The sequence below is a fragment of the Actinosynnema sp. NPDC023587 genome, from assembly GCF_040640215.1.
Classification (GTDB): Bacteria; Actinomycetota; Actinomycetes; order Mycobacteriales; family Pseudonocardiaceae; genus Actinosynnema.
Genome location: NZ_JBFABG010000002.1, coordinates 57,672 through 172,352 on the forward strand (window position 1 = coordinate 57,672; position 114,681 = coordinate 172,352).

At 72.5% G+C, this 114,681-nt stretch carries 99 protein-coding genes, 2 pseudogenes and 1 riboswitch (1 of these 102 cut by a window edge); of the genes and pseudogenes, 58 read left to right on the forward strand and 43 right to left on the reverse strand.

Annotated features, from left to right (window positions below):
• Nucleotides 1–43 precede the first annotated feature (43 nt).
• On the forward strand, nt 44–604 hold the full coding sequence (locus tag AB0G01_RS05345; RefSeq protein ID WP_360939985.1) for a TIGR03086 family metal-binding protein: 561 nt from the start codon (nt 44–46) through the stop codon (nt 602–604).
• Between the two features lie 24 nt (nt 605–628).
• On the opposite strand, the gene AB0G01_RS05350 is transcribed toward AB0G01_RS05345, so the two are convergent.
• Nucleotides 629–4,786: a GH92 family glycosyl hydrolase gene (locus tag AB0G01_RS05350; protein ID WP_360939987.1), complete on the reverse strand. Its 4,158-nt coding sequence runs from the start codon at nt 4,784–4,786 to the stop codon at nt 629–631.
• 282 nt (nt 4,787–5,068) lie between these two features.
• On the opposite strand from AB0G01_RS05350, the gene AB0G01_RS05355 reads away from it, so the two are divergent.
• The gene (locus AB0G01_RS05355) at nt 5,069–6,217 is read left to right on the forward strand and encodes an ROK family protein (protein WP_360939989.1); all 1,149 of its coding nucleotides are present in this window, start codon (nt 5,069–5,071) and stop codon (nt 6,215–6,217) included.
• 391 nt (nt 6,218–6,608) lie between these two features.
• Here the strand turns inward: AB0G01_RS05355 and AB0G01_RS05360 are convergent, their stop codons facing one another.
• Both AB0G01_RS05360 and AB0G01_RS05365 read right to left on the reverse strand, forming a co-directional pair.
• Entirely contained in the window at nt 6,609–7,355 is a 747-nt protein-coding gene (locus AB0G01_RS05360; protein ID WP_360941195.1) for an endonuclease, read from the reverse strand.
• 18 nt (nt 7,356–7,373) lie between these two features.
• A pseudogene (locus AB0G01_RS05365) lies at nt 7,374–7,823 on the reverse strand (DUF6359 domain-containing protein); the annotation flags it as partial.
• A 195-nt stretch (nt 7,824–8,018) separates the two neighbouring features.
• On the opposite strand from AB0G01_RS05365, the gene AB0G01_RS05370 reads away from it, so the two are divergent.
• From AB0G01_RS05370 to AB0G01_RS05380, 3 genes are all read left to right on the forward strand, one after another.
• A complete protein-coding gene (locus AB0G01_RS05370) occupies nt 8,019–8,327 on the forward strand; it encodes a hypothetical protein (RefSeq protein ID WP_360939991.1) in 309 nt (102 codons plus the stop codon).
• Between the two features lie 175 nt (nt 8,328–8,502).
• Nucleotides 8,503–8,883 carry a hypothetical protein gene (locus AB0G01_RS05375; protein WP_360939993.1) on the forward strand — a complete coding sequence of 127 codons (381 nt, stop codon included), beginning with the start codon at nt 8,503–8,505 and terminating at the stop codon, nt 8,881–8,883.
• Entirely contained in the window at nt 8,876–9,331 is a 456-nt protein-coding gene (locus tag AB0G01_RS05380; RefSeq protein ID WP_360939995.1) for a hypothetical protein, read from the forward strand. Before AB0G01_RS05375 ends, AB0G01_RS05380 begins: the two co-directional genes overlap by 8 nt.
• A gap of 24 nt (nt 9,332–9,355) precedes the next feature.
• Here the strand turns inward: AB0G01_RS05380 and AB0G01_RS05385 are convergent, their stop codons facing one another.
• On the reverse strand, nt 9,356–9,844 hold the full coding sequence (locus tag AB0G01_RS05385; protein WP_360939997.1) for a MarR family transcriptional regulator: 489 nt from the start codon (nt 9,842–9,844) through the stop codon (nt 9,356–9,358).
• Between the two features lie 67 nt (nt 9,845–9,911).
• Here AB0G01_RS05385 and AB0G01_RS05390 point away from each other — a divergent pair, with 67 nt between their 5' ends.
• From AB0G01_RS05390 to AB0G01_RS05405, 4 genes are all read left to right on the forward strand, one after another.
• Nucleotides 9,912–10,832, forward strand: coding sequence for an EamA family transporter (locus AB0G01_RS05390; RefSeq protein WP_360939999.1), 921 nt, complete (start codon nt 9,912–9,914; stop codon nt 10,830–10,832).
• Nucleotides 10,756–11,364 (forward strand): NAD(P)H-binding protein, encoded by a 609-nt coding sequence (locus tag AB0G01_RS05395; RefSeq protein WP_360940001.1) that lies wholly within the window; start codon nt 10,756–10,758, stop codon nt 11,362–11,364. The genes AB0G01_RS05390 and AB0G01_RS05395 overlap by 77 nt, the downstream gene beginning before the upstream one ends.
• Nucleotides 11,365–11,475: 111 nt before the next feature.
• Nucleotides 11,476–12,069, forward strand: coding sequence for an RNA polymerase sigma factor (locus tag AB0G01_RS05400; protein WP_360940003.1), 594 nt, complete (start codon nt 11,476–11,478; stop codon nt 12,067–12,069).
• On the forward strand, nt 12,066–12,899 hold the full coding sequence (locus AB0G01_RS05405) for a hypothetical protein (protein ID WP_360940005.1): 834 nt from the start codon (nt 12,066–12,068) through the stop codon (nt 12,897–12,899). Before AB0G01_RS05400 ends, AB0G01_RS05405 begins: the two co-directional genes overlap by 4 nt.
• A 1-nt stretch (nt 12,900) precedes the next feature.
• On the opposite strand, the gene AB0G01_RS05410 is transcribed toward AB0G01_RS05405, so the two are convergent.
• Nucleotides 12,901–13,356: an Lrp/AsnC family transcriptional regulator gene (locus AB0G01_RS05410; RefSeq protein ID WP_360940007.1), complete on the reverse strand. Its 456-nt coding sequence runs from the start codon at nt 13,354–13,356 to the stop codon at nt 12,901–12,903.
• Nucleotides 13,357–13,448: 92 nt separating this feature from the next.
• Between AB0G01_RS05410 and AB0G01_RS05415 the strand changes: the two genes are divergently transcribed.
• The 6 genes from AB0G01_RS05415 (at nt 13,449) to AB0G01_RS05440 (ending at nt 18,384) form a co-directional block, all read left to right on the forward strand.
• Complete coding sequence (locus tag AB0G01_RS05415; protein ID WP_360940009.1) at nt 13,449–14,279, forward strand: LLM class flavin-dependent oxidoreductase; 831 nt, start codon at nt 13,449–13,451, stop codon at nt 14,277–14,279.
• The gene (locus tag AB0G01_RS05420; RefSeq protein ID WP_360941198.1) at nt 14,270–14,692 is read left to right on the forward strand and encodes a nucleoside deaminase; all 423 of its coding nucleotides are present in this window, start codon (nt 14,270–14,272) and stop codon (nt 14,690–14,692) included. Before AB0G01_RS05415 ends, AB0G01_RS05420 begins: the two co-directional genes overlap by 10 nt.
• A 433-nt stretch (nt 14,693–15,125) precedes the next feature.
• Complete coding sequence (locus AB0G01_RS05425; RefSeq protein ID WP_360940011.1) at nt 15,126–15,908, forward strand: ESX secretion-associated protein EspG; 783 nt, start codon at nt 15,126–15,128, stop codon at nt 15,906–15,908.
• Complete coding sequence (locus AB0G01_RS05430; protein ID WP_360940013.1) at nt 15,899–16,306, forward strand: hypothetical protein; 408 nt, start codon at nt 15,899–15,901, stop codon at nt 16,304–16,306. Before AB0G01_RS05425 ends, AB0G01_RS05430 begins: the two co-directional genes overlap by 10 nt.
• A gap of 16 nt (nt 16,307–16,322) precedes the next feature.
• On the forward strand, nt 16,323–16,883 hold the full coding sequence (locus AB0G01_RS05435; protein WP_360940015.1) for a DUF3558 domain-containing protein: 561 nt from the start codon (nt 16,323–16,325) through the stop codon (nt 16,881–16,883).
• Between the two features lie 25 nt (nt 16,884–16,908).
• Complete coding sequence (locus tag AB0G01_RS05440) at nt 16,909–18,384, forward strand: hypothetical protein (protein ID WP_360940017.1); 1,476 nt, start codon at nt 16,909–16,911, stop codon at nt 18,382–18,384.
• A 25-nt stretch (nt 18,385–18,409) separates the two neighbouring features.
• On the opposite strand, the gene AB0G01_RS05445 is transcribed toward AB0G01_RS05440, so the two are convergent.
• On the reverse strand, nt 18,410–19,684 hold the full coding sequence (locus tag AB0G01_RS05445; RefSeq protein ID WP_360940019.1) for an NtaA/DmoA family FMN-dependent monooxygenase: 1,275 nt from the start codon (nt 19,682–19,684) through the stop codon (nt 18,410–18,412).
• Nucleotides 19,681–20,748, reverse strand: a complete 1,068-nt coding sequence (locus AB0G01_RS05450; protein WP_360940021.1) for an LLM class flavin-dependent oxidoreductase — start codon at nt 20,746–20,748, stop codon at nt 19,681–19,683. The genes AB0G01_RS05445 and AB0G01_RS05450 overlap by 4 nt, the downstream gene beginning before the upstream one ends.
• A 310-nt stretch (nt 20,749–21,058) precedes the next feature.
• On the opposite strand from AB0G01_RS05450, the gene AB0G01_RS05455 reads away from it, so the two are divergent.
• The 4 genes from AB0G01_RS05455 to AB0G01_RS05470 are packed head-to-tail and all read left to right on the forward strand — an operon-like array spanning nt 21,059 to nt 23,753.
• Nucleotides 21,059–21,478: a DoxX family protein gene (locus AB0G01_RS05455; protein ID WP_360940023.1), complete on the forward strand. Its 420-nt coding sequence runs from the start codon at nt 21,059–21,061 to the stop codon at nt 21,476–21,478.
• Between the two features lie 55 nt (nt 21,479–21,533).
• Entirely contained in the window at nt 21,534–21,959 is a 426-nt protein-coding gene (locus tag AB0G01_RS05460; protein ID WP_360940024.1) for a YciI family protein, read from the forward strand.
• Between the two features lie 46 nt (nt 21,960–22,005).
• Nucleotides 22,006–23,238, forward strand: a complete 1,233-nt coding sequence (locus AB0G01_RS05465) for an RNA polymerase sigma factor (protein ID WP_360940026.1) — start codon at nt 22,006–22,008, stop codon at nt 23,236–23,238.
• 8 nt (nt 23,239–23,246) lie between these two features.
• The gene (locus tag AB0G01_RS05470) at nt 23,247–23,753 is read left to right on the forward strand and encodes a GNAT family N-acetyltransferase (protein ID WP_360940028.1); all 507 of its coding nucleotides are present in this window, start codon (nt 23,247–23,249) and stop codon (nt 23,751–23,753) included.
• Between the two features lie 96 nt (nt 23,754–23,849).
• On the opposite strand, the gene AB0G01_RS05475 is transcribed toward AB0G01_RS05470, so the two are convergent.
• The 3 genes from AB0G01_RS05475 to AB0G01_RS05485 form a co-directional block, all read right to left on the reverse strand.
• Nucleotides 23,850–24,605, reverse strand: coding sequence for a helix-turn-helix transcriptional regulator (locus AB0G01_RS05475; protein WP_360940030.1), 756 nt, complete (start codon nt 24,603–24,605; stop codon nt 23,850–23,852).
• Between the two features lie 146 nt (nt 24,606–24,751).
• Nucleotides 24,752–25,477, reverse strand: a complete 726-nt coding sequence (locus tag AB0G01_RS05480) for a protein phosphatase 2C domain-containing protein (RefSeq protein WP_360940032.1) — start codon at nt 25,475–25,477, stop codon at nt 24,752–24,754.
• A gap of 55 nt (nt 25,478–25,532) precedes the next feature.
• A complete protein-coding gene (locus AB0G01_RS05485; RefSeq protein ID WP_360940034.1) occupies nt 25,533–26,573 on the reverse strand; it encodes an ROK family protein in 1,041 nt (346 codons plus the stop codon).
• Nucleotides 26,574–26,801: 228 nt separating this feature from the next.
• On the opposite strand from AB0G01_RS05485, the gene AB0G01_RS05490 reads away from it, so the two are divergent.
• A complete protein-coding gene (locus AB0G01_RS05490; RefSeq protein ID WP_360940036.1) occupies nt 26,802–27,260 on the forward strand; it encodes a heme-degrading domain-containing protein in 459 nt (152 codons plus the stop codon).
• Nucleotides 27,261–27,295: 35 nt separating this feature from the next.
• Here AB0G01_RS05490 and AB0G01_RS05495 read toward each other — a convergent pair whose 3' ends face one another.
• A complete protein-coding gene (locus tag AB0G01_RS05495; protein WP_360940038.1) occupies nt 27,296–28,402 on the reverse strand; it encodes a serine hydrolase domain-containing protein in 1,107 nt (368 codons plus the stop codon).
• A gap of 304 nt (nt 28,403–28,706) precedes the next feature.
• Here AB0G01_RS05495 and AB0G01_RS05500 point away from each other — a divergent pair, with 304 nt between their 5' ends.
• Nucleotides 28,707–30,356, forward strand: coding sequence for a glycosyl hydrolase family 18 protein (locus tag AB0G01_RS05500; protein ID WP_360940040.1), 1,650 nt, complete (start codon nt 28,707–28,709; stop codon nt 30,354–30,356).
• Between the two features lie 379 nt (nt 30,357–30,735).
• Here the strand turns inward: AB0G01_RS05500 and AB0G01_RS05505 are convergent, their stop codons facing one another.
• Entirely contained in the window at nt 30,736–32,496 is a 1,761-nt protein-coding gene (locus AB0G01_RS05505; protein ID WP_360940042.1) for a M14 family zinc carboxypeptidase, read from the reverse strand.
• A gap of 334 nt (nt 32,497–32,830) precedes the next feature.
• Between AB0G01_RS05505 and AB0G01_RS05510 the strand changes: the two genes are divergently transcribed.
• Nucleotides 32,831–33,658: a MerR family transcriptional regulator gene (locus AB0G01_RS05510; protein WP_360940044.1), complete on the forward strand. Its 828-nt coding sequence runs from the start codon at nt 32,831–32,833 to the stop codon at nt 33,656–33,658.
• A gap of 57 nt (nt 33,659–33,715) precedes the next feature.
• Here the strand turns inward: AB0G01_RS05510 and AB0G01_RS05515 are convergent, their stop codons facing one another.
• The 3 genes from AB0G01_RS05515 to AB0G01_RS05525 all read right to left on the reverse strand — a co-directional run bounded on the left by AB0G01_RS05515 (nt 33,716) and on the right by AB0G01_RS05525 (nt 35,060).
• Nucleotides 33,716–33,898 (reverse strand): DUF397 domain-containing protein, encoded by a 183-nt coding sequence (locus AB0G01_RS05515; RefSeq protein WP_360940046.1) that lies wholly within the window; start codon nt 33,896–33,898, stop codon nt 33,716–33,718.
• Between the two features lie 88 nt (nt 33,899–33,986).
• Entirely contained in the window at nt 33,987–34,175 is a 189-nt protein-coding gene (locus AB0G01_RS05520) for a DUF397 domain-containing protein (protein WP_360940048.1), read from the reverse strand.
• 21 nt (nt 34,176–34,196) lie between these two features.
• Nucleotides 34,197–35,060 (reverse strand): helix-turn-helix transcriptional regulator, encoded by an 864-nt coding sequence (locus tag AB0G01_RS05525; protein WP_360940050.1) that lies wholly within the window; start codon nt 35,058–35,060, stop codon nt 34,197–34,199.
• A 127-nt stretch (nt 35,061–35,187) separates the two neighbouring features.
• Between AB0G01_RS05525 and AB0G01_RS05530 the strand changes: the two genes are divergently transcribed.
• Nucleotides 35,188–35,433 (forward strand): hypothetical protein, encoded by a 246-nt coding sequence (locus AB0G01_RS05530; RefSeq protein WP_360940052.1) that lies wholly within the window; start codon nt 35,188–35,190, stop codon nt 35,431–35,433.
• Here AB0G01_RS05530 and AB0G01_RS05535 read toward each other — a convergent pair.
• Complete coding sequence (locus tag AB0G01_RS05535; RefSeq protein WP_360940054.1) at nt 35,424–37,595, reverse strand: ATP-dependent RecD-like DNA helicase; 2,172 nt, start codon at nt 37,593–37,595, stop codon at nt 35,424–35,426. The two genes, AB0G01_RS05530 and AB0G01_RS05535, sit on opposite strands and share 10 nt — an antisense overlap.
• 117 nt (nt 37,596–37,712) lie before the next feature.
• Here AB0G01_RS05535 and AB0G01_RS05540 point away from each other — a divergent pair, with 117 nt between their 5' ends.
• The 4 genes from AB0G01_RS05540 to AB0G01_RS05555 all read left to right on the forward strand — a co-directional run bounded on the left by AB0G01_RS05540 (nt 37,713) and on the right by AB0G01_RS05555 (nt 41,167).
• Nucleotides 37,713–38,378, forward strand: coding sequence for a response regulator transcription factor (locus AB0G01_RS05540; protein ID WP_360940056.1), 666 nt, complete (start codon nt 37,713–37,715; stop codon nt 38,376–38,378).
• Complete coding sequence (locus tag AB0G01_RS05545) at nt 38,375–39,421, forward strand: HAMP domain-containing sensor histidine kinase (protein ID WP_360940058.1); 1,047 nt, start codon at nt 38,375–38,377, stop codon at nt 39,419–39,421. The genes AB0G01_RS05540 and AB0G01_RS05545 overlap by 4 nt, the downstream gene beginning before the upstream one ends.
• Before the next feature lie 112 nt (nt 39,422–39,533).
• Nucleotides 39,534–40,670, forward strand: a complete 1,137-nt coding sequence (locus tag AB0G01_RS05550) for a mechanosensitive ion channel domain-containing protein (protein WP_360940060.1) — start codon at nt 39,534–39,536, stop codon at nt 40,668–40,670.
• 38 nt (nt 40,671–40,708) lie between these two features.
• Nucleotides 40,709–41,167 carry a hypothetical protein gene (locus tag AB0G01_RS05555; RefSeq protein ID WP_360940062.1) on the forward strand — a complete coding sequence of 153 codons (459 nt, stop codon included), beginning with the start codon at nt 40,709–40,711 and terminating at the stop codon, nt 41,165–41,167.
• A gap of 137 nt (nt 41,168–41,304) precedes the next feature.
• Here the strand turns inward: AB0G01_RS05555 and AB0G01_RS05560 are convergent, their stop codons facing one another.
• Nucleotides 41,305–44,553, reverse strand: a complete 3,249-nt coding sequence (locus AB0G01_RS05560; RefSeq protein ID WP_360940064.1) for a S8 family serine peptidase — start codon at nt 44,551–44,553, stop codon at nt 41,305–41,307.
• A 256-nt stretch (nt 44,554–44,809) separates the two neighbouring features.
• Between AB0G01_RS05560 and AB0G01_RS05565 the strand changes: the two genes are divergently transcribed.
• Both AB0G01_RS05565 and AB0G01_RS05570 read left to right on the forward strand, forming a co-directional pair.
• A complete protein-coding gene (locus tag AB0G01_RS05565) occupies nt 44,810–45,643 on the forward strand; it encodes a hypothetical protein (RefSeq protein ID WP_360940065.1) in 834 nt (277 codons plus the stop codon).
• Between the two features lie 611 nt (nt 45,644–46,254).
• Entirely contained in the window at nt 46,255–47,910 is a 1,656-nt protein-coding gene (locus AB0G01_RS05570; RefSeq protein ID WP_360940067.1) for an FAD-binding dehydrogenase, read from the forward strand.
• Nucleotides 47,911–47,950: 40 nt separating this feature from the next.
• On the opposite strand, the gene AB0G01_RS05575 is transcribed toward AB0G01_RS05570, so the two are convergent.
• Nucleotides 47,951–50,683: a BTAD domain-containing putative transcriptional regulator gene (locus tag AB0G01_RS05575; protein WP_360940069.1), complete on the reverse strand. Its 2,733-nt coding sequence runs from the start codon at nt 50,681–50,683 to the stop codon at nt 47,951–47,953.
• 177 nt (nt 50,684–50,860) lie between these two features.
• On the opposite strand from AB0G01_RS05575, the gene AB0G01_RS05580 reads away from it, so the two are divergent.
• The 5 genes from AB0G01_RS05580 to AB0G01_RS05600 all read left to right on the forward strand — a co-directional run bounded on the left by AB0G01_RS05580 (nt 50,861) and on the right by AB0G01_RS05600 (nt 54,714).
• The gene (locus tag AB0G01_RS05580; RefSeq protein WP_360940071.1) at nt 50,861–51,304 is read left to right on the forward strand and encodes a hypothetical protein; all 444 of its coding nucleotides are present in this window, start codon (nt 50,861–50,863) and stop codon (nt 51,302–51,304) included.
• 10 nt (nt 51,305–51,314) lie between these two features.
• Nucleotides 51,315–52,868, forward strand: a complete 1,554-nt coding sequence (locus tag AB0G01_RS05585) for a PPE domain-containing protein (RefSeq protein WP_360940073.1) — start codon at nt 51,315–51,317, stop codon at nt 52,866–52,868.
• Nucleotides 52,865–53,632 carry an ESX secretion-associated protein EspG gene (locus tag AB0G01_RS05590; protein ID WP_360940075.1) on the forward strand — a complete coding sequence of 256 codons (768 nt, stop codon included), beginning with the start codon at nt 52,865–52,867 and terminating at the stop codon, nt 53,630–53,632. Before AB0G01_RS05585 ends, AB0G01_RS05590 begins: the two co-directional genes overlap by 4 nt.
• Nucleotides 53,633–53,761: 129 nt before the next feature.
• Nucleotides 53,762–54,238 carry an NAD(P)H-dependent oxidoreductase gene (locus AB0G01_RS05595; protein ID WP_360940077.1) on the forward strand — a complete coding sequence of 159 codons (477 nt, stop codon included), beginning with the start codon at nt 53,762–53,764 and terminating at the stop codon, nt 54,236–54,238.
• The gene (locus AB0G01_RS05600) at nt 54,235–54,714 is read left to right on the forward strand and encodes a flavin reductase family protein (protein WP_360940078.1); all 480 of its coding nucleotides are present in this window, start codon (nt 54,235–54,237) and stop codon (nt 54,712–54,714) included. The genes AB0G01_RS05595 and AB0G01_RS05600 overlap by 4 nt, the downstream gene beginning before the upstream one ends.
• Nucleotides 54,715–54,881: 167 nt before the next feature.
• Here AB0G01_RS05600 and AB0G01_RS05605 read toward each other — a convergent pair whose 3' ends face one another.
• From AB0G01_RS05605 to AB0G01_RS05615, 3 genes are read right to left on the reverse strand one after another with little or no spacing between them, the layout of a single operon-like run.
• A complete protein-coding gene (locus AB0G01_RS05605) occupies nt 54,882–56,711 on the reverse strand; it encodes an FAD/NAD(P)-binding protein (protein ID WP_360940080.1) in 1,830 nt (609 codons plus the stop codon).
• Nucleotides 56,708–57,469: an amino acid ABC transporter ATP-binding protein gene (locus tag AB0G01_RS05610; protein ID WP_360940082.1), complete on the reverse strand. Its 762-nt coding sequence runs from the start codon at nt 57,467–57,469 to the stop codon at nt 56,708–56,710. Before AB0G01_RS05610 ends, AB0G01_RS05605 begins: the two co-directional genes overlap by 4 nt.
• Nucleotides 57,466–58,299: an amino acid ABC transporter permease gene (locus tag AB0G01_RS05615; protein WP_360940084.1), complete on the reverse strand. Its 834-nt coding sequence runs from the start codon at nt 58,297–58,299 to the stop codon at nt 57,466–57,468. Before AB0G01_RS05615 ends, AB0G01_RS05610 begins: the two co-directional genes overlap by 4 nt.
• A gap of 413 nt (nt 58,300–58,712) precedes the next feature.
• On the opposite strand from AB0G01_RS05615, the gene AB0G01_RS05620 reads away from it, so the two are divergent.
• The 4 genes from AB0G01_RS05620 (at nt 58,713) to AB0G01_RS05635 (ending at nt 62,291) form a co-directional block, all read left to right on the forward strand.
• Nucleotides 58,713–59,855 carry an LLM class flavin-dependent oxidoreductase gene (locus tag AB0G01_RS05620; protein WP_360940086.1) on the forward strand — a complete coding sequence of 381 codons (1,143 nt, stop codon included), beginning with the start codon at nt 58,713–58,715 and terminating at the stop codon, nt 59,853–59,855.
• Complete coding sequence (locus AB0G01_RS05625; RefSeq protein WP_360940088.1) at nt 59,852–60,337, forward strand: GNAT family N-acetyltransferase; 486 nt, start codon at nt 59,852–59,854, stop codon at nt 60,335–60,337. The genes AB0G01_RS05620 and AB0G01_RS05625 overlap by 4 nt, the downstream gene beginning before the upstream one ends.
• On the forward strand, nt 60,338–61,255 hold the full coding sequence (locus AB0G01_RS05630; protein WP_360940090.1) for an ABC transporter substrate-binding protein: 918 nt from the start codon (nt 60,338–60,340) through the stop codon (nt 61,253–61,255).
• Between the two features lie 151 nt (nt 61,256–61,406).
• A complete protein-coding gene (locus AB0G01_RS05635; protein WP_360940092.1) occupies nt 61,407–62,291 on the forward strand; it encodes a trypsin-like peptidase domain-containing protein in 885 nt (294 codons plus the stop codon).
• 82 nt (nt 62,292–62,373) lie between these two features.
• Here AB0G01_RS05635 and AB0G01_RS05640 read toward each other — a convergent pair whose 3' ends face one another.
• Entirely contained in the window at nt 62,374–63,609 is a 1,236-nt protein-coding gene (locus AB0G01_RS05640; RefSeq protein WP_360940094.1) for a cyclopropane-fatty-acyl-phospholipid synthase family protein, read from the reverse strand.
• Between the two features lie 11 nt (nt 63,610–63,620).
• A complete protein-coding gene (locus AB0G01_RS05645) occupies nt 63,621–64,952 on the reverse strand; it encodes an FAD-binding oxidoreductase (RefSeq protein WP_360940096.1) in 1,332 nt (443 codons plus the stop codon).
• 88 nt (nt 64,953–65,040) lie between these two features.
• Between AB0G01_RS05645 and AB0G01_RS05650 the strand changes: the two genes are divergently transcribed.
• Together AB0G01_RS05650 and AB0G01_RS05655 are read left to right on the forward strand one after the other, a co-directional pair.
• The gene (locus AB0G01_RS05650; protein ID WP_360940098.1) at nt 65,041–66,633 is read left to right on the forward strand and encodes an acyl-CoA dehydrogenase family protein; all 1,593 of its coding nucleotides are present in this window, start codon (nt 65,041–65,043) and stop codon (nt 66,631–66,633) included.
• Entirely contained in the window at nt 66,630–67,397 is a 768-nt protein-coding gene (locus tag AB0G01_RS05655; RefSeq protein ID WP_360940100.1) for a crotonase/enoyl-CoA hydratase family protein, read from the forward strand. Before AB0G01_RS05650 ends, AB0G01_RS05655 begins: the two co-directional genes overlap by 4 nt.
• A gap of 204 nt (nt 67,398–67,601) precedes the next feature.
• On the opposite strand, the gene AB0G01_RS05660 is transcribed toward AB0G01_RS05655, so the two are convergent.
• The 4 genes from AB0G01_RS05660 to AB0G01_RS05675 all read right to left on the reverse strand — a co-directional run bounded on the left by AB0G01_RS05660 (nt 67,602) and on the right by AB0G01_RS05675 (nt 73,212).
• On the reverse strand, nt 67,602–68,756 hold the full coding sequence (locus tag AB0G01_RS05660) for an acyl-CoA dehydrogenase family protein (RefSeq protein WP_360940102.1): 1,155 nt from the start codon (nt 68,754–68,756) through the stop codon (nt 67,602–67,604).
• A 3-nt stretch (nt 68,757–68,759) separates the two neighbouring features.
• Complete coding sequence (locus tag AB0G01_RS05665) at nt 68,760–70,676, reverse strand: acetyl/propionyl/methylcrotonyl-CoA carboxylase subunit alpha (RefSeq protein ID WP_360940104.1); 1,917 nt, start codon at nt 70,674–70,676, stop codon at nt 68,760–68,762.
• Nucleotides 70,677–70,681: 5 nt separating this feature from the next.
• Entirely contained in the window at nt 70,682–72,286 is a 1,605-nt protein-coding gene (locus AB0G01_RS05670; RefSeq protein ID WP_360940106.1) for a carboxyl transferase domain-containing protein, read from the reverse strand.
• A gap of 131 nt (nt 72,287–72,417) precedes the next feature.
• Nucleotides 72,418–73,212, reverse strand: coding sequence for an SGNH/GDSL hydrolase family protein (locus AB0G01_RS05675; RefSeq protein WP_360940108.1), 795 nt, complete (start codon nt 73,210–73,212; stop codon nt 72,418–72,420).
• Between the two features lie 191 nt (nt 73,213–73,403).
• Here AB0G01_RS05675 and AB0G01_RS05680 point away from each other — a divergent pair, with 191 nt between their 5' ends.
• From AB0G01_RS05680 to AB0G01_RS05695, 4 genes are all read left to right on the forward strand, one after another.
• Entirely contained in the window at nt 73,404–73,988 is a 585-nt protein-coding gene (locus AB0G01_RS05680) for a TetR/AcrR family transcriptional regulator (RefSeq protein WP_360940110.1), read from the forward strand.
• Nucleotides 73,989–74,031: 43 nt separating this feature from the next.
• Nucleotides 74,032–74,991, forward strand: coding sequence for a pentapeptide repeat-containing protein (locus AB0G01_RS05685; RefSeq protein ID WP_360940112.1), 960 nt, complete (start codon nt 74,032–74,034; stop codon nt 74,989–74,991).
• A gap of 111 nt (nt 74,992–75,102) precedes the next feature.
• On the forward strand, nt 75,103–75,336 hold the full coding sequence (locus AB0G01_RS05690) for a hypothetical protein (RefSeq protein ID WP_360940114.1): 234 nt from the start codon (nt 75,103–75,105) through the stop codon (nt 75,334–75,336).
• A gap of 72 nt (nt 75,337–75,408) precedes the next feature.
• The gene (locus AB0G01_RS05695) at nt 75,409–77,604 is read left to right on the forward strand and encodes a phospholipase A2 (protein ID WP_360940116.1); all 2,196 of its coding nucleotides are present in this window, start codon (nt 75,409–75,411) and stop codon (nt 77,602–77,604) included.
• Here the strand turns inward: AB0G01_RS05695 and AB0G01_RS05700 are convergent.
• The 4 genes and pseudogenes from AB0G01_RS05700 to AB0G01_RS05715 all read right to left on the reverse strand — a co-directional run.
• Nucleotides 77,575–78,432: pseudogene (locus AB0G01_RS05700) on the reverse strand (acyltransferase family protein); the annotation flags it as partial. The gene AB0G01_RS05695 and the pseudogene AB0G01_RS05700 overlap by 30 nt on opposite strands.
• Nucleotides 78,429–79,106, reverse strand: a complete 678-nt coding sequence (locus AB0G01_RS05705) for an alpha/beta hydrolase (protein WP_360940118.1) — start codon at nt 79,104–79,106, stop codon at nt 78,429–78,431. The gene AB0G01_RS05705 and the pseudogene AB0G01_RS05700, both read right to left, overlap by 4 nt.
• A gap of 63 nt (nt 79,107–79,169) precedes the next feature.
• Nucleotides 79,170–79,817, reverse strand: a complete 648-nt coding sequence (locus AB0G01_RS05710) for a response regulator transcription factor (RefSeq protein WP_360940120.1) — start codon at nt 79,815–79,817, stop codon at nt 79,170–79,172.
• Complete coding sequence (locus AB0G01_RS05715; protein ID WP_360940122.1) at nt 79,814–80,938, reverse strand: histidine kinase; 1,125 nt, start codon at nt 80,936–80,938, stop codon at nt 79,814–79,816. Before AB0G01_RS05715 ends, AB0G01_RS05710 begins: the two co-directional genes overlap by 4 nt.
• 165 nt (nt 80,939–81,103) lie before the next feature.
• On the opposite strand from AB0G01_RS05715, the gene AB0G01_RS05720 reads away from it, so the two are divergent.
• Together AB0G01_RS05720 and AB0G01_RS05725 are read left to right on the forward strand one after the other, a co-directional pair.
• Nucleotides 81,104–81,604 carry a hypothetical protein gene (locus AB0G01_RS05720; protein WP_184689941.1) on the forward strand — a complete coding sequence of 167 codons (501 nt, stop codon included), beginning with the start codon at nt 81,104–81,106 and terminating at the stop codon, nt 81,602–81,604.
• A 79-nt stretch (nt 81,605–81,683) separates the two neighbouring features.
• Entirely contained in the window at nt 81,684–83,252 is a 1,569-nt protein-coding gene (locus AB0G01_RS05725) for a cellulose binding domain-containing protein (protein WP_360940124.1), read from the forward strand.
• Nucleotides 83,253–83,339: 87 nt separating this feature from the next.
• On the opposite strand, the gene AB0G01_RS05730 is transcribed toward AB0G01_RS05725, so the two are convergent.
• Nucleotides 83,340–84,434, reverse strand: coding sequence for a homoserine O-acetyltransferase (locus AB0G01_RS05730; RefSeq protein WP_360940126.1), 1,095 nt, complete (start codon nt 84,432–84,434; stop codon nt 83,340–83,342).
• Between the two features lie 31 nt (nt 84,435–84,465).
• Nucleotides 84,466–85,797 carry a bifunctional o-acetylhomoserine/o-acetylserine sulfhydrylase gene (locus tag AB0G01_RS05735; RefSeq protein WP_360940128.1) on the reverse strand — a complete coding sequence of 444 codons (1,332 nt, stop codon included), beginning with the start codon at nt 85,795–85,797 and terminating at the stop codon, nt 84,466–84,468.
• 174 nt (nt 85,798–85,971) lie between these two features.
• Between AB0G01_RS05735 and AB0G01_RS05740 the strand changes: the two genes are divergently transcribed.
• Complete coding sequence (locus AB0G01_RS05740) at nt 85,972–86,991, forward strand: Gfo/Idh/MocA family oxidoreductase (RefSeq protein WP_360940130.1); 1,020 nt, start codon at nt 85,972–85,974, stop codon at nt 86,989–86,991.
• Between the two features lie 183 nt (nt 86,992–87,174).
• On the opposite strand, the gene AB0G01_RS05745 is transcribed toward AB0G01_RS05740, so the two are convergent.
• Nucleotides 87,175–88,473 carry an MFS transporter gene (locus tag AB0G01_RS05745; RefSeq protein WP_360940132.1) on the reverse strand — a complete coding sequence of 433 codons (1,299 nt, stop codon included), beginning with the start codon at nt 88,471–88,473 and terminating at the stop codon, nt 87,175–87,177.
• Between the two features lie 206 nt (nt 88,474–88,679).
• Here AB0G01_RS05745 and AB0G01_RS05750 point away from each other — a divergent pair, with 206 nt between their 5' ends.
• The 3 genes from AB0G01_RS05750 to AB0G01_RS05760 all read left to right on the forward strand — a co-directional run bounded on the left by AB0G01_RS05750 (nt 88,680) and on the right by AB0G01_RS05760 (nt 91,758).
• Nucleotides 88,680–89,033: an SSI family serine proteinase inhibitor gene (locus AB0G01_RS05750; protein WP_360940134.1), complete on the forward strand. Its 354-nt coding sequence runs from the start codon at nt 88,680–88,682 to the stop codon at nt 89,031–89,033.
• A 227-nt stretch (nt 89,034–89,260) separates the two neighbouring features.
• A complete protein-coding gene (locus AB0G01_RS05755; RefSeq protein ID WP_360940136.1) occupies nt 89,261–91,204 on the forward strand; it encodes an AarF/UbiB family protein in 1,944 nt (647 codons plus the stop codon).
• A 68-nt stretch (nt 91,205–91,272) separates the two neighbouring features.
• The gene (locus AB0G01_RS05760; RefSeq protein WP_360940138.1) at nt 91,273–91,758 is read left to right on the forward strand and encodes a glutathione peroxidase; all 486 of its coding nucleotides are present in this window, start codon (nt 91,273–91,275) and stop codon (nt 91,756–91,758) included.
• Between the two features lie 71 nt (nt 91,759–91,829).
• Here AB0G01_RS05760 and AB0G01_RS05765 read toward each other — a convergent pair whose 3' ends face one another.
• Both AB0G01_RS05765 and gcvH read right to left on the reverse strand, forming a co-directional pair.
• A complete protein-coding gene (locus AB0G01_RS05765) occupies nt 91,830–93,194 on the reverse strand; it encodes an L-serine ammonia-lyase (protein ID WP_360940140.1) in 1,365 nt (454 codons plus the stop codon).
• A 5-nt stretch (nt 93,195–93,199) separates the two neighbouring features.
• Complete coding sequence (gcvH, locus tag AB0G01_RS05770; protein WP_360940142.1) at nt 93,200–93,580, reverse strand: glycine cleavage system protein GcvH; 381 nt, start codon at nt 93,578–93,580, stop codon at nt 93,200–93,202.
• Nucleotides 93,581–93,697: 117 nt separating this feature from the next.
• Nucleotides 93,698–93,789: riboswitch (glycine riboswitch) on the reverse strand.
• A 221-nt stretch (nt 93,790–94,010) separates the two neighbouring features.
• Here gcvH and ald point away from each other — a divergent pair.
• The 6 genes from ald to AB0G01_RS05800 all read left to right on the forward strand — a co-directional run bounded on the left by ald (nt 94,011) and on the right by AB0G01_RS05800 (nt 102,122).
• On the forward strand, nt 94,011–95,117 hold the full coding sequence (gene ald, locus AB0G01_RS05775) for an alanine dehydrogenase (RefSeq protein ID WP_360940144.1): 1,107 nt from the start codon (nt 94,011–94,013) through the stop codon (nt 95,115–95,117).
• Nucleotides 95,118–95,473: 356 nt separating this feature from the next.
• On the forward strand, nt 95,474–95,656 hold the full coding sequence (locus AB0G01_RS05780) for a hypothetical protein (protein ID WP_360940146.1): 183 nt from the start codon (nt 95,474–95,476) through the stop codon (nt 95,654–95,656).
• A gap of 2 nt (nt 95,657–95,658) precedes the next feature.
• Nucleotides 95,659–96,060, forward strand: coding sequence for a hypothetical protein (locus tag AB0G01_RS05785; RefSeq protein WP_360940148.1), 402 nt, complete (start codon nt 95,659–95,661; stop codon nt 96,058–96,060).
• A gap of 46 nt (nt 96,061–96,106) precedes the next feature.
• The gene (locus AB0G01_RS05790) at nt 96,107–97,384 is read left to right on the forward strand and encodes an ABC transporter ATP-binding protein (protein WP_360940150.1); all 1,278 of its coding nucleotides are present in this window, start codon (nt 96,107–96,109) and stop codon (nt 97,382–97,384) included.
• Nucleotides 97,384–98,259: a hypothetical protein gene (locus tag AB0G01_RS05795; RefSeq protein WP_360940152.1), complete on the forward strand. Its 876-nt coding sequence runs from the start codon at nt 97,384–97,386 to the stop codon at nt 98,257–98,259. The genes AB0G01_RS05790 and AB0G01_RS05795 overlap by 1 nt, the downstream gene beginning before the upstream one ends.
• Before the next feature lie 95 nt (nt 98,260–98,354).
• Nucleotides 98,355–102,122, forward strand: a complete 3,768-nt coding sequence (locus AB0G01_RS05800) for an ABC transporter ATP-binding protein (protein WP_360940154.1) — start codon at nt 98,355–98,357, stop codon at nt 102,120–102,122.
• Nucleotides 102,123–102,789: 667 nt separating this feature from the next.
• On the opposite strand, the gene AB0G01_RS05805 is transcribed toward AB0G01_RS05800, so the two are convergent.
• Together AB0G01_RS05805 and AB0G01_RS05810 are read right to left on the reverse strand one after the other, a co-directional pair.
• Nucleotides 102,790–103,275, reverse strand: a complete 486-nt coding sequence (locus tag AB0G01_RS05805) for an SRPBCC family protein (RefSeq protein WP_360940156.1) — start codon at nt 103,273–103,275, stop codon at nt 102,790–102,792.
• Complete coding sequence (locus tag AB0G01_RS05810; RefSeq protein ID WP_360941201.1) at nt 103,272–103,634, reverse strand: metalloregulator ArsR/SmtB family transcription factor; 363 nt, start codon at nt 103,632–103,634, stop codon at nt 103,272–103,274. The genes AB0G01_RS05805 and AB0G01_RS05810 overlap by 4 nt, the downstream gene beginning before the upstream one ends.
• 492 nt (nt 103,635–104,126) lie before the next feature.
• On the opposite strand from AB0G01_RS05810, the gene AB0G01_RS05815 reads away from it, so the two are divergent.
• Nucleotides 104,127–107,894, forward strand: coding sequence for a multifunctional oxoglutarate decarboxylase/oxoglutarate dehydrogenase thiamine pyrophosphate-binding subunit/dihydrolipoyllysine-residue succinyltransferase subunit (locus tag AB0G01_RS05815; RefSeq protein ID WP_360940158.1), 3,768 nt, complete (start codon nt 104,127–104,129; stop codon nt 107,892–107,894).
• Nucleotides 107,895–107,900: 6 nt separating this feature from the next.
• A complete protein-coding gene (locus AB0G01_RS05820) occupies nt 107,901–108,080 on the forward strand; it encodes a DUF6104 family protein (RefSeq protein ID WP_360940160.1) in 180 nt (59 codons plus the stop codon).
• Between the two features lie 99 nt (nt 108,081–108,179).
• Here the strand turns inward: AB0G01_RS05820 and hutI are convergent, their stop codons facing one another.
• The 5 genes in view from hutI to hutH are tightly spaced (each overlapping or abutting the next) and all read right to left on the reverse strand, a layout consistent with a single transcriptional unit that may run on beyond the window.
• The gene (gene hutI, locus AB0G01_RS05825) at nt 108,180–109,322 is read right to left on the reverse strand and encodes an imidazolonepropionase (RefSeq protein WP_360940162.1); all 1,143 of its coding nucleotides are present in this window, start codon (nt 109,320–109,322) and stop codon (nt 108,180–108,182) included.
• The gene (locus AB0G01_RS05830) at nt 109,319–110,584 is read right to left on the reverse strand and encodes a formimidoylglutamate deiminase (RefSeq protein ID WP_360940164.1); all 1,266 of its coding nucleotides are present in this window, start codon (nt 110,582–110,584) and stop codon (nt 109,319–109,321) included. Before AB0G01_RS05830 ends, hutI begins: the two co-directional genes overlap by 4 nt.
• Nucleotides 110,581–111,756 carry an allantoate amidohydrolase gene (locus AB0G01_RS05835; protein WP_360940166.1) on the reverse strand — a complete coding sequence of 392 codons (1,176 nt, stop codon included), beginning with the start codon at nt 111,754–111,756 and terminating at the stop codon, nt 110,581–110,583. Before AB0G01_RS05835 ends, AB0G01_RS05830 begins: the two co-directional genes overlap by 4 nt.
• The gene (gene hutU / locus AB0G01_RS05840; RefSeq protein ID WP_360940168.1) at nt 111,749–113,392 is read right to left on the reverse strand and encodes a urocanate hydratase; all 1,644 of its coding nucleotides are present in this window, start codon (nt 113,390–113,392) and stop codon (nt 111,749–111,751) included. The genes AB0G01_RS05835 and hutU overlap by 8 nt, the downstream gene beginning before the upstream one ends.
• On the reverse strand, nt 113,392–114,681 hold the 3' portion of the coding sequence (hutH, locus tag AB0G01_RS05845; protein ID WP_360940170.1) for a histidine ammonia-lyase. The gene runs 216 nt beyond the window's last position; only the last 1,290 of its 1,506 coding nucleotides appear in the window; its start codon lies beyond the right edge, outside the window — the gene reads right to left on this strand; its stop codon occupies nt 113,392–113,394. Before hutH ends, hutU begins: the two co-directional genes overlap by 1 nt.

Below are 114,681 nucleotides of genomic sequence, written 5' to 3' on the forward strand. Positions count from 1 at the left end.
TTTGTTCAATACACCGACCGCTCCCGCTCGTAGCGTGCCGCGCATGAACACCGAACGACTGGCGGGGCTCGCCGCCGCCCCCGTCCTGGAGATCGTCGACGGCATCACGCCCGACCAACTCGACGCGCCGACCCCGTGCGCCGAGTTCGACGTGCGCGGCCTGATCCGCCACCTGCTGTTCTGGGGCCCGTCCCTGGAAGCCGCCGCGCGCAAGGAGAACGTGACGCCGGAGGGCGCGGAGTCCGACGTCGACCTGACCGACTGGCGGCCACGGCTGCGCGCCCAGTGGGAGCGGATTGCCGCCGCGTGGGGCGCGCCCGAGGCGTGGCAGGGCACGACGGTGCTCGGCTCGCCGAACGAGATGCCCGCCGGGATGATCGGCGGGATGGTCGTGGGCGAGGTCCTGGTGCACGGCTGGGACCTCGCGACGGCCCTCGGCCGCACGCCGACCTGGGACGACGAGGTGCTCTCGTTCGTGCACGCGGACCTGGTCGGCAGCGCGCCGGTGGGCCGGGAGATGGGGCTGTTCGGCCCGGAGGTCCCGGTGCCCGACGACGCGCCGCTGCTCGACCGGCTGCTGGGGCTGACCGGCCGCGAGGTCTGAGCGGGCGCTACCGCCGGCGGGGAGTCACAGGTCCGCGCACTGGCCGGACTTCGGGCCGCGCACGTCGTTGGTCCACCCGTTGTCGGCCGGAGGCGGTTCGCTCGTCGCGCACAAGAGCGGTCCGCCCACGGTGTTCGCGGCGACGACCGTGCCGCCCCGGTTGCCCACCAGGTTCACCGGGCCGGCGACGGTCGTGTGCTCGATGGCCAGTTCGCCGGTCGTGCCGGTGATCGTGACCGCACCGCCGACCTCGCTGTCGACCAGCACCACGGCCGCCGCGCCGGTCGCCGACAGCGGACCCCGGAGCGTGCCGCCGAAGACGTGCAGCGACGCGCCCGCGCCCACCACCACGGGGCCGGTGACCGTGCCGCCGTCCACGCACGTCACCCCGCGCACCTGCAACGGCCCCCGGTGTTCGCCGGTGATGGTCGTCGTGCAGGTGGCGAACGGTGCGGCGAGCAGCTCGACTTCGGCCAGCGTCGCCGACGCCGGGAACTCCAGCCGGTAGTGCCGGTAGTGCCCGGCTCGGGGGATCTTGAACGCCCGGGTCTGCTGCCGGTGCGGGAAGACCTGCCCGGCACGTTCGTCCACAGTGGACCAGACCGCGCCGTCGTACGAGCCCTTGAGCACCCACGACGTCGGGTCGCCGGCCCCCTTGCCGGAGGTCAGCGTGTAGAACTCGGCCTTCTCCCGCCGGTCCTCCGGGGTGACCTGGAGCCAGGAAACGCTGCCCGCCGTCCGGGAGGTGTTGTCCAGCAACGCGGTCACCGCGCCCGAGCCGGTCACCGTCGCGGACGACGTGACGTCCCGCAGCGGCTTCGGCGGCTCGGTGCCGGTGGTGGGCGAGGGCGGCACGGCGTCCGCCCCGGTGGCCCACGTCGACGGCGCGGGGCCCATCTCGAAGTCCAGCGTCCCGCCCTGCGCGAGGGCGGCGTGCGGCAGGTACGCCTTGTCCCACTTCTTCCCGTTGACCTTCAGCGACTGCACGTAGATGTTGCGCGCGCTGTTCCCGGGCGCGTTGATCACGAGCTTGCGGCCGTTTTCGAGGTTCACCGTGACCTTGGTGAACAGCGGCGAGCCGATCGCGTACCGCGCGTCGCCCATCTGCAACGGGTAGAAGCCCAGGGCGCTGAACAGGTACCACGCCGACTGCTCGCCGTTGTCCTCGTCACCGGGGTAGCCCTGGCCGATCTCGCTGCCCAGGTACAGCCGGGACAGGATCTCGCGGACCTTCTCCTGCGTCTTCCACGGCTGCCCGGCGTAGTCGTACATGTAGGCGATGTGGTGCGAGACCTGGTTGCTGTGTCCCAACTGGCCCATCCGCACGTCCCGCGCCTCGGTCATCTCGTGGATGACCCCGCCGTACGAGCCGGGGAACTTCGCGGTCTCCGGGAGGGCGAAGAAGTCGTCCAGCTTCTTCGCCAGACCGTCCCGGCCCCCGTAGAGGTTCGCCAGGCCCTGCCCGTCGTGCGGCACGGAGAACGCCATGTTCCAGCCGTTGGTCTCGGTGTAGTCGTAGCCCCACTCGCGCGGGTCGTACCGGTCGGCCGGGACGCGCCACGCGCCGTCCGGCCCGCGCCCCTGGAAGAACCCGGCACCGGGGTCGAACAGGTGGACGTAGTTCTGCGCCCGGTTCGCGAAGTACTCGTGCTGGGCCAGGTACTCCGCTTCGCCGGTCCGCTCGTGCAGCGCCTTGGCCATCGTGGAGATGCCGTGGTCGTTGACGTAGCCCTCGATCGCCCACGACATGCCCTCGCCGGTCGCGGTGGACGTGTAGCCGGTGAAGATCGAGGTGTCCAGACCCTTGCGACCCACCCCCGCGCCCGGTGGCGCGACGGTCGCGTTCTTCACCGCCGCGTCGAACGCGGCCTCGACGTCGAAGTCCGTGACCCCCTTGACGAACGCGTCCGCGAAGGCCACGTCCGAACTGGTGCCGGTCATCAGGTTGGCGTAGCCCGGCGAGGACCAGCGGGAGATCCAACCGCCGTCCCGGTACTGCTGGACGAACCCGTCGGCGAGCTCGCCGGCCTTCTTCGGCGTGAAGAAGCTGTAGGCGGGCCAGGTGGTGCGGTAGGTGTCCCAGAACCCGTTGTTGACGTAGATCTTGCCGTTCACGACCTCCGCGCCGGTCCGGGTGGGCGTGGACGCCGCCGCCGGCCGCACGGGCGAGGCGTACCGGTACACCGGCGCGTCGGCCGTGCCGGTGTTCTCGTGACCCGAGTTCGGGTACAGGTAGAGCCGGTACAGGTTGGAGTACACCGTGGTCGACTGGTCCTCGGAAGCGCCTTCGACCTCGACGGTGCGCAACACCTCGTCCCACGCGTCCTGGGCGCGGTCGCGCACGGTGTCGAAGGTGTCCGAAGTGGACACTTCGAGTTCCAGGTTGCGCCGCGCCTGGTCCACGCCGAGCAGGGAGGTGGCGATCCGCAGGGTCACGGTCTTCTCGGCGGACGTGTCGAACCGCAGGTAGCCCGCGACGTCGTCCCGGCCCGCGCCGGTCAACCGGCCGCCGGCCTGGACCGGCCGGTCCACCACGCCGTACACGAACATCCGGGTCGCACCGGTCGACAACCCGCTCTTCACGTCGGAGAACCCGCTCACCACCCCGGCCGCCGGGTCGAGGGTGAGGCCACCGCTGTTGTTGACGTTGTCGAACACCAGGTTCGAGCTGTCGCCGATGAACGTGAAGCGGAACACGGCGGCGTGGTCGGTGGGCGCGATCTCGGCGCGCATCCCGTTCTCGAACTCCACGCCGTAGTAGTGCGCCCGCGCCGTCTCGTTCTCGTGGCGGAACGGCAACGCGCGCCGCGCGCGGTCGGCGGTGGGCGTGCCGGTGGACGGCATCACCTGGAACGTCTGCCGGTCCCCCATCCACGGGCTGGGCTCGTGGCTCGCGGTGAACGCCTGGAGCGTCGGCAGGTTGTCCCGGTCGTTGGCCTTCGCGTACTCGTAGAGCCAACTGATCGAACCCGCGTTCGTCATGGGCGACCAGAAGTTGAACCCGTGCGGCACGGCCGTGGCCGGGAAGTTGTTGCCCCGCGAGAAACCACCGCTGGAGTTCGTGCCGCGAGTGGTCAGCACGTGGTCGCTCGGCCGCGCCCGGTCGGCCACCGGGCGCGCGGAGGTGACCGCGATGTCGTCGACCCAGCCGTTGAACGTCGCCGGCCCGGTCGGGTTGTCGTACGCCACGAGGACCCGCTCGACCACCTTGCCGGCGGCGACCTCGCCGACGGTGGCGGTGACCCGGTTCCACTGGTTGGTGTACAACGACTTCGCCGCGCCCTGTCCGCGCGGCGACAGCTCGAACCCGTGCTGGTCGCGCGCGCCCAGGTCGCTCAGGTAGGTGCCGTCGGAGAAGGCCAGGTCCACCGCGACGAACGTGCTCGGGTAGGTCAGGTCGTCGGTGACGAACGACGGGAACACGAGGTAGGACAGCTCGGTCGTGGCCGTCACCGGGATGTCGACCTCGAACACCTTGTTGTACGAGTAGCCGCGTCCGGTGGCGAGGTGCGTTCCCTGGTACCGCAACGCTTTCACGCCGGTGAAGCCCGCACGCGCCTTGGCGTTGTACCCGCCGGTGGCCCCCTTGCCCGCAACCGTGCGCATGTTCCGCGCGGGCGGGGTCGTGGAGCCGTCGGAGAACTGGACCTCGGCCAGTTGGAGCAGGGGCACGCCGCCCGCGTTCGCGCCGATGTCGATCCGGTAGTGCCGGAATTCGCCGGTGTCGGCCGTCTCGTAGGTCTTGACCTGGTGCCGGGCCGCGAACACCTCTCCGGCGCGGGCGTCGATCGCGGTCCACGTGGTGCCGTCGGCCGACCCGCTCAGCACCCAGTCCCCCGGGTCGCGCTCGGGCGCGTCGTCGGCCGAGGTCAGCGCGTACCGGCGGACCGCCACCGGTTCGGCGAAGGTGAACCGCACCCAGCCGGTCGGGGTGAACGCCAGCCACTTCGACGCGGTGCTGCCGTCGACCAGGTTCTCCGCCACCTCACCGGCTTCCGCGTGCTCGGCGTGGGCCGCCACGTCCACCACCCGGTCGGTGACGTCGCCCGGCAGGCCGACCTGGTCGGAGCCGTCGACACCGGAGGCCCTGGGGTTCCCGGCCGCGTCGGTCTCGACCGCGCTCGTCCACGTCGGCTGGGGTTGCCCGTCCTCGAACGACGTCGCGAACAGCGTCTCGCTCATGGTTGGCCCCCCTGGTGCGGCGGTCGTGGACGACCAGCCTGACACGCCGCCCAGGACCACCGCAGCGGTCGTCAGAGCGACACCGAAACCCCGCAGGTGCCTCATCGCGCACGCTCCCCGTCTCAGCCGGCCGACCCACCGCCAGCGAATCCACCCGTTGACATCGTTGTCAAGTCCGGTCGGACAGCTTGTCCGCAAGCCTGTCCGGTCCCCGGACCGGCCGATCTAGACTCGCTCGCTGTGACGGTCCGGAAGTCGCCCCAGGTGGGTACCCCCGCAGGGATGCGCGTGCTGAACCAACGCGCCGTGCTCGACCGGCTGCGGCGTGGCGGCCCGGCCACCCGGCCGCAGGTCGCCAAGGACACGGGACTGTCCAAACCGACCGTGGGCCAGGCGTTGCTCGACCTGGAGCAGCACGGGCTGGTGCGCCCGATCGGCCGCACCACGTCCGGACCGGGCCGGTCGGCGGTGGTCTACGAGCCGAACCCGGCGGCCGGGCACGTGCTCGGCATCGACATAGGCCGGCAGCGGATCCGGATCGCGGTGGCCGACCTGGCCGGGGCGGTGGTCGCGCGGGTGGACGAGCGCAACCGGTGCCGGTCGGCGGGCGCGCTGGTGCGCACCGTGCGGGAGCTCGCCGAGCGGACCGTGTCCGACGCCGGCCTGTCCCTGGCCGACCTGGTGGTGAAGGTCGTCGGCACGCCCGGCGTGCCGGACCCGCGCGGACGGGCGCTGACCCACGCGCCGAACCTGCCGGGGTGGGAGCGCCGGGGGTTGCTGGACGACCTGGAGGCCCAGCTCGGCCCCGACCTGCTGGTGGAGAACGACGCGAACCTGGCGGCGGTCGGCGAGCGGGCGTACGGCGCGGCGCGGCACGTCGACGTCTTCGTGTGCGTCATGGTCGGCACGGGCATCGGCATGGGCATCGTGGTGGACGGCCGGCTGTTCCGGGGCGCGCACGGCGCGGCGGGCGAGATCGGCTACCTGCCGTGGGGCGCTCCGTCCGAAGTGGACGACCACGGCCGGGGCCGGCTGGAGGCCGCCGCGGCGGCGGAATCGGTGGTGGCGCTGGCGAGGCGGCACGGGATCAGCTCGGCGAAGTCGGCCCGGGAGGTGTTCGCGCTGGCCGGGTCCGGTGACGAGCGGGCGTTGCGGGCGGTGCGCGACGAGGCCGAGCGGCTGGCGTTCGTGGTGGCGTCGGTGGCGGCGGTGATCGACCCGGAGCTGGTCGTGCTGGGCGGCGGCATCGGCGGGAACACCGCGCTGCTGCGGGAGCCGATGGCCGAGGCGCTGGCCCGGATGACCCCGCTCGCGCCGCGCATCGCGACCGGCGAGCTCGGGGACGGCGCGGTGCTCAGCGGCGCGATCGCGATGGGTCTGCGGTCCGCTCGCGACCTCGTGTTCGACCGCCGGATACCGATCACTCTCTGAGGGTAGTCGAGTACACCTCACCTGGTAATTCACTCAATCGTAGTAGGTGCGATCCGGTGAGAAGTGGCATAGCGTTACCGCACCTCCTCCTGGAGGGTTGTGTCCTTCCGTTGTTGCCAGGGGAGTCGGGAGGGGAGTACGGGGGACGTGGTCCCCTTCCGGCCGTACACGGGGCAGGTGCCGCGCCCGTAACACACCTGCCCCGTGTAGCAACGACCCGAGGACGCGCCCGCCCGTCCGGCTGTCCGGCACGTGCCGCGCCCGGTGTTCACGTCAGGGCACCGCACACGAACGACACTCTCCGTGGGTCTCGACCACCCGTGTCCGTCTCGATACGCGGGTCACGACCACCCGATGTAGCCGCGCTGGCCCTCGGCCGCCGGGAACCCGGTCAGTTCCAGATCGACGCGGCCCACTCCGGGTGGTCGATGAACGGGTTCCGGTTGTGCTGGAAACCGGCGAAGATCACCTGGTTGCGACGCTTCTCGAACGCGTCCGGCAGGTCCTGGGCGTGCCACCGCAGCAGCACCGACAACCGGCCCATGTAGGGCGCGGAACCGTTGCTGACGTTGTTGTTCAGCTCCAGGTTCACGTAGCCGTCGCCGCCTTCGTAGCGCACGGCCATGTAGAACAGCATCCGCGCCACGTCACCCTTGACGGCGTCGCGCGGCTCCCACGAGTCGGAGTCGGTGAAGTTGCCGGGCGCTTCGGTCGCGGGCGAGCCGCCCAGGTCGAAGTCCTTGTTGCCCCGGTTCGCGTTGACCGACACGTCCTCGGGCCGCAGGTGGTGCAGGTCGGTGCCGGGGCCCGTGGCGGTGCCGAAGTCGCCGTGCGACTTGGCCCAGACGTGCTCCCGGTTCCAGTCGTTGCCGTTGCCGCCGTTGGTGGACTTGCTCTGCGAGCGCCCGCTGTAGAGCAGGACGACGTTGGCGGGGTTGCCCGGGTCCTCGTCGGTCGACTTCAGCGCGTTCCACACCTGGTCGTAGGACAGCTTGGTGTTGGTGCGGATGATCTGGTTCAGCGACGTCTTGAGCGCCGGCCCGGACTTGCCGACGGCGGCACGGTAGTAGTCGTCGGCGGGAGCGCCGGTCGTGGGTCCGGTCGTGGGTCCGGTCGTCGGCGTGGGGGTCGCGCCCACCGGGGCGAACGCGGTGGGCGAGGTGAGGCCGGGGTGCGCGAAGTAGGCCGTCAGCGGACCGGTCACGTCGATCCGCGTGCCGAGCAGGCCCGGGTTGGTGCGCAGGCCCCACGCGGCGCGGAACGCCGAGGTGATCTGCACGTAGAGCACCCGCGCGGTCCCGGTCTGCCCGGGGTCGTCGGCCAGGGCGAGCGCGTGGTCGGACGGGAAGTCCGACCCGACGACGGTGGAGGTGGCGGTCGGCTGGCCGACGACGTAGCCGCGCACGGTGGCGGACGCGCCGCTCTGCCGACCGATCGCCTCGGCGACCGTGATCGGCGTGCCGCCGACTGCGGCGGTGATCGGCGTGCCGCCGACGGCGGCGGTGATCGGCGTGCCGCCGACGGCGGCGGTGGGCACGAGCAGGGTGGCGATGACGGTGACGACGGCCGCGAGTAAGCCGGTCACGCGCCAGGAAAACTTTCGCACGGTTGGGTGTCCTCTCCTCGATTGCGGCGTCGCAGGGAGACAGCGCGCGCCAGAGGGTCTGACTGTGCGTGATCAGCGGTACTGATCACGCAGCGAGGATCGCACGAAAGTGGCCACTGTCGAGTGAACCGACCTCGACGGCCAGGTGGCCGCTCGGTGAGCGCGCCGGGCCCGGAGCCGGGACCATCGGTGGCCATGAACAGCCTGGCGGCCCTGGTGTCGGCAGCGGTGCTCGTCATCGCGCCGGCGGGCGAACGGATCGACCACACCTTCGACCGGGACACCACCCAACGCATCCACGACGTGGCGGCCACCGGCGGCGAACCCGCCCTGACCGCCCTGTGCTCGCAGATCGCGCCCGGCTGGATCAGGCCCGGCTGCCCGGTGTTCGGCAAGGTGGTGAACCACTACGTGACCTCGAACCCGCCCAACGGCCGGTGCCTGCGCGCCGAGGCGAAGTTCGGCGTGCCGCCGCTGGCCGTGGAGTACGTGGACTGCCCGTGAGACCGACGTGGAGCGCCCCCGCGCGAGCGCTCCACGACATCGGGACCGGACCAGGCGGTTCCGGGGGTTCGTCCGGCCCCTTCGTTCCCGCCCACCCGTGCGCTCGGCCACCGGCGGTCGGCGGGCGGAGGGCGGCTAGTGTCCTCGGCGAGATGTCGTTGGAGGACCTGGTTCGATGATCGAGACGTTGGCCGTGTACCTGTCCGTGCTGGCGCTCTTCAGCGCCGCGTGGTCGTTGCTGCTGGTGGTGTTGAACAAGCCGTTGACGCTGGACACGGGCCTCACGCTCGGCCTCGCGTTCGGCGTGGTGCTGCTGGAGCTCGGGCTCGTGGTGCAGGCCGTGATCGGGATCGTCGAGCTGGTCGGGCTGGACCGGGAGATCTCCGGCGTCACGTTCGTCGGCTACCTGCTCGGACCGGTGCTGGTGCTGGCGCTGGCCGCGTTCTGGTCGATCGCCGAGCGGTCCCGGTGGGGCGCGTCGGTGTTGGCGGTCGGGTGCCTGAGCGTGCCGGTGATGCTCCTGCGGCTCTACCAGGTGTGGCAGGGCCATGCCTGACACCACTCCCCCGGACCCCACGCACCCGGACCCCACGCCCCGCCCGGACGCCACTCCCAACGCCACCAGGTCCGGCCCCGGGCGGTTGCTGATCGCCGTCTACGGGATCTTCGCGATCGCCGCGACGGCGCGGTCGGCCGTGCAGATCGCCACGCGCTTCGGCGAGGCCCCGGTGGCGTACCTGCTGTCCGCCCTGGCCGCCGTGGTCTACGTGCTGGCGACGGTGACGCTCGCGGTGGGCAGCCGGGGGTCGCGGCGGGTGGCGTTCCTGGCGTGCGCGGTGGAGCTGACCGGTGTGCTGGTGGTCGGCGCGGTGAGCCTGCTCGTGCCGTCGTGGTTCCCGGAAGCCACCGTGTGGTCGGGCTTCGGCATCGGCTACGGCTTCGTGCCGCTCGTGCTGCCGGTGCTCGGCCTGCTGTGGCTGCGCCACACCCGGTCCGCCGGCTAGGACGGCGGCGGACCCCGGTCGGGGTCAGTCGGCGAGGGACTCCAGGACGGTCTTGAGCGTCGCCGCCAGGCGCTCCCGCTCGGCCGGGTCGAGCGCGGCCAGGATGCGGTCCTCGGTGGCCAGGTGGTCGGGCAGGGTCTCGTCCACCAGGGCGCGGCCCTCGTCGGTCAGCGCCACCACGACGCCCCGGCCGTCGACCGGGCTCGGTTCGCGGGTCACCAGGCCGCGCGCTTCGAGGCGGTCCAGGCGCTGGGTGACCGCGCCGGACGTGATCATCGACGACCTCATCAGCTCGGTCGGGGTGAGCCGGTGCGGCGGGGCGCTGCGGCGCAGGGTCGCGAGCACGTCGAACGACGGCCGGTCCAGGCCGTGCCGGGCGAAGGTGGCGCGCAACTCCCCCTCGACCACCCGGTTCAGCCGGGACAGCCGGCCGATCACCGCCATCGGCGACACGTCCAGGTCAGGGCGCTGCACGCGCCATTGGTCGAGCACGAGGTCCACGTGGTCTCCCATGCCCGCATACCTTAGCGGTGAGGCACATCACTGCCCATATAGCTTAGCGATGAGCTAATTTGACTTAGTGCTAAGCAATCGCCTCGTCACCGCGCTGGCCCCGGCCATCTGGGGCACGACCTACCTGGTCACCACCGAGTACCTGCCACCCGACCGCCCGCTGCTGGCGAGCCTGCTGCGCTCGCTGCCCGCCGGGCTCCTGCTGCTCGTCGTCGTCCGGCGACTGCCCCGCGGCGACTGGTGGTGGCGGTCGCTCGTGCTGGGCGCGCTGAACATCGGTGCGTTCCTGCCGCTGCTGTTCCTGGCCGCCTACCGGCTGCCGGGCGGGGTGGCCGCGACGGTCGGCGCGGTCCAGCCGCTGATCGTCGCCGGGCTCTCGGCCGGGCTGCTCGGGCAGCGGATCACGCTGCGGGTCGGGCTCGCGGCCGTCGCCGGGATGGCCGGGGTGAGCCTGCTCGTGCTGCGGGCCGGTGCCCAGCTCGACTGGCTGGGCGTGGCGGCGGCGCTCGGCGGCGCGGTGGTGATGGCGTCCGGGATCGTGCTGGGCAAGCGGTGGGTGTCGCCGGCCCCGCTGCTGGCCACCACCGGCTGGCAGCTCGTCGCGGGCGGGCTGCTGCTCCTGCCGGTCACGTTCCTCGTCGAAGGTCCGCCACCGGCGCTGACCGCGACGAACCTGGCCGGGTACGCGTACCTGGCGGTCATCGGCGCGGCGCTGTCCTACAGCCTGTGGTTCCGCGGCCTGAAGCTGTTGGCGGCCACCGAGGTGACGTTCCTCGGCCTGCTCAGCCCGGTGGTCGCGACGGCGGTCGGGTGGGTGGCGCTCGGCCAGGAGCTGACGGTGGCGCAGGTGTGCGGTGCCGTGATCGTGCTCGCCGCGCTGGTCGTGGCGCAGACCAAGGGAGGAAGTGGACATGCGGATCACCGTGTTCGGGGCGGGCGGTGGCGTCGGCAGCCGGGTCGTGGCGGAGGCGTCACGACGCGGGCATGAGGTCGTCGCGGTCTCGCGATCGGTCCGGGAGGGGTGCCGGGTCGGCGACGCGGGCGACGTCGCCGACGTGACCCGGCTCAGCACCGGCCAGGACGCCGTGATCAGCGCGACCCGGCCGGTCGACGGGCGGGAGCACGAGCTGGCGGCCACCGCGCGGGCGCTGCTGGACGGCGTGCGGCCGACCGGGGCGCGGCTGCTGCTGGTCGGCGGCGCGAGCAGCCTGGTCCGGCCGGACGGGGTGCTGGTGCAGGACGCGCCGGACTTCCCGGCCGCGCTGCTGCCGATCTCGCTGGCGTGCACGGCGCAGTGGGAGGTCGTCCGGACCGAGTCCGAAGTGGACTGGACGTACCTGAGCCCGCCGGTGCTGTTGGAACCGGGCGTGCGGACCGGTGGGTACCGGCTCGGGCGGGACGATCTGGTCGTGGACGACGAGGGCAACTCGGCGGTCTCGCTGGAGGACTTCGCGGTGGCCCTGCTGGACGAGGTCGAACGGCCCCGGCACCGCCGGGCGCGGTTCACGATCGGGTACTGACCACGGGTGGGTCCGTCACCGGGCCCACCCGTTCCGGGCGGTGCCCCGGTGCGCGGCGGGGCATCGCGGACCGCGAGGCAACACCGGTCTCCCAGGCGGGCACGTACAGGCATGACGACCGAGGACGACCGCGCGCTGTGGACCCGCGCGGCAGCGGGCAGCGGTGCCGCGTTCGGCGTGCTGTTCGACCGGCACGCCAAGGCGGTGTACAACCACTGCTTCCGGCTCACCGCGTCGTGGTCCGCCGCCGAGGACCACCTCCAGGCCACGTTCCTGCTGGCGTGGCGCAAGCGGGGCCGGTTCCGGCTGGAACGCGAATCCGCGCTGCCGTGGCTGCTCGCGGTGGCCACCAACGTGGTGCGCGGCGAGCGGCGCACGGTCGCCCGCAGGCTGCGGCTGGTCGGCCGGGTGCCCGCCGAGCAGCCCGTTCCCGACCACGCCGACGCGGTGGCCGCCCGGGTGGACGACCAGCGGCGGATGGCCGACCTGCTGGCGGCGGTCGACCGGTTGCCGCGCGGCGAGCGGGAAGCGCTGGCGCTGTGCGTGTGGTCGGGCGTGTCCTACGCCGACGCCGCCGGCGCGCTCGGCATCGCCGAGAGCAGCGTGCGGGCCCGGGTCAGCAGGGCCAAGGCCCGGCTGGCGGTGCTGCTCGGCGCACGTCCCGAGGTCGCCCCGTTGACCCAGCTCGCCGTGGAGGACCGATGAACACCACCCCGCCCCCCGCCCGCGACCTGCCGCCCGGCCGCCACGCCGAGATCCGGGCCGAGCTGGACCGCGCGACCACCGGGCCGTCGTCGGTGCGCGCCGCGCCGCTCGTCGCCGCCGCGAGCGTGGCGACCCTGGTCGTCGGGTTGTCGCTGCTCGTGCCGTGGCGGGTGCACGACCCCGGCGGGCCGGCCGGGAGCACACCGGCGGCGGGCCTGTCGGACCTGCCCCCGCAGCGCGTCGAGGCGATCGAGGAGGGGTGCGCCCGGTCGGCGGGCATCCCGCCGACGGCGAAGCTCCACCAGTACGTCGAGGACGCGGGCGGGAAGTACGCGGTGCTGTACACCGCCGACCAGGTGCTCGGCTGCACCGTGGACGGCCCGCGCCTGCCCTACGACTCCGGCCGCCGGGGCGTGCCCGCGCTCGACTGGCTGCCGGGCCCCTTCTCGGTGGACCACCTGGCCGGCGCGAGCGGCGGGGACGTGCCCGACGCCGAGGACGGGGACCGGGGCCGGTCGGGCTGGCGCGCGGTGACCGGCCGGGTCGGCTCCAACGTGGTCAGGGTGACGTTCGGCTACGCCGGCCGGACGGTCGACGCGACCCTGCGCGACGGCACCTACCTGGCCCGGATCGTGTTCCCGCCGCAGTGGGAACTCCCGCACGACGGCTCCCGGGGCGAGGTCCGCGGGTACGACGCGGCCGGCCGGGAGCTCGGCACCGGCGCGGACGTCGAGCGGCAGTGCTACACCCGGCCCGACGGGGAGGTCGTGTACGGGGGCCAGGTCCCGCCCGACCGGTCGAGGTGCGTGCCCGCCGTGCCGTGGCCGTGACTCAGGCGGGCGGCGGGTCGCCGACCCCGCGGTAGGGCAGCGTCTGGCTGTAGACGATGTTCGTGGTGGTGGTGCCGAACGACGTCAGCTCGTTGACCACCTGCTCCAGGTGCGCCATCGAGCCGGCGGCCACCTTCAGCGTGTAGCAGTCCTCGCCCGTGGTGCGCAGGCACTCCAGGATCTCCGGCCGTTCGGCCAGCAGCACGCGCAGCGGCTCGTGCCGGTTGCCGGGGTACTTCAGGCGCACCACGGCGAGCACGCCGTAGCCGACCTTGTCCAGGTCGACGGTCGCGCGGTAGCCGGTGATGACACCGTTCTGCTCCAGGCGCTTCACGCGTTCCGTGGTGGCCGATGCGCTGAGGTTGACCCGCCGGCCCAGCTCGGTGAGCGCGACCCGGCCGTCCCGTTGCAGCTCGGCCAGGATCGCCCAGTCGGTGGCGTCGAGCGTCTCGGTCATCCGGCCAAACTACCGTGGAATCCACGGCGGGCACGGGCCGATGCCGTGAGGAGTCCCTTCACCGTTCCCCCACCGCGACATAACCTTGGGGCGTGTTGATCGGTGTGAACGTCCCCAACTTCGGACCCGGCACGTCCCCGGCGGCGCTGCGCGACTGGGCGCGGACCGTGGAGGGGCTGGGGTTCGACCTGCTGATGGTCTCCGACCACGTGGCGGTGACGCCCGATGTCGCCGAGCAGTACCCCGCGCCGTTCTACGAGCCGTTCACGACGCTGTCCTGGCTCGCCGGCGTGACCGGGCGGATCTCGTTGGGCACCACCGTGCTGATCGCGCCGTACCGGCACCCGCTGCTGGTCGCGCGGATGGCCGCGAACCTGCACCAGCTCAGCGGCGGGCGGCTCGTGCTCGGCGTCGGCGTCGGGTGGGCGGAACAGGAATTCGCGGCGCTCGGCGTGCCCTTCCGGCAGCGCGGGAAGCTGACCGACGAGCTCGTCGTGGCGCTTCGGGAGGCGTGGCGGGACGAGGCCGACTACGGTTCCGGGCGGATACCGATCTGGGTCGGCGGGCACAGCGACGGTGCGTTGCGGCGGGCCGTGCGGCACGGGGATGCCTGGCACAGCCTGCGATTGACGCGTTCCGCGTGGCGGGAAGCGTTGTCGCGCTTGGCGAGGATTTCCGAGGAAGAGGGGAAACCGCTGCCCGCCTTGGCCCCGCGCATCCTCCTGCGGATCACCGAGCGGCCGTTGACCGAACGGCGGATGGGCGAGGGCGACGTCGAACAGGTGATCGGCGACCTGGTGCTGCTGAGGGAGCAGGGCGCGCACGCGGTGGTGCTGGACCCGTTCGTCGGCGATCCCGCCGAGACGCTCGAACCCGAGGTGGCGTGGCACGCGCTCGCCACCGTGCGAAAGGAATTCCGGTGAACGAAGAGCACTTGCGGCGCGCCATCGCCTTGGCCGCCGAGGCCCGCGCGGGCGGCAACCCGCCGTTCGGCTCCCTCCTGGTCGGGCCGGACGGCGCGGTGCTGGCCGAGGAGCGCAACAGCAGCCTGACCGACCGGGACATCACGGCCCACCCCGAGTTGAAGCTGGCCCGGTGGGCGGCGCGCGAGCTGCCGCCCGAGGTCGCCGCCGGGACCACCATGTACACCAGTTGCCAGCCGTGCGGGATGTGCGCGGGGGCGCTGGCGCGGTCCGGGCTCGGGCGCGTGGTGTTCGCGCTGTCGGCCGAACAGCTCGACGGGCTCAAGCCCGGTGGCGGTTTCCCGGACGTGCCGACCGAGGGCCCGGCGCTCCACGACGAGGCCGGTGTTCCCTTGATCGGTTACTACTCCTAGTTCCACCGGGGGAATACCGGGGCACGCCACCCGGTATTCCACTCGGGCGTTCCAGCGCCGGGGGTGCGCATTCCGGTCGCGACCCGATATCGGGTCGCCGTACTCCCGGTGACATCCGATCGAGCGTCTCGATACGGAGTGGTGTTCCCGCGGCGAACCCGGGTGCGGGTCACCGGAGCGCCTGCCAGGTCGTGATCGTGGTTCAGCACTCCGGTCGACGGCCCGACCTCGGTGCAGCCCGGCCGAGTGGTGCGCACTTCGGTGTACGAGCAATTCCACCAAGTGACGGGAATAAAGCGGAATTCGTCCCCCGTTGGAAGGAATTCCGCCCAGCCAATGGGTGAGCGGAGTGCCCCTCCGCAATCATCGGGCCTCACCTCGCGGATTTCCTGCCATCATATCCGGCAGCGGCGGGGGAAGGCGGGGATATCGGGTGTCGACGGGAATGGTGTGCACGTACGCCGAACTCGACGCGCTCGGCGAGGCGTTGCGCTTGGACGTGCGGGTGTTCCCGTTCGACGTCGGCCACCACGGTCCGACCCGCCGGGAGCGGCTGACCGTGGTGGTGGAGGCGCACCGCGGTCTGGCGGCCCGGGGTCTGGTCCGCGAGGGCGAGTTCGCCCCCGAGCTGGTGGAGTCGCTGCGCCTGCTGGCCGGCGGCCGGGTGGCCGTGGCCCTGGTGGGCACGTCGGGCGAGGACCGGCCGGTGGCGCTGGCCGTGGCGGACGACCGGTCCGGGCTGCTCGCCGTGGGCGGCGACACGTCCATCACCTTCCACCGGCGGCACCCGGACGCCGTGGTGCCGGCGCTGGTCGACCTGCTGCCCGCCGTCCGGCCGGGTCCGGGCTCGCCGGTGACCCTGGCGAACGCGGTGCCACCCGCGCGCGACCAGGACGAGGACTTCGCCGACTTCCGCTTCACCGGCACCCGCCGACCGGCCGCCCGCTCGGCGCGGGCGGCGGTGGAGGACATCCTCCGCCGGCCCAGGGTCGGTGCGGGCTACTTCGTGGTGACGGCGGACGGGGCGGACCGGGGCGCGCTCAGCTTCCTGGACACCGACCTCGGCGGGTACGCGGTCCTGCCGGGCGTCGACGGCGGTGGCGCGCAGTCGGTCACCTACGCCCCGGCCGACCGGCCCGCGCTCGTCCGGCACCTGTCCCGCTTGGCCGGCACCGGGCCGGCCGTCCCCCCGACCGGGAGGTCACCATGGCGGTAGGCGGTTTCTTCCAGGGGATCGACGACATGTCCGGAGCCGTCCAGGGCTTCCGGGCCGCGACGGCCGCGGGCTTCACCATCAGCCGGGAGGGCGGTGCGGCGCTGCTGGCCGCGATCTCCACGATGCTGGCCGCGCTGGAGCAGACGCTCGCCGACAGCGCGGTGCTCAGCCAGGAGCCACCGCTCGGCACGACGCCCGCCGCGAAGGTCTACCGACCGTTCCTCGCGACCATCGCGAGCGACCCCGCCCAGGGGTTCTTCCCCGCCGTGCGGAAGCTCCAGCAGGACCTCAACCAGTTGGCGGACGACGTCCGGCGGTCGATGGGCGTCTACCGGTCCACCGACGACGGCAGCGCGCACGACCTGAACTCCGCCGGCGGCCCGACCGCCGGCGCTTGATCGACCGGGAGCACGCGTGAACTCTCGACTCTGCCTGGCCTGCCTGACCACCGTCCTGCTCGCCGTCGGCGCGTGCAGCACGTCGACCGCCGGGCACGCCAGACGCGCGTCGAGCACCTCGGCCGGACCGACCCGCAGCGCGTCGAGCACCGCCGGCGCACCCCCGTCGAGCACCACGAACACGGGCGCGACGCTGGAGGAGACCGACCCGTGCGCCCTGATCACCCGCGAGGAGGCCGAACGCGTGCTCGGCCGGCTGCGCCAGGACCCCGAACCGCGCACACTCGGCTCCGCCACCACCTGCCGGTACTCCCCGGAGACCGCCACCGTCATCCTCGCCGTGCGGACCAACGTCGGGCTCACCGGCGTGCAGGCCAACGGCGGCGAGATCAAGGAGACCTCCGTGGGCGGCCGGCCCGCCAAGGAGCTGCTCGACGCCACCGGGAGCTGCGGCATCTACCTCGGGGTCACCGACCGCTCGCGGGTCGACGTCGTGGTCAACGCGACCAGCAGCGGGCGGGAACCCTGCCCCATCGCCAACCGGGTGGCCGAAGTGGTCGAACCGAGACTGCCGTAACCGACAGGCACGAGGGGGCTGGGAGATGGAGCAGGGGGCTTCGAGGCAGCCGCACGACCCGTACGAGCGCTACGGGTTGGACCGGCACACCGCTGCCCGGACCGACCGGGAACTGCTGGACCAGGTGGCCCGGGAGCAGGGCGTGGGAGGGCCGTTCGCCCGCTACCTCACCGAGCTCCTGCACCCGGGCCGGGTGGACGACCTGCTGGACCACCAGGCCGTTCAGCTCAAGGAGGGGGTGCTCACCAGGAGCGCGCCGCCGGAGCCGGGTGCCTACTACCCGGCGATCCCGCACGAGGAGCTCTACCAGAGCGTGCACACCGAGGTGGACCCCGGTGTGGTGGGCGAGATGGCCGCCGCGTGGAACAGCCTCGGCAACGCGCTCACCGGCTTCACCCGGTCCATCGCCCAGGCGATCACCGCCAGCGAGGCGGACTGGGTCGGCACCGCCGGGGACGGTGCCCGGCAGGCGCTGGCCGACCTGGGCAACCGCGCCGGGGAGGCGGGGGTGTCCGCCCAGTTGGCGGGCACGCTGTTCACCCAGCAGTCGCGGGCGTTGTCCGACGCCAAGAACAGCGTGCCGCCGCCACCCGCGCAGCCCTTCGACGTGCGGGCGGCCAACGAGCGGTTGTTGCGGATCACCGACCCCGTGGAACTCGTCCGGCAGGCGACCGCCGACCGGGAGGTGTTCGAGCAGCAGCAGAAGGACCACCGGGAAGCGGCACGGGTGGTGGAGACCTACGACCGCACCGTGGCGCAGACGGCCGCCGCGCAGCCCGCTTTCGCGCCGCTCCCCCCGGTGCCGCAGGGGGAGGCGCGCTCGACGCCGGAATCGCCGGGCGATCCTCGGGAGACCTCGTCGCGGCGGGCGGTACCCGAGGTTTCCGGCACCACCGAGACCTCCACCTCGACGCCCACCGCGTTACCCGGTGCGCCACCCGGTGCGCCGCCGGGGAATCCGGCCGGGCACGCGCCGGGCGGCGGGGTGACCCAGCCCGGAAGCGCCGGACAGGCCCCGGAGCCGGTACCCGGCAACCGCCCCGGCAGCCCGGCGGGCGGTGGCGTTCCGGGCGGAGGCGTGCCGGGTGGGGGCTTTTCCGGTGTGGGTGCGGTACCCGGCGGTGGGTCCGGCCGGGCCGGTGGGACGGCTGGACGTGGGGGCGGCGTGCCTCGGATCGGCGGACCCGGCGGTGCCGGCACCGGTCTGGGCAGGCCGGGTGGCGCGTCCGGGGGCGGCACGCCCGGCGGCGGCTCGGGAGTCGGGACGCCCGGTGGTCCGGGCGCGCAGGTCGCGCGGACGGGCGGCACGGCCGGTGCGCGCGGACCGGGTGGTCCGGCCGGTGTGGGTGGTGTCGGTGGCGTCGGTGGCGTCGGCGGGGCCCCGCGAGAGGAGGACGTCGAGCACCAGCGGGCGTCCTACCTGCTGGAGCCCGACCCCGACGAGGTGTTCGGCGCGTCCGGGGCGAGCGCGCCCCCGGTGATCGGCGACTGGGACCAGTGAGGGGGAGAGGGGTGTCGCGGGAAGTTCACCGCAAGCCCAGGTGGTCGCGGAGGGTCGGCCCGGTGTAGTCGGTCCGGAACACCCCGCGCTCCTGCAACAGCGGCACGACGGTGTCGGCGAACGCGTCGAACCCGCCCGGGGTCACGTGCGGCACCAGGATGAACCCGTCGCTGGCGTCCGCCTGCACCAGGTCGTCGATCTGCGTCGCCACGGTGTCCGGTGACCCGATGAACGTCTGCCGCGCGGTCTGCTCGATGACCAGGTCGCGGATCGACAGGTTCTTCGCCGCCGCCAGCCCGCGCCACTCCCGCGCCTTCGCCACGGGGTCGCCGTGACCCCGCACACCGGCCCGACCGCGCGCGACGGTGTGCTCCCCCACCAGCGGGTCGACCTCGGGCAGCGGCCCGTCCGGGTCGTGCTCCGACAGGTCCCGGTTCCACACCTGCTCCAGGAACTTGATCGCGGTCTGCCCGCTCACCTGCTGCCGACGCACCTCGTGCGCGAGCTCCCGCGCCTCGGAATCGCTGTCCCCCAGCACGAAGGTCGCGGCGGGCAGCACCTTGAGCTGATCCGGCGTGCGCCCGTACTTGGCCAACCGGTCCTTGACGTCGGCGTAGAAGGCCTTGCCCTCGGCCAGGGTCGCGTACCGGCTGAAGATGGCGTCCGCCTTGGCGGCGGCGAACTCCCGGCCCTCGTCGGAGTCGCCGGCCTGGAGGATCACCGGCCTGCCCTGCGGCGAGCGCGGCAGGTCGAAGCGGCCGGAGATGTCGAAGAACTCGTCCCGGTAGGCGAAAGCGCCGTCCTCGCGCCACGCGTCGAAGAGCGTGGTGGCCGCGTCGAGGAACTTCTTCGCCCGCTCGTAGCGCTCGTCCTCGGCCAGGAAGCCGCCGCGCCGGAAGTTCTCGCCGGTGAACGCGTCCCACGAGGTCACCACGTTCCACGCGGCCCGCCCGCCGGACAGGTGGTCCAGCGAGGTGAACTGCCGCGCCACCTCGAACGGCTCGTTGAACGTGGAGTTGATGGTGCCCGCCAGCCCCAGGTGCGTGGTCACCGCCGCCAGACCGGCGAGCACCGTGAACGTGTCCGGCCGGCCCACCACGTCCAGGTCGTAGATCAGTCCGCTCTGCTCGCGCAGCCGCAGGCCCTCGGCCAGGAAGAAGAAGTCGAACTTGGCCCGCTCGGCGGTCCGCGCGAAGTGCGTGAACGAGGAGAAGTCGATGTGGCTGCCCGCTCGCGGATCGCTCCACACCGTCGTGTTGTTCACGCCGGGGAAGTGCGCGGCCAGGTGGATCTGCTTCATCTCGCGTCCTCTCGGGCGGCGTAGCGGTTGGCGGGCCGGGGAAGTCCGAGGTGGCCGCGCAACGTCGTCGTCCCGTACGCGGTCCGGAACGCGCCGCGCCGCTGGAGCTCGGGCACCAGCTCCGACGTGATCACCGTCAGGTCGTCGGGCAGGTGGGCGGGCCGCAGCCGGAAGCCGGACGCACCGGCCTCGTGCCACTCCAGCAGCAGGTCGGCGAGTTCGCCGGCGTTTCCCGCGAACACGAACGCGTCGGAGTCGATCCCGCCGGCGTCCTCGGCCCGCGCCTTGCGCTCGGCGTCGAAGAACACCACCACGTCCGCGAAGTGCTTCAGGCCGCGCACCTCCGCGTCGATCGCCCGGAGCTCGTCGGTGCTGTGCGGCGTGGTGAAGACCAGGTCCGACGACCGTCGCGCCAGCTCGTGGACCGGGGAAATGTGCGACAGCACGGAAACCGGCGGCTGCCCCTGCGGCGGGCGTGGTGTGGTGGACGGGCCCTTCACGCTGAACCACCTGCCGGTGAAGTCGGCGTAGTGCAGCTTGTCGCGGTCGATGAACCGGCCGGTGGCGACGTCGCGGATCTCCGCGTCGTCCTCCCAGGAATCCCACAGCCGCCGCAGCACCTCGATGTAGTCGGCGGTCTCGTCCAGCAGGTCCGACCGCGCCGCGTCGTCCAGCACGTCCGGGAACGTCCGCCGGCCGAAGTGCCGGGCGTGGTCGGCGGCGGCGCTGCCGCGCACCCGCACGCCCGCCCGGCCGTTGCTCACGTAGTCCAGGGTGGCGATCGCCTTGGACAGGTGGAACGGCTCGGTCAGCGTGGAGACCACGCTCGGCACCAGGCCGATGTGCGTGGTCAGCGGCGCGACGCGGGACGCGACCAGCACGGTGTCCAGCCGTCCGACCGGCCCGAGGTCGTCCTCGAAGGTGACGAAGTCGATCAGGCCGCGCTCGGCCTCCCGCACCAGGTCGACCCAGTACCCCGGCGTGAACCGCGCGGGGTCGCGCGGCGCGGCGGGGTGCCACCCGGTGGCTTCCAGCGCGATGGCGAGGTGCGGACCAGCTCCCATGTCCCAGCTCCCTTCGACCTCATCCGGATTCTGCGGCAGCGCCGGGCCCGGCCGGAGGGGCGACCAGTCCGTGGGAAGGCGCGCGATCCACCGGACCGGACGGGAATATCCGCCGCGAACCGCCGATCACCGCCGGGTCCGGAGGTGCCGGGGCCGGCCGCCGGCACGACCCGCCGCGTCCACCGGCAACACCTCACCCGAGCCTGTGACCTGCGGGAACAAAAAACTTCGACAAAGTTCGAGGACCGTGTCGATCCGGCGGGGTGCCCGTTCGTCGCGTAGGCAAGACGACAGCGAAGGGACCCCAGAGATGACCACCACCGCCCCCACCGCCCCGGCCCCCACCACCCGGCGCAACGACCTGATGCTGGCCGCCTTCCGGATCGTGGTCTCCTTCCTGTTCGCCTGCCACGGCCTCCAGGGGTTCGGGTTGCTCGGCGGGATCGACGGCCAGGGCACGGCCGTGCCGGTCGGCTCGTTCCCCGGCTGGTGGGGCAGCGCCCTCGAACTGGTCGGCTCGGTGCTGGTGGCCTGCGGGATCGTCACCCGGACCGCGGCGGCCCTCTGCTCCGGCGCGATGGCCTTCGCCTACTTCGTCGTCCACCAGCCGACCGGCTTGCTGCCGCTGCACAACGCGGGCGAACTGGCCGCCGTCTACTGCTGGGCGTTCCTGCTGATCGCGGTCGTCGGGCCCGGCTCGTACGCGTTGGGGCGGACGTTCCGCCGCTGACCCGCGCCGGCGCACGTCAGAATAGAAACCACACACTCCGAAAGGGACTGCCGAGATGCGTTTCATGGTGATCGTCAAGGCCACGAAGGACAGCGAAGCCGGTGCCATGCCCAGCGAGGAGGAGCTCCGCGCCATGGGCGCGTTCAACGAGGAGCTCGTCAACGCCGGCGTGCTGCTCGCCGGTGAAGGTCTGCACCCCAGCTCGAAGGGCGCGCGGGTCTTCTTCGACGGCGACCAGCGGTCCGTGGTGGACGGTCCTTTCACCGAGACCAAGGAGCTGATCGCGGGTTTCTGGCTGCTGGAGCTGAAGTCCTTGGAAGAGGCCGTCGAGTGGGTGAAGCGGGTGCCGAACCCGACCGGCGAGCAGTCGCAGATCGAGATCCGCCAGGTGTTCTCCCCGGAGGACTTCGGCGACGTCGCGCCCGACGTGATCGCGCGCGAAGAGGAACTGCGGGCGCAGGCCACCGCGCGCGAGGCGTAGAACCCCGCTTGCCGAGGCGCATCGGGAGCTGATCTGATTTCGGGTCATGACAGCTCCCGATGCGCGTCGTGCTGTCGAGGCGGTCTGGCGGATCGAGTCGGCACGGTTGATCGCGGGTCTCGCCCGGATGGTGCGGGACGTGGGCCTGGCCGAGGAACTCGCCCAGGACGCCCTGGTCAGCGCGCTCGAACAGTGGCCGGAGACCGGCATCCCGCGCAACCCGGGCGCGTGGCTGATGGCCGCCGCAAAGAACCGGGCGGTGGACCAGATCCGGCGCAGGCAGAACTACCAGCGCAAGCTGGTGGAGATCGGCCGCGACCAGGAGTCCGACCACGCCCCGGACGCGGGCCAAGGCGTCGGCGACATCAACGACGACCTGCTCCGGCTGGTGTTCACCGCGTGCCACCCGGTGCTCTCCACCGAGGCCCGGGTGGCGCTGACCCTGCGCCTGCTGGGCGGCCTGACCACCGACGAGATCGCCCGCGCGTTCCTGGTGGCCGAGTCGACCGTCGCGCAACGGATCGTCCGGGCCAAGAAGACCCTGGCCAAGGCGAACGTGCCGTTCGAGGTGCCGGCGGAGAACGAGCGGGAGGCGCGCCTGTCCAGCGTCCTCGGCGTCATCTACCTGATCTTCAACGAGGGCTACTCCGCCACCGCGGGCGACGACTGGATGCGCCCCGCCCTGTGCGCGGACGCCCTGCGCCTGGCCCGCGTGCTGGTCCGCCTGATGCCCCGGGAGCCCGAGGTCCACGGCCTGGTGGCGCTGCTGGAGATCCAGGCCTCCCGCGCCCGCGCCCGCACCGGTCCGAACGGCGAGCCCGTGCTGTTGATGGCCCAGAACCGGGCGCTGTGGGACCAGTTGCTGATCCGGCGCGGCCTGGCCGCCCTGGAGAAGGCGGGGCGCGGCCCGTACTCGATCCAGGCCCGGATCGCGGCGTGCCACGCGCGGGCGCGCACCCCCGGGGACACCGACTGGACCCGGATCGCCGGGCTGTACGAGGCGTTGGCGCTGGTCACGCCGTCACCGATCGTGGCGCTCAACCACGCGGTGGCGATCGGCATGGCGTTCGGCCCGGCGACGGCGCTGGAACTGGTGGACGAGCTGGTCGACGAGCCGGCGCTCAAGGACTACCACCTGCTGCCCAGCGTGCGCGGCGACCTGCTGGCCAAGGTGGGGCGCACCGCCGAGGCGAGGGCGGAGTTCGAGCGGGCGGCCTCGATGACGCGCAACGAGCGCGAGCGCACGTTGCTGCTGGACCGCGCCGCCGCGTGCGGTTGACTCGGGCGGTGGACCTCCGATACCGGCCGCTGACGGCGGACGACGTGCTCGACCTGGACGACAGCTTCACCACCGACGCGGTGCTCGAGGTGACGACGGGCCCGCTCGGCTGCGCGCTGGCCGAGGTCCCGGTGGTCCCGCCGCTGACCAAGGTGTTCCCCCCGGACGAGGACGATCCGCCGCCGGTGGAGGGGTTCGTCGCGGTGGACCCGGCGGTGCGGGGGTTCGTCCAGGTGGAGTTCGCCGAGTGGCACGCGCGGCTGGTGATCCGGCAGCTCACGGTCGACCCGGGGTACCGGGGGCGCGGGGTGGGGCGGGCGTTGATGGAGCTCGCAGTCGGGTGGGGACGTGCGCGGGGAGCGCGGACGGCTTGGTTGGAGACGTCGAACGTGAACGTGCCGGCGGTGCGGGCGTACCGGCGGATGGGGTTCGCGTTGTGCGGGTTGGACACGACGCTGTACCGGGGGACCGTGTCGGAGGGCGAGGTCGCGCTGTTCCTGGCGCGGGAGCTCTGACGGCGCGATGGCCGGGGGGTGCGGTGCGCGCACACCTGCGGGCGTGCGTCCGGACGACCGACCCGCGCCACGCGCGGCACGACGACCGGACCGTCGTCACCGCCGGGCGCGTGGACGAGCCGACCCGGGGTGCCCGGTGGCGTCGACCGCGCTCCCACCGGCGGCGGGAACGGTGGACATGTCGTGGCAGGGGGTGGCGTCCGGGTACCGGCCGGCCGCGAACGCCCCCGGGGCGATGCCCATCGCCGCCCGGAAGTCCGTGCTCAGGTGCGACTGGTCGTAGTACCCGAGTTCATGTGCCAGCCGCGCCCACGAACCGGTCGCTCCCGAGGCGACGACCCGGCGCACCCGCTCGATCCGCGCGAACTGCTTGGGCGACAACCCCACCGCGTCCCGGAACAGCGTGCGCAGGTGCCGTTCGCTCACGTGCAGCGCCTTCGCGGTCGCCGCCACCCCCAGCTCCGGCAGGGTCCGCACGGCCTCCGCGACCACCGCGTCCCGCTCCGGGTCGGCCTCCGCCGACCGGTCCGCCAACGTCTTCCGCAGGCCCTCGAAACCCTCCACCGAACCCCAGAGGTCCTTCAACGGCACGACCGCGTCCACCAACTCGTGCGCCGCCACCCCCAGGAGGGTCTGCGCGCGCCCCGGCCTGAGCCGCACCTTCAGCCGGTGCGCCGGGATGGTCTCGAAGTACGTCCCGCGCGTGCGCGGCCCCACCACGAAAGCCTCCTGGGTCACCGAGCACAGCACCAGGGACGTCGCCCCGTCCGGCGGGAGGGCTTGGGTGCCCATCGGCACGACCGAATCGACCCGCATGTCCGTGACCCACGTGCGCAGCTCCACACCGGACACAACAGCACACCCGACGCGGAAAGTCCGCAGGCCGACGTGGGCCGCGGTATTCGGCAGCGCGCGGCCCTGCCGATGGTGGCCGGTGGCCGGATGGGCAGCGCGGCGGGCGCGCACGCCCGCGCCCGGCCGCTACGCCGCCCTGCGCACTACGACGGCGTGCCGGCCGGCACCACGTCCACGACCACGCAGGTGATGTTGTCCGGCCCGCCGCCCGCGTTGGCCGCGTCGATGAGCGCCCGCACGACCACGTCCCCGTCCGGGTCGGCACCGAGCAGCACGCCGATCTCGGCGGCGGCCACCACGTCGGACAGGCCGTCCGAGCAGAGCAGGTACCGGTCGCCCGCCTGGACCTCGTGGAAGAACAGGTCGGCGTCGTGCGAGCTGCCCGCCTGGAGCGCCCGCATCAGCATCGACCGGCCGGGGTGCTCGGCGGCCTGCTCGGCGGCCATCCGGCCGTCGTCCACCAGGGCCTGGACCATGGTGTGGTCGCGGGTGAGCTGGGTGAGCTCGCCGTCGCGGACCAGGTAGCACCGGGAGTCCCCGATGTGCCCGACCGCGAACCGCTCGCCGTCCCACAGCAGCGCGGTGAGCGTGGTGCCCATGCCGCGCATGTCGAAGTTCTCCTCGGCCAGGTCGGTCAGCCGGATCGCGATCTCCCGGGCCGCACCGGCGAGCGCGGTCAGCGGGTCGTCGGCGTCCACGTCCAGCTCGGCCAGCACCGCCACCGCGATGGAACTGGCCACCTCCCCGTACGCGTGACCGCCCATGCCGTCGGCTACTGCGTACAGGCGCTCGCTGAAGTACACCGAGTCCTCGTTCGCCTCACGGCGCAGGCCGGGGTCCGTCCCGACGGCGTGGCGGAGCGCATACATGCCGGATAGTGAATCACCCGCACGTGTGCCCCTGAGCAGCACTGTCCCTAATCGGCTACCGGGGACGCCCGTAGAACTCGCTCAGCACGAGCATCGCCGCCCCCGCGGCGACCACGTCATCGGCCAACGGGGTGATGCCGACGTCGACCGGCAACCACGCCGCGGTGGGGAGTCGGGCCCGCACGCCGGCCAGGTACTCCTCCGGTGCGGCGAGCACCGCCCGACCGGCCAGCACGACGTGGTCCACGTCCAGGAGCTGGACCAGGTCGGCCACCGCCAGGCCCACGACGGACGTCGCGGCGGCCAGGTCCCCGGCCCGCGCGGCGAGGTCGTGGACCGCTTCCACGCACCCGGTCCGCCCGCACGCGCAGCGCGGCCCGTCGAGCTGGATGGTGGTGTGCCCGAACTCGCCGGCGTTGGTCCGCGCGCCCCGGTGGACCCGCCCGTCGAGCAGCAGACCGACGCCGATACCGGTGCCGACCAGCACCAGGACGGCGTTGCGCAGCTCCTCGCCGCGCCGCCACGACTCGGCCACGATCGCCGCGTTGGTGTCCTTGTCGACCACGACCGGCAGGCCGAGGCGTTGTTCGGCGAGCTCCCTGAGCGGCACGTCGTGCCACCGGGACAACGCGGTCGCGTCGTGCACCACGCCGGTGCGGTGGTCCAGCGGTCCGACGAACCCGATGCCCACGCCGAGCAGCCGCTCGCCGCGCAGCGGGTCCACCAGCCGGGCCAGCTCGCGGACGAACGTCTCCGGGTCGAAGTCGGCGGGCAGCGGCGCGACGACGCGGTCCAGCACGTCGCCCGCCAGGTCGGTGAGCACGACCCGCAGCTCATCCCGCTCGACCTGCGCGCCGACCGCGAGCCTGCTGTCCGCGACGAGTTCGACCAGGGTGCGCGGCTTGCCGACGCCGACGTTGCGGGTGCCGGACTCGACCAGCAGGCCGTCCGCGACCAGCCGCGCGACCACCTTGGACACCGCCTGGGGTGTCAGCCCGCTGCGCTCGGCGAGGTCGCCCCTGGTGACGGCACCGGACCTGGCCAGGCCCAGCACCACCGCGTCGTTGTAACCACGCAGGAAGCGCAAGTTCGGCACTACCGGATGATGGCACGGGCGGAGATTAGGAAATAGCGTTTCAATAACACGGCTGGGGCTGCGCCGGCCGTGGCGACAGCAGGGGCGGCCCAGCGATTCGTCGACTTCTGGCAGGCCCGGGGCCGGTCTCGACGCGGTGCCCGTGCACCCGCCGCGCACGCGGGGTTCTACCGTCTGCTGGTCGGGGCGGCGTCCACGCCCGCCCGAACCCGGAGAGGTGGTGGCGCTGTGAGCCTGCTGGACGAACTGGCCGAGCAGGAGGCCAGGCTGGTCTTCCGCTCGTTCACCAACGAGGACGCCCTGGCCCTGGGCCTCTTCCTGGTCGACGCGGCGAGCGTGCAGGGGCTGCCGATCGCGGTGTCCGTGCGGCGCGGGCAGCAGCGCCTGTTCCACGTCGCGCTGGCCGGCACGTCCGCCGACAACGACGAGTGGCTGGACCGCAAGAGCCGGGTGGTCGACCGGTACGGCCGCAGCTCGTTCCGGGTCGGCGAGACGTTCCGGGCGCGCGGCAGCACGTTCGAGGCCGACTCCCGGCTGGACCTGGACCGGTACGCGGCGCACGGCGGCGCGTTCCCGGTGGTCGTGACGGGTGTCGGGCTGGTCGGCACGGTCGGCGTCTCCGGCCTGCCCCAGGCCGACGACCACGCGTTCGTCGTGACGCAACTCGACCTGTTCCTGAACCGCTGACGGGGCTCCCCGACGTGCCGGGGAGCCCCTCCGGATCAGCAGAACACCTCGTCGAGCAGCTCGTCCATGCCCTCCCCGTCACCGCCGACGGGCGAGTGCGTGAAAGAGCCCTGCAACCGGGTCCCGGTGTCCTCGGTGCTGCCCGTGAAGCTGGAGTAGCCCGGAATCCCGCCGCTGTGGCCGTACACGGTCACCCCGCACGGGAGTTCGGTCCGCATGAACCCCAGCCCGTAGCCCTGGCTGAAGGGCAGGGTCCGGGTCAGCTCGGCCCGCTGCGCCGGCTTGAGCAGCCGGCCGTCCAGCAGGGCGTCGACGAACCGGTCCAGGTCCGCCGTGCTGGAGATGATGTCGCCGGAGCCGTAGGCGACCGAGGGGTTCAGCCGGGTCACGTCCACGACCTCGCCGGCCACGGCGTAGTAGCCGTGGGCGTGCGGGCCGGGGATGGCGTGGCGGTGGCCCGGCACCGACGTGTCGCGCAGTCCGAGCGGGCGCAGGATGCGCTGCGAGACCGCGTCCCCGTACGGCTTTCCGGTGATTTCTTCGATCAGCAGACCGGCCACCGCGTAGTTGGAGTTCGAGTAGCCGAAGGACGTGCCCGGCGCGAAGTTCAGCGGTTTGGACGTCGCGATCGAGACGATTTCCTGCGGTGTCCACCTCTTGAAGCGGATCGTTTCGAAGCCGGCCGGGTCCAGCGGCAGCGCGGTGGTGTAGTCGAACAGCCCGCTGGTGTGCTGTAAGAGCATCCGCACGGTGATCCGGTCACCGTCCGGCAGCAGGCCCGGCAGGTACCCGCCGACCGGCTCGTCCAGCCCCACCCGGCCTTCGCCGACCAGTTGCAGGACCACCGTCGAGACGAAGGTCTTGGTGATGCTGCCCACCCGGAACCGCCCGTCGACGGGCACCGGCCGGGTGGTCCCCCACTCGGCCACGCCCGCGCGCGCGGTGAACTGCTGCCGGCCGTCCACGACCCGCACCTGCACGCCCGCCGCGCCGCCCGCGCCGGCCATCCGGTCTACCGCCCGCTGCACGGCCCGCCGGTCGATCCCGCCCCCGGCGGCGGCGGGTTCCGCGACCGCCGCACCGCCCATCCCCAGTGCCGCCAGCCCCGCCACGGCGGCCACGGCGATCCCCCTCTTGCGCATCAGCGCTCCCCTCCCGGTCGACTTCCCAGGCAACCGAGTCTGGTCAGGACCGCTATCAGCGGGCATCCTCCCCGGGAAGGACTGCCGCAGCACCCTCGGAAGGAGGCCGCACCCACCCCCGGGCGGACGCCGACGTCGACTTACGGCGGTGCGCACCCCTAGTGGTCGCCCCCTCGTGGAAACGCTTTCACACGCCGAAACGCTACTCCATTCGAGTGACACAATGGTCTAGACCTTGACCGTCAAGTGGTCTGAACCACATGTTCTTCTCAACCCTGCACTCCTTTCCCTGACGAGGAGCACGATGTCCAAGATCCGCTGGCATCTCACAGCGCTGCTCGTGGCTGTCGCCACGATGGTCCTCGGTCTGGTCCTGGTTCCCGCCGCGAGCGGCGCGGGCGGCCTGTCCGCCACCTTCACCAAGGGCTCGGACTGGGGCTCCGGCTACGAGGGCAAGTACACGATCCGCAACGCGGGCTCGGCCGGCATCTCAAGCTGGACCGTCGAGTTCGATCTCCCCGCCGGTCACAAGGTCGGTTCCCTGTGGGACGCCGGCTACACGGCCAGCGGCCAGCACGTGACCGTCAAGAACACCTGGAACGGCAACATCGGTGTCGGCGGCTCGGTGAGCTTCGGCTTCAACATCGTCTACTCGGGCGCGTTCTCGGGGCCGGCCAACTGCAAGCTCAACGGCGCGTCCTGTGACGCCGGGGGCGGCACGACGACGACCACGACCACGACGACCACCACGACGACCACGGACCCGACGACGTCGACGTCGACCTCCACCACGACGACCACGCCCACGACGACCACCACCTCCACGCCGCCCCCCGGTTACAAGAACCTGGGCTACTTCGTGCAGTGGGGCGTCTACGGCCGCAACTACCACGTCAAGAACATCCACACCTCCGGTTCCGCCGCGAAGCTGACGCACATCAACTACGCGTTCGGCAACGTGACCGGCGGCAAGTGCACCGCGAACGACGACACCTACGCGGACTACGACAAGTTCTACGGCGCGGACACCAGCGTCGACGGCACGTCGGACTCGTGGGACGCCGGTTCGCTGCGCGGTAACTTCAACCAGCTCCGCAAGCTGAAGAAGATGTACCCGCACATCAAGATCCTGTGGTCCTTCGGCGGTTGGACCTGGTCCGGCGGCTTCGGCCAGGCCTCGCAGAACCCGGCCGCGTTCGCCGAGTCCTGCTACAAGCTGGTCGAGGACCCGCGCTGGGCGGACGTGTTCGACGGCATCGACATCGACTGGGAGTACCCGAACGCCTGTGGTCTGTCCTGCGACAGCAGCGGCTTCGCGGCCTTCAAGAACGTGTCCCAGGCCCTCCGGACGCGCTTCGGTGCCAACAACCTGGTGACCGCGGCCATCACGGCGGACGCCAGCAGCGGTGGCAAGCTCGACCTCGCCGACTACGGCGGCGCGGCGCAGTACCTCGACTGGTACAACGTCATGACCTACGACTTCTTCGGTGCCTGGGCGGCGCAGGGTCCGACGGCCCCGCACTCCCCGCTGACCTCGTACGCGGGCATCCCGCAGCAGGGCTTCACCACCGACGACGCGATCCAGAAGCTGAAGAGCAAGGGCGTCCCGGCGTCCAAGCTGCTGCTCGGCATCGGCTTCTACGGTCGTGGCTGGACCGGCGTCACGCAGGCCGCCCCGGGCGGCACGGCGACCGACGGTGCGCCCGGCACGTACGAGAAGGGCATCGAGGACTACAAGATCCTCAAGACCAAGTGCCCGTCGAACGGCACGGTCGCGGGCACGGCGTACGCCCACTGCGGCAACCAGTGGTGGAGCTACGACACCCCGGCCACGATCAACGGCAAGATGCAGTGGACCAAGCAGCAGGGTCTGGGCGGCGCGTTCTTCTGGTCGCTCGACGGTGACACCACCAACGGCGAGCTCGCCGCTGCGATGGGCAACGGCCTGAAGTAGGCCCACAGCACCACCTGTTCCACAGCACCACCTGCACCACCGGTAACACCGAACGGGCCCCTGCGGGCGTCTCCCCCGCAGGGGCCCGTTCGGCTTTCACGGAACCGGAACCGGTACCGGCACCTGGTCCACGGCGGCGGGGCCACTGGCGGGACGGCCGCTGGGGTGGCGGTGAGCCCAAGGCGGGGCACCTCGTACCGACGCAGGGCCGGTCAAGCGGCCACCGCTCCAGCCTCACCACTCCCCACTCGCCACTCGCCCCACACCGCCGGACCGGGGCGGTGGCCACGGTCGCCCCGACCCCCGGTTGTGACGTGGAACGGCCCCGCGGGCATCACGCCCGCGGGGCCGTTTCGTCGAGAACGACAGGGGGACCTGGTTACAGGGTCAGGCTCCACGAGTCGATGTAGCCGGTGTCGGACGAGTACAGGTCCTGCGCCTTCAGCTTCCACGCCCCGTTGCGCACCTCGGTGGAGGCGTTGACGGTGTACGTGGTGTCGATGTTGTCGACCGAGTCGCTGTTCGCCGACTTCAGCCGGTACGCCGTACCGTCCGGTGCGACCAGGTCGAGGACCAGGTCACCGCGGTAGGTGTGCTTGACGTGCACCTCGACCTGGGTGGTCGCCGAGGCGTTGCCCGTGCAGCCGGAGATGTTGATGTTGCTGGTGATCGCGGCACCGGCGTCCGGGATGTTGACGTCGCCGTCGTTGGTCGCCTTCGCGCACGAGCCGGGCGTGCCGCCACCGCCGTACGGGTTGGCGGCCTTCTTCGCCGAGTACATCAGCATCGGCTTGACCTTCGGCCAGAAGGTCGACGCCTGGCAGGAGTACGCCGGGAAGAACCCGCTGCACGCGCCCGACCCGGGTCCGACCTCCCACACGAACGACGCGACGCCCAGGTCGTCGTACACCCAGTCGTCGGTCGCGCCGGCGGCGTTGTAGAGCACCTCGCCGGGCTGGCCGTACTGCCAGCCGCCCGCGATCGAGGCCATCTCCCGCGCCATCGAGCGCAGCGGGGCGTCGTTGCCGGTCTTGTACTGCGTCGTCCAGCCCCACGGGAACAGCACGAGGTTGGAGTAGCTGTGCATGGAGATCACGACACCGGTCGTGTCGGCCGGCGCGGCGTCGGTCGTGCCGGTGCCACGGCGGTCCTTGTACAGGTTGCGCCACAGCGCCTGGAGCGCGCGCGTCTCGACCTCGGAGTTGGCCGACGGGCCCTTGTAGGTCTCGGCGCACGGCTGGGAGGACGTGCCCTCGCCGCCCCAGTGCGAGCTGGTGTTGCGGTTCAGGTCGATGCCGACGTGCGACCCCGACGTGCCCGAGCAGCTCGCGCCGTTCGTGGTGTTGGCGTTCTTGCGCTGGTAGCGCGGCGAGTTGCCGCCCTGCTGCACGATGTTCACGCCGTCGGGGTTGGCGATCGGCACGACCCACACCTCGGTGGAGTCGAGCAGCGCGGTGACCTCGGGGTCGGTGCCGTAGCTCTGGGTCAGGTGGTCGATCCAGCGGTACGAGACGTCACCGGTGGTGAGCTCGCGGGCGTGGAGCTGACCCATCACGAAGAACCGGGGCTTGGGCGCGGACGTGCTCAGCGCGCAGTCGCCGGCGTTCTTCTTCGTGATGCAGATGGCCCGCAGGTCGTAACCGCCCGCGCCCTGCGTCTTCTTCCACGAGTCGCCGTAGTCGACGGTCTGCGTCAGGTTCGGGTACTGCGAGGCCACCGCGTCCAGGTGCGCGAACTGCGCGTTCACCGTGCGGTAGCCGCCGTAGTAGGTCTCCTCCAGCGCCGCCGCGTCCAACTGCTGCGACTTGCGCGACGGCGGGGTCCACTGCGGGGCGGGGAGCACCTCGTCGACGACGCTGGTGAACCCGTCACCGGTCAGCTTCTGGCCGGTGGCCTGGTCGCCGAGGACGAACAGGTGGTCGCCCTCGCGCTGCTCCAGGACGTCGAAGCCGCGGGCGAGCAGGTCTTGCGCGGCCTTGCCGAGCGGGGCGTGCACCTTGTAGACGTACGTCGGCCCGGCCTGGACCGCGGCCACCTCGGGTGCGGGGCCCGCGGTGCCGGGAACGCCGCCGTTGATCACAGCGGCGGCGGTGACACCGGCTACAGCCAGCGTCACCAGTGAACGTCTGGTCGACTTCACGGTTGTTCTCCTCCTATGCAGGGATGAGCAGGAGAATGGGCCAAAACAGGGGCCCTGCACACCCTCCGACCGGCCATACCTGGTGCTCCTGGGCGCAGGTTGGACCGCACGGCCCTGACCCGGGTACCACCCGTTGCACCGATCATCCGTACGGAACCGATACGGATGCCGGCCCGGCGGTCACCGGGAGTGCGCGACGGGGTCCGGGCAGGCGAACCACCACCTCTCCTGTGACACTTCCGGGTGACGTGTGCCGTTCTCGTGCGCGGGCGGCGAGAGGCGTGCGGTGCGACCGCTTGACCCTGCCCCTGGGGCACGCACCAAGGTCGTCCAGGTGGAGGAGGTGCGGGTGGACCGGTTGCTGGGCATCGGGGAGTTCTCCCGCCGCACCCGGCTGTCGCTGAAGGCGCTGCGGCTGTACGAGCGGTTGGGGCTGGTCGTGCCGGCCGAGGTCGACCCGGCCAACGGCTACCGCCGGTACCGCGAAGACCAGTTGGCGCACGCGCGCCTGGTCGGGCTGCTGCGCCGGATCGACATGCCGTTGGCGGTGGTCAGCCGGATCGCCGCGACCCCGGCGGGCGGACGGGCGGAGCTGCTCGACGCGTACTGGGGCGAGGTGGAACAGCGATTCGCCGTGCAACGGCACCTGACGGCCTACCTCCGCGTACTGATGTCCAGAGGAAAGGGATTGCCGGAGATGTACGAGGTCAAGCAGCGGGACGTACCGGAGCAGGTCGTGCTGGCGGAGCAGCGCCACGTGTTGCAGCCGGCCCTGACGGACTGGATCCGCGAAGCGATGGACCGGCTCCTCGCCGCGACCGCCGAGTTCGGCGGCATCGCGGGACCCGGACTCGTGATCTACCACGGCGAGGTCACCGAGGACAGCGACGGCCCGGTCGAGGTGGCCCTGCCGATCGCCGTCGACACGCCGCCCGCCGGGGTGGCGGCGAGGGTCGAGCCGGCGCACCGCGAGGCGTACGTGCGGCTGAAGAAGCGCGAGGTGGAGTACCCCCAGATCCTGGCCGCGTACGACACCGTGGCGACGTGGCTGGAGTCGAACGGCAAGGCCCCTGCCGGCTCGCCGCGCGAGGTGTACTTCACGGACTGGGGCTCGCAGGGGCCGGACGACGACGTCTGCGACATCGCGTTCCCGATGAAGTAGCCGCAGGGGATGTGCTCACGGCTCGCGGACGGGTTGCCCGTCCGCGAGCCGTCCCGCTCAGCGCAGGCGGGCGAGGAAGCTGCGGAACGCCCGGGACGAGACGGTGAGGTGACCACCGGCCCGGTGCTTGGTATCCCGCACCGCGCAGGAGCCGGGCACCGTCGCCACCTCGACGCAGGTCCCGTTGCCATCGGTGTAGCTGGAGGTCTTGAACCGGGCGCTGGAGAAGTCGGGGATCATGGCAAGGGCCACCCTTCAGGTAAGGCGCACTGCCTGGCAACGCGCTGGACGAACTGTCCCGATTGTTCCAGCCCGAGGACGTTCGCCGTCAGATCATCCGGAGACCGGCGAGGAAGCTGCGGAACGCCCGAGACGAGACGGTGAGGTGACCACCGGCCCGGTGCTTCGTATCCCGCACCGCGAAGAAACCGGGCACCGTCGCCACCTCAACGCAGGTCCCGTTGTCCTGCGTGTGGCTGGAGGTCTTGAAGGTCGCCGTCGAGAAGTTTGATGCCATGACAGGGGCCACCTCTTCAGGTCAGGCGAAGTCCTGGGCGATCCCCAGGATGAACCTCCTCGATTGTTCCACTCCCAGGGCGTCTGCGGTGAGACTGCTCCAGAGGTCTGCGTAGTCGTCGACCTCCTGCTTGCCGTCGAGGTAGTCGGCGTCGTGCAGGTTCTCCACGTAGACCATGTCCAGGTCGGAAGCGGCTGCGGTCGGTGCGGGGATGCTCAGCATGGTGAAGCTGAACGGGGTCCCCCCGCTCACCTGGCCCCCGAACGGCAGCACCTGGACCCGCACATTCCGCCGCCGGGTCAGCTCAGCCAGGTGGAGCGCCTGCTCGTGCATGATCGCGTTACCGCCGTAAACCCTGCGGAGGCAGCTCTCGCTGATCACGAACGCCGCCGTGACCGGCACGCGGCGGAACAGAACCTCTTGACGCTCCAAGCGCGTGGCCACGATATCTTCGACACTCGTCGCGTCGATCCGGAAGTGCCGCTCCAAAGCCGCCCGCATGTACGCCTCGGTCTGCAACAAGCCGGGCACCATCTCCATGCCGTAGTTGCGGATGAGGGTCGAGTCGACCTCGAAGTCGTAGTAGGGGCGCTGCTCCATCGGCACGGTCGCGCGGTGTCCCAGCCAACGGCCGCGCTGGCTGCGCGTCCGGGCGAGTTCGACGATCTCCGCCTTCTGCTCCTCGGAGTGCACGTCGTACCGGTCCAGCAGCATCTTGGTGTCGCCGGGCGTCAACCCTTCCCTGCCGCGCTCCATCTTGGTGACGCGGGTGGTGTCCCGCCCGAGCAGTTTCGCGACCTCTTTCGCCTCCACCCCCGCCTTGAGCCGGGCCTCGCGCATGTAGATCGACAGGAACTTCAGCCGCACCGTGGGGGTCAAGGGCATCCGCGTCATCCGATCGTGGGCAATTGCTTTACAGCAGTTGCAAAGTAACTCTGCCTAGGGCCAGGCTAGCAACCACCGGAGCGCCCCTCGCCCCGGTGGACTCCCGACCACCCGAAAGGGGACAACCATGTCCACGATCGCCCGCGACGCCGACCACGATCAGTGCCACCCGCCGCGCGAGTGGCTGGTGCGCTGCTCCGACGACGCCCACCGCCCGGCCGTCTGCTCGATCGCCGTCACCGACGGTCGCCTCGAACTCTGGCTCGGCGAGCACACCATGATCAGCCTGGAGGGCTCCGAGATCGCCCGCTTCCACACCGCGTTCGGCGACGCCGCCGAGCTCGCGCGCGCCGACCGCGCGGTTCACGCCTGACGGAGCCGGTAGTCCAGAGCGGTGTGCCGTCGCCCCGCCCCCACCGTGCGGACGGCCTGGCCGATGGCCTTGCGCGACCCCACCAGCACGACCAACTTCTTCGCCCGCGTCACCGCCGTGTACAGCAGATTCCGCTGCAACATCATCCACGCGCTCGTGGTGATTGGAATGACGACGCACGGGTACTCACTGCCCTGTGAGCGATGAATCGTCATGGCGTAAGCGTGGGTCAGTTCGTCCAGTTCGCCGAACTCATAGCCCACGTCCTCGTCCTCGTCCGTCCGCACGGTCAACTTCTGCTCCACCACGTCGATGGCTGTGACCACGCCCAACGTGCCGTTGAAGACCCCGTTCACGCCCTTGTCGTAGTTGTTCCGGATCTGCGTGACCTTGTCCCCGACCCGGAACACCCGCCCACCGAATCGCCGCTCCGGCAGGTCCTTCACCGCCGGGGTCAGCGCTTCCTGCAACACCACGTTCAACGCGCCCGCACCGGCCGGTCCCCGGTGCATCGGCGCGAGCACTTGGATGTCCCGGCGCGGGTCCAGGCCGAACTTGCGCGGGATGCGTTGCGCGACCACGTCCACCGTCAGCGCCGCCGCGTCTTCCGCCTCGTCGGCCGGGAACAGGAAGAAGTCGGCCAACCCCTGCACCAGCGGGAAGTCACCGGCGTTGATCCGGTGCGCGTTGGTCACCACACCGGACTGCTGCGCCTGCCGGAAGATGTGCGTCAGCCGCACGCGGGGTACCGGGCTGTCCTCGACCAGCACGTCCCGCAGCACCTCCCCCGCGCCCACCGAGGGCAACTGGTCGACGTCACCCACCAGCAGCAGGTGCGCCCCGGGCGGCACCGCCTTGACCAACTTGTTGGCCAGCAACAGGTCCAGCATCGACGCCTCGTCCACCACGACCAGGTCCGCGTCCAGCGGCCGGTCCCGGTCGTACGCGGCGTCCCCGCCGGGCCGCAGCTCCAGCAGCCGGTGCACGGTGCGCGCCTCGTGGCCGGTCAGCTCGGCCAACCGCTTCGCGGCCCGGCCGGTCGGCGCGGCCAGCACCACCCTGGCCCCCTTCGCCACGGCCAGCCGCACGACGGACCGCACCGTGAAGCTCTTGCCGCACCCCGGCCCGCCGGTCAGCACCGCGACCTTGCGGGTCAGCGCCAGCTTGACCGCGTCCCGCTGCTTCTCCTCCAACGACGCGCCCAGCCAGGCGAAGGCGCGCTCCCAGTCCACCCCGTCGAACGCGGGCATCCGCTCCTCACCGGTCCGCAGCAGCCGCAGCAACTGGCCGGCCAGTGAGATCTCCGCGCGGTGGAACGGGATCAGGTAGACGGCCGGCTCGCCGTCCGGCAGCACCTCCCGCACCACGCCCTCTTCCGCCACCAGTTCCGCCAGGCAGTCGATGACCAGCCCGGCGTCGACCTGGAGGATCTTGATCGCCTCGCCGATGAGCTGGTTCTCCGGCAGGAAGCAGTCACCGCTGCCGGTCGCCTCGGACAGCGTGAACTGCAAGCCGGCCTTGATCCGCTGCGGGCTGTCGTGCGGGATGCCCACCGCCTTGGCGATGGTGTCGGCGGTCCGGAACCCGATCCCCCACACGTCGGTGGCCAGCCGGTAGGGCTCGGTGCGGACGACGTCGATGGACTTGTCGACGTACTGCTTGAAGATCCGCACGGCCAGCGACGTCGAGACGCCGACCCCTTGCAGGAAGACCATGACCTCCTTGATGGCCTTCTGCTCCTCCCACGCGGCGGCGATCAGCTTCGTCCGCTTGGGACCGAGTTTCGGCACCTCGACCAGCCGCTCCGGCTGCCGCTCGATGACGTCCAGCGCGTCGACCCCGAAGTGCGTGACGATCCGGTCCGCCAGCACCGGCCCGATGCCCTTGATCAACCCCGAGCCGAGGTAGCGGCGGATGCCCTGGATCGTCGCGGGCAGCACGGTCGTGTAGTCGTCCACGTGGAACTGCTTGCCGTACTGCGGGTGCGACCCCCACCGGCCGCGCATCCGGATCGACTCGCCGGGCTGAGCGCCCAGCAGCGCGCCCACCACGGTGACCAGGTCGTTGCCGCGCCCGGTGTCGACGCGGGCGACGGTGTAGCCGGTCTCCTCGTTGGCGAACGTGATCCGCTCCAGCACCGCTTCCAGGACCGCCTCCGCCACCCCGCAACCCTAAGCGGTCGGCCGGTCCCCGAGCGTGCGGGAGGCCCGGAGCCGCCTCCACAGGACGTTCACAACTCTCACCACCCGTCTCCACCGGGCGCACCTAGAGTCGACGCCATGACTCGCCGGGTTCTGGTGGTCGAGGACGACCTGACCATCGCTTCGTCCGTCGCCGCGCGGCTGCGGGCCGAGGGGTTCGACGTCGACCTGGCGCACGACGGGCCGTCCGCCGTGGCCAAGGCCGGTGACGTGGACCTCGTCGTCCTGGACGTGATGCTGCCCGGGTTCGACGGGCTGGAGGTGTGCCGCCGCATCCAGGCCACCCGGCCGGTGCCGGTGCTCATGCTGACCGCGCGGGGTGACGAGAACGACATGCTGGTGGGGCTGGCGGTCGGCGCGGACGACTACCTGACCAAGCCGTTCTCCATCCGGGAGCTCGCCGCGCGGGTGCACGCCCTGCTGCGCCGGGTGGAGCGCTCGGCCGCGCCCCCGACCCGGATCTCCGTGGCGGACGTGGAGATCGACCTGGCGGAACGGCGGGTGCTGCGCGCCGGCGAGGAGGCCCACCTCACGCCGACCGAGTTCGAGCTCCTGGTGCACCTGGCCGAACGGCCGCGCGCGGTGCAGTCGCGGGAACGCCTGCTCAGCGCGGTGTGGGGGTGGCCGGACGGCACCGGCACGCGGACGGTGGACAGCCACATCAAGGCTCTGCGGCGCAAGCTCGGCACGGACCTGATCCGCACCGTCCACGGGGTCGGCTACGCGCTGGAGGTACCCCGGTGAGCGTGCGGTCGGCGCTCAGCGCGGCGGTCGAGCTGCTGCCCCGCCCGCTCGACCCGGTCCGCTCGATCAAGCTCAAGCTCGGCATCCTGCTGGTGTCCTCGGGCGCGGCGGGCCTGGCCTACTTCTGGTCGTGGATCGGGTGGTTGCCGGTCGGCACCACGATCGGCGCGCTGACCGCCGCGCTGATCACGTCGCAGGTGCTCGCGCACGGCCTGACCAGGCCGTTGCGCGAGATGACGGCCGCCGCCCGCGCGATGCGGCGCGGCGACTACAGCCGGCGGGTGCGGGCCACCGCGCGGGACGAGGTGGGCGAGCTCGCCGGCGCGTTCAACCAGATGGCGGCGGACCTGGCCGCCGCCGACCGGCAGCGGCGGGAGCTGATCGCGAACGTGTCGCACGAGTTGCGCACGCCGATCACCGCGTTGCAGAACGTGCTGGAGAACGTGGTCGACGGGGTCACCCGGCCGGACTCGAAGACCATGCGCACCGCGCTGGCGCAGACCGAGCGCCTGGGCCGGCTGGTGACCGAACTGCTGGACCTGTCCCGGATCGACGCCGGGGCGCACCGCCTGGCGCTGGCCGAGTTCCCGGTCGCGCCGCTGTTGGACGAGGTGGTGGCGGAGGCTTCGGTGACCGATCGAGGGGTTCGGTTCACCGTGGACGTCCAGCCGCCCACCGCGACCGCGACGGCCGACCGGGCCCGGCTGCACCAGGTGGTGGTCAACCTGCTGGACAACGCCGCGCGGCACGGTCCGGCGGGCGGCGAGGTGCGGTTGACCGCGCGGGTCGGCACGAACCTGGTGCTGGAGGTGTCCGACGACGGTCCGGGCATCGCGCCGGAGGACCGCGAGCGGGTGTTCGAGCGGTTCACGCGCGGTGAGCGGGCGGGCGGTGGCGGCACCGGGCTGGGCCTGAACATCGCCCGCTGGATCATCGACCTGCACGGCGGCACGATCGCCGTGGTCGACGGCGGTCCGGGCAGCCGCATCCGGGCGACTCTGCCCGCCTCGCCGCGCGCGCCCGGCACGCCGGAACCCGCCTAGCGCCGATCACCGTGCGGAGTCGGCGCGCGGACGTGACGAAGGTCCCCTGTCCGAGTGGGCCGCCGGCCCCGTGGGTACGGCGGGAGGACGTGCCCACGAGGAGGAGGCGTTTGTGCTCGTCGCTGTACTCACGTTCGCCGGGTCGATCCTGGTCGCGCTGCTGGTCGTGACGCTCGTGCACCGGGTGGTGCGGCGGATCGGCCGGAAGTCCGCCCTGTTCGCCGGACTGGCCCGCCACGCGCACAAACCCGCGCTGCTCGTGGCCGTGCTGGTGGCCGTGCAGTTCTCGCTGGGGGTGGTGGCACGGGGCGAGTGGCGGCCGGCGGCGCTGCACGCGGTCGGGGTGGCGCTCATCCTGGCCGGTGCGTGGCTGCTGGGCGCGCTGCTGGTGGTGGCCGAGGACGCGACGCTGGCCCGAATCCGGGTGGACGTGTCGGACAACCGGCACGCACGGCGGGTGCACACGCAGATCACTCTGGTGCGGCGGGTCACCGTCGTGGTGGTGGGGTTGCTGGCCGCCGGGGCGGTGCTGATGACCTTCCCCGCCGCGCGGGCGGCCGGGACGAGCCTGCTGGCCTCGGCCGGTGTGATCGGTGCGATCGCGGCGCTGGCGGCGCAGTCGCTGCTGGGCAACGTGTTCGCCGGGGTGCAGATCGCGTTCTCCGACGCGCTGCGGCTCGACGACGTCGTCGTGGTCGAGGAGCAGTGGGGGCGGGTCGAGGACATCACGCTGACCTACGTGGTCGTGCACCTGTGGGACGACCGGCGGCTGATCCTGCCCACCTCGTACTTCCTGAAGACGCCGTTCGAGAACTGGACGCGGACGCAGTCGGCGCTGCTCGGCACGGTGGAACTGGACGTGGACTGGACCGTGCCGGTGGAGGACCTGCGGCAGGAGCTGCGGCACGCGCTGGAGACCGTGGACCTGTGGGACGGGCGGGTGTGCGTGGTGCAGGTGACCGGCGCGGTCGGGGCGTTCGTGCGGATTCGCGCCCTGGTGAGCGCCACCGACGCCGGCCGGCTGTGGGACCTGCGGTGCGTCGTGCGGGAGCACCTGGTCGGGTGGGTGCGGGCCCAGCACCCGGAGGCGTTGCCGCAGGTGCGGGTCCGCGACCTGCCGCCGCAGCGCCGCGTCACCCGGGACAGCCCGGCGTCCGGGTCGGACAACCGGGTGTTCGGGGAGAGCCTGGACGGGGAGGAACGGGTGCAGGCGTTCAGCGGGCCGGAGGCAACCCACCGGAGCGGTTGATCCGTCCTGGTGGCAGGACGGGTCCTGGAGGGGTGCGGATGAGACGACTGGCCGTGGGTCTGCTGTGCTTGCTGGCGACCGGGTGCGCCGCGCCGATCATCGACTACGAACCGGCGGCCACCCCGTCGGTCTCGACCACCACGCCGGCTCCCGGCCCCACGACGACCACCACGACACCGGCCACCGCGCCGCCACCACCACCCACGGAGGTGCCCGTGCCCGGGAAGCTCAGCCCGCACGGCAAGGACGTGCTGGCCGACGCACGGCGCAACGGGGTGACCAGCGTCGTGCTGGTGATCTCCGCGGAAGCCGGCGCGACCGAGCGGACGGCTTCGGCGCTGCGCGACCTCGGCGCGACGGTGGAGGCGACCGACGCGTCGATCGGGTACCTCCGGGTGTCCGTGCCGGTGGGTGACGTGGAGCGGGTCACGGCGCTGGAGAGCGTGCGGCAGGTGGACGTGGACGAGCCCATCGGCCAACCCGACCCGACGCCGTAGGACCCGCCTCCAGAGCGGTCGTGGCCCGGTAGAGCGCCGCCCCGCTCCGAGGACACGCCCTGCTGCCGTTCCCGGCCGGGAACGGCAGCAGGGCCACCCCCGGCGAACCGGGGATGGCCCTGCGTGGGTCAGCGGTCTCAGACCACGTTCCGCACGATCACGGTGGAGCGCCCGACAACGGCACCCTCACCGGTCTGCACGGTCAGCTCGCCGAGCAGCACCCGACCGGGACCGGCCTGGCCGGTCGCGGTCACGACGCCCGGGACGGTCCACGTCGCGCCGGCCGTGCGGTCGGCGTCGGCGTCCGTCACGGACACGGTGCCCAGGCCCGGGGCCGCGTAGACGTCGATGTAGTCGTACTCCGTCGAGCCCGCCGGGACGGCGTACCCGTCGACCTGGATGCGCCACGCGCCCGCCGCCGGGTTGGTGACCGTGAAGGACTCCTCGGAGTCACCGTCGGCGGTCTGCCCGAACAGCACGCAGGTGCCCGTGGTGCAGTTGTAGACGGACAGGTCCAGGTCGGCCGAGATGTCGCTCGGCTTGCCGATGGTCGCCCGCAGCGACGTGCTGCCCGCGGGCACGGTCACGTCGTAGAGCTGCGAGGCACCATCGGTGATGACCGGGCGGCTGATCTTGGCGCTGGACAGCGCGCTGCCGACGAGCCGGCCGTTGAACGCCGCCAGGGTGTTCTTCACCGTGTAGGTGCGGTTGACGCCCACACCGCTCTGGACGGACTCGATGGTGTCGGGGTCGGGGCTGACCGACGTGCCCAGCACCGACGCCGTCAGGGTGTACGGCGCGGAGTTCGCGTCGGAGGTGCGTCGCGCCTCGACCACGATCTCCCAGACGCCCGGCACCGGGTTGGCGACCGTGCGGCTGGTGGGCGAGCCACCGGCGCAGCCCGCGCCCGCGTCGGGGTTGTAGCAGTTGGTGGAGGACGTGGTGTCCGCCGGCACGCCGTACGGGTCGAAGCGCAGGAAGCGGATCTGGCCCTTGCCTGCCTCGGTGCCGCCGCCCGCCAGGTCGACCTTCAGCGCGCTGGTGCCGACCGGCACCTTCACGAAGACGCTCTGCGACTGGTTGCGCGGGATGCTGGTCGTCTTGGCCACCGCGTACTTGTTCGCCGGGCCGAACTCCTCGGCGGCGAAGACCGTGTTCAGGGTGAACACGTCGATGCCCCGGGTGCTCGGGTTGTCCAGCTTCAGCACGGCCGAGTGCACGCCCGCCTTGGTCGGCTTGACCTTGACGTCGAACTTGACCGGCGTGTTCAGCGGCAGGCTGACCAGGGACTTGGACGAGAACGTGCCGTCGTTGCCCTGCCAGTTGACGAGGAACTGCTGGTTGCGGTTCGGGCCCGTGGTGCGGTTCAGGGTGTAGGTCCGCACGTACTCCTTGCCGATGGTCACGCCCTCGCGGTCGTGGATGCCCACGCCCGTGTTGGGGGTCGGCAGCAGGGCCGACAGCGCCGTGTTGACGGTGACCGAGGTGGCGACGTTCTGCACGTTCGGGTGGGCGTTGAGCTGCTGCCAGGAACGCTGCACGTCGAACAGGCCGGAGCCCTGCTCGTAGGCCTTCAGCGAGGAGACCCACTTGGCACCGGACTGGATGGCGTTGCGCAGCTCCAGCACGGTGGGCCGCTCGCCCGCGTGCTCGGCCTTGAACGCGCTGACCAGCAGCGCCGCCGCACCGGTCGCCTGCGGGGAGGCCATCGACGTGCCGTTGAACATGGCGTAGCCGACGGGCAGCTCGTAGGTGCCGGCCACCGGGCCGGGCACCTGCCACTGCGGCACCGTCGAGATCGCCGAGCCGGGCGCGACGATGTTCGGCTTGAAGCCGCCGTCCTCGCGCGGGCCGCGCGAGGAGAAGCCGTGCAGGTTCTCCTTCTGCGCGGTGACCGAACCGTAGTTGGACAGCCAGGTCTCCTTGGTGATGTACGAGCCGACGCTGATCGCGTCCGTCGTCACCGAGGGGTCGCCGACGGTGTTCGCGCCCGCGCCGCTGTTGCCCGCCGAGATGAAGATCTGCATGTTGTACTCGGCGATGGTGCGGTTGTAGAGCTCCGAGCGGGCGTTGTTGCCGTCGTTGAGCGCCGGCAGACCGCCGATCGAGATGTTGACGACGTCCGCGCCGTTGCGGGCCGCGTAGAGCACGCCGTCGATCAGGCCGGACGAGGTGCACGACGGGGTCGACAGGCAGACCTTGACCGCCATCAGCTTCGCGCCGGGGGCCGCGCCGGTGGCCTTGCCGCCGAACAGCTTGTTCGCGGCGGTGATGCCCGCGACGTGCGTGCCGTGCGCGGCGGCGGTGATGCCGATGTTGACGTACGCCTGACCGGCGTTGTCGTAGATCGAGCGGTCGGTCTGCACCACGAACGCCACGGTGTCGATCACCGGGGTGCCGGGGTTGTCGGTGCCGAAGTGGCCGACGTCCTTCTTGTACTTGTAGTCGATCATGGCGCGCTCGTCGGTGAAGTCGCCGTCACCGTCGACGTCCACCCGGACTTCCTTGGTGGTGACGTCCTGGAGCACGCCGAACGCGTCCACGCGGTCGCCGTCGCGGTTGATGTCGCCGCCGGTCTCGCTGGCCGCGAGGCCCAGGTCGCCCGCGGTCTCGCGGAACAGGCCGAAGCTGTAGGGGCCGCCGGTCGCGGGTGCCTTGAAGTTCGCGCCGCCGTTGCTGAACGGGCCGTTGTAGCGGCCGGCCACCTGGACCCAGGTGCCGTCGCCGGAGTTCGTGGCGTTGGCGTTGTACCAGTCCACGATCTTGCGCTCACCGGTGGTCGTGGTGGCCAGCGCGGGGTGGTCCAGGTCGATGCCGCTGTCCAGGATGGCGATGGTCGTGCCGCGCCCGTCCCAGGTGCGGTGCGCATCGGTGAACTGCGCCGCCTTGGTGTCCTCGATCGGCATGTACGGGTTCTTCTTGGGCGTCTTCGCGTCCGGCGCTTTCTGCGGCAGCGGCGTGGTCGCGCCGTCCGGGCGCGGGTTGTCCAGCGCCACCAGGCCGTCGACGTCGATCGCGTTCACCGAGGCGAGCTTGGCGGCCTTCTCGGCGTTGCCGCGCGGCACGGAGACCTTGAGGTACTCGACGTCCCGCTCGGTCGACTCGACGACGCCGCCGAGGGCCTTGAGGTCGTCGGTGGCGGAGTCCAGCTTGCCGGGCTCGGCGGCGACCAGCAGCGTGACGTTGTCCTGGCCGGCCTTCTCGGCCTTGGCGAGCTGTTCGCGGTCCTGCTTGTCCAGACCCTTGTCGTCGGCGGACGCGGGCGCGTTCGGCGCTTCCTGCGCGACGGCCGGAGCGGCGGCGAAGCCGAACCCAGTCGTGCCCAGTACGGCGGCCAGCAGGGCCGCACTGGTGCGGTGTCTCCACCGACTTGCTGAGTTGTTCACGGCGCAAACCCTTCGTGGGGAAAGATTAGCGCAAGCACATCCCCCCGGGTCTTCCCGGACAATCGGACGAACAGTCCAATAATGGTGTCCACATTGGACTGAACGGGGTATTGCGAACCGGTGCGCGAAGTGCCGCGCCGGTCACACGCCGGGGCGGCACTCCCAGTCAAGAGCCGACCGGCCGGAATGTCAAACTCTGTCAACGGTGAAACCCTGGACGTCGCCTTGACGGGGTAACAAATCGCACAACAACACGATGGCGAGCACACTGGTGGGCATCGTGGACGCGGAACCGATCGACCGGATCGCCGACGAGCTGTACGCGCTCGCGCCGGCGCGGTTCGTCGCGGCCCGGGACGCCCACGCGCGGGCCGCCCTGGATCGCGGCGACAAGGCGTTGGCCAAGGAGATCACGGCGCTGCGCAAGCCGACCTCGTCGGCGTGGGCGCTCAACCGGCTGGCCCGGTTCGGTGCCGTCGAACTGGCCGAGGCGGTCGCGCTGGGTGATCAGTTGCGGGTCGCGCAGGAGGAGTTGCGGGGCAGTGCGCTGCGCGAGCTCGGGGCGCGGCGGCGGGTCGTGCTGGGCTCCCTGGTGAAGCTGACCGAGGACCTGGCGCGCGACGCCGGCACCCCGTTGGCCTCGGACGCCGTCCAGCAGGTCCGGTCCACGCTGACCGCCGCCTTGGCGGACGCCGTGCTGGCCGCGCGGATCAGGGCCGGGCGTCTGGTCAAGCCCGTCGACCAGTCCGGCTTCGGACCGCCGGCCGAGACGGGCACACCGGTGCGGGACGACCTCGCACCCCGCCGCGAGCAGCGGCGGGAGCGGAAACTGGCGGAAGCGAGGGACGACATCACGCACGCGCGCACCGAGGTGGAGACGGCGGACGCGGCGATCGGCGAGGCCGAGGCGGCGCTGATCGAGCGGGAGGACCACGCGGAGGCGCTGCGGACCGAGCTGCGCCGGGCCCAGCAGGCCGAGCGGGAGGCCGCGACGCGGGTCGAGCGCGCCAAGCGGAAGGCGGCTGCGGCGCGTGACCGGCTGGCTGCCGCCGAACGGCGGATGACCGAGCTCCGTGGCGACTCTGTGTAGTGACCCTGGACACCCCGGGAACAGTTGTGCTATATCGCCCGTTGTAGGGATGGTCGGCGTGCGGATGCCGCCCGGACGTCAGGACCACCGACGCCCGCCCCCCACGGGCGCGGCAGGCCCTCCCCGAGACGTTCCGGAGCGCCCGCGCGACCCGGCCGCCGTCGGCCGGGCGGGGCCCCCTCACCGAACGGCCGGCGGCCCGTACCGAATCGACCGCGCGCACGTCGTGATCACCGCGTCGTGCGCGCGGCCGTTTCACTTTGCCGACACCGGCCCGGATCACCGCCCGCTCCCGGTGGGCGCGCGCCGGGTCTTGACCGGTGGCCGCTGATTCCGGTGCGCCGGAAATTGATCGGACTCCCGGTATTGGACGCCACCCGCGCGGGCGCGGAGAGGGTCCGAAGAGGGCCCGAAAAGGCTTCGGAGAACCGTTCCGCAGGGCCGGCGCGGACCGCGCGCGAGCCGCGAGCCGCAGTCGGGCACCGTGCGGCGTGCCGTGAACCGACGGGCGGCGGACCGCCGGCGTGGCGGGCGGCGCGCGGGGGCCGTGCGGGCGAAATGAAACTTATTCGAGTCTCGTCGGCGGTCAGGGCGGGACCTAGACTCGCCCGATGGCACAGGACGCGGATGTGATCGTCGTCGGTGGCGGCCTCGCGGGGCTCGTCGCGACCGCCGAGCTGGCCGACGCCGGCCGCCGGGTGATCCTGCTCGACCAGGAGCCGGAGGCGTCCCTGGGCGGTCAGGCGTTCTGGTCCTTCGGCGGGCTGTTCCTGGTCGACAGCCCGGAGCAGCGCCGGCTGAAGGTCAAGGACTCCGCGGACCTGGCGTTGCAGGACTGGCTGGGCTCGGCCGCGTTCGACCGCGCCTCCGACCACTGGCCGCGCAGGTGGGCCGAGGCCTACGTGGACTTCGCCGCCGGCGAGAAGCGGCGCTGGCTGCACGGCATGGGCGTGCGCTGGTTCCCGTTCGTGCAGTGGGCCGAACGCGGCGGTTACCTGGCCGACGGGCACGGCAACTCGGTGCCCCGGTTCCACGTCACCTGGGGCACCGGTCCGGGCCTCGTGGAGCCGTTCGAGCGCCGGGTGCGCGCCGCCGTGGCGAGCGGCCTGGTCCGGCTCCGCTTCCGGCACCGCGTCACGGGCCTGACCACGACCGGCGGTGTGGTCGACGGCGTGCGCGGCGAGGTCCTGGAGCCCAGCGCCGCCCGGCGCGGCGAACCGAGCTCCCGCGTCCGGGCCGAGGACTTCGAGCTGCGCGCGCAGGCGGTGGTCGTCACCTCCGGCGGCATCGGCGGCAACCACGAGCTGGTGCGCCGCAACTGGCCCGCCCGGATGGGGACGCCGCCCGAGCACCTGCTGTCGGGCGTGCCGGACCACGTGGACGGCCGGATGCTCCAGGTCGTGCGGGACGCGGGCGGCGGGATCATCAACGAGGACCGCATGTGGCACTACCCGGAGGGGATCGCGAACTGCGCGCCGGTCTGGAGCCGGCACGGCATCCGCATCCTGCCGGGCCCGTCGTCGCTGTGGCTGGACGCGACCGGCCGACGCCTGCCGACCCCGCTGTTCCCCGGCTTCGACGCGCTCGGGTCGCTGGAGCACGTCGTGAAGACCGGGCACGGCTACTCGTGGTTCGTGCTCAACCAGCGGATCATCGGCAAGGAGTTCGCCCTGTCCGGGTCCGAGCAGAACCCGGACCTGACGGGCAAGCACGTCAAGCAGGTGCTCCAGCGCGCCCTGCCCGGCGCGGTCGCGCCCGTGGAGGAGTTCGCGAAGCGGTCCAGCGAGTTCATCTCGGCGCGCGGCGTCGCGGAGCTGGCGGCCGGGATGAACGCGCTGGCCGGCTCGGACCTGATCGACGCGGCGGCCCTGGAGCGGGTCATCGTCGAGCGCGACCGGCAGGTGGACTCGGGGCTGGGCAAGGACATGCAGGTCAACGCCATCCGCGCGGCCCGGCGGTTCCTGACCGACAAGCTGATCCGGGTGGTCGAGCCGCACCGGCTGCTGGACCCGAAGGCGGGGCCGCTGATCGCGGTCCGGCTGTCGGTGCTGACGCGCAAGACGTTGGGCGGCCTGCACACCGACCTGTCCGGGCGGGTGCTGAAGGAGGACGGCACGGTGCTGGGCGGGGTGTACGCGGCGGGCGAGGCGGCCGGCTTCGGCGGTGGCGGCGTGCACGGCTACCGCGCCCTGGAGGGGACCTTCCTCGGCGGCTGCCTGTTCTCCGGCCGCGTGGCCGGGCGCTCGGTCGCCGACGCGGTCGGCTGACGGCGAGCGCGGCGAGCCCCGGCCGGAGCCGGCGGGCGGTTCAGCCGACGACGTTCGGGTCGAGCTTGCGGGCCACGTCGTCGGCGTCGGCCAGGCGCAGGTCGCGGTAGAGGTGGAGCGCGGCCAGCCAGTGCGGCACGGCCGCGTCCAGGCCCTCCGACCGCTCCAGCACGTCACCGATCTCCCGGTGGCACAGCGCTTCCTGGTACCGGTCCCCCAGCCGCTCGGCCAGCGCCAACCCGGCCCGGTAGGACTCCAGCGCCTCGGCCAACCGCCCGAGCTGCAACGACGCCGTGCCCACCGTGTGCAGCGTCGCGGTGTGCGCCTTGGAGGGCGCGACGGACGAGATCAGGCTCAGCGCCTCGGCCGCGTGCCGCAACGCCTCCTCCGGCTGGTGCTTGCGCAGCAGCACGTTCGCCAGGTTGTTCTGCACGCCGGCCTGCGACCGCTCGTCGCCCACCTCGCGCGCGATCTCCAGCGCCTCCAGGATGGTCGCCTGCGCCCGGTCGAGCTGGTCGTCCGCCATCAGGCAGTAGCCGAGGTTCGCCAGCGCCGCCACGCCCAGGTGCCGGTCGTCGCCCGCCAGTTCCGCCGCCCGCGTGCAGGTCTCGACGGCCTCGTCGATCCGGCCGAGCTCGGCGAGCGTGGAACCCAGCCGCAGCAGGAAGGTCGCCTCCGCGCGCGCGTCGCCGAGGTCCCGCGCCGCCGCCGACCCGATGCGGCACAGCGCCAACCGGTCCAACCGGTTGCCGCGCCGGAAGTGGAACGCGTCCAGGCACAGCGCGAGCTGCCAGGTCCGCTCGCGCTGCCCGCTGTCGAGCGCGATGTCCAGCGCCAGCCCCAGGTTCGCCTCCTCCAGCGTGAACCAGTCCAGCGCGGCGGCGTGCGAGGACAGCTCCGGGAAGCTCGCGGGCCGGTGCTCGCGCGGGCCGAACGGCCGGACGTGGTCGGACAGGTGCGCCCGGCCGGAGTCGGCGACGTGCAGGTAGTAGTCCAGCAGGCGGGCCGTCGACACCGCCGTGTCCACTTCGGACTCGGAGGCCGCCAGGTGGTGGGTGAACAGCCGCACCAGGTCGTGCCGGGAGTACCGGTCGGGCGTGGACTCGTGCAGCAGGTTCGCGTAGGCGAGCGTCCGCAGGTGGGTGCGCGCGCTCACGACGTTGACGTCCAGCAGCGCGGCGGCGGTGTAGCTGTCCAGGTCGGTGCCGGGGTGCAGCCCGAGCCTGCGCAACAGCCGCGCCGCGCCCTCGGGCAGTTCCCGGTAGCTCACCGCGAGCGCCGCGTGCACGCCGCGCCCCGCCTCGGGCAGCTCCAGCGCGGACAGCCGGTGCTGCTCGTCGCGCAGCTCGTCCACCAGGGACTGGATCGTCCAGCGCGGCCGGGACGCCAGCCGCGCGCCCGCGATCCGCAACGCCAGCGGCAACCGGTCGCACAGCTCGACCAGTTCCGCCACGGCGTCGGGCTCCTGGTCGGTCCGGTGCCTGCCCAGCACGGCCGCCAGCAGGTTCTCCGCGCTCGCCGCCGGCAGGGTCTGGACGTGCAGCGCGGACGCGCCCTCGGTCACCACGAGGTCGTCCAGGCGGTGCCGGCTGGTGACCAGCACCAGGCACCCGGTGGAACCGGGCAGCAGCGGCCGGACCTGTTCCGCCGAGCGGGCGTTGTCCAGCAGCACCAGCACCCGCCGCCCGGCCAGCAGGGACCGGAACTGCGCGGCCTGCGCCTCCAGGTCCACCGCGATCTGCGAGTCCGCCAACCCCAGCGCCCGCAGGAAGCCGACCAGCGCCGTGCGCGGGTCCAGCGGCTCGGTCTCGTCGAAACCCCGGAGGTTCACGAAGAGCTGACCGTCCGGGAAATCCCCGGCCACCCGGTGCGCCCAGCGCAGGGCGAGCGCCGTCTTGCCCACCCCCGCCGGCCCCACCAGGAGCCCGATCGCCGAGTCACCGGCCAACCCCACCGCCAGGTCCGACAACTCCGGCTCCCGACCGACGAACCCCCGGTGCTCCCGGGGTAGCTGCGCGGGCACGGGACCGCGCTCGACCGGTTTGGGCGCGGCGTCGCCCGCCAGCACCGTCCGGTACGCGTCGCGCAGCTCCGGGCCGGGATCGACGCCCAGCTCCTCGACCAACCGCCCCCGGGCCCGGTGGTACAGCTCCAGCGCTTCCGCCTGCCGCCCCGTCCAGTGCAGCGCCAGCACCAACCGGGCCACCAGCGGCTCGCGCAACGGGTGCTCGGCCACCGCGTCGCGCAGCCAGGCCACCGCTTCGGCGGCCCGGTCGAGCCGGAACAGCCGGGTCGCCAGCTCCTGCACCGCGACCAGCCGCAGCTCCTCCAGCTTCGCGGTCACCGCCTCGCGCACCCCCGCGCCCGGCACGTCCGCCAGCAGCGGGCCGCGCCACAGCGCCAAGGCGCTGGTCAGCAGGCCCACGGCGGTCACGTCGGCGGCGTCGCGCGCGGCGGCGACGAGGTCTTCGAACCGGAACACGTCCACCGCGTCCCGGTCACCGGTCAGCACGTAGCCGGGGGCGCGGGTGATCAGCACCACGCCGTCGCACAGCACCTTCCGCAACTGCGCGATGTGCCCCTGGAGGGCGGCCTTCGCCTGCGGTGGCGGTGAGCCGTCCCACACCAGCGCGAGCAGCCGGTCACCGGACACCACCCGGTTGAGTTCCAGCGCCAGCGCCGCGAGGACCGCCCGGCGCTTCGCCGCACCCAGCCGGACGGCAGTGCCACCTGCGGAAACGAGCTCAACAGGGCCGAGCAGGTTCACCCGCATCCTGAAAACCTTTCAGCGTTGTCGCCCTGTAGTCGGAGAGTTTCCCATAGTGGGCGACTTCCCCCGGTCCGCCGACGCGGCCGGGCCGGCGCGGGCGTTGGCCGCGCGTTGGGCGGGCGTTGGAGCAGAGGGTGAACCTGTGTTCAGTCCAGCAGGCTGCCTCCGCGAGGGAATCCGATGTACATCGCCGAACCAGGGAATGAAGAGGCCGTGCCGCGCCAGGTCACCCGCGTCGGCGGGGTGGCCCCGACGCCGACGGTGGACGGTCAGGTCTTCGCGTTGCGGGAGACCGTGAACTCCGGGCGGGTCACGCTCGACCCCGTGGTCGGCGAGGAGATGCGCAAGATGCTCCTGGAGCAGGTCGACCTGGTCGACTCGTGGCTGGAGCGGGCGGGCCGGCTGGCGCGCCCCGCCCCGCTGGGCGCGAACCCGGTCGGCGACAAGATGGCCGCGAAGTTCGAGGGCCGCGCCGAGGGCGACGAGCTGTCCTTCGTCTCGGTGATGGTCGCCTACCGCGACGTCCTCCAGCAGACGCACGACTCCGTGCGGAGCGCGATCCGCAACTTCCTGGCGGTCGACGAGGAACACCGCGCCGAACTGACCCGCCTGAGCGGCAACTGAGAGGCGAGCGATGGCTGACCTGAGGATCGACCTCGTCCTGACCGACACCCAGAACTGGGCGTCGCGGTCGCACCAGGAGCTCTACGAAGCGGTGCACGACAACAACGACCCCGGCCAGACCGGCGAGATCGGCGCGGAGTGGGGCCAGTTCGGCAGCGAGCTGACCGAGTCCGCGCGGGTGATCACCGAGCGCGTGGCGGCCACCGAGGCGGGCTGGACGGGCGAGGCGGCCGACAGCGCGCGCGCCGCCGTGAAGCTGCTCGCCGACTGGGTGACCCAGACCGCCGTGACCGCCGTCGAGGTGGGCAAGCGGGTCGACGACCAGAGCCACATCATGGAGAACGCGCGGGCGAGCATGCCCGAGCCGATCGCGTTCCGCTGGGACCAGGCCACCGGCGCGTTCACCGCCGGCGGCATCCAGGGCTTCGTGAACTCGGCGACCGACGTGCGGGCCGCGAACGACCAGGCCCGCGCAGCGCACGAGCAGGCCGTGGCCGTGATGACCACGATGGAGGACGAGTCCCGCTCGGTCGACCGGAACACCCCCACGTTCACCGCGCCGTTCAACCCGGTGACCGGTCGCGTCGAGGAGCCGCAGCTCATGACGGCGCTCACGGCAGGCGCGCCCACCCTGGGCGACGCGCGGGTCGCGGCGGTCCCGGACGGCACGACGCAGGTGTCGGCGGCGGCACCCACGGCGGCGGCCCCGGCCGGCTACACCCCGCCCGGCGGCGCGGGCGGCGGTGGCGGTTACGGCGGTGGGTACGGCGGCGGTGGGTACGGCGGTGGCGGTGGGTACGGCGGTGGCGGTGGGTACGGCGGCAGTGCGCCCCAGGTGCCGGCGGCGTACCGCCCCGAGGGCACGACGGCCGCCGCGGCGGCGGCCCAGGTGCCGGTGGCGAACAAGTACACCCCGCCCTCCTACACCCCGCCGACCGGCGGTGGCCACCAGCCGCCCGGTGGCGGGTACGTCCCGCCGGCGTACGCGCCCCCCGGCGGCGGCTCGGGCAAGCAGCAGCCCCCGCCGTACCGGCCGGCCCCTCCCGGCACGGTGGTCCCCAAGCCGCAGACCGGTTTCGGCCCGAACAGCGGCAAGCTCCCGCCGTACATCCCGGCCGGCAGCCCCGGCACCCCGCCGATCCCCGGCGGCGGTGGCGCGGGCGGCGGTGCGGGCGGTGGCGGTGCGGGCGGTGGCGGTGGTGCGCCCCGCTTCGGCGGCGGTGGCGCGGGCGGTTTCGCGGGCGGCTTCGGCCCGACCGGGTCCGGCGGCGGTGGCGCGGGTCAGCTCGCGGCGGGCGGTGCGGCGGGGATCGGCGCTCCCGGCGGCCCGCGCGGGCCGGTGCCCGGCGGTTTCCCGGGAGGCGCGGCCGGCGCGGCCGGTTCCCCGATGGGTGGCGCGGGCGCGCCGATGGGCGGTGCCGGCGCGGGCGGCCAGGGCCAGGAGGACAAGGAGCACCGGTCCGCGGCCTACCTCCGCGGCGAGGACATCTTCGAGGTGCCCGGCGAGCACCTGCCCCCGTCCGTGATCGGCGGCACCAAGCCGAAGAAGAGGGGCGACCAGTGATCGAGCCCCAGTTCGTGCTCACCCCGCGCGAGCTGGACGTGCTCTGGCACGACCTGGCGCTGGGCCGGCTGCCCTACCCGCTGGACGTGCCGAGCGTCGGGTCCACCGGCGAGGAGCGCGCCCGGCTGCGGGCCGAGGTGCTCGCCGAGTACGGCGACCCCGATCCCCGGCTGGTCGACCTGCTGCGGCTGCTCGCCGACCACCAGGTCGCGGTGGACGCGGTGGCGCACGTGGACCGCCCGGTGCGGGCGGTGGCCGCGTCGACCGGACAGCGCGCGGTGCTGGCGGTCGTCGACAGCGACCGGATCGGCCTGCTGGAGATCCGGCCGACGGCGTTGGCGCGGTCCATCGTCGAGGTGCTGCCGCACGGCGCGGCCGGACCGGGCAGCGCGCTGTCCGTCCGGCTGGAGACGCTCGACGACGCCCTCGCGCTGCACCAGGCGCAGGAGGACGACGAGGACGACGACGACCCGTGGGGCGGGAGCGGGCTGGACGAGCGCGCGGCGCTCCAGAAGGCCGGCCTGTCCCGGGAGGACGCCGCCACGATCAGCGAGCTCGCGACCGGCCGGGTGGCCGGCGGCCAGTTCGGCGTGACCACCGGCGGCGGGTTCCGCGCGACCAGGGCGGGCGTGCTGATCACGTGGTTCGACACCACCCACGGCCGGTACCTGGTGGTGCGCGAGGACGGCTGGCTGAGCCTCGCCCCGACAGACAACGACCGGATCGCGACCCGGATCGCCTCGGTGCTGTCCTCGGTCGCCTGACCGGCGTCCGACCTCGCGGCCGGCGGTCCCCGAACGGGGGCCGCCGGCCGAGTTCTAGCACCACCGTGGGGGTGTCCCGCCCGTTGGACGACCTTGAGGGCCGCCGACGACGTTGGGATGCTCGGGAGCATGACCCAGCCACTCGTCGTCGGTGCCCTGGTCGGCAATCCGCGCCCGGCCTCCCGAACGTTGAACGCGGTGCCGGCCTTGCGCGAGGCCGTCCGCCGGCCCCTCACCGGGCAGGGCCGGGAGGTCGCGCCCGACGGTCCGCTGGTCGACGCGGCCGAGGTGTTCCGGCCGGGCTCCACGGCCGTGCGGGAGGCGCTGGAGGACCTCGCCACCGCCGACGTCCTCGTGGTCGCCTCGCCGACCTACAAGGCCACCTGCACCGGCCTGCTCAAAGCCGTGCCCGACCAGGCACCGGCCGACTGGCTGCGCGGCACGACCGCCGTCCCGCCGCTGGTCGCGGCGGCGGAAAAACACGCTTTGGCCGTGGAGCCGCACCTCAAGCCGCTGCTCGCGGAACTCGGCGCGGCCGTGCCGGGACGCGGGATCTTCGTGGCCGAGGCCGGCTGGTTCGCCGCGCCGGTCGGGGCCGGCCGATGAGCGGGCTGGGCACCGAGCTGCGGGCCGCCCTGCGCGACTTCCCGCAGGGCGTGGGCATCGTGACCGCGAGCGGTCCGGAGGGCCCGGTGGGCGTGACGGTGAGCTCGTTCACCTCGGCCAGCCTGCACCCGCCGCTGATCGTGGTGTGGATCGGCGAGGGCGCGTCGGCGTGGCCGGTCCTGCGCACCGCGCCGCTGTTCGCCGTGCACCTGCTGCACGCGGGCCAGACCGGTCTCTCCGACCTGTTCGCGAAGACCGGGGCGGACCGCTGGGGCCACCCGGACACCCGCTGGCGGTCCGATGTGGACGGTGTGCCGCACCTGCTGGACGCGCCGGTGCGGCTGCGCTGCCGGACGGCCCGGCGGATCGCCGTCGGCGACCACGTGGCACTGGTCGGTGAACCGCTGGAGATCCAGCACAACGCCGGGAACCCGCCGCTGGTCCGGTTCCAGGGGCGGTACACGTCCGTGACGTAGGGCCGACGCCCCGGCGGACGGCCCGGTCGTGCCGCACCGGCCGACCGGGATGACTGCCGACCGGGATGCCTCGGGGGAACTCCGTCCCGGTCGGCCGCCGACCGGGATTCCCGAGGCGCTGCACCGGGTGCGGAGCAGGAGCGCCCGAGACCGGGCCCGGAACGCCCTCACGCCACGGACTCGTCCACCTCGGCCACCGCCAGGAAGCGCAGCAGAGCCCGCGCCACCTCGTCGTTCTGCCGGAACGCCGGGGCGTTCGTCCTCGGGCGCGCGAACGCCGCGTACGCCTTGTTCGTCGTGTACGGCCCGACCGCGAACCGCCGGGGGTGCGGGACGCCGGACGCGTCCACGATCCGGCTGTCCTCCGCGTCCACCTCGACCAGCCCGCGCACGTCGGACACGTCCCCCGCCGCCACCAGCGACCGCAGCAACGGGTCCGCCGTGTGTTCCAGCGAGTGCACCGGGAGGCGCGCCTCGATCAACCCCCGCGCCCGCACGACGTGCCCGGGGACGCTGGCGCTGCCGGCCAGGAACACGCCGTCTTCCGCCTCCACCCACGTGTCCGCGCCCAGGAACGACACCACGCCGGCCCGCGCCAGGGCCAGCAGCTCCTCCAACCGGTCCGGCGGCGGCCCGCTGGCGAAGTAGCTGAAGAACCCGTGCCACCACCCGTCGTCGCCGACCAGCCGCCCGGACGCCGCGAGCACCGCGAACTGCCCGTAGACCCCCAGCAGCGCCAGGAACGCGCCCAGGTCGGCGCTGTGCTCCGCGGAGGACCGCCGTTCGACGTCCGCCGCCACGTACGCCCGCAGGAACTGCTGGAACCCCTCGGGCGTCGCGAAGGTCACCCCGTCGATGGGCCGGTCCAGGCGCTCGAAGTCGAGCACGTCCGACTCCCGCGGCAACGCGGACCGCTCCAGCTCCCGCATCTCCGCGCCGTACCAGTCCAGCGCGGCGAACCGCGCGGCGAACTCCGGCCACGGCACCGACACCCGCGTCGGGTGCCCGGTGAACAGCTCGCGGTAGTACCCGTGCGCGATCTCCTTGGCCATCAACGGCCACGCGTCCCGCCGGAAGTCGACCACGCCGTCCCCGGCCAGCAGCTCGGCCGCCCGGAAGAACGTCGGCGCGCCCGGGGGCTCGCCCCGCAACCGGTACCCGGTCTTGGAGTGGTAGGGCACGCCGCGCCGGGACCCGACGTGCAGCCGGGGTTCCCGGCCGGACGCGGCGTAGTGCAGCTCGTCGCCGATGCGGACGAACGCGCCGCCGCGCCCCTCGGCCAGCAGCACGGCCAGGTCCACGAACGCCAGTCCCATGCCCCGCACCACGACGTCCGCACCGGCCGGCACCGACGACAGGTCCGCGTCGGCCGTGTAGTCCGGCGGCAGGTACGCCAGGCCGTGCTCGGCCGCGTAGTCGGCCATCTTGAGGTGTTCCGGCGACGGTTCGGTGTCCAGGTGCCCCAGGGCGAGCACCACGACGTCGGCCACCAGCGGCTCGGACCGGTCGGCCAGCCACACCCGCTGCCGCACCTGCGGCGACCCGGTCAGCCGGACCACCTTCGTCGGGTGGACGTGCACCGAGCTCCCGGGCGGCAGCGCGGCGACCGCCTCGCGGTGGAACCACTTCAGGTACGCGCCCTGCACCCGCCGGCTCGGGAACGAGGTGGGCTCCACCGCCGCCGACCCGGCCCGCACCCCGGCGTCGGGGTCCGCCGCGGACAGCTCGGCGGCCCACTCGGCGAGCGACGGCCCCGGCCGCACCGGACCGTCGCACACCACGGACGAGTCGGTGAACATCGTGACGTCCTCGGCCATCGAGTTCATCCGCAGCAGCGGCGACTGCTCGTGCCGCCAGACCCGTCCCGAGCCGGCCGCGAACGGGTCGACCAGGTGCACCTCCACCGGCCCGTCCAGCAGTTCCGGCGCGTTCGCGGCGATCCGCTCGATCAGGCCGGACGCCCGGGGCCCCGCCCCCACCAGCACCACGACGTTCATCGCACGCGGGCCAGGAACTCGCGGGTGCGGGCGTGGCGCGGACCGTCGATCACGACGTCGGGCGGCCCGGTCTCGACCACCAGCCCCTCGTCCAGGAACACCACGGTGTCCGCGACGGACCGCGCGAACGCGATCTCGTGGGTCACCACGACCATCGTCATCCCGTCGGCGGCGAGGTCCTTCATCACCTCCAGCACCTCCCCCACCAGTTCGGGGTCCAGCGCCGAGGTGGGCTCGTCGAACAGCATCACCTCGGGCCGCATGGCCAACGCGCGCGCGATCGCCACCCGCTGCTGCTGCCCGCCGGACAGCCGGCGCGGGTAGGCGTCCTCGCGCCCGGCCAGGCCGACCCGCGCGATCAGCGACCGCGCCAGCTCCTCGGCCTCCGCGCGCGGCAGGCCCAGCACGCCCACCGGTGCCTCGACGACGTTTTGCAGCACCGTCAGGTGCCCGAAGAGGTGGAAGCCCTGGAACACCATGCCGATCGACGCCCGCTGGCCGGCGACGACGCGTTCCTTGAGCTCGTGCAGCTTCCCCCCGTGCCGCCGGTACCCGACCAGCACGCCGCCCACCTCGATCTCCCCGCGGTCGGGTTTCTCCAGGTGGTTGAGGCAGCGCAGCAGCGTGCTCTTGCCGGACCCGGACGGCCCGATCACGCACGTCACCGAACCGCGCGCGACGGACAGGTCCACGCCGCGCAGCACGGGCGTGCCGCCGAAGCTCTTGTGCAGATCGGTGACCTGGATGGCGACCGTCACGACAGCCTCCCCGCGCCTCGCGCGTAGTACCGCTCCACGTAGTGCTGACCGACGCTGAGCAGGCTGGTGACGATGACGTACCAGACGGTGGCGACCAGCAGCAGCGGGATGATCAGGTAGTTGCGGTTGTAGATGAGCTGGACGGAGTACAGGAGGTCCTGCACGGCCAGCACGCTCACGATCGACGTGCCCTTCAGCGTGCCGATGAGCATGTTCCCGGCGGCGGGGATGATCGCCCGCATCGCCTGCGGCAGCACGATCCGGCGCAGCACCCGGTCGCGCCGCATGCCCAGCGCCAGCGCCGCCTCGACCTGCCCGGCGTCCACCGACAGGATGCCGCCGCGCACCACCTCCGCCGCGTACGCGGCCTCGTGCAGCACCAGGCCGATGATCACCGCCGTGACCGGTCCGATGATCGGCGTCGCGCCGGACAGGACCGGGTACAGCGCCCCGATGTTGAACCAGAACAGCAACTGCACCAGCAGCGGCACGGAGCGGAACAGCCAGACGTAGCCCCAGCCCACCCCCGCCAACACCGGGTTGCCGGACAGCCGCATGACGGCCAGCACGCCGCCGACCAGGAACCCCAGCACGACGGTCAGCGCGGTGAGCCACAAGGTGAGCCCCAGCCCGCGCAACACCGCCTCGGTGGTGAAGTACCGGGCGACCACGTCCCACTGGAACTGCTCGTTGACCACCACCGACCACAGGACCAGCGCCAGGGCCGACAGGACCAGCACCGCCGACACCCAGCGCCACGGACGGCGCAACGGCACGATCTCGGCGGCTTTCCGGACCTGTGGCGGTGACACGACGGTCGAAGCGCTCACGACGTCTCCAGAGCAGAGGGAACACGGAACGGTGCCGCGTCCCTCAACGCCGCGTCGCGATCGTAGGCGCGCGACCGCGCGGGAAGTCAAGGTATTCCGTCATCTGGACGCCGGTCGAACCGTCGTTGACGACCTCGTCCGGCGCTGCTGCACTGGTGTCGTGGAACCCGTGCGGCTGGTCATTCGCGGCCACATCGACTTCGGTCGGGTGTGGTCCTCTTCCTGTTCGGGCTGACCCGCCCGCCGACCCCGCGCGTCTCCCTCAACGCCGTGGGCGCGTCGGCGCTCCGCCTCCGGGCCCGGTTCCGGTTCCGGGCCACGGCACCAAGCACCTGACCTGCCCGGAACTTCTTCCCGGGCGTTCTTCGGGATTTCCCCCTCGGGCAAGCACCACCACGTGGAAGGTACTCGACGTGCCTGTTGAGTTTCTGGGGATCGGCGGCACCAACGACGGGTCGGAGACCCGCCCGCGCACCGGCGCGTCCTTCGACAAGGAGTACGCGCTCACCCTGGCCCGCGCGCACGAAGAGCACGGCTGGGACCGGGTCCTGTTCGCCTACGGCTCCGGTTCGCCCGAGCCCGCGCAGGTCGCCGCCTACGTCGCGACCAAGCTGGACAAGCTCCAGATCCTGTTGGCGCACCGGCCGAACGTCTCCTACCCGACGTTCGCCGCGAAGACCTTCGCCACGCTCGACCAGATCAGCGACGGTCGGCTGACGGTGCACTTCATCACCGGCGGCACCGACCACGAGCAGCGGCGCGAGGGCGACCACCTGACCAAGGACCAGCGCTACTCCCGCACCCGCGAGTACATCGGGATCGTCAAACGGGTCTGGACCTCGCACGAGCCGTTCGACCACGAGGGCGAGCACTACCGCTTCGCCGACTTCGTCAGCGACGTGTTCCCGGTGCAGCGGCCACGGCCGAACGTGTCGTTCGGCGGGTCGTCGCCGGCCGCGTACCGGGCCGGTGGCGCGGAGGCGGACATCTTCTGCCTGTGGGGCGAGCCGCTGGCCGACACCGCCACGCAGATCGAGGAGGTGCGGCGGGCCGCGCGCGAGGCCGGCCGCACCGACGTGCCGCGCATCCAGGTGGCGTTCCGGCCGATCCTCGGCGCGACCGAGGAACTGGCCTGGGAGAAGGCCCACCGCACGGTGGACGCGATCAAGCGGCGCACGGCGGGCGGGAAGTCGTTGACCCGCAGGCACTCCCTGACCAGCCCGGAGAACACCGGTTCGCAGCGGCTGCTGGAGATCGCCGGGCGCGGCGAGCGGTTCGACCGCGCGCTGTGGACGCCCACGGCGGCGGCGACCGGCGGCGCGGGCAACTCCAACGCCCTGGTCGGCACGCCGGAAACGGTCGCGCAGGCGCTGCTGGACTACTACGACCTCGGCGTGGACATCCTGTCGGCACGCGGCTACGACATGGTGGACGACACCATCGACTTCGGCCGGTACGTGATCCCGATCGTCCGCGAAGAGGTCGCGAAGCGCGACCGGGAACGCGCCTCCCGGGTCGTGGAGCCCCGGCGGGAGTCCCTCGTGGTGGACGGATGAGCGTCGACACCGTCGAGGCCCGCCGGGTGCGCTGGGACGACCCGGAGACGCTGCCGCTGAAGGAGGAGCTGACCGAGGAGTACGCGTCCCGGTACGGCGAGCGGGGCCGGGACGAGATGACCCGCCACGACCCGGCGCTGTTCGCCCCGCCGGACGGCGTGCTCCTGCTGCTGCTGGAGGACGGCTCGGCCGTCGCGGGCGGCGCGTTCAAGCGGTACGACGAGCACACCGCCGAGCTGAAGCGGATCTGGACGCACTCCGGCCACCGGCGGCGCGGTCTCGGCCGCCGGGTGGTCGCCGAGCTGGAGCGCGCCGCCGCGCAGCTCGGCTACCGCCGGATCCACCTGACCACCGGCCCGCGACAACCGGAAGCCCGGGGTCTCTACCTGGCCACCGGGTACACGGCGCTGTTCGACGTGCGGGCGGATCCGCTCACCGTCGGGCCGCTCGCCTTCGAGAAGCACCTGACCGAGGAAGCCTAGATGCGCACGAGACACCTGCTGATGTTGTTGAGCCTGCTCACCCTCGTGGTGACCGGGTGCTCGTCGGCGGACGCCACGAACCCGGCGGGCACCGGCGTCCAGCCGGGTGCGGACGTGCTGTCCGGGCTCACCGAGGACGAGGCGCTCGCGAACCTGCTGCCGGCGGACGTCCGCGCGGCGGGCGTGGTGAAGTTCGGGTCGTCGGTGGGCGGCCAGCCGCCGTCGTCCTTCTACGCCGAGGACAACAGGACGGTCCTCGGCCAGGACGTCGACCTGGCCGAGGCGGTCGGCAGGCTGCTCGGCGTGCGGATCGAGCGCGAGGTGGCCGCGTTCGAGGTCATCCTCCCGGCGCTGGGCAGCGGCAAGTACCAGGTCGGCACGGGCAACTTCGGCGTCACCGAGGCGCGGAAGAAGACCATCGACTTCGTCACCTACATCAACGACGGCCAGGGTTTCGCGGTGCGCGCGGACGACACCCGGCTGACCGGGGTGCACGACCTGCGGGAGCTGTGCGGGCTCAGGATCGGCACAGGTGCGGGCACCACGTTCGAGGCGACCCTGGAGAAGGAGAAGCACGTCTGCCCGGACGCCGGGAAGCCCGCCTACGAGGTGCTCAGCTTCGCCGAGAACGCGGCGATCTACCTCGGCCTCCAGCAGCGGCACATCGACGTCGTGATGAGCACGATCAACGGTTTGCGCCACGCCGCCGCGAACCAACCGAACCTCAAGTTCCTCAACGAGTTCAAGCGGCTGGACGTGGGATTCGCGTTCCGGAAGGGTTCGCCCCTCGCGCCCGCGTTCCAGGCAGCCGTGAACCGACTCGTCAAGGATGGCACCTACCTGCGGATTCTGGAGAAGTGGGGCACCGAGGACTCGGCCATTCCGGAGTCCTTGATCAGCCCGCCGGAGCACGCGTAGAGGTGACCGAACCGGGCGGACCGGGACACTTCGCCAGTCCCGGTCCGCCCACCCCCTCGCGGCACCACCCCCGGAGGAGGTTCGCGACTTTCTTGGCAAGTCCTGGGCGCACGCTCAGCCCGCTCATAGCCTGCGGGGCTTTCCTGGGGTCATGACGCAGAACTCCCCCGTGATGAGCGGATCACCGCACGACGGTCCGCAGTACTCCGGCCCGCAGGCTTTCGGGCTCCCTCCGGTCCCGCCGACGCCCAGGCCGTTCTGGCGGCGGACCAGCACGGTGGTCACCTCGGCGGCGCTGGTCGCCGCGCTGTTCGGCGGGGTCACCGGCGGCGTGGTCGGCGCGCTGAACGCGCCCGACGCGGCCGTCGGCGCGGTCGGCTCGCCGGTGGCCTCGCAGACCTCGGACCGGTCCGCGCTGGACGTCAGCGCGGTCGCGGCGAAGGTGCTGCCGAGCGTGGTGCAGGTGAACGTCGTCACGGCGCAGGGGCAGGGCATCGGCTCCGGGGTGGTGCTGTCGGCCGACGGGCGGATCTTGACGAACAACCACGTCGTGTCCGGCGCGCAGCAGGTGTCGGTGACGCTGGACGACGGTCGGACGGTGGACGCGGAGGTCCTCGGCACGGACGCGACGAGTGACCTGGCGGTCGTGCGGGCACAGGGGGTCGACGGCTTGACGCCGGCCGTGTTCGCCGACTCGGACGGCGTGGCGATCGGCGACCAGGTCGTGGCGATCGGTTCGCCGGAGGGCTTGCGGGGCACGGTCACGTCCGGGATCGTCAGCGCGCTGGACCGGAAGGTCACCGTGCCGGGCGAGACGCGCCGGTCCGCGCCGGTGAGCTACCAGGCCATCCAGACCGACGCGTCGATCAACCCGGGCAACTCGGGCGGACCGCTGATCAACGCCGCCGGCGAGGTGGTCGGGATCAACTCGGCGATCTACTCGCCGGCATCGGAGAGCGGGTCGGCGGGCAGCGTCGGCATCGGGTTCGCGATCCCGGCCAACCAGGCCGGGCAGATCGCCGACGAGCTGACCTGATGGGTCGGGAGTGGCTCCCGTCGCCGAGGGGACCCGCACGGCGACGCCCTGCGGGTCCCCTCGGCGACGAAAGCCGACCGCCTCAGCCCAGCCAGTCCGGCCGCAACGGCATCCCGGACGTCGCCCCGTCCAGCTTCACCCCCAGCACCTGGTGGAGCTGGATGTTGTTCCGCTCGAAGCCCAGCCGGGACGCGGCCAGGTACAACCGCCACACCCGCGCCCGTCCCGGGCCGACCTCGTCCACGGCGTCGTCCCAGTGCGCCTCCAGGTTCCGCCCCCACGCCGCCAGGGTCAGCGCGTAGTGCTCGCGGATGTTCTCCTCGTGCCGCACCTCGAACCCGGTGTCGTGCATCAGCGACACGAGGTGCCCCGGCCCCACCAGCTCGCCGTCCGGGAACACGTACCGGTTGATGAACCCGCCGGTCCGCGCCCGCTGCCGGTTGTCCGGCCGGGTGATGCAGTGGTTGAGCATCCGCCCACCGGGGCGCAGCTTCCGGTACAGCGACCGGAAGTACGCGGGCAGCTTGGCCTTGCCGATGTGCTCGGTGAGCCCGATCGAGCTGACCGCGTCGAAGCCGTCCTCCCGGACGTCCCGGTAGTCCAGGTACCGCACCTCGGCCAGGTCCGACAGGCCCGCCTCGACGATGGCCTTCTGCGCCCACTCCGCCTGGTTCCGGGACAGCGTGACGCCCAGCGCCCGCACGCCGTGCTCGCGCGCGGCGTGCATGACCATCCCGCCCCAGCCGCACCCGACGTCCAGCAGCCGCATCCCGGGACGCAGGCCGAGCTTGCGGGCGACCAGCTCGTGCTTGGCGAACTGGGCCTCTTCCAGGGTGGACGTCGCGGTCGGGTACACCGCGCAGGTGTAGGCCATGGACGGCCCGAGCAGCCACTCGTAGAACGTGTTCGACACGTCGTAGTGGTGCGCGATCGCCTCGCGGTCCCGCGCCTTGGAGTGGCGCAGGCCGTGCAGCTTCCGCTCCTGCGGCGGGATCTCGACCCTCGCGTTGAGCCGCTGCCTCCCCAGTTGTCCCAACAGCTCGATCCGCTCCAGCCACGGCACTTCCCGCAACGACATCTCGGACAGGTGCACCAGCGCGCCGTACACGTCCCCGATGATCTCCAGGTGCCCGGTCACGTACGCGCGCGCCAGCCCCAGCTCACCCGGCGCGGACGCCAGGTAGGACAGCGCTTCCGGCGACCTCACCTCGATGCGCACGTCCGCGTCGGCCGAACCCGCCCGGCTGCCGTCGTATGCGCTGAACCCGACGGACGCGTCGCCGCCGACCGCCCGCTGGAACACCTCGGCCAACCGCATGGACCCTCCATTCACCTGCGGAGAACACACTTGGCGTACAAATCGGGGAGCCGGGCGTCGGCGTCGTACCGCTCCTTCAGGTCGCGGTACGTGTCGCCGTTGTAGTTCGCCCAGAACTCCTCTTCCCCGTAGTAGGAATCCGAGTACAGCGACTTGTGGCCGCCGAGCCCGGTCACCTCTTCCTCGATCAGCCGGTTGCGGCTGCCCATCGGCTCGTCCGGTCCCAGGTCCACGGTGGACCAGAAGCCGACGTTGACGTAGAGCACGTCCGGGTCCATCGGGTACAGCGGCCAGCCCGCGCGGTCGCGCAGCCGGACCGGGCACAGCCAGACCGGTTCGATGCCGATCTCGCGGTGGAAGAAGTCCAGGAACCCGGCCAGCTTCGAGACCGGGATCTCGACGTCCTGGATCACCGGCTCCTGGACGGCCTTGCTCAGCTTGGCGCTGAACCCGCGCCGCCGGTCCCACGCCACGATCCTGCGGTAGACGTCCGACCGGAGGTACCGCTTGGGCACCAGGCTGCGCACCACGGGGTTCTGCACGCCGAACGCCCGCGAGCACCAGAACCAGTCGGTGTCCCAGCGCCAGAGGTAGTCCCGCACGGTCAGGTAGTCCGTCCGCCGGGCCTGGATCGACCGGTAGTAGATGCCGCGCCCGGTGTAGTCGGACCGGTACGGCGCGCTGTCGGCCCAGTCGGCCAGCGTCAGGTACTGCTCCTGCCCGGAGAACACCGTGCCGTCGATGAAGTCGACCGGCTCGCCCTGGTAGGACCGCTCGGCGCAGACCGCCTCCACGACCTCGGCCAGTTCCGCCGCCGACCCGAACGGCACGTGCCGCAACCGGACGTACGGCTGGACCCGCTCCAGCTCGATCTCCACCCGCAGCGCGTACCCGAGCGTCCCGTAGGAGTTCGGGAAACCCCGGAACAGGTCGTCGGACGGTCCCACCACGACGACCTCGCCGTCGCCGGTCAGCACCTCCAGTTCGCGCACCGACTCGTGCGGCAGTCCGTTGCGGAACGAGCTCGACTCGATGCCCAGCCCGGCCACCGCGCCCCCGAGCGTGATGGTCTTGAGCTGGGGCACCACCAGTGGCATCAGGCCGTGCGGGAGGGTGGCGTCCACCAGGTTCTCGTAGGTGGTCATGCCCTGGACCTGGGCGGTGCGCGCGGACGCGTCGACCGAGAGCACGCGGTCGAAGCGGGCCACGTCGAGGCCGCCGGGTTGGTCGGCGCGGAACCGGAACAGGTTCGACGTCGGCTTGGCGAGCCGGACGGGTTGCCCCGTCGGGATCGCCGCGTACTGGCCGCGCAGCGCGGCCACCGCCTGCCTGTGATCGCTCACGGGATCGACGTTAGGCCGACGAAGGGGCGTCAGCACCCCCAATTATGAACCGACCGCGAAGTTACCGCTCGGTAGTACCCTGACGGCTATGACCCGCGCCACGCACCAGGTGACCAACCAGGCACCGCCGCTGGAGGGCCACGACGTGGCCGAAGACCCCGCGCTGCTGGACGGTCTGCGGCGCGGCGGCGCGGGGTGGGCCGAGCCCGAGCTCCGCGAACTCGGGCTCGAAGCGGGTTCGGCGGACGCCCAGCACCTGGGACGACAGGCGAACGCCCACCCGCCGGTGCTGCACACGCACGACCGCCACGGACACCGGGTGGACGAGGTCGAGTTCCACCCGGCCTGGCACCGGCTGATGACCACCGCCGTCGCGCACGGCCTGCACGCCACCCCGTGGCGGGACGGGCGGCCGGGCGCGCACGTGGCCCGCGCGGCGAAGTTCTACGTGTGGAGCCAGGCCGAAGCGGGGCACGGGTGTCCGATCTCGATGACCTACGCCGCCGTGCCCGCGCTGCGCAGAGCACCCGAACTGGCCGAGAGGTTCGAACCGCTGCTGGCGTCGACCACCTACGACTTCGGCCTGCGCCCGCCGGAGGGCAAGCGCGGCCTGATCGCGGGCATGTCGATGACCGAGAAGCAGGGCGGTTCCGACGTCCGCGCGAACACCACCACCGCGACGGAGGCGGGCGACCACTACCTGCTGACCGGCCACAAGTGGTTCACCTCCGCGCCGATGTCCGATTTGTTCCTCACCCTCGCGGTCACGCCGGAGGGCCCGTCCTGCTTCGCGCTGCCCCGCGTGCTGCCGGACGGGACGCGCAACGCGCTGTTCCTCCAGCGCCTCAAGGACAAGCTGGGCAACAGGTCCAACGCCTCCGCCGAGGTGGAGTACGACGGCGCGGTCGGCTGGCTGGTCGGCGAACCCGGCCGGGGCGTGCGGACGATCATCGAGATGGTCAACGCGACCAGGCTGGACTGCGTGCTGGGCAGCGCGTCCGGGATGCGCTACGGCCTCACCCAGGCGACCCACCACGCCGCGCACCGGACGGCGTTCGGGCGGGCCCTGATCGACCAGCCGGTGATGCGCAACGTGCTGGCGGACCTCGCGGTGGAGTCCGAGGCGGCGACGACGGTCGCGCTGTGGCTGGCCGGCACGCGCAGCCGGCTCGGCCTGGCGGTGGCCAAGTACTGGGTGTGCAAGCGCGGCCCGGCGCACGCCGCCGAGGCGCTGGAGTGCCTGGGCGGCAACGGGTACGTCGAGGAGTCCGGGATGCCCCGGCTGTTCCGCGAGTCGCCGCTGATGTCCGTCTGGGAGGGGTCGGGCAACGTGGCCGCGCTGGACGCGCTGCGGGTGCTGGCCCGCGAGCCGGACGCGGTGGCCGGGTTCTTCGCCGAGCTGGACGCGGCACAGGGTGCCGACCGGCGGCTGGACGCGGCCGTCGCGGCGCTGAGGACCGCACTGGCGGACCTCGACGACCTGGAGGTCCGGGCGCGCGGGCTGGTGGAGCGGATGGCGTTGGCGTTGCAGGGTTCCCTGTTGGTCCGGTACGGGCACCCGGCGGTCGCGGACGCGTTCTGCGCGTCCCGGCTGGCCGGCGACCGGGGCGCGGCGTTCGGCACGCTGCCGCGCGGCACGGACTTCGGTGCGATCATCGGACGGGGGTTGCCGGAGCTGTGAGCTCGGTGCGGGTGGAGCGGTCCGGACCGGTCTGCACGGTCCTGCTGAACCGGCCGGCGGTGCGCAACGCGGTGGACGGGCCGACCGCGCACACGCTGACCGAGGTGTTCCGCGAGTTCGACGAGGACGACTCGCTGTCGGTGGCCGTGCTGCACGGCGAGGGCGGCACGTTCTGCGCGGGCGCGGACCTCAAGGCGCTGGGCACGCAGCGCGGCAACGACCCGCGGTCGCCGACCGGCCCGATGGGGCCGACCCGGTTGCGCCTGTCGAAGCCGGTGATCGCGGCGGTGTCCGGGCACGCCGTGGCGGGCGGGCTGGAGCTGGCGCTGTGGTGCGACCTGCGGGTGGCCGGCGAAGACGCGGTGTTCGGCGTGTTCTGCCGGCGGTGGGGCGTGCCGCTGGTCGACGGCGGGACGGTGCGGCTGCCCCGGCTGATCGGGCAGTCCCGGGCGATGGACCTGATCCTGACCGGCCGGCCGGTGGACGCGGCGGAAGCGCTGGCGATCGGCCTGGCGAACCGGGTGGTGCCGGCCGGCATGGCCCGCGCGGCGGCCGAGGAGCTGGCCCGGGAGCTGGCGGCGTTCCCGCAGACGTGCCTGCGGGAGGACCGGCTCTCGGTGCTGGAGCAGGACGGGCTGGACGAGGACGCGGCGCTGGCGAACGAGCTGGAGCACGGCCTGGTGGCGCTGCGCGAGGTCGAGGCCGGCCTGTCCGGCTACCTCGCCGGCGAGGGCCGCCACGGCCAGTCCCGGCGGCCCGGCTGACCGGGCGCGGACCGCTTTTCCGGGGAACCACTCCCGGGCACCACTCCCGGGCACCACCGGAGCGGTGGTCCCCGCGCGCCGCAATGCGCGCGAGGACCACCCGGGAACAAGCTCTCGGATTACCTCCGGACGCGACTCGGAACGCGACCTGGGCGGCACCGGGGACGAGTAGGCCAGGGCGGCGGGCACCGCGAGCACGCGGACCTACTTGAGCCCCAGCTCCCGGGCGATCAGCATCTTCTGCACCTCGCTGGTGCCCTCGCCGATCTCCAGGATCTTGGCGTCGCGGTAGAACCGGCCCACCGGGTACTCGTTCATGAAGCCGTAGCCGCCGAAGATCTGGGTGGCCTCGCGGGCGTTGTCCATCGCCGCCTCGGACGACACCAGCTTGGCGATGGCCGCCTCCCGCTTGAACTGCTCGCCGCGCAGCATCTTCGCCGCCGCCTGGTAGTACGCCAGGCGCGCGGTGTGCGTGCGGGCCTCCATCTCGGCGATCTTGAACTGGATCGCCTGGTACTCGCCGATCTTGCGGCCGAACGCCTCGCGCTCGCCGACGTAGCGCAGGCACTCGTCCACGCAGCCCTGGGCCAGGCCGACGCCGAGCGCCGCGATGGCGATCCGGCCCTCGTCCAGCGTCTGGAGGAACTGCGCGTAGCCCCGGCCCCGCTCGCCCACCAGGTTGCCGACCGGCACCCGGCAGTCCTGGAAGGACAGCTCCCGGGTGTCCGAGGCGTTCCAGCCGACCTTGGAGTACTTGCGGGACACCGAGAACCCCGGCGTGCCGGACGGCACGATGATCGCCGAGATCTCCGGCCGCCCGTCGTCCTTGCGGCCGGTCACCGCGGCGACCGTGACCATCCCGGTGATGTCGGTGCCCGAGTTGGTGATGAACGCCTTGGTGCCGTTGATGACCCACTCGTCGCCGTCCAGCCGGGCCGTGGTGCGCAGCGCGCCCGCGTCCGACCCGCCGCCCGGCTCGGTGAGGCCGAACGCGCCGAGCCGCTCGCCGGCGCACAGGGCCGGCAGCCACCGCGCCCGCTGCTCGGCGTTGCCGAAGCGGTACACCGGCATCGCGCCCAGCGACACGCCCGCTTCGAGCGTGATGGCCACCGAGGAGTCGACCCGGGCCAGCTCCTCCAGCGCCAGGCACAGCGCGAAGTAGTCACCGCCCATGCCGCCGTGCTCCTCGGGGAACGGCAGGCCGAACAGCCCCATCCGCCCCATCTTGGCGACGATCTCGTACGGGAACTCCTCGCGCTCGTAGAAGTCGCCGATGACCGGCGCGACCTCCTCGCGCGCGAACTCCTCGACGGTCTTGCGCAGGGCCTCGTAGTCCTCGTCGAGGCGGAAGTCCAACATCGCTCACTCCTGGTGGGGCACGACGACGGCTAGGGGTTCGTCCAGCGCGACCTGTTGGCCCGCCCGGACGTTCACTTCGGCGAGCACGCCGGCCGCGGGTGCGGTGACGGTGTGCTCCATCTTCATCGCCTCGACGACGAACAGCGGCTGGCCCGCGGTGACGTGGTCGCCCGCTGCGGCGCGCACGACGAGCACGGTGCCGGGCATCGGGCTGGTGACCGGGCCGGCGCTGCCGGCGGCCTCGTGCGCGGACAGCCCGGAGCGCTCGGTCTCGGTCAACGCCCACGTGCGACCGCCCGTGCCCAGCCACAGCACGTTGCCGGACCTCGCCACGGCGTACCGGCGCGCGCCGACGACCAGCTCACCGCCCTCGACCGACGCCGTGAGCCGGAGCGGTTCTCCTTCTCCCACCACGACTTCGTCACCGCGCACGCGCACGTCGACGTCGTCGAACCGCCACGTGGTCCAGGCGTGCTCGCCGACCCGCCACCCCCCGGTCCGCTCCCACGGGTCGTCACCGCCCGGCGCGAGCTGCCGCTCCAGCGCGGCGGCGGCGTACACCTCGTCCGGGACCTCGTGGCGCGTCAACGACTCCAGCTTGCGCTCGACCAGGCCGGTGTCGAGGTTCCCGGCCCGGACGTCCTCGTCGTCGAGCAGCGCGCGCAGGAACGGGATGTTCGTGGTGACCCCGAGCAGCACCATCCGGCCGAGCGCGGAGTTCAAGCGCCGCAGCGCTTCCGCGCGGGTGTCGCCGTGCGCGATCACCTTGGCCAGCATCGGGTCGTAGTCGCTGCCGACGGTGAGGCCGACCCGCAGCGCCGAGTCGACCCGGACGTCGTCCGGTTCGTGCAGCGCCAGGACCGTGCCACCGGTCGGCAGGAACCCGCGCGCCGGGTCCTCCGCGTAGACCCTGGCCTCCACGGCGAACTTCACCGGCGCGACGTCCCCGAGGCCCAGCGGTTCCCCGGCCGCGACCCGGAGCTGCCACTCCACCAGGTCGACGCCGGTCGCCAGCTCGGTCACCGGGTGCTCGACCTGGAGCCGGGTGTTCATCTCCATGAAGAAGTAGTCGCCGGTCGTGCCGTCCACGATGAACTCGACGGTGCCCGCGCCGACGTACCCGACGGACTTCGCGGCGTCCACCGCGGCCCGGCCCATGGCCGCGCGGACCTCGGGGGTCAGCAGCGGGGACGGGGCCTCCTCGATGATCTTCTGGTGCCGCCGCTGGAGGCTGCACTCCCGCTCGCCGAGGTGCACGACGGTGCCGTGCGCGTCGGCCAGCACCTGGATCTCGATGTGCCGCGGGTTGGTGACGAACCGCTCGATGAGCAGCGTGTCGTCGCCGAACGAGCCGCGCGCCTCCCGGCGGGCCGACTCGATCGCGTCGCGCAACGCCGACTCCTCGCGCACCAGGCGCATCCCCTTGCCGCCGCCGCCCGCGGAAGGCTTGAGCAGCACCGGGAACCCGATCTCGCCGGCCGCGCCGACGAGGTCGTCGTCGGTCATGCCGGCCTCGGTGCGGCCCGGCACCACCGGCACGCCGGCCGCGCGGACGGTGAGCTTGGCCCGGATCTTGTCGCCCATGGCGTCGATCGCCTCGGCGGGCGGGCCGATGAACACCAGCCCGGCCTTCTCGCAGGCGCGGGCGAAGTCGGTGTTCTCGGCCAGGAAGCCGTAGCCGGGGTGGACCGCCTGCGCGCCGGTCTCCCGCGCCGCGTCGACGATCCGCTCGATCGAGAGGTAGCTCTCGCGGGCCGCCGCCGGACCGATGCGCACCGCGACGTCCGCCAGCCGCACGTGCAGCGCGTCGGCGTCGGCGTCGCTGTACACGGCGACGGACCTGATCCCGAACCGCCGCAGGGCGCGGATCACGCGCACCGCGATCTCGCCCCGGTTGGCCACTAGAACGCTGTCGAACATGCCCCTCACATCCGGAAGACGCCGTAGCCGACAGGGGACAGCGGCGCGTTGGCCGCCGTGGACAGCGCGAGCCCGAGCACCGTGCGGGTGTCCTTCGGGTCGATCACGCCGTCGTCCCACAGCCGGGCCGTGGAGTAGTAGGGGTTGCCCTGGTCCTCGTACTGCCGTCGGATCGGGGCCTTGAACGCCTCTTCGTCCTCCGCCGACCACGAGTCGCCGAGCTGGTCGCGCCGCACGGTCGCCAGCACCGACGCGGCCTGCTCGCCGCCCATCACCGAGATCCGGGCGTTCGGCCACATCCACAGGAACCGGGGCGAGTACGCCCGGCCGCACATCGAGTAGTTGCCCGCGCCGAACGAGCCGCCGATCACCACGGTGAACTTCGGCACCCGCGCGCACGCCACGGCGGTCACCATCTTGGCCCCGTGCTTGGCGATGCCGGCCGCCTCGTACTCGCGGCCGACCATGAACCCGCTGATGTTCTGGAGGAACACCAGCGGCACCGAGCGCTGGTCGCAGAGCTGGATGAAGTGCGCGCCCTTCTGGGCCGACTCGCCGAACAGGATGCCGTTGTTGGCGACGATCCCGACCGGGTGGCCGTGGATCCGGGCGAACCCGGTGACCAGCGTGCCGCCGTACTCCTTCTTGAACTCCTGGAACCGGCTGCCGTCCACGACCCGCGCGATCACCTCGCGCACGTCGTAGGGGGTGCGGCTGTCGGTGGGCACCACGCCGTAGAGCTCGTCCGGGTTCACCGCGGGCTCGACGCCCGGCTCCACCCGCCACGGGCGCTCCGCGCGCGGGCCCAGCGTGCCGACGATCGAGCGGACGATCCGCAGCGCGTGCGCGTCGTCGTCGGCGAGGTGGTCGGTCACGCCGGACGTGCGCGAGTGCAGGTCGCCGCCGCCCAGCTCCTCGGCCGTGACGACCTCGCCGGTCGCGGCCTTCACCAGCGGCGGACCGCCGAGGAAGATCGTGCCCTGGCCCCGCACGATCACGGCCTCGTCGCTCATCGCCGGGACGTACGCGCCGCCGGCCGTGCACGAGCCGAGCACCGCCGCGATCTGCGGGATGCCCTGCCCGGACATGGTGGCCTGGTTGTAGAAGATCCGGCCGAAGTGCTCGCGATCCGGGAAGACCTCGTCCTGCTCGGGCAGGAACGCGCCGCCGGAGTCCACCAGGTAGACGCACGGGAGGCGGTTCTGGAGGGCCACCTCCTGCGCGCGCAGGTGCTTCTTGACCGTCATCGGGTAGTACGTGCCGCCCTTGACGGTGGCGTCGTTGGCGACGATCACGCACTCGCGGCCGGACACCCGGCCGACGCCGGTGATCACGCCGGCGGCGGGCGCGTCGTCGCCGTACATCCCGTGGGCGGCCAGCGGCGACAGTTCGAGGAACGGCGAGCCGGGGTCGAGCAGCGCGTCCACCCGGTCGCGGGGCAGCAGCTTGCCGCGTGCGACGTGGCGGGCCCGGGACTTCTCCGGTCCGCCCACGGCGGCGGCGGCGAGCTTGGCGCGCAGGTCGCGGACGAGGGCGGTGTGCTCGTCGGTGTACCGCCGGAAGACCTCGCCGGTCCGGTCGGCGGCACTGCGCAGGACGGGCGCGTCCATGGGCTCCTCGCGGTTAGCAGTCGTTAACCTGAGGAGATGTTATCGCCTGTTAACCCCCGCGTCCACCGGCACCGGACAGGGCGAGGGGGGCCGCCGAGACGAGGCGGCCCCCCTCGGTGCGGAGGCGGACGTCAGCCCGTCACGGCGTTGAGCTGCGGCAGGTAGCCGAGCCGCTGGCCGTTGCGGTTGGGGTGGTAGGACTCCTCGACCGGCCAGGAGAGGCTGTTGAGCCACCAGTCGCCGGAGCAGATCTCGTGACCGCCGAACGCGCCGCGCAGGTCGCGGAACGTGAAGGACTTCGCGGCGGCGCGACCGGAGACGACCGAGGCCAGCGTGTCGGCGGCGGAGTTGATCGCCGAGCGCTTGGCGTCGCTCAGCCCCACCGAGCAGGAACCGGGCACCTTGTACAGGCGCGGGTAGCCGAGCACGACGACCTTGGCGGACGGGGCCCGGTTGCGGATCTGCGCGTACACGTTGTCCAGCAGGCCGGGCAGGGTGCCGGTGGCGTACGCCTTGGCCTGGTCGACGCGGGTCGTGCAGGACTGGTCGGAGCCGAACGTGCAGGTCGAGACGACGTCGGTGAAACCCGCGTCGTTCCCGCCGATCGAGATCGTGGCCAGGGTGGTGCTCGCGCTCAGGGCGCTGATCTGGTTGGCCAGCACGTCGCCGGTCCTGGCCCCGGAGCACGCGACGAACTTGAAGCTGGCAGGGGCGTGCGAGGCGGCCCACAGCGCCGGGTACGAGTACTGGCTGCGCTTGCAGGAGCCGCTGTCCCCGTAATAGGAGCCGGTGCCGGTACCCGACGAGTAGGAATCGCCGAGGGCCACGTAATTCGCGCCCGCTTGGGCTTGGGCGGGCACCGAGACGGTGAGCAGCGCCGCTGCCGCGGCGAGCGCTGCGCTGAGCAGGGTTCGGATGGGGCGCATCAGGAGCCTCCGGGTGGCGAAGCACACAGGGTTGTGACGCGGAGCACAACTAGTGTTACCAGTTGGTACAGCTATATAAGAAGACTGCGTCAACAGTTAACTCCGCACGTCGTGTCCGGTCGGTGATCTTCCGCCATCCGATCGGTTAACGCTCGTTTACTTCCGGTGGTACGCCCGTTTAGGATGAAGCCGTGTCAGCCGATGGAGTGAAGCAATCCCGCCGGGACCAGATCTTGGGCGCGGCGGCCGAGCTGTTCGCCCGGCACGGCTTCCACGGGGTGGGCATCGACGACATCGGTGCGGCCGTCGGGATCTCCGGCCCCGCGCTCTACCGGCACTTCCGCAGCAAGGACGCCATGCTCGGCGAGATGCTGACGTCGATCTCCGAACGCCTGCTGGCCGGCGGTCTGTCCCGGGTGTCCGAGTCGCCGGACCCGACCGCCGCGCTGCACGCCCTGGTCCGCTGGCACGTCGACTTCGCCCTGGACGACCCGGCGCTGATCACCGTGCAGATGCGCAACCTGGCCAACCTCACCGACCCGGACCGCCGCCGCGTGCGGGCGCTCCAGCGGCGGTACGTCGAGGTGTGGGTGAGCACCCTCCGGGAAACCGTGGCGGCGGACGAGCCCACCGCGCGGGCCGCCGCGCACGCCGTGTTCGGGCTGATCAACTCCACGCCGCACAGCGCGCACCTCGACCGCGACCAGATGGCGGCCCTGCTGACCCGCATGGCCCTCGCCTCGCTCACCACCGCCGGCGTGCTCGCCACCGCCTGACCGGGCGCTCAAGGCCGCGCCGCCGCCGGCCGATCCGGTGGTGGTGATCATCAGAAGAGCCGTCGCGGGCCACCCGGCGGCCGGCCGCCGGTGCCCGAACTGCCGCCGCACCCGTCGCCGCGCCCGGAACTGGGCCCAGCTCGGCGCACTGGTCACCTCGCTGGTCACGGTCGTGGCGCTGGTGTTCACCAGCCTGTCGCTGCACGAGACCCGCCGCCAGGTCGACGCGACGATGACCGCGCAGCTCGCCGAGCGGTTCACCAAGGCGGTCGACCAGACCGGCCACGACAAACCGCACGTGCGGCTGGGCGGCATCTACGCGCTCGGCACGATCGCGCAGGACTCGGCCGCGCACCGGCCCACCGTCGGCCGCGTGCTGTCCGCCTACGTCCGGCGGCACCGGGAGGTCGAGCCCGGCGGGTGCGTGCCCGACGTCCAGCGCGGCCCGATCGACGTCGTCGCCGCGCTGGACACCGCGCTGGTGGTCGGCGCGAGCCACGCGATCGACCTGGCCCGGAGCTGCCTGGACGGCGTCGAGCTCCCGGCCGCCGGGCTGCACTGCGCGAACCTCACCGGCACCTCGCTGCGGATCGCCGACCTGCGCGGCGCGGACCTCGGCGAGGCGCGGCTGGCCAACGCCCGCCTCGACGTGGACAACCCACCCGACGACCCGCACCCGTTCGGCGCGAACCTCTCCCGGGCCAACCTCGCCCAGGCCCGGCTGGGCGGCGCGGACCTCAGCCACGCGGACCTGACCGGGGCCGACCTGACCGGCGCGGACCTCGCGGACGCCGACCTGACCGGGGCCAACCTGACCGGGGCGCGGCTGGCGGGAGCCCAGCTCGTCGGCGCGGACCTCACCGGCGCGAACCTGACCGACGCCCACCTGACGGGGGCGAACGTCCGCAAGGCCGTGTTCGCCGGGACGGACCGCGCGGCCGTCCTGCGGCGCGGCGCGGTGGAGGAGAACCACCGCTCGACCCCCAGCCGGTGCCCGCGCTGACCCCCCGTTCGGGCGAGATCGGACCACCCGATCGGCCGACCACCGCGCGCGGTCCGCGCCGGCGCACCCCATAGTCCGTGCGGTCGACGACCACGACGTGAGGAGGCCGGCATGTCCGCCGCACCACCCCGGGTCCCGCAGGACGACGCCGACAGCGGCGACCGGGTCCCGTCGGACCGGGGCAGGCGCTACTACCGGTGGTCCGACCCCGACACCGGCGAGATCGGCGGGTACGAGTGCCTCGAACCGGGCGGCTACTTCAGCGAGAAGCGCGGCAAGAAGGTCCGGTGGGTCGATGCCGGCCCCTGCCCGAACACACCCCGGAGAACCCCCGCCGAGCAGTAGGGGCGGACCCCCGCGCGGGGTGGGGTTGATCGGTTGGCGCACCGTGTTGCCCATCCGTAACCTCAACCGCCGATGAGCGACGCAGAGGTGGACGGCGTCATGAGCGGGTGGCCGGGTGTCCGCCTGCTGACCAGGCTGCCGGCCTGGTTCCGGGTGCTGGTGGTGGCCTTCGCCGTGTTCGTCTGCGGGGTGATCGCGTCCCGCCCGGCCGGGGCCGCCGACGACGGGCCGCCCACCGGGGACGTCGCGGTCGCCGCCCGCGCGGTCGAGGCGGTGACCCAGCCGAGGACGGGCGTCTCGCCCCTCACCTCCTTCCCCGCCGACTTCCGCGCGGTGACCGGCCGGGCACCGGCCCTGGTCGTCGCGCCGGACGGCACGACCCGCGCCGTGGACCCGACCGGCGGGTGCTCCGGCCCGGCCGGTGACACCGAGTGGGACTTCGGCACCGCCTGCCGGGCCCACGACCTCGGCTACGACCTGCTGCGCTACGCCGAGCGGAAGGACCACCCGCTCCCGCCGCAGGCCCGCAAGGCGCTGGACCTCCGGCTGGCCGTCGACATGCACCTCCAGTGCGAGCTCAACCCGCGCGGCAGCGGCGCGCGGTGCCACGCCGTCGCCCGGCTCTACGCCGCCGGGCTGGAGTTCAACTCGTGGCGGCAGCGCTGGGGACCGCCGGGCCACGAACCGGTCCTCGCCTGGGGTTTCGGCAGTGCGGTGGTGGTCTTCCTGATCATCGCGCGGCTGCCGCGACGCCGGGCGACGACGCCGGGGCCGGAGCTGCCCGGCACCGGGAGCACCGACGGCGAGGACCGCTTCGCGACGTTCCTGCGGCTGGCGAGCCTCGGTCTGGTCGTGGTCGGGCAGTCACTGCTGACCGTGCTGCACTGGTCCGGGATGAACCCGAACTGGCTCTGGCTGCTCACCTGGGCGTTGCAGACCGCGCCCCTGTTCTACTTCGCCGGCGGGCCCGCCAACCTGTTTAGCTGGCAAGCCGTTCAGGCGTCCGGCGGCGGGTACGGGAGGTATCTGGCCAGTCGGATCAGCCGGCTGCTGCGGCCCGTCCTGGCCTTCGTCCTCGCGTGGCTCGTGCTGCCGCTGCCGCTGGAGTTCCTGGACGTGCCGAAATCGCGCGTCGAGGTGTTCGGCCGGCTGATCGCGCACCCGTTGTGGTTCCTCGGCCTGTACCTGGTCGCGGTCGCCGCGACCCCCGTGATGGCCTGGCTGCACCGCCGCGCCCGGCTGGCCACGCCGGTCGCGCTGATCGGCCTGCTGATCGTCGTGGACGCGCTGCGGATCGGGTTCGCCTGGCGCACCGGCGGCCACCTGAACCTGGTGCTCGGCGCGCTGCTCCTCCAGCAGCTCGGCTTCTACTTCGCCGACGGCACCCTGCCCCGGGTCTCGCGCCGGGTGCTCCGGGCGCTCGCGCTGCTCACCGCGCCCGCCCTGCTGGCGCTGATCGCGTTCGGCGGCTACCCGCGCACCGTGATGACCCTGCCGGGCGAGCCGGGCTCCAACCTCAGCCCGCCCACGATCTGCCTGCTGGTGCTCGGGCTGGGCCAGGTCTGCGCGGTGCTGGTGGTGCGCGACCGGGTGTCGGCGTGGCTCGCGGGCAACCGGCAGTGGAACGTCGTCGACTACGCGCGGCGCGCCCCGATGACGGTCTACCTCGGCTACCTGACCGCGCTGGCCGCCGTGATCGGGGTGCTGGGCCTGCTGGACGCGCCCGTCGCGTTCGGCTGGCTCACGACCCGGCCGCGCTGGCCCGGTGTCCTGGTCCTCCTCCTGCTCCCGGTCCTGCTGGTGTTCCACCGGTTCGAGCGCACCGGCGCGCTGATCGGGTGCCACACCCGGGAGACCCACCGCTCCCGCCTCGCCGCGACCCTCGGCGTCGGCTACGGCGTGCTGGGCGTCCTCGGCTTCGTCGCCACCGGGTTCGCCGGGACGGCGGCCACCCTCGTGGTGTTGCAGGTCGACCCGCTGCAAAACCTGATCCACCTGCTGCTCGGCTGGTACCTGCTGCACACCGCGCGGTCGGGCACCTGCCACGGCCGGCGGCCCTGGCTGCTCACGGCCACGGCCTGCGTCCCGCCGCTGCTGGCGCTGGAACCGACCGCCGCGATGGTCGCCCTGCACGGCACGACGATCGCCGTCGCCCTGCTGGCGGCGATACCCAAGCAGGACCAGCGTGACGGCGGCGAACACGGGCAGCCAGGTGAGGCGCTCCAGCACCCAGAGCCCGTCGTCGGGCACGGTGTGCAGGCCGGGTAGCGGCCCGAGCACCGCACCCACCAGCGTCACCACCAGCAGCGCGCTCTGGTGCACCAGGAAGACCGGCAGGGCGCGGGCGTTCAGCCCGGGTGCCCGGAACCCCGGCCGCACCAGCACCACCAGCCCGATCTGCGCGAACGCCAGCGCGAGCGCGACCGGCGACGGCGGGAAGAGGTTCGACTCGGCGGCACCGGGCACCCCCACCGCGCTCGCCGGGTACCCGTGGTGCAGCAACAACCCGAACGCCACCGCACCGGACACGAACAGCGCCGCACCCCACCAGCGCCGCTGCCCGTGGCGCGCGACCAGGACGCCCACCTGCCACGGTGCCCACCACACGGCCACCACGTTCACCCAGTCCACGTCCACGGCCACCAGGGCGACCGAAACGACCACGCCCCAGCCGCCCAGCCGCCGCAGCAGCGGCGTGACCGCCGTCAGCACCAGGTGCACCACCAGGAACCACAGCGGCGTCACCACCAGGAACCCCACGGTCAGCACGGTCTGCTGCGGCAACCCCCGGGCCGACATCCCGAACAGCACCAGCGCCCACGCCCCGAGCACCGCGCACACCGGTCGCACCACCCGGCGGGCGCGGTGCGCCCACGGCGTCCCCGACCGCGCCGCCGCGAAACCCCCGGCGAAGAAGAACAGGCCGAGGGTCTGCAACACCCAGCTCACCCACGACAGCTCCGGCACCCACCGCAGGGGGCTGTCCACCACCAGCCCGGACCCGGTCACCACCACCGCCGTGACCAGCCAGTGCCCCAGCACCACGCCGCAGATCGCCAACGCGCGCGCGGCGTCCACCACCGGGTCGCGCGTCACGGTCGCTCCCCCGCCGAGATGCGGGCCACGACCCGCAACGACTCCGTGCCGGCGTCGAAGTACTGGTCGTGCCGACGGGCCGAGCCGGCGTCGAACACCTCGGCCCCGAACCCGGCGGACGTCGGGTCGACGCCGTGCCCCAGGTCCCCCACGCGGACCCCAAGCACCCACCGCGTCCAGTCGTCGGCACCGCGCGCGGCCCACACCCGCGCCCGGATCTCGGCGGCGGAGGACACCCGGACCCCGGGACTGCCGAGGAAGACCACGTCCGCCACTTCGACGCCGGACAGCGCGCACACCACGGAGCCGTAGCTGTGGCACACCAGGTGCACCTGCCCCGGCAGCCCGCGCACGTACCGCGCCAGCGACTCGGCCCCGGCACGGGCCAACCGCCCGGTCGCCGCGTCGACCCCGACCCCGGACGGCGTCCGGTACCCCAGCCAGGCCACCACGGCGACGTCGGACCGACCGACCGCGTCGAACAGCGACCGGGCCATCCGCCCCACCGTGCGGTCGAACCGGGCACCGTCCACATCGGACCCGGGAACGACGACGGCGACGTGCCGCGCGTGCGCCAGGTCCCCGAACACCTCGACCCGCCGCACCGGTTCGGGCGCACCGCCCGGCGTCACGAGCACCAGCAACGCGGCCACCACCGCGATCGTCTTCCCCATGCCGGGGACGCTAGGAGGACGACACCCCGCGAAGCCTCACCCCGGGGTCGCCACTCCCGCCGGCTACCCCGGTACCACGAGCCCCGACTCGTAGGCCGCGATGACCGCCTGCGCCCGGTCCCGCACCGCGAGCTTCATCAGCACCCGGCTCACGTGCGTCTTCACCGTCTGCTCCGCCAGCACCAGGCGGGCGGCGATCTCCGAGTTCGACAGCCCGGTCGCGACCAGCTCCAGCACCTCGGTCTCCCGCCCGGTCAGCGCGGCGAGCCGCGCGGGCTTCACCACCGCCGTGGGCCGCGCCCGCACGAAGTCCTCGATCAGCCGCCTGGTCACCGACGGCGCGAGCAGCGCGTCCCCGCGCGCCACCACCCGCACGGCGTCCACCAGCTCGCGGGCGGGCGCGTGCTTGAGCAGGAACCCCGAGGCACCGGCCCGCAGCGCCTCGTACACGTAGTCGTCGAGGTCGAACGTGGTCAGCACCAGCACCTTCACCGGATCGTCCGCCAGCAGCCGGGTGGCGGCGAGCCCGTCCATCTCCGGCATCCGGATGTCCATCAGCACCACGTCCGGCCGCAGCCGCCGCACCCCGGCCACCGCCGCGACCCCGTCACCGGCCGCGCCCACCACCGCGATGTCCGGCTGGGCGTCCAGCAGCGCCGAGAAGCCCTCCCGGACCATCTCCTGGTCGTCCGCCACCAGAACCCTGATCAACGCTCCCCCAACGGAATCCTGGCGTGCACCGCGAAGCCGCCATCCTCAGTGGACGACGCGTCCAGGGTGCCACCGTGCACCGCGACGCGTTCGGCCATCCCCACCAGCCCGTGCCCACCGCCGCCACCCGTGGACGGGCCGCCGGCGGTGTTGCGCACGAACAGCTCCAGGTCCCCTCCGACGACCGACACCACCACCGAGACGACGGACCCCGGTGCGTGGCGGGCGGCGTTGGTCACCGCCTCCCGCACGATCCGGTAGGCGGTCAGCCCGACGGCGGGCGGCACGGGCGCGTCGACCACCGACGCTCGCGGGACCAGCTCCCGGATGTCGGCCAACCCGGGTTGCGGGGCGTGGTCCGGCCGCTGGTCCGCCGCCCGCAACACGCCCAGCAGCCCCTGCATGTCCGCGATCGCCGCCCGCGCGGCGTCCCCCAGCTCCGCGAACTCCCGCACGCCCTCCTCGGGCAGCCCGGCGATCCGGTAGGGCGCGGTCTCGCACCGCACCACGACCAGCGACATGTGGTGCGCCACCACGTCGTGCATCTCCCGCGCGATCCGGGCCCGTTCGACCAGCGCCGCCTTCTCGTCGCGCTCCTCGTGGTAGCGGCGCTCGGCCCGGCCCCGCGACCCGAACGCGTACCCGAGCAGCAGCGCCAGCAGCAGGAGCGCCCCGGTGGCCCAGGCGTCGCCGAGGCCGCGCAGCTCGTACAGGAGGTACACGCACGCGGTGGTGAGCAGCGCCACCCACAGCACCACCCGCCCGGCGCAGAGCACCCCCACGACCAGCACCACCGGCAGGTACCACCACCACTGCCAACTGCCGAGCACGGCCGGCTCGCGGTCGAAGGCCAGCCGCATCACGACCAGGCCGACCGTGGCCCACCGCCACGCGCCGAGCACCGAGACCGGCATCAGCGCGAAGCTGCCGAACACGACGGCGAACAGCAGCGGCCACCAGCCGGCCGGGTCCTGGTGCCGGACGTACTCCGCCGACGCGCCGATCGCGATGATCAGCCCGTAGAGCAGCACGGCGGCCAGGCCGAACCGGCGGAACCGCCACCCGTCGAAGATCCGCGCTCGATCGGGGAGGAGCACGGCCTGGAGGAGGGGGCGGATCACCCCCCGATGCTAAATCCCCACGTCGCGCCGCACATGCCACCATGGGGTGTCATACCGGGGTAGCACTCCCCGGTGCACAGGGCAAGCCGTTGCGGCACCCGAACATCACCGGGTAGGCAGTACGACAGAGCTGTGCGCCCCTACTCCGTGATGGAAGATGGCCGAATGCACCCGCAGCAGGATCCGGATCGCTGGGCACGGCTCACCGCCGTCGCCGGTGAGGCCTTGGCCGCCGCCAAGGTCGGGGAGGACGCTGTCGCGGTCGACCTGGTCACCGGCTACCTCAGCGGTTCGCCCGAGGGCAACGAGGAGATCCGGGAACTGGTGCTGCTGCTGTTCTCCGAGTGCAGCGACATGGTGTCCGCGCTCGGCTCCGGCGGCGCGACCCCGGTCAAGATGCAGGTCTTCGACGAGGACGGCCAGGAGGTCCCGATCGACGACGCCGACCCGCCGGTGCGGACCGCGATCCGGACGCTGCTGGCCGAGGTCCACGGCGACCAGGAGGCGGCGGCCGAGCAGATCGAGATCGCCCTCGCCAACGGGCAGCCGCAGGAGTTGGCGACGGTCGTGCTCCAGGCGCTGCGCTGGACCGTGAAGCTCGCCCTGGAGTGCGAGGTCCGGGATCTCGCGGTAGCACCCTGGATCGAAGCCGCACTGGACGAGTAGAGGCCATTGACAAGCGCTATGGTCTAGACCAGTCTCCCCGGTGGGCGCGATTACCCTGCCAATCCGCCGAGGAGTACCTATGAAACGACGATTGGGCGCACTGCTCGCGGCGAGCGCCCTGACCATCGGATCCCTCGCGTTGTCCGTACCGGCCGCCACGGCCGCGACCGGACTCACCGCGTCGTTCGCCAAACCCCAGGACTGGGGCAGCGGCTTCGAGGGGAAGTTCACCGTCACCAACGGCGGTCCCGCGTCGGTCACCACGTGGAAGGTCGAGTTCGACCTGCCCGCGGGAACCGCCATGGGCTCGTACTGGGACGCGCTGATCACCAAGACCGGCAACCACTACGTGGCCACCAACCGGGAGTACAACGGCGGGATCGCCGCGAACGCGACCCGCACCTTCGGCTTCGTCGGCACCGGTCCCGGCGTGCCGGCGAACTGCACCGTGAACGGCGGCCCGTGCACCGGCGGCGGCGGTCCCGTCGACACCACCCCGCCCGCCGCGCCGACCAACCTCGGCGTCGGCGGCACCACGAAGAACTCGGTGTCGCTGACCTGGACCGCGGCCACCGACAACGTCGGTGTCACCGCGTACGACGTCTACCAGGGCAGCAAGGTCGCCACGACGGTCCCCGGCACGAGCGCAACCGTGTCGGGCCTGACCCCGGCGACCGCGTACCAGTTCACGGTCAAGGCCAGGGACGCCGCGGGCAACACCTCGCCCGCGTCCAACCAGGTCTCCGCCACCACCCAGCCCGGCAGCCCGGACCCGGCCGGCGGGCGCGGCGCGCCGTACCTGTACCTGGGCTGGGGCAACCCGCCCGCACCCCAGACGGTCATGAACGCCACCGGCATCAAGTGGTTCACCATGGCGTTCGTCCTGGCCCAGAACGGCTGCAACCCGAGCTGGGACGGTCAGCGCCCGCTGACCGGCGGCATCGACCAGACCACGATCAACCAGATCCGCGCGGCCGGCGGTGACATCGTCCCGAGCTTCGGCGGCTGGAGCGGCAACAAGCTCGGCCCGAACTGCTCCACCCCGCAAGCGCTTGCGGGTGCGTACCAGAAGGTGATCGACACCTATCAGCTCAAGGCGATCGACATCGACATCGAGAACACCGACGAGTTCGAGAACGCGGCCGTGCAGGACCGCATCCTGGAAGCCCTCAAGATCGTCGAGCAGACGAACCCGGGCATCCAGACCATCGTCACCATCCCGACGACGAAGACCGGCCCGAACTCGTGGGGCAACCGCCTCATCGAGCGCAGCCAGGCCATCGGGTCGAACATCGACGTCTACACCCTGATGCCGTTCGACTTCGGCAGCACGGACATCAAGACGGACACGATCAACGCCACGACGGCCCTGAAGGACAAGCTGAAGGCGGTCTTCGGGTGGACGGACGCGGTCGCGTTCAACCACTCGGGCATCTCCGGCATGAACGGCCTGTCCGACCAGCGCGAGATGACCAGCACGGCCACCTGGACCCAGCTCCGCGACTGGTCGAAGTCCAACGGCCTGGGCCGGTTCTCGTTCTGGGCGGTCAACCGCGACCGGGGCGGCTGCGACGGCCAGGTGTCCGGCAACTGCTCCGGCGTGCCCCAGCCCGACTGGGAGTTCACCCGGATCACCGCCGGTTTCTAGAGTTCCACCCTCCCGCACGACAGGCACACCCGTAGTGCGAACGGACCCGTGGGCACCCGCCCGCGGGTCCGTTCTCGTGCTCCCCGGCTAACACCCCGGACCACCGACCCCGCTGTCCACGGACAGCGTCGCCAGCAGCTCGCCCACCAGCTCGGCGACCTGCGCGACCTCCAGCAGGAACCCGTCGTGGCCGGCCGCCGACCGGACCACCCGCAGCGGCACTCCCAGCCCGGCGGCGATCTCCTCCTGCTGGGCCAACGGGTACAGCCGGTCGGAATCGATGCCCGCCACCACGCTGCGTGCGGTCACCCGCCGGAGGGCGGCCCGGACGCCGCCGCGACCGGCCCCGACGTCGTGCCCGTTCATCGCCTCGGTCAACCGGGCGTACGACCAGGGGTCGAACCGCCGGGTCAGCTTCTCCGCGTGGTGGTCGAGGTAGGACTCGACCGCGTAGCGCCCGTCCTCCTGCACGTCGCGGCCGAAGCGGGACTCCAGCTCGACCGCGCTCCGGTAGCTCAGGTGGGCGATCCGCCGGGCGATCCCCATGCCGGTCACCGGGTCCGCCCGGATGGCTCCCAGTTGCGGGGCGGCCAGCGCGATGTGCTCGGCCGTGGACGCGGCGGGCGCGGCCAGCACCAGCAGCGACCGGACGCGCGCGGGTTCCGTCACGGCCCACTCCAGCGCCCGCATCCCGCCCATGGACCCGCCGATCACGGCGGCCCACGAGGACACGCCCAGCGCGTCGGCCAGCACCACCTCGGCCGCCACCTGGTCCCGCACCGAGATCCGGGGGAACCGCGAGCCCCACTCGCGCCCGTCCGGTGCGCGCGACAGCGGACCGGTGGTCCCCTGGCACCCGCCCAGCACGTTGGGCACCACGACGAACCACCGGCCGGGGTCGAGCGCCCGCCCGGGTCCGATCAGGCCGTCCCACCACCCGTCGGTGGGGTGACCGGGCTCCGCGACGCCGGCGGCGTGGCTGTCGCCGGTCAACGCGTGCAGCACCAGCACGGCGTTGGACCGGGACTCGTCCAGCGCGCCCCAGGTCTCGTAGGCGATCCGCACCGGCAGCCCGAGGCCGGGCACCGTCCCGTCGACCCACTGCCGTCGCCCGTTCGGGTCCCCCTCCCGCCACCCGCCGGCGGCGGGAGGGGTCTCCCCGGCAGTGGACCCGAACGTCACCGCGAGCCCGCCCCGAAGACCGGACCAGCGCTCACCTCACGGCCTTGGCGGCCCGGAAACCGGCCTCCAGGTCGGCCTGGAGGTCCGCCACCCCCTCGATGCCCACCGACAGCCGCACCAGTCCGGGCGTGACGCCCGCGACCAGTTGCTCCGCGGGGGTCAACTGGCTGTGCGTGGTGGACGCCGGGTGCACGATCAGCGACCGCACGTCCCCGATGTTCACCAACTGCGAGAACAGCTCGACGCCGTCCACGAACGCGCGCCCGGCGTCGACCCCGCCGACCAGCTCGAAGGAGACGACGGCCCCGGCACCCAGCGGCAGGTACTTCTGCGCCAGGGAGTGCCACTGCGACGACTCCAGCCCCGCGTAGTGGACCTTCGCCACCTCGTCCCGGGACTCCAACCACGTGGCCAGCGCCACCGCGTTCGCCACGTGCTTCTCGATGCGCAGCGACAGCGTCTCGATCCCCTGGAGGATCAGGAAGCTGGTCAACGGGGCGATCGCCGCGCCGGTGTCCCGCAGGCCCTGCACCCGCAGCTTCGCGGCGAACGCCCCGTGACCCAGCGCGGGCCAGTACCGCAACCCGTGGTAGCTGGGGTCCGGCTCGTTGAAGTCGGGGAACTTGTCGGTGTCCCCGAAGTCGAACTTCCCGCCGTCGACCACCACGCCCGCGATCGCGGTGCCGTGGCCGCCGAGGTACTTCGTGGCCGAGTGCACGACGATGTCCGCACCGTGCTCCAGCGGCCGGAGCAGGTAGGGCGTCGGCACCGTGTTGTCGACCACCAGCGGCACGCCCGCCTCGTGCGCGACCGCCGCGACCGCCTCGATGTCGAGGACGTTGCTGCGCGGGTTGGCCAGCGACTCGGCGAAGAACAGCTTCGTGTTGGGCCGCACCGCCGCGCGCCAGGCCTCCACGTCGTCCGGGTCGTCCACGAAGGACACCTCGATGCCCAGCTTGGGCAACGTGTAGTGGAACAGGTTGTAGGTGCCGCCGTACAGCGACGCGCTCGACACCAGGTGGTCGCCCGAGCGGGCGAGGTTCAGGATGGTCGCGGTCTCGGCCGCCGAGCCGGAGGCGAACGCCACCGACGCCACGCCGCCCTCCAGCGCCGTGATCCGCTGCTCCAGCACGTCCTGGGTGGGGTTGTTGATCCGGGTGTAGATGTTGCCCGGCTCCGCGAGGCTGAACAGCGCCGCACCGTGCGCGGTGTCGCGGAAGACGTACGAGGTGGTCTGGTAGATCGGAGTGGCCCGCGCACCGGTGGTCGGGTCGGGTGACGCTCCGGAGTGGACCTGCTTGGTTTCGAACGACCAGGACATGCCGGTGCTCCTGTCAAAGGGCTGGGAGGGTTTTACGGGCACGACGAAGGAGGACGACGCGCAGAGGGGTCGATCAGCCGAGACGACAGGCCATGCTGGTGACGCGCACGTAGTCCACGTGCCGTCGCGCCACCAGGAGACTCATGCCGCTGAAGGTAGCGCTGCGTGACGGCTCTGGACAGGGCGTCCACGTCGTGGGAAGCCTAGGGTCGCGACATGCGCACCGCACTGATCGGCTACGGGCTCGGCGGAGCCGCGTTCCACGCCCCCTTCATCGCCACCACACCGGGTTTGACCTTGTCGGCGGTGGTGACGGGCAACGCCGACCGCCAGGCCGAAGTACGCCGGAGGTACCCCGGCACCAGCCTCCTGGACAACCCGGAAGATGTCTGGCGACAGGCCGGGGACTTCGACCTGGTCGTCGTAACCACACCCAATCGGTACCACGCTTCGCACGCGCGTTCGGCTCTCGTGCACGGCCTGGACGTCGTGGTGGACAAACCGCTCGCCGGCTCCCCCGCCGAGGCCTTGGAGCTCGCCGCCCTGGCCGAGGCCCGGGGCCGGCGGCTGCACCCGTTCCAGAACCGCCGCTGGGACGGCGACTTCCGGACCGTCGGCGCGCTGCTGGCGGGCGGCTCGCTGGGTGCCGTGCACCGCTTCGAGTCGCGGTTCGAGCGCTGGCGGCCCCGGCCCAAGGACTCGTGGAAGGAGTCCGGCGACCCGGCCGACCTGGGCAGCATCGTGCACGACCTGGGCACGCACCTCGTCGACCAGGCGTTGGTGCTGTTCGGCCGCCCCCGGACCGTCTACGCCGAGGTGCGCACGCTCCGCGAGCGCGCACGGGCGCACGACGACGCGTTCATCGCCCTGACCCACGACGGCGGCGTCGTCTCGCACCTGTGGATGTCGGCCCTGGCCGAGGACCAGGGCCCCCGGTTCCGCGTCCTGGGCGACCGGGCCGCCTACGTGAAACACGGCATGGACCCCCAGGAGGACCAGCTCAAGGCCGGCACGACGCCCGGCGGGCCGATCTGGGGCACCGAGGACCCGGCGGCCTGGGGCACGGTCTCCGGCACCCCCGTGCCCACCGAACCCGGCGCGTACCAGTCCTTCTACCAGGCCATCGCCGCCGGCCGGACGCCCGTCGACCCGCAGGGGGTCGTCGCCGCCCTGGCGGTGGTGGAGGCCGCCTTCACCTCGGCCGCCACGCGCACCACCGTCCCCCTTGGCGATTGACTCTCTCTTCGCGGAAGACTCCTTCCACACGAGGGGACGCGTCCGGAATCGTCATCGGGTGACGGAAAGCCTGCGGGGCAAGGGTTTCCACACGATCGTGCACGAGAGCCGACGTCCTTCACCCAGGTCGACGAGGGCGTGATCGCCTGGCGCACCAGCGGTGCTGGACGAAATCCCGGCCCGCTAGCCCGCCGAGGCGTTCGGGGCACCCTCCGGCGCACGCCGGAGGGTCTCGCCGATGGCCAGCAACGACAACGCGCTCACGACCGCGCCCAGCACCAGGTACACCGACACCGGCCAGGACGACCGCGTGGGCGTCAGCTCCAGCAGCCACACCGCGATCAGCGGCGAGAGCCCGCCGCCCAGCACCGCGCCGAGCTGGTAGCTCAACGACACCCCGCTGTACCGGACCCGGGTCCCGAACAACTCGGCGTAGTAGGCGGGCATCGGCCCGAACACCGCCGCCGACCCGGAGAACCCGATCACCAGCGCCACCACGACCAGAGTCGGCGACCGCGTCTCCAGCAACCAGAACAGCGGGAACGCGAACACCCCGAGGAACACCGCGCCGCCGAGCATCACCGGCAGCCGCCCGACCCGGTCGGACAGCCGGGCGAACACCAGGATGGCCACCGCCTGCGCCGCCGCGCCGATCAACCCGGCGTTGAGCAGCGTGGACCGCGGCAACCCCAACTGCTTGGTGCCGTAGGAGACCACGAACGTCGCGATCACGAAGATGAACATGTTGAACCCGAGGTTCACGCCCGCGCCGAGCAGCACCCGACCCCACGAGTCGCGCAGCACCTCGACCACCGGCATCCGCACCGCGCCGCGCTCCGACTTGGCCGCGCGGAACTGCGGGCTCTCCTCCACCGACAGCCGCACGTACAGCCCGACGCCGACCAGCACGAGGCTGAACAGGAACGGCACCCGCCAGCCCCAGGTGAGGAACCCGTCGCCGGACACCGCCGTGGACGCGGCCAGCACCCCGTTGGCCAGCAGCAGACCCAGCGGCGAGCCGAGGAACGTCCAGCTCCCGTACCACGCCGTCCGGCCCGGCGGGGCGTGCTCGACCGCCATCAGGGTCGCGCCGCCCTGCTCACCGCCGAGGAAGAACCCCTGCACGACCCTGAGCAGCACCAGCAGGACCGGCGCGGCGACGCCGATCGACTCGTAGGTCGGCAGCAGCCCGATCAGCGCCGTGGCGACCCCGGTCGCGGTGAGCGTCAGCACCAGCATCGAGCGCCGGCCGAGCCGGTCGCCGAAGTGCCCGATCACCACCCCGCCCAGCGGGCGCGCCAGGAAACCCGCGCCGAACGTCGCGAACGAGAGCAGCGTGCCGACCCACGGGTCGAAGGACGGGAAGAAGAGCTTGTCGAACACGAGCGCGGACGCGGTGCCGTAGAGCAGGAAGTCGTACAACTCGACCGCGTTCCCCGCCGAGCTGGCGAGCGCGACCCGGCGCACCCCGGAGTTCCCCATCCACCCACCCTGGTGCCCGGCCGGCCGACGCGAGACCAGTGAGTGACTCACGTCACAGACCGTGGTCCGCAGGTCCGAACCCGGTCGCGTCCGGAGGGCGGCACGGCCGTTCGGCCGCGCGCACCAAACCCCTCATTCGTTGAAGAGATCACACGATGTGGTGACTTGGCTGGAGCACCCGGTGCCGTGCGGTCCACTGTGATGGCATGGCAGCACTACCCCTGATCGCGGCGCTCGCCGCGTTGATTCCCACCGCCTCCGTCCCGCAAGCCTCGTTCGTGCTGAGCAAGACGCACGGCGACGCGATCGAAGTGATGAACCTGACCTGCGAGCCCGTCGGCGGCAGGCACCCCAGGGCACCCGAGTCGTGCGCCGCGCTGCACCCGGTCGGCGGACAGGTCTCCGAGCTGGCCAAGGAAGGCGTCGCCTGCACGCTCCAGTACGACCCGGTGAAGGTCGTCGCGACCGGCATGTGGCGCGGCGAGACCCGCGAGTTCACCGCCGAGTTCGCGAACCCGTGCGTGATGCTGGCCGAGACCGGGCCGGTGTTCGACTTCTAGCCCACCACGCCCGGGTGACCACCGGGCCCGGCACGACGCCGGAGCACCGCCCCGAGTCCCCGCTCCACGGCGTGCACCCACGAGTCCCGCCGGGGGTCCACGACACCGCCGACGTCGTGGCCCCCGGACGGGGACCCGGGTGAGCGGGGTCGAGTCCGAGGTCCGCGCACCGGGTCGGCGTTCTCAGGAAGGTGGATCTATCCTCCGGCCCAACGGTGGGGGGAAACGTGGACATCGTCAATTTCCTGGTGGACTGGGTCAGCGTGCCGGTGACGTTCCTGGCGCTGATCATGGGCATCTCGCTGGCCGCGCGCCGCATCCTCGGCCTGCGCGTCGGGCTGGTGCGCACCGCGCTGGCGTGCCTGCTGGGCCTCTCGCTCACGGCGGGGCTGCTCAACGGGATGCCCGAGCCGGAGACGACGACCGCGCTCAGCACCGTCCAGATCGGCATCGCGCTGCTGGTCGTCATCTCGCTGCTCACGCTGGCCGAGATCATCGTGCCGACCGGGACGATCCCGCCGGTCACCGAGTGGTGGCGGTTGCTGCGCAACAGGATCGCCCGGGGCCGGCGGTACTCCCGGATCAGCGCCATCGCGTTCCGCCACGGCCTCGGCCCGTACCTGCGCGGGCGCGAGCGCACCGACACCCGGGTGGCCCGGTCGCTGCGCCAGGCGCTGGAGGAGGGCGGCGTCACGTTCGTCAAGCTCGGCCAGGTGCTGTCCACCAGGCCGGACCTGCTGCCCGCGGAGGTGATCGACGAGCTGACCCTGTTGCAGGACAACGTTCCCGCCGCGCCGTGGGCGTCCGTGCGGGCGGTGCTGGTCGCCGAGCTCGGTCCGCCCGAGGAGGTGTTCGCCGAGTTCGACGAGACGCCGATCGCGGCGGCGTCCGTGGCGCAGGTGCACCGCGCGCGGCTGAAGTCCGGCGAAGAGGTCGTCGTGAAGGTGCAGCGGCCCGGCGTGCGGCGGGTCGCCGAGGGCGACCTGGACATCGTGGGCCGGCTGGCCTCGACGCTGCACGAGCGGACCCGCTGGGGCAGGGCGATCGGCATCAAGGACCTGGCGACCGGTTTCTCCGGGGCCCTGCGCGAAGAGCTCGACTTCCGGGTGGAGGCGCGCAACCTCGCGGCCGTCCGCGCCGCGTCCGCCGACGCGGACGTGGTGCTGCCGCAGGTGTACGAGGACCACTGCACGTCCCGGGTCCTGGTGATGGAGCGCCTCGACGGCAGGCCGATCCGGTCCGCGCCGCTGGAGTCCGCCGACCGGAGCGCGCTGGCCCGGTCCCTGCTGGACGTGCTGCTGCGCCAGGTGCTGCTCAACGGCGTCTTCCACGCGGACCCGCACCCCGGCAACATCATGCTGCTCGGCGACGGCCGGCTGGGGATGCTCGACTTCGGCTCGGTGGGCCGGATCGACGCCCAACTCCGCTCCGCGCTGGGCAAGCTGCTGCTGGCCGTCGACCGCGGCGACCCGGCGAGCCTGCGCGACGCGCTGCTGGAACTGGTCACCCGGCCCGACGAGATCGACGAGCAGCAGTTGGAACGCGCGCTCGGCCAGTTCATGGCCCGGCACCTGAACGCCGGGATGCGCCCGGACGCGGCGATGTTCGGCGACCTGTTCGCCCTCGTCTACCGCTACGGGCTGAGCATCCCGCCGGAGATCGCCGCGGTGTTCCGCGCGCTGGCCACCGTGGAGGGGACGCTCGACGCGCTGTCGCCCGGCTTCGACATCATCGCGGAATCGCGGGCGTTCGCCGAGCAGCAGTTCAGCGAGCGCCTGACGCCGGAGTCGTTGCGGCGCACGGTGACCGAGGAGCTGTACTCGATGCTGCCGATGGTCAAGCGCCTGCCGCGCCGGCTGGAGCGCATCTCCAGCGCGTTGGAGCAGGGCAGGCTGGGCATGAACCTGCGGCTGTTCGCCGACGAGCGGGACCGGCACTTCGTCGTCACCCTGCTGCACCAGGTCATGCTGACCGTGCTGGGCGCGACCGCGGGGGTGATGGCGGTGCTGCTGCTGGGCGCGGACGGCGGCCCGCTGGTCGGCCCGGACATCTCGCTGTTCCAGGTGTTCGGCTACAACCTGCTGGTGATCAGCGTCCTGCTGGGGCTGCGCGTGGTCGTCACCGTCTTCCGACCCCGCGACGCCACCCAGCCGAGCGGCCACCGGGCCTGAGAGCCGGACCCGGCCAGGTGGTGTCGATCCCGCCGTGCCGCGCGGCGGGCGCACCGTAGGCTGGCGGCATGAGCATCCACGACATCGCCGTGCACACCCTGGACGGCACGTCGAGCAGCCTGGGTTCGTTGCGCGGCAAGGCTTTGCTGGTCGTGAACGTGGCCTCGAAGTGCGGCCTGACGCCGCAGTACGCGGGGCTGGAGCGGCTCCAGGCCCGGTACGGCGAGCGGGGTTTCTCGGTGGTCGGCTTCCCGTGCAACCAGTTCGGCGGCCAGGAACCCGGTTCGACCGAGGAGATCGCCACCTTCTGCTCGACCACCTACGGCGTGACGTTCCCGCTGTTCGAGAAGGTCGACGTGAACGGCGACGGCCGGCACCCGGTGTACGCCGCGCTGACCGCGCGCCCGGACGCCGACGGCGAGGCCGGCGACGTGCAGTGGAACTTCGAGAAGTTCCTGGTCGCCCCGGACGGCGAAGTCCTGGCCCGCTTCCGGCCGCGCACCGAACCGGAGGACGAGTCGGTCGTGAAGGCGATCGAGGCCGCCCTGCCGTAGACCCCTCGGCGGCCCGGCCCGGCCCGGCCCACGCACCCGCGCGGGCCGGGCCGCCGGTGCGGCGCGGGACGTCAGCACTCGATGACGTTCACCGCGAGTCCGCCGCGCGCGGTCTCCTTGTACTTCACCTTCATGTCCTTGCCGGTCTCCCGCATGGTCTTGATGACCTTGTCCAGCGACACGAAGTGCGACCCGTCGCCCCGCAGCGCCATCCGCGCCGCGGTGATCGCCTTGATCGACGCCAGCGCGTTGCGCTCGATGCACGGGATCTGCACCAGGCCGCCGATGGGGTCGCAGGTCAACCCGAGGTTGTGCTCCATGGCGATCTCGGCGGCGTTCTCCACCTGCTCCGGGGTCCCGCCGAGCACCTCGGCCAGCCCGCCCGCCGCCATCGAGCACGCCGACCCGACCTCGCCCTGGCACCCGACCTCGGCACCCGAGATCGACGCGTTCTCCTTGAACAGCACGCCGATCGCGCCCGCCGTCAGCAGGAACCGGACCACGCCGTCGTCCGACGCGCCCGGCACGAACCGCGTGTAGTAGTGCAGCACCGCCGGCACGATGCCGGCCGCGCCGTTCGTCGGCGCGGTCACCACCCGGCCGCCGGCGGCGTTCTCCTCGTTCACCGCCAGGGCGAACAGGGTGACCCAGTCCATCACCCGCAGCGGGTCCGTGGCGAAGTGCTCGGCCGCGAGCCGCTCGCGCATCTCGGCGGCGCGCCGCCGCACCTTCAGCCCCCCCGGCAGGATGCCGGTCTGGCCGCAGCCGCGCTCGACGCACTCCTGCATCACGGTCCAGATGTGCAGCAGGCCCTGCCGCACGTCGTCCTCGGACCGCCAGGACCGCTCGTTGGCCAGCATGAGCCCGCTGATCGGCAGCCCGGTCTCCCGGGCCCGCGCCAGCAGTTCGTCACCGCTGAGGAACGGGTGCTCGATCGGCGTCTCGTCGGCCTTGATCCGGTCGGTCCCGCTGGCCGTCTCGTCCACCACGAAACCGCCGCCGACCGAGTAGTACACCGCCTCGTCCAGCACCTCCCCGCCGGTGTAGGCGGTGAAGCTCATCCCGTTGGGGTGCAACGGGAGGGACTTGCGGCGGTGCATCACCAGGTCGGTGTCCTCGGTGAACGGGATCTCGCGCACCCCACCCAGCAGCAGCCTCCCGGTGGCGCGGATCTCCCCCACCCGGACGTCGGCGGCGGCCGGGTCGACGTCCTCCGGCTTGTGCCCCTCCAAACCCAGCAGCACGGCCTTGGGGCTGCCGTGCCCGTGCCCGGTCGCCCCCAGCGAGCCGAAGAGCTGGACGTGCACGCGGTCCACCGACGTCGCGCGGTGCCCGAGCCGCGCCGCGAACATCGTCGCGGCGCGCATCGGACCGACGGTGTGCGAGCTCGACGGGCCGATGCCGACGGAGAACAGGTCGAAGACGCTGATCGCCACGGCGCTCAGTCCCCGGTGAGTTCCGCGTACTTCGCGGCGGTGAGGAGGCCCGTGGCGTCCTCGACCGAGACCTTGAACAGCCACCCCTCGCCGTACGGGTCGTTGTTGATCAGCGACGGGTCGTCCGCCGCCGCCGTGTTGACCTCCACGACCTGGCCGCTGACCGGCGCGTACAGGTCGCTCACCGACTTGGTGGACTCCAGCTCGCCGCACACGTCGCCGGACTTCACGCGCTCGCCCACGGTCGGCAACTGGACGAACACGATGTCGCCCAGGGACTCGGCCGCGTAGGAGGTGATGCCGATCGCCACGGGCTCCTGGGTACCCGGAGCCCAGTCGACCCACTCGTGCTCGGGCGTGTACAGCAGGTTTTCCGGAAAGGTCACGTCAACTCCTCGGTGCGCGCGGGCCAGGCCCCCTCTCTGTCCTGGGACCTGAGAGCTTCGCCGCAGCGCTGCGGCTTGCACCGTGGGTGCGCGCGTGAGCACGCTTTCCAGAGTCGCCTCACCCGAGCGGTTCTCGTTGCCTGAGAGTGTGCGGGGTGCTTGCTCCTTCGGCGCTCCAGGCTCGCTGGAGGCTCTCCCGCCCGGGTTCCGGTGTCACCTGCGACACCGCGGCCGATGTTCAGTTGGTCGAACGCGAGCACGCTAAGTCGTGGGTGACACGGGTGTCAACGTGCGTCCAGAGAGTTCGGCGGCCGTTCGCCGTTGTCCGGCCGGCACAACGCGGCGGGTGCGCGTTCGTGCCAGTGGCACGATGACAGCCGGATGGCGGTACCGGACCTTTGGCACTAACAACGGCCCGAAGGAGCCCTCCGTGCGGATCTCAGTACCCCGCGAGATCAAGAACCACGAATACCGCGTCGCGCTGACCCCGGCCGGAGCCCACGAACTGACGCTGCGCGGCCACGACGTGTTCGTCGAGACGGGGGCGGGCCTCGGGTCGGCCATCACCGACGACGAGTACCTGGCCGCCGGCGCGAAGGTCCTGGCCACGGCCGAGGACGTGTGGGCCGAGGGCGACCTGGTGCTCAAGGTCAAGGAGCCGATCGCGCGGGAGTACCCGCTGTTGCGCAAGGGCCAGACCCTGTTCACCTACCTGCACCTGGCGGCCGACCAGCCGCTGACCCAAGCGCTGATCGACTCCGGCACCACCGCGATCGCGTACGAGACGGTGCAGACCGCGAACGGCGCGCTGCCGCTGCTCGCCCCGATGTCCGAGGTCGCGGGTCGGCTGGCACCGCAGGTCGGCGCGTTCTCGCTGATGAAGCCGTCCGGCGGCCGGGGCGTGCTGCCCGGTGGCGTGCCCGGCGTGCACCCGGCGCGGGTCGTCGTGATCGGCGGTGGCGTGGCGGGCCTGAACGCCGCCGCCATCGCCGTGGGACTGGGCGCGGACGTCGAGATCCTGGACACCAACGTCGACCGGCTGCGCCACATCGACGCCCTGTACCAGGGCCGGCTGCGCACCGTGACGTCCAACCGCTACTCGGTCGAGCAGGCCGTGCGCGAGGCCGACCTGGTCATCGGCGCGGTGCTGGTGCCGGGCGCGAAGGCCCCGAAGCTGGTCTCCAACGAGTTGGTGGCGCAAATGAAGCCCGGTTCGGTGCTGGTGGACATCGCCATCGACCAGGGCGGCTGCTTCGCCGACTCGCGGCCCACCACGCACGCCGACCCGACCTACCAGGTGCACGACTCGGTGTTCTACTGCGTCGCGAACATGCCCGGCGCTGTGCCGCGCACGTCCACGTACGCGCTGACCAACGTGACGCTGCCTTACGCGGTCGCGTTGGCCGACAAGGGCTGGCAGGCGGCGCTGCGCGCGGACAAGGCGCTGGCGCTGGGCCTGAACGTGCACGACGGCCTGCTGACCAACCAGCCGGTCGCCGAGGCGCACGGCCTCACCCACACCCCGCTCGAAGTCTGAGCACCCGCGAAGGAGGGGCGTCCACCATCCCGGTGGACGCCCTTTCTCGCACGTCCGGGCATGAAAAGGCGGCCCGCTCAACCAGCCTGGGGGTCACTGGGAGCGGGCCGCGCCTCCAATGCTAGCGGGGAACGGGCGGCCGTGCCCAGCCGCCCCGCCCATCTGCGCGCAGATCTTCACCCACCGGAGCACAGCCCGTGCCCGCCCTCAAGCAAACGAGTGAATTACCCGCGTAACGGGTAAGTCACGACGCCCGGTCGGCCGATGGACAGGACGGGGTGCCCGCGCCGTGCGGCGGCGGGCCCGCCTCCGCGGTGAGCCCACCGCGCCGCCACCGAACTCCGATCGGAGCGCACATGGCCGAACCACAGGGCTGGATCGACTGCCACGACCCGTTCGGACGGGACCGGTCGATGACCGTGCTGGTCGAGGACGACCGGGTGCTGCTGGTCTCGCCACCCGGCGAGTCGGCTGTGATGTCTGTCACGCAAACCCGCAGGCTGCACCGCCTGCTCGACCAGGCCGCGGACAGGATGTGACGGTGGACGACACCCTCCGCGCCGCCGTGCTGCGCCGGCTCTCCCAGCTCGAAGAGGTCGCCGAGCGGGGCGCGGCCGAGGCGCTGGTGCCGCTCGCGCGCGCCGAGATCAACCGCCTGGCGGACACCTGGCGGCTGCTGCTCACCGTGCACCAGCCCGAATCCGACGGTCGGTGCCGCGCCTGCCCCGGCGTGCTGCGGCACAAGAAGTGGCCGTGCCAGGTGTGGACCATGGCGCACCAGCACCTCATCGGCGAGGGCCTCCCGCACCGCGAGCGGCGGCGTCCGCTGCGCGGGCCGTTCGGTCGGCTGCGGGACGCCGAGGCGTCGGCCGGCGCACCCGCCGACGCCACCGCCGAGATACCCGCTGTGGTGTCGAAACCGCGACACGCCCTTCCGGACTGACCTCCCTAGGGCAGGATGACGCCCGAAGAGCCTTCGGGAGGGACGCGTGCACGACGGCAGTGGCCGCATCGTGGTGCAGAACTTGACCAAGCAGTTCGGTCCGGTCGCAGCGGTGCAGAATCTCAGCTTCACGGTGGAACCGGGTTCCGTGACCGGCTTCCTCGGTCCCAACGGGGCGGGCAAGACGACGACGTTGCGCATGTTGCTCGGCCTGGTGACGCCCACCGCGGGCGTCGGCCTGATCAACGGCCGGCCGTTCCACCAGCTCGGCAACCCGGGTCGGGTGGTCGGCGCGGTGCTGGAGGCGCAGGGCTTCCACCCCAAGCGCTCGGCGCGCAACCACCTGCGGGTGTACGCGGCGGCGATCGGCGTGCCGGACTCGCGCGCCGACCAGGTGCTGCAACTGGTCGGGCTGGGCGCGGCGGGCGACCGCAACGCGGGCGGGTTCTCGCTGGGCATGAAGCAGCGGCTGGCACTGGCCACCGCGCTGCTCGGCGACCCGCAGGTGCTGGTGCTGGACGAACCGGCCAACGGCCTGGACCCGGAGGGCATCGCCTGGCTGCGGACGTTCCTCCAGTCCTACGCGCGCAGCGGGCGGACGGTGCTGATCTCCAGCCACCTGCTGGCCGAGGTCGAGCAGACGGTGGACCAGGTGGTGATCATCTCGCGCGGCCAGACCATGTACTTCGGGCCGCTGGACAACCTGCGCGAGCAGCAGCGGTCCCGCGTGCTGGTGCAGCCGTCCGACGCCGCCGCGCTGGTCGCGGCGCTGCACGAGGACGGCATCACGGCGATCGAGCAGCTACCGGACGGCCGGATCGCGGTCGCGGGCGTGGAGGCCCGGCAGGTCGCCGACACCGCGCTGAAGGCGGGCGTGTCGATCTACGGCATCCAGGAGGAGAAGGCCGACCTCGAACGGCTGTTCTTCCAGCTCACCAGCGGCCAGTACGCCGCAGCGGGCCCGAACCAGTACGCGCAGCAGCAGCCCCCGCAGGGCAGCGGCTACTACGCGCCGCCGCCGGGCTACCAGCAGCAGCAGTTCCAGCAGCCGTACCAGCAGCAGCAGTACCAGCAGCCGCAGCAGCCCGGCTACCAGGCCGCCGCGCCCGGCTACCCGCCTCAGCCCGGCCCGCAGGTCCCTGGTTACCAGCCGCAGCCCGGCCACCAGGAACCGCCGGCGGGCTACCAGGCGCAGCCGGCACAGCAGGAACCGCCGCCCGGCTACCCGCCACAACCCGGGCCGCAGCCGGCACCGGGTCACCAGGACCCGCCGTCGGGCTACCAGCCCGGCCAGGGTCAGAGCGGTCTCGGGGGCGGTGCGTGATGCTGGGCAACCTGATCAAGGCGGAGTTCCGCAAGACGACCACCACCGGTCTGTGGTGGGGCCTGATGATCCCGACCGTGCTGATCGCCCTGGGCTGGGCGCTGGGCACCGGGTACCTCGGCAAGAGCATCATGGACACGATCGGCAGCAGCGACGCCGAGCAGTTGACCGACCTGCTGGGCATCGACCCCGCGCAGTGGAAGGTGTCGCTGTTCGGGATGGCCCGCAGCATCAACATCGCGACCATCTTCCCGATGATCTTCGGCGGCCTGGCGATCTCCAACGAGATCAGCCGCAAGACCATCACCACGACGTTCCTGACCGCGCCGAACCGCGTGTCGGCGCTGAGCGCCAAGCTCATCGTGTACGTGGCCTGGGGCGCGATCTACGGCCTGGCGATCGTGGCGTCGGTGTCCATCGGCATCGCCTTCACCTCGGACGCGTCCGCGCTGCCGGACGCGGCCGGCTGGCTGGCCATGGCGGGCGTGGGCGTGCTGGCGTCGGTGCTGATGACGATGTTCGGCGTCGGCGTCGGCGCGCTGACGGGCAGCCCGATCGGCACCACCGTGGTGCTGGTGCTGTACATGCTGATCCTGGAGAACGGCATCCAGCTCGTGATCGGCACCCAGGGCATCCCGGAGCTGATCGGCTTCCTGCCCAACGGCTCGGTGAACGGTCTGACCGGCTCGGTGGCGTCGTCGCTGTTCCTGTCCACGGCCGGCGTGGTGCCGGACGACCTGGAAGCGGTGCTGCGCGCGGTCTCGGGCGCGCTGGGCGCGTTCGAGTGGTGGCTGAGCGGGTTGATCTTCCTGCTGTGGACGGCGCTGGTCTTCCTCGGCGGCTGGGCCGTCACCCAGCGCAAGGACATCACCTGATCAAGTGAAGCTGCTGGGCTGAGAGCCGTCTCCTGAGATCGGGAGGCGGTTCTCTCAGTTCTCGGGGTCCGACCCTGTCGGTACCCCGACCTACTGTGGATTCCGTGACGCACACCCGAGGCTGGATCCGCCGACTCGCCACCGCGTGCTGGGAGCACCGCCCGCTGGTGGTGTGGTCGGTGCTGGCCGCCGTCGTGGGCGTGGGTCTCCAGGCGGTGTCGCCGCTGCTGATCAAGGTCGCCGTGGACGACTCCACGGCCGGCCGCACGGACCGGCTCGCGTGGCTGGCCGCCGTGCTGGTCGGCCTGGAGCTGCTCACCTTCGGGACGGCGTTCGTCCGCCGGTTCCTGGGCGGGCGGCTGGCCGTCGACGTGCAGCACGACCTGCGCCAGGCGGTGTTCCGCGCGGTGCAGCGGCTGGACGGGCCCCGGCAGGACGCGCTGCGCACCGGCCAGGTGGTGTCCCGCTCGATCACCGACCTCCAGCTCGTCAACAGCCTGCTGTCGATGACCCCGCTGGCGTTCGGCACGGTGGTGTTCGCGCTGGCCGCCCTGGTGGCGATGTTCTGGCTGTCGCCGCTGCTGACGGTGGTCGCGCTGGTCGTGGTGCCGGCCGTGGCGCTGGTCGCCGCGCGCACCCGCCTGACGCTGTTCCCGGCGACGTGGTCGGCGCAGCAGCGGGCGGCGGACGTGGCGCAGCACGTCGAGGAGACGGTGACCGGCGTCCGCGTGGTCAAGGGCTTCGGGCAGGAGGCGCGCGAGGTCGCCCGGCTGGAGTCGCGGGCGAAGGTGCTGTTCGCGGAGCGGATGCGGGCCGCCCGGCTGACCGCCCGGCCGACCGCGACGCTGACCGCGCTGCCGTACGTGGGGCAGGTCGCGGTGCTGGCGCTGGGCGGCTGGCTGGCGCTGCGCGGCGAGGTGACGCTGGGCACGTTCCTGGCGTTCGCGACCTACGTGGCCAACCTGGTCGGCCCGACCCGGCTGCTGTCCAGCCTGCTGGTGACCGCGCAGCTCGCCCGCGCGGGCGTGGAGCGGGTGTACGAGCTCGTCGACTCGCAGCCGGACGTCGAGGACGGCCGGGGGGACGTGCCGGCCGGGCCGGTCGCGGTGGAGCTGGACCAGGTGACGTTCGGGTACACCCGCAGCGAACCGGTGCTGTCCGACGTGTCGCTGAAGATCGCGCCGGGCGAGACGCTGGCCGTCGTGGGCACCGCCGGGTCGGGCAAGTCGACGGTGTCGCTGCTGCTGCCCCGCTTCTACGACGTGCACTCGGGCACGATCCGGGTGGGCGGCGCGGACGTGCGGGAGCTGCGGCTGGAGTCGTTGCGGCAGGCCGTGGGGGTGGTGTTCGAGGAGGCGTTCCTGTTCTCGGACACGATCCGGGCGAACATCGCGTACAGCCTGCCGGACGCGTCCGACGAGCAGGTCGAGGCGGCGGCGCGGGCCGCCGAGGCGCACGGGTTCATCTCCGCGCTGCCGAACGGGTACGACACGGTGGTCGGCGAGCGCGGCCTGACGCTGTCCGGCGGGCAGCGGCAGCGGGTGGCGCTGGCCCGAGCGCTGTTGTCGGACCCGCGCGTGCTGGTGCTCGACGACGCGACCTCGGCCGTCGACCCGACGACCGAGGCGGCGATCCACCGGACACTGGCCGAGGTGACAGCCGGCCGCACGACGATCCTGATCGCGCACCGCCGGTCGTCGCTCACCCTGGCCGACCGGATCGCCGTGCTGGACGCGGGCGTGGTGGTCGACGTGGGCACGCACGCGGAGCTGACCGGGCGCTGCCCGCTGTACCGGGAGCTGCTGGCCGGTCCGGGCGAGGTGATCGAGCAGGTCGACCCCCGGGCCGAGGCCGCGCTGGAGCCCGGCCCGGACGGCGTGACCGCCGACCTGTGGCCGGTGTCCGAGGAGGACGAGGTGGCGGTCCGCGCGCAGAACCGCGCGGTGGGCACGAGCGGTGCGGCGAAGGTCGGTCCGCGCGGCGGCGGTGGCGCGTCCGCGCTGGTCGGCGGCACCCCGCCGACCCCGGAGCTGATGGCGCGCGTGCACGCCCTGCCGCCCGCGCTGGAGGAACCCGCCCTGCCCGACGAGGACCCGCGCGCCCCCGACCCGGGCTTCCGCCTGCGGACCCTGCTGCGCCCGGTGCGGTGGGTGATGCTCGGCGTCGGCGGGCTGCTCCTGGTCGACTCGGCGCTGGTGATCGCGCTGCCGAACCTGGTCCGGCTGGGCGTGGACGACGGGGTCGTCGGCGGGGACCCGAGCCGGCTGTGGCTGGCCTGCGGGATCGGCCTGGCGCTGGTGGTCCTGGGCTGGCTGTCGGCGGCGGCGGGGACCGTCGTGACCTCCCGGGTCGGCGAGCGCCTGCTGTACCTGCTGCGCGTGCGCAGCTACGCCCACCTGCAACGGCTCGGGCTCGACTACTACGAGCGCGAGATGGCCGGCCGCATCATGACCCGGATGACGACGGACGTGGACGCCCTGTCCAGCTTCCTCCAGACCGGTCTGACGACGTTCGTGATCAGCGTCCTGACGGTGGCCGGCATCGCGGTGGCCCTGGTGGTCACCGACCCGGCGCTCGCGCTGGTCGCGCTGTCCGTGCTGCCGGTCCTGCTGGTGGCGACGGTGGTCTTCCAGCGCCTGTCGTCCAAGGCGTACGAGGAGGCGCGGGAGCGGGTCAGCGCGGTCAACGCCGACCTCCAGGAGAACGTGACGGGCCTGCGGGTGTCCCAGGCGTACAGCCGGGAGGCGCGGTCGGCCGAGGCGTTCGCCGAGCGCAGCGACGCCTACCGGCGGTCCCGGATCAGGGCCCAGCGCTACATCGCGACGTACTTCCCGTTCCTGGCGCTGCTGTCCGGCGTGGCGCAGGCCGCGATCCTGGTGGTCGGCGCGTACCGGGTGGCGGAGGGCACCCTCCCGCCCGGCGTCCTGCTGGCGTTCGTGCTGTACCTGGGCCTGTTCTTCGCGCCGCTGTTCCAGCTCTCCGGGGTGTTCGACGGCTACCAGCAGGCCCGCGTGGGCCTGGCCAGGATCGGCGACCTGCTCCGCACCCCCACCAGCGTCCCCCCGGCCGAGCACCCGGTCCCGGTCCCGGTCACGGGTCTGCGCGGCGAGGTCGTGCTGGAGCACGTCACCTTCGCCTACCCCGGCACCACCCGGCCGGCGCTGGAGGACGTGTCGCTGCGGGTCGCGCCGGGCGAGACGGTCGCGCTGGTCGGCGAGACCGGCGCGGGCAAGTCGACCCTGGTCAAGCTGGTGGCGAGGTTCTACGACGCCACCGGGGGGCGGGTCCTGGTGGACGGGGTGGACCTGAAGGACTACGACCTGTCGGCGTTCCGCCAGCGCCTGGGCGTGGTCCCGCAGGAGGCCCACCTGTTCGGCGGCGACGTGGCCGAGAACGTCGCCTACGGCAGGCCGGACGCGACGAAGGCCGAGGTCGAGCGGGCGGTGCGGGCGGTGGGCGCGCTCCCCGCGATCGCGGCCCTCCCCGAGGCGTTCCACCAGCAGGTGGGCGAACGCGGCCAGTCCCTGTCCGCGGGCCAACGCCAACTGGTGGCCCTGGCCCGCGCGGAACTGGTCCAGCCCGACCTGCTGCTGCTCGACGAGGCCACCGCCGCCCTCGACCCGTCGACGGAGTCGACCGTGCTGGCCGCAGGCGATCACCTCGCGGGTTCCCGCACCACGTTCGTCGTAGCCCACCGCCTGGCAACGGCCGCCAGGGCGGACCGCATCATCGTCCTGGCGGACGGACGCATAGCCGAACAGGGAACCCACACCGAACTCCTGGCCGCCGGCGGCCACTACGCCCGCCTGTGGTCACACAGCACCAGCACCCCCTTACCCGCCGCAGCCCACCAGAGCACCTAGAGGCACCGTCCGCCGACATCCCAACGCTCGACCACGACACGGCGCGCGACGACATCACCGCACGTAGCTCGCGACCCGACACGGAGCGAGAACACCCACGCGGGTCGCCGCGCGCTGGCCGCGCCGCGCCCCTCCAAGGCGGCACGGTCAACGCCAGCCAACATTCGCCCCTCAAGTCCGCGCCCTCCGGGCCACGCCCAGACGAGGTCCGGGCCAGGTCCGGGCCTGGACCACGCCCACTCGACTGCCCACGACATGCCCGTCGTGCACCCCGCACCGCCCTGCCCTGCCCCGCCGCGCCGCACTGCGCCGCTCGGCCCCGCACCGCTGCGCCCTGCCCTGCCGCGCCCCGCCCTGCCGCGCCCCGCGCCGCGCCGCCGTGCCCCGCACCGTCGCGCCCCGCACCGCCGTGCCCTGCCCCGCACCGCACCGCCGCGCCCGCACCGCCGCGCCCTGCCTCACGCCGCCTCGCCTCGCACAGCCCTGCTCCAACTCGCCTCGCCTCGCCCCGCCTCGCCTCGCCCCGGCCAGGCCGAGCACCGGCAACCGCCCCACCGCTCCCCACGCCGGGTCGGGCCGCTCGCGTCCGGGCATCATGCCAACCGGCCCGGTACGCGCGAGGCGTCCGGGCGGATCGGCCGACCGGGGGCACCGGTCGAACGGGGGACTACAGGTCGGCCAAGAGCTCGTCGAGCTGCTCGTAGCCCTCGACCACGCCGGTGGTCATGCCACTCGCCATGGCCATGTCACGCGCCTCGACGGACTCGAACACGCTGAACCCGCGCAGGCGGGTCCGGCCGTCGCCCAGGTCCTCGAAGTGCATCGTTTCCAGGCACACGCCGTCCGGGTAACCCTCGAACGTGAACGTCTGCACGATCCGCTCGGCCGGCCGGACCTCGTGGAACGAGCCGTAGAACCCGTACTCGCCGCTGTCGTCCCGGTGCACGTACCGGTACCCGCCGCCGGTCTCGGCGTCCCAGCGGAGGATGTCCATGGTCAGCCGGCGCGGGCCGAGCCACTTCTTGACCAGCTCGGGCTCGACGTGCGCCCGGAACACGGCCGCCGGGGGCGCGTCGAACTCGCGGACGATTTCGATCGTGGGCAGCTCGGGACTGGCCTCGACGGTGACTTCGTGGTGCGTGGTGGCGTTCATGATGCTGCTCCTTCGTTCGGGGTGCCGGGGTCGTCCTCCACGGCGAGTTCGGCGAGCACGGCGTCCAACCGCCGGTAGCGCTGCTCGGCCTCCTGCCGGTACCGCTCGATCCACTTGGTCATCAGGTCGAACACCTCCGCTTCCAGGTGCACGGGCCTGCGCTGGGCCTCTCGGCTCCGACTGACCAGCCCGGCGTCCTCCAGCACCTTGAGGTGCTTGGAGACCGCCTGCACGGTCACGGGGTAGGGCTCGGCGAGCTCGTTGACGGTCGCGTCCGCGACCGCCAGCCGGGCCACCATGTCCCGTCGTATCGGGTCCGCCAACGCCGCGAACACCCGCGATAGCCGGTCCTCCACGATTTCCCCTTACTCAACCTTGCGGTTGAACACACCATACGAACCCGGCCAGCCGTTGTCAACCAAATCGTTGAACACCCAGTTCAGAGCACCAATCACGCCCTCCTCCCCGATCCACAGCCACCTGCGGGCAGCAGCGGCCCCGCCATCCCACCCCGCCATCCCACCCCGTCCCCCGGACCTCCGCACCGATGCCCGCGAGCAGCCGGGCCGGGAAGCGGGGAGACTGGGGGTGCGCACCCCCGCTCGTCACCGGGCCGGGGGATCGCACGTGCCGGCGGGAGCGCTTCCCGCCCTCGTCGGCACGAGACGGACCTGCGTCAACACGTCAAGACGAGCTCAAGCGGGCGTGACAGGATCGATGTCCTGATCGATCCTGTGATCGAGCCCTCGTTGCCCGGCCCCTCCTGTGTATGAAGTGCACCAGACGGGGGACTAGCCTGACCATGAGTGAGTCATTACCAAGAGCGAGATGGATAGAGGCGAGCGCGAGCCGTGTCCAGCAGCACTCCTGCTTCTCAGTTCGGCCCCAATGAGTGGTTGGTCGAGGAGATGTACGAGCAGTTCCTCTCCGACCCGTCGTCCGTAGACCCGGCGTGGCACGACTTCTTCGCCGACTACAAGTCGACGCAGCGGTCCGGCAACGGTGCCTCGGCGGAGAGCGGCGCGTCGACGACCAGCGCTCCGGCCGCGCCGACCGCCACCGCCGCCGCCCAGCAGCCGGCCGCGACCAAGCCCGCGTCGGACTCCGCGCCGACCTCTGCGGCCAAGCCGGCCAAGCCCGCCGCGGCCAAGCCGGCCGATGCGGCACCCGCGGCCAAGTCCGCCGCCGCGCCCGCCGCGAAGCCGGCGACGCTGCCACCCACCACGGGCAAGCCCGCTCCCGCGCAGGCCGCCAAGGCCGCGCCGGTGCAGCCGGCCGCCGGCCAGGAGCAGAAGCAGCTACGCGGGGCCGCCGCCGCGATCGCGAAGAACATGGAGCTCTCGCTCACCGTTCCGACCGCGACCAGCGTGCGCGCCGTGCCGGCGAAGTTGCTGGCCGACAACCGCATCGTGATCAACAACCACCTCAAGCGCACGCGCGGTGGGAAGGTCTCCTTCACCCACCTGATCGGCTACGCGGTGGTCCGGGCGCTCCAGGCGTTCCCGAACATGAACCGGCACTTCGCCGACGTCGAGGGCAAGCCGTTCGTGGTCACGCCCGAGCACGTCAACTTCGGCCTGGCGATCGACCTGCCCGGCAAGGACGGCTCGCGCACGCTCGTCGTGGCCTCGGTCAAGGGCTGCGAGAACATGACGTTCACGCAGTTCTGGCAGGCCTACGAGGACCTGATCCGCAAGGCTCGCGGCGGCTCGCTGACGGCCGAGGACTTCTCCGGCACGACGATCTCGCTGACCAACCCCGGCACGATCGGCACGAACCACTCGGTTCCGCGCCTGACCGCCGGCCAGGGCGCGATCATCGGCGTCGGCGCGATGGAGTACCCCGCGCACTTCCAGGGCACCAGCGAGCAGGCCCTGGTCGAGATGGGCGTCAGCAAGATCATCACGCTGACCTCCACCTACGACCACCGGATCATCCAGGGCGCGGAGTCGGGCGAGTTCCTCAAGCGGATCCACCACCTGCTGCTCGGCGAGGACGGCTTCTACGACGACGTCTTCACGTCGCTGCGCCTGCCGTACGAGCCGATCCGCTGGGTCGCCGACATCCCCGAGGGCGCGGTCGACAAGACGGCCCGCGTCATCGAGCTGATCGACGCGTTCCGCACTCGCGGCCACCTGATGGCCGACACCGACCCGCTGAACTACCGCCAGCGCAGCCACCGCGACCTGGACGTCCTGTCGCACGGCCTGACGCTGTGGGACCTCGACCGGGAGTTCCCGGTCGGCGGGTTCGCGGGCCAGGAGCGGATGCGGCTGCGCGACATCCTGGGCGTGCTGCGCAACTCGTACTGCCGCACGGTCGGCGTCGAGTACATGCACATCCTGGACCCCGAGGAGCGCCTCTGGATCCAGGAGCGCGTCGAGGTGCCGCACGAGAAGCCGCCGGCCACCGTGCAGAAGTACATCCTCTCCAAGCTGAACGCGGCCGAGGCGTTCGAGACGTTCCTCCAGACCAAGTACGTCGGCCAGAAGCGGTTCTCGCTGGAGGGCGGCGAGACCGTCATCCCGCTGCTGGACGCGGTGCTGGACAAGGCCGCCGAGCACGAGCTGGACGAGGTCGTCATCGGCATGCCGCACCGCGGCCGGCTGAACGTGCTGGCGAACATCGTCGGCAAGCCGATCTCGCAGATCTTCCGCGAGTTCGAGGGCAACCTCGACCCCGGCCAGGCGCACGGCTCCGGTGACGTCAAGTACCACCTGGGTGCCGAGGGCAAGTACTTCCGGATGTTCGGCGACGGTGAGACGAAGGTGTCGCTGACCGCGAACCCGTCGCACCTGGAGGCCGTGGACCCGGTGCTGGAGGGCATCGTCCGGGCCAAGCAGGACAACCTGGACATGGGTGGCGAGGGCTTCACCGTGCTGCCGGTCGCGATGCACGGCGACGCCGCGTTCGCGGGCCAGGGCGTGGTCGCCGAGACGCTGAACCTGGCGCTGGTGCGCGGTTACCGCACCGGCGGCACGGTGCACGTCGTGGTGAACAACCAGGTCGGCTTCACCACCGCCCCGGAGAACTCGCGCTCGTCGAAGTACTCGACGGACGTCGCGAAGATGATCGGCGCGCCGGTCTTCCACGTCAACGGCGACGACCCGGAGGCGTGCTACTGGGTCGCGAAACTGGCCGTGGACTACCGGCAGGCGTTCAACAAGGACGTCGTCATCGACATGGTCTGCTACCGCCGCCGGGGTCACAACGAGGGCGACGACCCCTCGATGACCCAGCCGGCGATGTACGACGTGATCGACACCAAGCGCTCGGTGCGCAAGACCTACACCGAGTCGCTGATCGGTCGCGGCGACATCTCCGTGGAGGAGGCCGAGAAGGCCCTCCAAGACTTCTCCTCGCAGTTGGAGCACGTCTTCAACGAGGTGCGCGAGCTGGAGAAGCACCCGGCCAAGATGTCGCCGTCGATCGAGCAGGAGCAGCAGGTCCCGGCCAAGCTGCCCACCGGCATCGACCGCTCGGTGATCGAGCGGATCGCGGACGCGCACGTCAACCTGCCGGACGGCTTCACGCCGCACCCCCGGGTCAAGCCGGTGCTGGAGCGGCGCGCCAAGATGGCCCGCGAGGGCGGCATCGACTGGGCGTTCGCCGAGCTGCTGGCGTTCGGGTCGCTGGTGCTGGAGGGCCGCACGGTCCGCCTGGCGGGCCAGGACTCGCGGCGCGGCACGTTCGTGCAGCGGCACGCCACGCTGGTGGACCGCAAGCGGTCCGAGGAGTACACGCCGCTCCAGAACCTGTCCGACGAGCAGGGCAAGTTCATGGTCTACGACTCGGTGCTCTCCGAGTTCGCGGCGCTGGGCTTCGAGTACGGCTACTCGGTGGCCGACCCGGACGCGCTGGTGCTGTGGGAGGCGCAATTCGGCGACTTCGTCAACGGCGCGCAGCCGATCATCGACGAGTTCATCTCGTCGGGCGAGGCGAAGTGGGGCCAGGTCTCCGACGTCGTGCTGCTGCTGCCGCACGGCCACGAGGGCCAGGGCCCGGACCACACGTCCGGCCGCATCGAGCGCTTCCTCCAGCTCTGCGCGGAGGGCTCGATGACCATCGCGGTGCCCTCGACGCCGGCGAACTACTTCCACCTGCTGCGCCGGCACGCCCTGGACGGCGTGAACCGCCCGCTGGTGGTGTTCACCCCCAAGTCGATGCTGCGCCTGAAGTCGGCGACGTCGCCGGTCGAGCCGTTCGTGGAGGAGCGCTTCCACTCGGTGATCGACGACCCGACGCGGCCGGCCCCGGAGGGCGTCACGAAGATCCTGCTGTGCAGCGGCAAGGTGTACTACGAGCTGGCCGCCGAGCAGGAGAAGCGGGGCACCGAGGACACGGCGGTGGTCCGGGTGGAGCAGCTCTACCCGGTGCCCGCCCGGAAGCTGACGGAGGCGCTGGAGCGCTACCCGAACGCGACCGAGGTCCGCTGGGTCCAGGAGGAGCCGGCGAACCAGGGTGCCTGGCCGTTCTTCGGCCTGGCCCTGCCGGAACTGCTGCCGAGCCGGTTCGCGATCAAGCGCGTCTCGCGCCGCCCGATGGCCGCCCCCTCGGCGGGGTCGTCGAAGGTGCACGAGGTCGAGCAGCGCGAGCTGATCGCGAAGGCGTTCGAGTAGGCCGCGGTGTACTTCACCGATCGCGGCATCGAGGAGCTGGAGTCCCGCCGGGGCGAGGAGGAAGTGAGCCTCGCCTGGCTGGCCGACAAGCTCCGCGCCTTCGTGGACGCCAACCCGGAGTTCGAGACGCCGATCGAACGCCTGGCCACGTACCTGGCCCGGGACGAGGACGAGCTCGAAGACTGACCAGCAAGCACGCCGAACGCCCCCGCGACCGGATCGCGGGGGCGTTCGGCGTGTCCACGGGCCGCCGGTCGACGCCGGCTCGGCCTCTTCGGTCAGCCCCTAGCGGACGCGTTCGCCCTTGCGCCACACGGCGTGCGTCAACGGGACACCCGGCCGGTACGCGAGGTGCGTGGTGCTCGGCGCGTCCAGCACGTGCACGTCCGCGCGGGCACCCACCGCGAGGTGTCCGACGTCCTCACGCCCCAGCGCGATGGCCCCGCCACGGGTCGCCGCGAAAACGGCTTCCTCCACCGACATCCGCATCTGGAGCACGGCCGTCGCCACGCAGTACGCCATCGACGTGGTGTAGGAGCTCCCCGGGTTGCAGTTGCTGGCCAGCGCGACCGCCGCCCCGGCGTCCAGCAACGCCCGCGCGGGCGGCAGCGGTTGGCGCGTCGACAGGTCGCACGCCGGCAGCAACGTCGCCACCGTCGCCGACCCCGCCAGCGCGTCGACGTCGGCCGCCGACAGGTGGGTGCAGTGGTCGACGCTGGCCGCGCCGAGCTCCACCGCCAGCCGCACACCGGGCCCCTCGCCGAGCTGGTTGCCGTGCACCCGCAGGCCCAACCCCCTGGCGGCGGCGGCTTCCAGCACCGCGCGGGACTGGTCCGCGTCGAACGCGCCCTTCTCGCAGAACACGTCCGCCCAGCGCACGTGCGGCGCGACCGCGTCCAGCATCTCCCCGCACACCAACGACACGTACTCGTCCGCGTCGGCACCGGGCGGCACCAGGTGCGCGCCCAGGAACGTGGCCTCGTCGGCGTACCGGGCCGCGATCCGCGCCGAGCGCACCTCGTCGTCGACCGTCAGGCCGTAGCCGGTCTTGGTCTCGACGCAGGTCGTGCCCTGCGCGACCGCTTCGGCGACGTGCCGCCGGATGGTGCCCGCGAGCTCGTCGTCCGACGCCGCCCGGGTCGCGTCGACGGTGGTGGCGATCCCGCCCGCGCTGTAGGGCTGCCCGGACATCCGCGCCTCGAACTCGGCCGTCCGGTCGCCGGCGAACACCAGGTGCGTGTGGCTGTCCACCCACCCCGGCAGCACCGCGCGGCCGGCCGCGTCGAACACCTCGTCGGCGGCCGGGGCGGCGGACGCCGCGCCGACCCAGGCCACGTGCCCGGCCTCCACGACGAGTGCGGCACCGGTGAGCCGGCCGAGCTCCGAGTTGGTCGTCAATTCGCCGATGTTGGTGATCAGGGTGCTCACAGGACCGCCTTCAGCAGCTTCGCGACGTCCCCGAGGGTCTCGTGGACACCGTGGCGCGCCACGACCTTCCCGCCCGACACGACCACCGAGACGTCCGACGCGGTGGCCGCGAGCAGGACCTGGTCCGGCGCGCACCCGGTGGTGCGCACCGAGTCCAGGCCGATCGCGACGAGGTCGGCGGGCGCGCCGACCTCGATCCGGCCCGCCTCGGGCCAGCCGATGGCGGTGTGGTTGGTCAGCGCCGCCACCAGGTCCGCCGGGGTGAACCGGCCGCGCTCGCCGGTGCGCAGCCGCTCGCCGTGCTCCAGCCCCCGGGCCTCCAGCAGCGGGTCGATCACCGCGTGCTGGTCGCTGCCCAGCGACAGCGGGCTGCCCGCGTCGCGCAGCTCCCGGGCGGGGCCGATGCCGTCGGCCAGGTCGGCCTCCGTGGTGGGGCAGAAGCACGCGCCGGTCGCCGTCGAGCCGAGCAGCCCGATGTCCGCCGCGGACAGGTGGGTGGCGTGCACGGCGGTCGTGCGGGCGGTCAGCGCGCCCTCCTCGTGCAGCAGCCCGGTCGGCGTCAGCCCGTACGCGGCGAGGCACGCCTCGTTCTCGGCGGGTTGCTCCGACAGGTGGACGTGCAGCGGCCGATCGGGGAAAGCGCTTGCCACCAGCGACAACGTTTCCCGCGGCACGGCGCGCACGGAGTGGATCGCCGCGCCGACCCGGGTGTTGCCGTCCTCGCGCAGCTCGGCCACCCGGGCGGCCCACCGCTCGCCGGTGCCGTCGGAGAACCGCTCCTGCACGCCGGTGACCGGCTGCCCGATCCCCCCGGCCAGGTAGCAGGCGTCGAGCAGGGTGAGCCGGATGCCGGCGTCGGCGGCGGCCTGCCGCAGCGCGTCGCCCATCTCGTTGCCGCCGTGGTGGAGGTAGTGGAACTCCCCCACCGCCGTCACGCCGGCGATGGCCATCTCCGCGTAGGCCGCGCGCGCCAGGCGCAGGTAGCCGTCCGGGGTGAGGCTCTCCGCCACCGCGTACATGCGGTCGCGCCACGTCCAGAACGTGCCGCCGGCGGAGTGCGTCCGGCCGCGCAGAGCCCGGTGGAAGGCGTGGGAGTGCGCGTTGGCGAACCCCGGCAGCACGACCCCGTACAGGCGTTCGCAGCCCAGCGGGATCGTGTCCACAGTGGACACCGACGTGATGGTGCCCCGGTCGACCCGGACCAGCACGCGCGAAGCGATGCCGTCGGGCAGCCACGCCTGTTCACACCAGAAGCTCTTCATCGGGCCAGCCGCTCCAACGTCGTCGCCAGCGCCACCACGCCCGCCGCGCAGTCGTCGGCCTCGGCGAACTCCTCGGGGGCGTGGCTGATCCCGGTCGGGTTGCGCACGAACAGCATGGCGGTCGGCACGTGCGCCGCCAAGATCCCCGCGTCGTGACCCGCGCCGCTGGGCAGCGCCGGCACCCCGCCGAGCGCGTCGGAGATCTCGGTGGCCAACCCGGTGTCGAAGTGGACCGTGTCGCCGTAGGACTCCTCGGTGACCCGCAGCTCGCAGCCCTCCTCGCGGGCCGCCTCGTGCGCCGCCGAGGTGATCCGCGCGACCACGTCCCGGGTGCGCGCGTCGTCCTCGGCCCGCGCGTCCAGCCACAGGTCGACCGACGAGGCGATCACGTTGGTGCCGCCGGGGTTCGGCACGATCCGCCCGACGGTCGCCCGCGCGCCGTCCGTGGCCGCCGCGCGCGCCGCCAGCACCAGCCGCGACGCGGGCAGCATCGGGTCCCGCCGGTCCTCGACCAGGGTCGCGCCGGCGTGGTTGCCCTCGCCGGTGAACGTGTACCGCCACCGGCCGTGCGCCAGGATCGAGCCGGCCACCCCGACCGGGACGGTCAACCCCCGGCCCTGCTCCACGTGCAGCTCGACGAACCGCCCGACCAGCCGGAGGGCCTCGTCGTCGCGGCCCATCCGCTCCGGGTCGAACCCGGCGGCGCGCGCCGCGTCCCCGAACGACACGCCGTCGGGGTCGGTCAGCGCGAGCGCCTTCTCCGGCGCGATCGCGCCGGTCATCAGCCGCGACCCGAGGCAGGCCACGCCGAACCGGCCGCCCTCCTCCTCCACGAACACCACGACCGCCAGCGGCCGGGTCGGCTGGAACCCCTTGGCCCGCAACAGGTCCATGGCCCGCAACGCGGCCACGACGCCCAGCGGCCCGTCGAACGCCCCGCCGCCCGGCACCGAGTCGAGATGACTGCCGGTGATCACCGCGTCCGGCCCCGGCGGGCCCCACCAGGCCCACAGGTTGCCGTTGCGGTCCGGCCGGACGTCCAGCCCGCGCCGGGTCGCCTCCGCGACGAACCACTCCCGCAGCTCCAGCTCGACGTGGTCGAACCCGTGCCGGGAGTAGCCGCCGCGCCGCGCGTCCCGACCGACGTCGGCGAGGTCCGCGAGGTCAGTCATTGCGCGCCATGGGAATCCGCACGCCCTGGTCCGCCGCCACTTCGCCGGCTCGCGGGTACCCGGCGTCCACGTGCCGGATCACGCCCATGCCCGGGTCGTTGGTCAGCACCCGCTCGATCTTGCGCGCGGCCAGCTCGGTGCCGTCCGCGACGGTCACCTGGCCGGCGTGGATGGACCGCCCGATGCCGACGCCGCCGCCGTGGTGGATGGACACCCAGGTCGCGCCGGACGCGGTGTTGACCAGGGCGTTGAGCAGCGGCCAGTCCGCGATCGCGTCCGAGCCGTCGGCCATGGCCTCGGTCTCCCGGTAGGGCGACGCGACCGATCCGCAGTCGAGGTGGTCGCGGCCGATCACGATCGGCGCGGACAGCTCGCCGCCGGCCACCATCTCGTTGAACTTCAGCCCGGCCAGGTGCCGCTCGCCGTAGCCCAGCCAGCAGATCCGCGCCGGCAGGCCTTGGAACTCGACCCGCTCGCCGGCCATCTTGATCCACCGCGCGAGCTGCTCGTTCTCCGGGAACAGCTCCAGGATCGCCTGGTCGGTCTTGGCGATGTCGGCCGGGTCGCCGGACAGCGCGACCCAGCGGAACGGGCCCTTGCCCTCGCAGAACAGCGGTCGGATGTAGGCGGGCACGAAGCCCGGGAAGTCGAAGGCCCGGTCGTAGCCGCCGAGCCGGGCCTCGCCGCGAATGGAGTTGCCGTAGTCGAACACCTCCGCGCCCCGGTCCTGGAAGCCGACCATGGCCGCCACGTGGTCGGCCATCGACTCGCGGGACCGGTCGGTGAACTCGTCGGGCTTCTTCGCCGCGTAGTCCGACCAGCCGGCCAGGTCGACGCCCTTGGGCAGGTACGCCAGCGGGTCGTGCGCCGAGGTCTGGTCGGTGACGATGTCCACCGGCACCTCGCGGCGCAGCAGCTCGGGCAGCACCTCGGCGGCGTTGCCGATCAGGCCGACCGACAGCGCCCGGCCGTCGGCCTTCGCGCGGAGCACGCGGGCGATCGCGTCGTCGATGTCGTCCGCGACCTCGTCCAGGTACCGGGTCTCCACCCGTCGCCGCGCGCGGCTCGGGTCGACCTCGACGCACAGCGCGACGCCCTCGTTCATGGTGACGGCCAACGGCTGCGCGCCGCCCATGCCGCCGAGCCCGGCGGTGACCGTGAGCGTGCCCTTGAGGGTGCCGCCGAACCGCTTGGTGGCGACGGCGGCGAACGTCTCGAAGGTGCCCTGGAGGATGCCCTGGGTGCCGATGTAGATCCACGAGCCGGCGGTCATCTGGCCGTACATGGTCAGGCCCTCGGCCTCCAGCCGGCGGAACTCGGGCCAGTTCGCCCAGTCCGGCACCAGGTTGGAGTTCGCGATCAGCACCCTCGGGGCCCACTCGTTGGTCCGCATCACGCCCACCGGGCGGCCGGACTGCACGAGCAGCGTCTCGTCGTCGGCGAGCTCCGCCAGCTCCCGGCTGATGGCGTGGAAGCTCGGCCAGTCCCGCGCCGCCTTGCCGGTGCCGCCGTAGACCACCAGGTCCTCGGGGCGCTCGGCCACGTCGGGGTCCAGGTTGTTGTGGAACATCCGCAGCGCCGCTTCGGTGGACCAGCTACGGGCGGTCAGTTCGGTGCCTCGGTCTGCTCGCACCATCACAGTGCTCCGTTCCGGATGAGTTCTTCGGCGGCGGCGATCTCGGGGGCCAGGTGGCGGTCCGGGCCGGGGCCCTGGACGCTCACGCGGAGCTTCGCCACGGCTTCGGCGGTCGCCGGGGCGGGTTTGAGGGGCGCGCGCAGGTCCAGCGCGCGGGCGGCGGTGAGGAACTCGATCGCCAGCACGGTGCGCAGGCCGTCCACGGACTTGCGCAGCTTGCGCGCGGCGGACCAGCCCATGGAGACGTGGTCCTCCTGCATCGCGCTGCTCGGGATCGAGTCGACGGACGCGGGCACCGCCAGCCGCTTGAGCTCGCTGACGATCGCGGCCTGGGTGTACTGGGCGATCATGTGGCCGGAGTCGACGCCCGGGTCGTCGGCCAGGAACGGCGGCAGGCCGTGCGACCGGTTCACGTCGAGCATCCGGTCGGTGCGGCGCTCGGCGATGCTCGCCACGTCGGCCACCGGGATGGCCAGGAAGTCCAGCACGTAGGCGATCGGCGCGCCGTGGAAGTTGCCGTTGGACTCGACCCGCCCGTCGGCCAGCACCACCGGGTTGTCCACGGAGGCGGCCAGCTCGCGGTCGGCGACCGTCTCGGCGTAGGCCACGGTGTCCCGCGCCGCCCCGTGCACCTGCGGCGAGCAGCGCAGCGAGTACGCGTCCTGCACCCGCGTGCAGTCCGGGCCGCGATGGCTCGCCACGATCTCGGAACCGGCCAGCAGGTCGGCCATCCGGCGGGCGCTGCGGCCCTGGCCGGGGTGCGGGCGCAGGGCCTGGAGGTCGTCCGCGAAGACGCGGTCCGTGCCCAGCAGGGCCTCCACGCTCATCGCCGCCGTCAGGTCCGCCACGTCGAGCAGGTAGCGCAGGTCGCCCAGCGCCAGCACGAGCATCCCCAGCATCCCGTCGGTGCCGTTGATGAGCGCGAGGCCCTCCTTCTCGGCCAGCCGCACGGGCTCGATGCCGGCCCGGCGCAGCGCGTCGCCGGCCGGGACCAGCGCGCCGTCCGCGTCCCGGACCTGGCCCTCGCCGGTCAGCGCCAGCGCGGCGGCGGACAGCGGGGCCAGGTCGCCCGAGCAGCCCAGCGAGCCGAACTCGTGGACGACCGGCGTGATGCCCGCGTTCAGCATCGCCGCCATCGCCTCGGCGGTGGCGAGCCGGACCCCGGTGTGCCCGCCGGCCAGCGTCTTGAGCCGGAGCAGGACCAGCGCGCGGACGACCTCCCGCTCCACCTCGGGCCCGGAGCCGGCGGCGTGCGAGCGCACCAACGACTGCTGGAGCGCCGCCCGGCG

Bases quoted from the DNA above. Each gene is read 5' to 3' on its own strand.
- AB0G01_RS05455 (WP_360940023.1), top strand. From the start codon at position 21,059: ATGACCACCACCGCCCCCACCGCCCCGGCCCCCACCACCCGGCGCAAC.
- AB0G01_RS05385 (WP_360939997.1), bottom strand. From the start codon at position 9,844: ATGGGAGACCACGTGGACCTCGTGCTCGACCAATGGCGCGTGCAGCGC.
- AB0G01_RS05670 (WP_360940106.1), bottom strand. From the start codon at position 72,286: ATGGACGCGCCCGTCCTGCGCAGTGCCGCCGACCGGACCGGCGAGGTC.
- AB0G01_RS05745 (WP_360940132.1), bottom strand. From the start codon at position 88,473: ATGGGGAACTCCGGGGTGCGCCGGGTCGCGCTCGCCAGCTCGGCGGGG.
- AB0G01_RS05480 (WP_360940032.1), bottom strand. From the start codon at position 25,477: ATGTATGCGCTCCGCCACGCCGTCGGGACGGACCCCGGCCTGCGCCGT.
- AB0G01_RS05625 (WP_360940088.1), top strand. From the start codon at position 59,852: ATGAGCGTCGACACCGTCGAGGCCCGCCGGGTGCGCTGGGACGACCCG.
- AB0G01_RS05805 (WP_360940156.1), bottom strand. From the start codon at position 103,275: ATGAACGCCACCACGCACCACGAAGTCACCGTCGAGGCCAGTCCCGAG.
- AB0G01_RS05570 (WP_360940067.1), top strand. From the start codon at position 46,255: ATGGCACAGGACGCGGATGTGATCGTCGTCGGTGGCGGCCTCGCGGGG.
- hutU (WP_360940168.1), bottom strand. From the start codon at position 113,392: ATGGTGCGAGCAGACCGAGGCACCGAACTGACCGCCCGTAGCTGGTCC.
- AB0G01_RS05585 (WP_360940073.1), top strand. From the start codon at position 51,315: ATGGCTGACCTGAGGATCGACCTCGTCCTGACCGACACCCAGAACTGG.
- AB0G01_RS05780 (WP_360940146.1), top strand. From the start codon at position 95,474: ATGGCCGAACCACAGGGCTGGATCGACTGCCACGACCCGTTCGGACGG.
- AB0G01_RS05725 (WP_360940124.1), top strand. From the start codon at position 81,684: ATGAAACGACGATTGGGCGCACTGCTCGCGGCGAGCGCCCTGACCATC.
- AB0G01_RS05540 (WP_360940056.1), top strand. From the start codon at position 37,713: ATGACTCGCCGGGTTCTGGTGGTCGAGGACGACCTGACCATCGCTTCG.
- AB0G01_RS05630 (WP_360940090.1), top strand. From the start codon at position 60,338: ATGCGCACGAGACACCTGCTGATGTTGTTGAGCCTGCTCACCCTCGTG.
- AB0G01_RS05635 (WP_360940092.1), top strand. From the start codon at position 61,407: ATGACGCAGAACTCCCCCGTGATGAGCGGATCACCGCACGACGGTCCG.
- AB0G01_RS05370 (WP_360939991.1), top strand. From the start codon at position 8,019: ATGAACAGCCTGGCGGCCCTGGTGTCGGCAGCGGTGCTCGTCATCGCG.
- AB0G01_RS05345 (WP_360939985.1), top strand. From the start codon at position 44: ATGAACACCGAACGACTGGCGGGGCTCGCCGCCGCCCCCGTCCTGGAG.
- AB0G01_RS05750 (WP_360940134.1), top strand. From the start codon at position 88,680: ATGGCAGCACTACCCCTGATCGCGGCGCTCGCCGCGTTGATTCCCACC.
- AB0G01_RS05760 (WP_360940138.1), top strand. From the start codon at position 91,273: ATGAGCATCCACGACATCGCCGTGCACACCCTGGACGGCACGTCGAGC.
- AB0G01_RS05830 (WP_360940164.1), bottom strand. From the start codon at position 110,584: ATGAAGAGCTTCTGGTGTGAACAGGCGTGGCTGCCCGACGGCATCGCT.
- AB0G01_RS05520 (WP_360940048.1), bottom strand. From the start codon at position 34,175: ATGGCATCAAACTTCTCGACGGCGACCTTCAAGACCTCCAGCCACACG.
- AB0G01_RS05465 (WP_360940026.1), top strand. From the start codon at position 22,006: ATGACAGCTCCCGATGCGCGTCGTGCTGTCGAGGCGGTCTGGCGGATC.
- AB0G01_RS05500 (WP_360940040.1), top strand. From the start codon at position 28,707: ATGTCCAAGATCCGCTGGCATCTCACAGCGCTGCTCGTGGCTGTCGCC.
- AB0G01_RS05530 (WP_360940052.1), top strand. From the start codon at position 35,188: ATGTCCACGATCGCCCGCGACGCCGACCACGATCAGTGCCACCCGCCG.
- AB0G01_RS05650 (WP_360940098.1), top strand. From the start codon at position 65,041: ATGACCCGCGCCACGCACCAGGTGACCAACCAGGCACCGCCGCTGGAG.
- AB0G01_RS05400 (WP_360940003.1), top strand. From the start codon at position 11,476: ATGACGACCGAGGACGACCGCGCGCTGTGGACCCGCGCGGCAGCGGGC.
- AB0G01_RS05555 (WP_360940062.1), top strand. From the start codon at position 40,709: ATGAGACGACTGGCCGTGGGTCTGCTGTGCTTGCTGGCGACCGGGTGC.
- AB0G01_RS05450 (WP_360940021.1), bottom strand. From the start codon at position 20,748: ATGGGAGCTGGTCCGCACCTCGCCATCGCGCTGGAAGCCACCGGGTGG.
- AB0G01_RS05440 (WP_360940017.1), top strand. From the start codon at position 16,909: ATGGAGCAGGGGGCTTCGAGGCAGCCGCACGACCCGTACGAGCGCTAC.
- AB0G01_RS05395 (WP_360940001.1), top strand. From the start codon at position 10,756: ATGCGGATCACCGTGTTCGGGGCGGGCGGTGGCGTCGGCAGCCGGGTC.
- AB0G01_RS05740 (WP_360940130.1), top strand. From the start codon at position 85,972: ATGCGCACCGCACTGATCGGCTACGGGCTCGGCGGAGCCGCGTTCCAC.
- AB0G01_RS05350 (WP_360939987.1), bottom strand. From the start codon at position 4,786: ATGAGCGAGACGCTGTTCGCGACGTCGTTCGAGGACGGGCAACCCCAG.
- AB0G01_RS05410 (WP_360940007.1), bottom strand. From the start codon at position 13,356: ATGACCGAGACGCTCGACGCCACCGACTGGGCGATCCTGGCCGAGCTG.
- AB0G01_RS05600 (WP_360940078.1), top strand. From the start codon at position 54,235: ATGAGCGGGCTGGGCACCGAGCTGCGGGCCGCCCTGCGCGACTTCCCG.
- AB0G01_RS05705 (WP_360940118.1), bottom strand. From the start codon at position 79,106: ATGGGGAAGACGATCGCGGTGGTGGCCGCGTTGCTGGTGCTCGTGACG.
- AB0G01_RS05495 (WP_360940038.1), bottom strand. From the start codon at position 28,402: ATGCGCAAGAGGGGGATCGCCGTGGCCGCCGTGGCGGGGCTGGCGGCA.
- AB0G01_RS05665 (WP_360940104.1), bottom strand. From the start codon at position 70,676: ATGTTCGACAGCGTTCTAGTGGCCAACCGGGGCGAGATCGCGGTGCGC.
- AB0G01_RS05430 (WP_360940013.1), top strand. From the start codon at position 15,899: ATGGCGGTAGGCGGTTTCTTCCAGGGGATCGACGACATGTCCGGAGCC.
- AB0G01_RS05675 (WP_360940108.1), bottom strand. From the start codon at position 73,212: ATGCGCCCCATCCGAACCCTGCTCAGCGCAGCGCTCGCCGCGGCAGCG.
- AB0G01_RS05525 (WP_360940050.1), bottom strand. From the start codon at position 35,060: ATGCCCTTGACCCCCACGGTGCGGCTGAAGTTCCTGTCGATCTACATG.
- AB0G01_RS05640 (WP_360940094.1), bottom strand. From the start codon at position 63,609: ATGCGGTTGGCCGAGGTGTTCCAGCGGGCGGTCGGCGGCGACGCGTCC.
- AB0G01_RS05375 (WP_360939993.1), top strand. From the start codon at position 8,503: ATGATCGAGACGTTGGCCGTGTACCTGTCCGTGCTGGCGCTCTTCAGC.
- AB0G01_RS05575 (WP_360940069.1), bottom strand. From the start codon at position 50,683: ATGCGGGTGAACCTGCTCGGCCCTGTTGAGCTCGTTTCCGCAGGTGGC.
- AB0G01_RS05355 (WP_360939989.1), top strand. From the start codon at position 5,069: ATGCGCGTGCTGAACCAACGCGCCGTGCTCGACCGGCTGCGGCGTGGC.
- AB0G01_RS05835 (WP_360940166.1), bottom strand. From the start codon at position 111,756: ATGACTGACCTCGCGGACCTCGCCGACGTCGGTCGGGACGCGCGGCGC.
- AB0G01_RS05565 (WP_360940065.1), top strand. From the start codon at position 44,810: ATGGCGAGCACACTGGTGGGCATCGTGGACGCGGAACCGATCGACCGG.
- AB0G01_RS05595 (WP_360940077.1), top strand. From the start codon at position 53,762: ATGACCCAGCCACTCGTCGTCGGTGCCCTGGTCGGCAATCCGCGCCCG.
- AB0G01_RS05690 (WP_360940114.1), top strand. From the start codon at position 75,103: ATGTCCGCCGCACCACCCCGGGTCCCGCAGGACGACGCCGACAGCGGC.
- AB0G01_RS05660 (WP_360940102.1), bottom strand. From the start codon at position 68,756: ATGTTGGACTTCCGCCTCGACGAGGACTACGAGGCCCTGCGCAAGACC.
- AB0G01_RS05460 (WP_360940024.1), top strand. From the start codon at position 21,534: ATGCGTTTCATGGTGATCGTCAAGGCCACGAAGGACAGCGAAGCCGGT.
- AB0G01_RS05720 (WP_184689941.1), top strand. From the start codon at position 81,104: ATGCACCCGCAGCAGGATCCGGATCGCTGGGCACGGCTCACCGCCGTC.
- AB0G01_RS05580 (WP_360940071.1), top strand. From the start codon at position 50,861: ATGTACATCGCCGAACCAGGGAATGAAGAGGCCGTGCCGCGCCAGGTC.
- AB0G01_RS05695 (WP_360940116.1), top strand. From the start codon at position 75,409: ATGAGCGACGCAGAGGTGGACGGCGTCATGAGCGGGTGGCCGGGTGTC.
- AB0G01_RS05405 (WP_360940005.1), top strand. From the start codon at position 12,066: ATGAACACCACCCCGCCCCCCGCCCGCGACCTGCCGCCCGGCCGCCAC.
- AB0G01_RS05515 (WP_360940046.1), bottom strand. From the start codon at position 33,898: ATGATCCCCGACTTCTCCAGCGCCCGGTTCAAGACCTCCAGCTACACC.
- AB0G01_RS05795 (WP_360940152.1), top strand. From the start codon at position 97,384: ATGCTGGGCAACCTGATCAAGGCGGAGTTCCGCAAGACGACCACCACC.
- AB0G01_RS05605 (WP_360940080.1), bottom strand. From the start codon at position 56,711: ATGAACGTCGTGGTGCTGGTGGGGGCGGGGCCCCGGGCGTCCGGCCTG.
- AB0G01_RS05445 (WP_360940019.1), bottom strand. From the start codon at position 19,684: ATGAAGCAGATCCACCTGGCCGCGCACTTCCCCGGCGTGAACAACACG.
- AB0G01_RS05380 (WP_360939995.1), top strand. From the start codon at position 8,876: ATGCCTGACACCACTCCCCCGGACCCCACGCACCCGGACCCCACGCCC.